Annotated in this window: 107 protein-coding genes, 1 other RNA gene and 1 pseudogene (2 of these 109 cut by a window edge); 48 read left to right on the forward strand and 61 right to left on the reverse strand. The window is 67.3% G+C overall.

Features of this window, described 5'->3' with window-relative positions:
- The 7 genes in view from G369_RS0114390 to G369_RS0114420 are tightly spaced (at most 54 nt apart) and all read right to left on the reverse strand, a layout consistent with a single transcriptional unit that may run on beyond the window.
- Window positions 1-602, reverse strand: the 5' portion of a protein-coding gene (locus G369_RS0114390) for an ABC transporter ATP-binding protein (protein WP_019654705.1). The gene continues 391 nt to the left of window position 1, outside the view; 602 of the gene's 993 nt are visible here — the first part of the coding sequence; the start codon lies at window positions 600-602; its stop codon lies beyond the left edge, outside the window.
- Window positions 599-1630 carry an ABC transporter ATP-binding protein gene (locus tag G369_RS0114395; protein ID WP_019654706.1) on the reverse strand — a complete coding sequence of 344 codons (1032 nt, stop codon included), beginning with the start codon at window positions 1628-1630 and terminating at the stop codon, window positions 599-601. The genes G369_RS0114390 and G369_RS0114395 overlap by 4 nt, the downstream gene beginning before the upstream one ends.
- A gap of 13 nt (window positions 1631-1643) precedes the next feature.
- On the reverse strand, window positions 1644-2564 hold the full coding sequence (locus G369_RS0114400) for an ABC transporter permease (RefSeq protein WP_405054333.1): 921 nt from the start codon (window positions 2562-2564) through the stop codon (window positions 1644-1646).
- A 7-nt stretch (window positions 2565-2571) separates the two neighbouring features.
- Window positions 2572-3507 (reverse strand): ABC transporter permease, encoded by a 936-nt coding sequence (locus G369_RS0114405; protein ID WP_007831166.1) that lies wholly within the window; start codon window positions 3505-3507, stop codon window positions 2572-2574.
- Between the two features lie 19 nt (window positions 3508-3526).
- Window positions 3527-5119: an ABC transporter substrate-binding protein gene (locus G369_RS0114410; RefSeq protein WP_019654708.1), complete on the reverse strand. Its 1593-nt coding sequence runs from the start codon at window positions 5117-5119 to the stop codon at window positions 3527-3529.
- A gap of 54 nt (window positions 5120-5173) precedes the next feature.
- The gene (locus G369_RS0114415) at window positions 5174-6625 is read right to left on the reverse strand and encodes a M81 family metallopeptidase (RefSeq protein ID WP_019654709.1); all 1452 of its coding nucleotides are present in this window, start codon (window positions 6623-6625) and stop codon (window positions 5174-5176) included.
- Between the two features lie 51 nt (window positions 6626-6676).
- Window positions 6677-7834, reverse strand: coding sequence for an NAD(P)/FAD-dependent oxidoreductase (locus tag G369_RS0114420; RefSeq protein ID WP_019654710.1), 1158 nt, complete (start codon window positions 7832-7834; stop codon window positions 6677-6679).
- A 202-nt stretch (window positions 7835-8036) separates the two neighbouring features.
- On the opposite strand from G369_RS0114420, the gene G369_RS35805 reads away from it, so the two are divergent.
- On the forward strand, window positions 8037-8813 hold the full coding sequence (locus G369_RS35805) for a helix-turn-helix domain-containing protein (RefSeq protein WP_020723074.1): 777 nt from the start codon (window positions 8037-8039) through the stop codon (window positions 8811-8813).
- Window positions 8814-8900: 87 nt separating this feature from the next.
- Entirely contained in the window at window positions 8901-10169 is a 1269-nt protein-coding gene (locus tag G369_RS0114430) for a M20/M25/M40 family metallo-hydrolase (protein WP_019654712.1), read from the forward strand.
- Window positions 10170-10199: 30 nt separating this feature from the next.
- Here the strand turns inward: G369_RS0114430 and G369_RS0114435 are convergent, their stop codons facing one another.
- From G369_RS0114435 to G369_RS0114470, 8 genes are all read right to left on the reverse strand, one after another.
- Window positions 10200-12338: a DUF3300 domain-containing protein gene (locus G369_RS0114435; protein ID WP_038114813.1), complete on the reverse strand. Its 2139-nt coding sequence runs from the start codon at window positions 12336-12338 to the stop codon at window positions 10200-10202.
- A gap of 159 nt (window positions 12339-12497) precedes the next feature.
- Window positions 12498-13139 carry a DUF3299 domain-containing protein gene (locus tag G369_RS0114440; RefSeq protein WP_019654713.1) on the reverse strand — a complete coding sequence of 214 codons (642 nt, stop codon included), beginning with the start codon at window positions 13137-13139 and terminating at the stop codon, window positions 12498-12500.
- 3 nt (window positions 13140-13142) lie between these two features.
- A complete protein-coding gene (locus tag G369_RS0114445; protein WP_019654714.1) occupies window positions 13143-14405 on the reverse strand; it encodes an ABC transporter permease in 1263 nt (420 codons plus the stop codon).
- 55 nt (window positions 14406-14460) lie between these two features.
- Entirely contained in the window at window positions 14461-15210 is a 750-nt protein-coding gene (locus tag G369_RS0114450; RefSeq protein WP_019654715.1) for an ABC transporter ATP-binding protein, read from the reverse strand.
- Window positions 15211-15214: 4 nt separating this feature from the next.
- Window positions 15215-15796, reverse strand: coding sequence for a DUF2796 domain-containing protein (locus G369_RS0114455; RefSeq protein WP_026346374.1), 582 nt, complete (start codon window positions 15794-15796; stop codon window positions 15215-15217).
- Entirely contained in the window at window positions 15793-16701 is a 909-nt protein-coding gene (locus G369_RS0114460; RefSeq protein ID WP_019654717.1) for a sulfurtransferase, read from the reverse strand. The genes G369_RS0114455 and G369_RS0114460 overlap by 4 nt, the downstream gene beginning before the upstream one ends.
- A gap of 43 nt (window positions 16702-16744) precedes the next feature.
- The gene (locus G369_RS0114465) at window positions 16745-17662 is read right to left on the reverse strand and encodes a DMT family transporter (RefSeq protein WP_019654718.1); all 918 of its coding nucleotides are present in this window, start codon (window positions 17660-17662) and stop codon (window positions 16745-16747) included.
- Between the two features lie 147 nt (window positions 17663-17809).
- Complete coding sequence (locus tag G369_RS0114470) at window positions 17810-18949, reverse strand: aromatic ring-hydroxylating oxygenase subunit alpha (RefSeq protein WP_019654719.1); 1140 nt, start codon at window positions 18947-18949, stop codon at window positions 17810-17812.
- A gap of 307 nt (window positions 18950-19256) precedes the next feature.
- Between G369_RS0114470 and xseB the strand changes: the two genes are divergently transcribed.
- The 3 genes from xseB (at window position 19257) to dxs (ending at window position 22460) form a co-directional block, all read left to right on the forward strand.
- Entirely contained in the window at window positions 19257-19523 is a 267-nt protein-coding gene (xseB, locus tag G369_RS0114475) for an exodeoxyribonuclease VII small subunit (protein ID WP_007829283.1), read from the forward strand.
- On the forward strand, window positions 19520-20443 hold the full coding sequence (locus G369_RS0114480; protein WP_019654720.1) for a polyprenyl synthetase family protein: 924 nt from the start codon (window positions 19520-19522) through the stop codon (window positions 20441-20443). Before xseB ends, G369_RS0114480 begins: the two co-directional genes overlap by 4 nt.
- Window positions 20444-20606: 163 nt before the next feature.
- On the forward strand, window positions 20607-22460 hold the full coding sequence (dxs, locus tag G369_RS0114485) for a 1-deoxy-D-xylulose-5-phosphate synthase (RefSeq protein ID WP_019654721.1): 1854 nt from the start codon (window positions 20607-20609) through the stop codon (window positions 22458-22460).
- 132 nt (window positions 22461-22592) lie between these two features.
- On the opposite strand, the gene G369_RS0114490 is transcribed toward dxs, so the two are convergent.
- The 5 genes from G369_RS0114490 to G369_RS0114510 all read right to left on the reverse strand — a co-directional run bounded on the left by G369_RS0114490 (window position 22593) and on the right by G369_RS0114510 (window position 27224).
- A complete protein-coding gene (locus G369_RS0114490; protein WP_019654722.1) occupies window positions 22593-23324 on the reverse strand; it encodes an ABC transporter ATP-binding protein in 732 nt (243 codons plus the stop codon).
- Window positions 23321-24124, reverse strand: a complete 804-nt coding sequence (locus tag G369_RS0114495; RefSeq protein ID WP_019654723.1) for an ABC transporter ATP-binding protein — start codon at window positions 24122-24124, stop codon at window positions 23321-23323. Before G369_RS0114495 ends, G369_RS0114490 begins: the two co-directional genes overlap by 4 nt.
- Window positions 24121-24984: a branched-chain amino acid ABC transporter permease gene (locus G369_RS0114500; protein ID WP_019654724.1), complete on the reverse strand. Its 864-nt coding sequence runs from the start codon at window positions 24982-24984 to the stop codon at window positions 24121-24123. The genes G369_RS0114495 and G369_RS0114500 overlap by 4 nt, the downstream gene beginning before the upstream one ends.
- 69 nt (window positions 24985-25053) lie before the next feature.
- Entirely contained in the window at window positions 25054-25935 is an 882-nt protein-coding gene (locus tag G369_RS0114505) for a branched-chain amino acid ABC transporter permease (RefSeq protein WP_026346376.1), read from the reverse strand.
- Window positions 25936-26069: 134 nt separating this feature from the next.
- Entirely contained in the window at window positions 26070-27224 is a 1155-nt protein-coding gene (locus G369_RS0114510; RefSeq protein WP_019654726.1) for an ABC transporter substrate-binding protein, read from the reverse strand.
- Window positions 27225-27454: 230 nt separating this feature from the next.
- Here G369_RS0114510 and G369_RS0114515 point away from each other — a divergent pair, with 230 nt between their 5' ends.
- Together G369_RS0114515 and G369_RS0114520 are read left to right on the forward strand one after the other, a co-directional pair.
- A complete protein-coding gene (locus G369_RS0114515) occupies window positions 27455-28534 on the forward strand; it encodes a TRAP transporter substrate-binding protein (RefSeq protein WP_019654727.1) in 1080 nt (359 codons plus the stop codon).
- Window positions 28535-28629: 95 nt separating this feature from the next.
- A complete protein-coding gene (locus G369_RS0114520; protein WP_019654728.1) occupies window positions 28630-28977 on the forward strand; it encodes a hypothetical protein in 348 nt (115 codons plus the stop codon).
- A gap of 6 nt (window positions 28978-28983) precedes the next feature.
- On the opposite strand, the gene G369_RS0114525 is transcribed toward G369_RS0114520, so the two are convergent.
- The 3 genes from G369_RS0114525 to G369_RS0114535 all read right to left on the reverse strand — a co-directional run bounded on the left by G369_RS0114525 (window position 28984) and on the right by G369_RS0114535 (window position 31653).
- Complete coding sequence (locus G369_RS0114525; RefSeq protein ID WP_019654729.1) at window positions 28984-29505, reverse strand: hypothetical protein; 522 nt, start codon at window positions 29503-29505, stop codon at window positions 28984-28986.
- Window positions 29502-31052, reverse strand: coding sequence for a TRAP transporter large permease (locus G369_RS0114530; protein WP_019654730.1), 1551 nt, complete (start codon window positions 31050-31052; stop codon window positions 29502-29504). Before G369_RS0114530 ends, G369_RS0114525 begins: the two co-directional genes overlap by 4 nt.
- 61 nt (window positions 31053-31113) lie before the next feature.
- Window positions 31114-31653, reverse strand: coding sequence for a TRAP transporter small permease subunit (locus G369_RS0114535; RefSeq protein WP_019654731.1), 540 nt, complete (start codon window positions 31651-31653; stop codon window positions 31114-31116).
- 184 nt (window positions 31654-31837) lie between these two features.
- Between G369_RS0114535 and G369_RS0114540 the strand changes: the two genes are divergently transcribed.
- Entirely contained in the window at window positions 31838-33139 is a 1302-nt protein-coding gene (locus G369_RS0114540) for an SUMF1/EgtB/PvdO family nonheme iron enzyme (protein ID WP_019654732.1), read from the forward strand.
- A gap of 18 nt (window positions 33140-33157) precedes the next feature.
- Here the strand turns inward: G369_RS0114540 and G369_RS0114545 are convergent, their stop codons facing one another.
- Entirely contained in the window at window positions 33158-34600 is a 1443-nt protein-coding gene (locus G369_RS0114545) for an MFS transporter (RefSeq protein WP_019654733.1), read from the reverse strand.
- 109 nt (window positions 34601-34709) lie between these two features.
- A complete protein-coding gene (aptA, locus tag G369_RS0114550) occupies window positions 34710-36065 on the reverse strand; it encodes an omega-aminotransferase AptA (protein ID WP_019654734.1) in 1356 nt (451 codons plus the stop codon).
- A gap of 106 nt (window positions 36066-36171) precedes the next feature.
- Here aptA and G369_RS0114555 point away from each other — a divergent pair, with 106 nt between their 5' ends.
- Complete coding sequence (locus tag G369_RS0114555) at window positions 36172-37131, forward strand: LysR family transcriptional regulator (RefSeq protein WP_019654735.1); 960 nt, start codon at window positions 36172-36174, stop codon at window positions 37129-37131.
- Window positions 37132-37149: 18 nt separating this feature from the next.
- On the opposite strand, the gene G369_RS0114560 is transcribed toward G369_RS0114555, so the two are convergent.
- Window positions 37150-37914 (reverse strand): FadR/GntR family transcriptional regulator, encoded by a 765-nt coding sequence (locus G369_RS0114560; protein WP_019654736.1) that lies wholly within the window; start codon window positions 37912-37914, stop codon window positions 37150-37152.
- Between the two features lie 349 nt (window positions 37915-38263).
- On the opposite strand from G369_RS0114560, the gene G369_RS0114565 reads away from it, so the two are divergent.
- The 8 genes from G369_RS0114565 to G369_RS0114600 all read left to right on the forward strand — a co-directional run bounded on the left by G369_RS0114565 (window position 38264) and on the right by G369_RS0114600 (window position 46416).
- On the forward strand, window positions 38264-39469 hold the full coding sequence (locus G369_RS0114565) for an ABC transporter substrate-binding protein (protein WP_019654737.1): 1206 nt from the start codon (window positions 38264-38266) through the stop codon (window positions 39467-39469).
- A gap of 127 nt (window positions 39470-39596) precedes the next feature.
- Window positions 39597-40457: a branched-chain amino acid ABC transporter permease gene (locus G369_RS0114570; protein WP_019654738.1), complete on the forward strand. Its 861-nt coding sequence runs from the start codon at window positions 39597-39599 to the stop codon at window positions 40455-40457.
- Window positions 40458-40635: 178 nt separating this feature from the next.
- The gene (locus G369_RS0114575; RefSeq protein WP_026346378.1) at window positions 40636-41613 is read left to right on the forward strand and encodes a branched-chain amino acid ABC transporter permease; all 978 of its coding nucleotides are present in this window, start codon (window positions 40636-40638) and stop codon (window positions 41611-41613) included.
- Window positions 41610-42377 (forward strand): ABC transporter ATP-binding protein, encoded by a 768-nt coding sequence (locus G369_RS0114580; protein ID WP_019654740.1) that lies wholly within the window; start codon window positions 41610-41612, stop codon window positions 42375-42377. The genes G369_RS0114575 and G369_RS0114580 overlap by 4 nt, the downstream gene beginning before the upstream one ends.
- Window positions 42374-43093, forward strand: a complete 720-nt coding sequence (locus G369_RS0114585) for an ABC transporter ATP-binding protein (protein ID WP_019654741.1) — start codon at window positions 42374-42376, stop codon at window positions 43091-43093. The genes G369_RS0114580 and G369_RS0114585 overlap by 4 nt, the downstream gene beginning before the upstream one ends.
- Before the next feature lie 40 nt (window positions 43094-43133).
- Window positions 43134-44390, forward strand: coding sequence for a Zn-dependent hydrolase (locus tag G369_RS0114590; RefSeq protein ID WP_019654742.1), 1257 nt, complete (start codon window positions 43134-43136; stop codon window positions 44388-44390).
- Window positions 44387-45859, forward strand: coding sequence for a M81 family metallopeptidase (locus tag G369_RS0114595; RefSeq protein WP_019654743.1), 1473 nt, complete (start codon window positions 44387-44389; stop codon window positions 45857-45859). The genes G369_RS0114590 and G369_RS0114595 overlap by 4 nt, the downstream gene beginning before the upstream one ends.
- A gap of 179 nt (window positions 45860-46038) precedes the next feature.
- Window positions 46039-46416, forward strand: a complete 378-nt coding sequence (locus G369_RS0114600) for a nuclear transport factor 2 family protein (RefSeq protein ID WP_026346379.1) — start codon at window positions 46039-46041, stop codon at window positions 46414-46416.
- A gap of 41 nt (window positions 46417-46457) precedes the next feature.
- On the opposite strand, the gene G369_RS0114605 is transcribed toward G369_RS0114600, so the two are convergent.
- A complete protein-coding gene (locus tag G369_RS0114605) occupies window positions 46458-47606 on the reverse strand; it encodes a helix-turn-helix domain-containing protein (protein WP_019654745.1) in 1149 nt (382 codons plus the stop codon).
- Between the two features lie 178 nt (window positions 47607-47784).
- Between G369_RS0114605 and G369_RS0114610 the strand changes: the two genes are divergently transcribed.
- The 7 genes from G369_RS0114610 (at window position 47785) to G369_RS0114640 (ending at window position 55540) form a co-directional block, all read left to right on the forward strand.
- Window positions 47785-48282: a (2Fe-2S)-binding protein gene (locus G369_RS0114610; RefSeq protein WP_019654746.1), complete on the forward strand. Its 498-nt coding sequence runs from the start codon at window positions 47785-47787 to the stop codon at window positions 48280-48282.
- Window positions 48283-48295: 13 nt separating this feature from the next.
- Window positions 48296-50683 carry a xanthine dehydrogenase family protein molybdopterin-binding subunit gene (locus tag G369_RS0114615; protein ID WP_019654747.1) on the forward strand — a complete coding sequence of 796 codons (2388 nt, stop codon included), beginning with the start codon at window positions 48296-48298 and terminating at the stop codon, window positions 50681-50683.
- A gap of 25 nt (window positions 50684-50708) precedes the next feature.
- The gene (locus tag G369_RS0114620; RefSeq protein ID WP_019654748.1) at window positions 50709-51500 is read left to right on the forward strand and encodes an FAD binding domain-containing protein; all 792 of its coding nucleotides are present in this window, start codon (window positions 50709-50711) and stop codon (window positions 51498-51500) included.
- 186 nt (window positions 51501-51686) lie between these two features.
- Window positions 51687-52577, forward strand: coding sequence for an AAA family ATPase (locus G369_RS0114625; RefSeq protein ID WP_019654749.1), 891 nt, complete (start codon window positions 51687-51689; stop codon window positions 52575-52577).
- 7 nt (window positions 52578-52584) lie between these two features.
- A complete protein-coding gene (locus tag G369_RS0114630; protein WP_019654750.1) occupies window positions 52585-53805 on the forward strand; it encodes a vWA domain-containing protein in 1221 nt (406 codons plus the stop codon).
- A 34-nt stretch (window positions 53806-53839) separates the two neighbouring features.
- Window positions 53840-54505 carry an SRPBCC family protein gene (locus tag G369_RS0114635; protein WP_019654751.1) on the forward strand — a complete coding sequence of 222 codons (666 nt, stop codon included), beginning with the start codon at window positions 53840-53842 and terminating at the stop codon, window positions 54503-54505.
- Between the two features lie 18 nt (window positions 54506-54523).
- Window positions 54524-55540 (forward strand): XdhC family protein, encoded by a 1017-nt coding sequence (locus G369_RS0114640; protein WP_019654752.1) that lies wholly within the window; start codon window positions 54524-54526, stop codon window positions 55538-55540.
- Between the two features lie 49 nt (window positions 55541-55589).
- On the opposite strand, the gene mnhG is transcribed toward G369_RS0114640, so the two are convergent.
- From mnhG to gyrA, 21 genes are all read right to left on the reverse strand, one after another.
- Window positions 55590-55973: a monovalent cation/H(+) antiporter subunit G gene (gene mnhG / locus G369_RS0114645; protein WP_019654753.1), complete on the reverse strand. Its 384-nt coding sequence runs from the start codon at window positions 55971-55973 to the stop codon at window positions 55590-55592.
- Between the two features lie 61 nt (window positions 55974-56034).
- Window positions 56035-56313, reverse strand: a complete 279-nt coding sequence (locus tag G369_RS0114650; RefSeq protein WP_019654754.1) for a K+/H+ antiporter subunit F — start codon at window positions 56311-56313, stop codon at window positions 56035-56037.
- Complete coding sequence (locus G369_RS0114655) at window positions 56310-56801, reverse strand: Na+/H+ antiporter subunit E (protein WP_019654755.1); 492 nt, start codon at window positions 56799-56801, stop codon at window positions 56310-56312. The genes G369_RS0114650 and G369_RS0114655 overlap by 4 nt, the downstream gene beginning before the upstream one ends.
- Window positions 56798-58516: a monovalent cation/H+ antiporter subunit D gene (locus G369_RS0114660; protein WP_019654756.1), complete on the reverse strand. Its 1719-nt coding sequence runs from the start codon at window positions 58514-58516 to the stop codon at window positions 56798-56800. Before G369_RS0114660 ends, G369_RS0114655 begins: the two co-directional genes overlap by 4 nt.
- 82 nt (window positions 58517-58598) lie before the next feature.
- Window positions 58599-58949 (reverse strand): Na+/H+ antiporter subunit C, encoded by a 351-nt coding sequence (locus G369_RS0114665; RefSeq protein WP_019654757.1) that lies wholly within the window; start codon window positions 58947-58949, stop codon window positions 58599-58601.
- On the reverse strand, window positions 58949-61897 hold the full coding sequence (locus G369_RS0114670) for a monovalent cation/H+ antiporter subunit A (protein ID WP_019654758.1): 2949 nt from the start codon (window positions 61895-61897) through the stop codon (window positions 58949-58951). Before G369_RS0114670 ends, G369_RS0114665 begins: the two co-directional genes overlap by 1 nt.
- Window positions 61898-61984: 87 nt before the next feature.
- On the reverse strand, window positions 61985-62362 hold the full coding sequence (gene crcB, locus G369_RS0114675; protein WP_019654759.1) for a fluoride efflux transporter CrcB: 378 nt from the start codon (window positions 62360-62362) through the stop codon (window positions 61985-61987).
- Between the two features lie 10 nt (window positions 62363-62372).
- Entirely contained in the window at window positions 62373-63674 is a 1302-nt protein-coding gene (locus G369_RS0114680) for a TRAP transporter large permease (RefSeq protein ID WP_019654760.1), read from the reverse strand.
- Window positions 63667-64176, reverse strand: a complete 510-nt coding sequence (locus G369_RS0114685) for a TRAP transporter small permease (RefSeq protein ID WP_019654761.1) — start codon at window positions 64174-64176, stop codon at window positions 63667-63669. The genes G369_RS0114680 and G369_RS0114685 overlap by 8 nt, the downstream gene beginning before the upstream one ends.
- Before the next feature lie 25 nt (window positions 64177-64201).
- Window positions 64202-65170 (reverse strand): TRAP transporter substrate-binding protein, encoded by a 969-nt coding sequence (locus G369_RS0114690; protein ID WP_019654762.1) that lies wholly within the window; start codon window positions 65168-65170, stop codon window positions 64202-64204.
- Window positions 65171-65334: 164 nt separating this feature from the next.
- Window positions 65335-65655: a ComEA family DNA-binding protein gene (locus tag G369_RS0114695; RefSeq protein ID WP_019654763.1), complete on the reverse strand. Its 321-nt coding sequence runs from the start codon at window positions 65653-65655 to the stop codon at window positions 65335-65337.
- A gap of 136 nt (window positions 65656-65791) precedes the next feature.
- On the reverse strand, window positions 65792-66961 hold the full coding sequence (gene lapB / locus G369_RS0114700) for a lipopolysaccharide assembly protein LapB (protein ID WP_019654764.1): 1170 nt from the start codon (window positions 66959-66961) through the stop codon (window positions 65792-65794).
- A complete protein-coding gene (locus tag G369_RS0114705; RefSeq protein ID WP_019654765.1) occupies window positions 66951-67295 on the reverse strand; it encodes a LapA family protein in 345 nt (114 codons plus the stop codon). Before G369_RS0114705 ends, lapB begins: the two co-directional genes overlap by 11 nt.
- Window positions 67296-67352: 57 nt before the next feature.
- Window positions 67353-67679, reverse strand: coding sequence for an integration host factor subunit beta (locus tag G369_RS0114710; protein WP_019654766.1), 327 nt, complete (start codon window positions 67677-67679; stop codon window positions 67353-67355).
- Between the two features lie 78 nt (window positions 67680-67757).
- On the reverse strand, window positions 67758-69446 hold the full coding sequence (gene rpsA, locus G369_RS0114715) for a 30S ribosomal protein S1 (RefSeq protein WP_019654767.1): 1689 nt from the start codon (window positions 69444-69446) through the stop codon (window positions 67758-67760).
- A gap of 228 nt (window positions 69447-69674) precedes the next feature.
- Window positions 69675-71687, reverse strand: a complete 2013-nt coding sequence (locus G369_RS0114720; RefSeq protein ID WP_026346380.1) for a bifunctional 3-phosphoshikimate 1-carboxyvinyltransferase/cytidylate kinase — start codon at window positions 71685-71687, stop codon at window positions 69675-69677.
- A 1-nt stretch (window position 71688) separates the two neighbouring features.
- Window positions 71689-72579, reverse strand: a complete 891-nt coding sequence (locus G369_RS0114725; protein ID WP_019654768.1) for a prephenate dehydrogenase — start codon at window positions 72577-72579, stop codon at window positions 71689-71691.
- 26 nt (window positions 72580-72605) lie between these two features.
- Window positions 72606-73730: a prephenate dehydratase gene (pheA, locus tag G369_RS0114730; RefSeq protein ID WP_019654769.1), complete on the reverse strand. Its 1125-nt coding sequence runs from the start codon at window positions 73728-73730 to the stop codon at window positions 72606-72608.
- A gap of 24 nt (window positions 73731-73754) precedes the next feature.
- Entirely contained in the window at window positions 73755-74822 is a 1068-nt protein-coding gene (gene serC / locus G369_RS0114735) for a 3-phosphoserine/phosphohydroxythreonine transaminase (RefSeq protein WP_240650131.1), read from the reverse strand.
- A gap of 70 nt (window positions 74823-74892) precedes the next feature.
- On the reverse strand, window positions 74893-75474 hold the full coding sequence (locus G369_RS0114740; protein WP_019654771.1) for a DUF2059 domain-containing protein: 582 nt from the start codon (window positions 75472-75474) through the stop codon (window positions 74893-74895).
- A complete protein-coding gene (gene gyrA, locus G369_RS0114745) occupies window positions 75471-78116 on the reverse strand; it encodes a DNA gyrase subunit A (protein WP_019654772.1) in 2646 nt (881 codons plus the stop codon). The genes G369_RS0114740 and gyrA overlap by 4 nt, the downstream gene beginning before the upstream one ends.
- Window positions 78117-78340: 224 nt before the next feature.
- Here gyrA and ompA point away from each other — a divergent pair, with 224 nt between their 5' ends.
- The 4 genes from ompA (at window position 78341) to ssrA (ending at window position 80901) form a co-directional block, all read left to right on the forward strand.
- The gene (gene ompA, locus G369_RS0114750) at window positions 78341-78991 is read left to right on the forward strand and encodes an outer membrane protein OmpA (RefSeq protein WP_019654773.1); all 651 of its coding nucleotides are present in this window, start codon (window positions 78341-78343) and stop codon (window positions 78989-78991) included.
- A gap of 126 nt (window positions 78992-79117) precedes the next feature.
- Window positions 79118-79837: a bifunctional 2-polyprenyl-6-hydroxyphenol methylase/3-demethylubiquinol 3-O-methyltransferase UbiG gene (ubiG, locus tag G369_RS0114755; RefSeq protein ID WP_019654774.1), complete on the forward strand. Its 720-nt coding sequence runs from the start codon at window positions 79118-79120 to the stop codon at window positions 79835-79837.
- Complete coding sequence (locus G369_RS0114760) at window positions 79834-80502, forward strand: HAD-IA family hydrolase (RefSeq protein ID WP_019654775.1); 669 nt, start codon at window positions 79834-79836, stop codon at window positions 80500-80502. Before ubiG ends, G369_RS0114760 begins: the two co-directional genes overlap by 4 nt.
- Window positions 80503-80515: 13 nt before the next feature.
- Window positions 80516-80901: a transfer-messenger RNA gene (gene ssrA / locus G369_RS37350) on the forward strand.
- Window positions 80902-80968: 67 nt separating this feature from the next.
- Here ssrA and G369_RS0114765 read toward each other — a convergent pair.
- Complete coding sequence (locus G369_RS0114765; protein WP_019654776.1) at window positions 80969-81394, reverse strand: low affinity iron permease family protein; 426 nt, start codon at window positions 81392-81394, stop codon at window positions 80969-80971.
- A gap of 408 nt (window positions 81395-81802) precedes the next feature.
- Here G369_RS0114765 and G369_RS0114770 point away from each other — a divergent pair, with 408 nt between their 5' ends.
- The 3 genes from G369_RS0114770 to G369_RS0114780 all read left to right on the forward strand — a co-directional run bounded on the left by G369_RS0114770 (window position 81803) and on the right by G369_RS0114780 (window position 83072).
- Window positions 81803-82138, forward strand: coding sequence for a hypothetical protein (locus G369_RS0114770; protein ID WP_019654777.1), 336 nt, complete (start codon window positions 81803-81805; stop codon window positions 82136-82138).
- A 55-nt stretch (window positions 82139-82193) separates the two neighbouring features.
- The gene (locus tag G369_RS0114775) at window positions 82194-82631 is read left to right on the forward strand and encodes an Hsp20/alpha crystallin family protein (RefSeq protein ID WP_019654778.1); all 438 of its coding nucleotides are present in this window, start codon (window positions 82194-82196) and stop codon (window positions 82629-82631) included.
- A gap of 66 nt (window positions 82632-82697) precedes the next feature.
- Window positions 82698-83072, forward strand: coding sequence for an Hsp20/alpha crystallin family protein (locus tag G369_RS0114780; protein ID WP_051127589.1), 375 nt, complete (start codon window positions 82698-82700; stop codon window positions 83070-83072).
- Window positions 83073-83365: 293 nt separating this feature from the next.
- Here the strand turns inward: G369_RS0114780 and G369_RS38585 are convergent, their stop codons facing one another.
- The 3 genes from G369_RS38585 to G369_RS0114795 all read right to left on the reverse strand — a co-directional run bounded on the left by G369_RS38585 (window position 83366) and on the right by G369_RS0114795 (window position 84240).
- Complete coding sequence (locus tag G369_RS38585) at window positions 83366-83599, reverse strand: hypothetical protein (protein WP_157773697.1); 234 nt, start codon at window positions 83597-83599, stop codon at window positions 83366-83368.
- Between the two features lie 149 nt (window positions 83600-83748).
- Entirely contained in the window at window positions 83749-83955 is a 207-nt protein-coding gene (locus tag G369_RS0114790; RefSeq protein WP_019654780.1) for a hypothetical protein, read from the reverse strand.
- A gap of 9 nt (window positions 83956-83964) precedes the next feature.
- Window positions 83965-84240 (reverse strand): hypothetical protein, encoded by a 276-nt coding sequence (locus tag G369_RS0114795; RefSeq protein ID WP_019654781.1) that lies wholly within the window; start codon window positions 84238-84240, stop codon window positions 83965-83967.
- 513 nt (window positions 84241-84753) lie between these two features.
- On the opposite strand from G369_RS0114795, the gene G369_RS0114800 reads away from it, so the two are divergent.
- The 12 genes from G369_RS0114800 to ntrC all read left to right on the forward strand — a co-directional run bounded on the left by G369_RS0114800 (window position 84754) and on the right by ntrC (window position 98605).
- A complete protein-coding gene (locus G369_RS0114800) occupies window positions 84754-86349 on the forward strand; it encodes a methyltransferase regulatory domain-containing protein (protein ID WP_019654783.1) in 1596 nt (531 codons plus the stop codon).
- Between the two features lie 58 nt (window positions 86350-86407).
- Window positions 86408-88144 carry a gamma-glutamyltransferase gene (gene ggt / locus G369_RS0114805; RefSeq protein ID WP_019654784.1) on the forward strand — a complete coding sequence of 579 codons (1737 nt, stop codon included), beginning with the start codon at window positions 86408-86410 and terminating at the stop codon, window positions 88142-88144.
- 61 nt (window positions 88145-88205) lie between these two features.
- Window positions 88206-88955, forward strand: coding sequence for a pseudouridine synthase (locus G369_RS0114810; protein WP_019654785.1), 750 nt, complete (start codon window positions 88206-88208; stop codon window positions 88953-88955).
- A gap of 102 nt (window positions 88956-89057) precedes the next feature.
- A complete protein-coding gene (locus G369_RS0114815) occupies window positions 89058-90062 on the forward strand; it encodes a YVTN family beta-propeller repeat protein (protein WP_019654786.1) in 1005 nt (334 codons plus the stop codon).
- A complete protein-coding gene (locus G369_RS0114820) occupies window positions 90046-90867 on the forward strand; it encodes a polysaccharide deacetylase family protein (RefSeq protein ID WP_026346383.1) in 822 nt (273 codons plus the stop codon). The genes G369_RS0114815 and G369_RS0114820 overlap by 17 nt, the downstream gene beginning before the upstream one ends.
- 27 nt (window positions 90868-90894) lie before the next feature.
- Entirely contained in the window at window positions 90895-91869 is a 975-nt protein-coding gene (locus G369_RS0114825; protein ID WP_019654788.1) for a sterol desaturase family protein, read from the forward strand.
- Between the two features lie 50 nt (window positions 91870-91919).
- Window positions 91920-92807, forward strand: coding sequence for an EI24 domain-containing protein (locus tag G369_RS0114830; protein ID WP_019654789.1), 888 nt, complete (start codon window positions 91920-91922; stop codon window positions 92805-92807).
- On the forward strand, window positions 92804-93604 hold the full coding sequence (locus G369_RS0114835; protein WP_019654790.1) for a competence/damage-inducible protein A: 801 nt from the start codon (window positions 92804-92806) through the stop codon (window positions 93602-93604). The genes G369_RS0114830 and G369_RS0114835 overlap by 4 nt, the downstream gene beginning before the upstream one ends.
- 146 nt (window positions 93605-93750) lie before the next feature.
- Window positions 93751-95166, forward strand: a complete 1416-nt coding sequence (glnA, locus tag G369_RS0114840; RefSeq protein ID WP_019654791.1) for a type I glutamate--ammonia ligase — start codon at window positions 93751-93753, stop codon at window positions 95164-95166.
- A 242-nt stretch (window positions 95167-95408) separates the two neighbouring features.
- Window positions 95409-95924: a hypothetical protein gene (locus G369_RS0114845; protein WP_019654792.1), complete on the forward strand. Its 516-nt coding sequence runs from the start codon at window positions 95409-95411 to the stop codon at window positions 95922-95924.
- 11 nt (window positions 95925-95935) lie between these two features.
- Window positions 95936-97015 carry a nitrogen regulation protein NR(II) gene (gene glnL, locus G369_RS0114850; RefSeq protein ID WP_019654793.1) on the forward strand — a complete coding sequence of 360 codons (1080 nt, stop codon included), beginning with the start codon at window positions 95936-95938 and terminating at the stop codon, window positions 97013-97015.
- A 27-nt stretch (window positions 97016-97042) separates the two neighbouring features.
- Window positions 97043-98605, forward strand: a complete 1563-nt coding sequence (gene ntrC, locus G369_RS0114855; protein WP_019654794.1) for a nitrogen regulation protein NR(I) — start codon at window positions 97043-97045, stop codon at window positions 98603-98605.
- 38 nt (window positions 98606-98643) lie between these two features.
- Here ntrC and G369_RS0114860 read toward each other — a convergent pair whose 3' ends face one another.
- From G369_RS0114860 to G369_RS0114890, 7 genes are all read right to left on the reverse strand, one after another.
- Window positions 98644-99156 carry a hypothetical protein gene (locus G369_RS0114860; RefSeq protein WP_019654795.1) on the reverse strand — a complete coding sequence of 171 codons (513 nt, stop codon included), beginning with the start codon at window positions 99154-99156 and terminating at the stop codon, window positions 98644-98646.
- Between the two features lie 4 nt (window positions 99157-99160).
- Entirely contained in the window at window positions 99161-99946 is a 786-nt protein-coding gene (xth, locus tag G369_RS0114865) for an exodeoxyribonuclease III (RefSeq protein ID WP_019654796.1), read from the reverse strand.
- A 147-nt stretch (window positions 99947-100093) separates the two neighbouring features.
- Window positions 100094-101176, reverse strand: coding sequence for an ACR3 family arsenite efflux transporter (gene arsB / locus G369_RS0114870; RefSeq protein ID WP_019654797.1), 1083 nt, complete (start codon window positions 101174-101176; stop codon window positions 100094-100096).
- 6 nt (window positions 101177-101182) lie between these two features.
- Window positions 101183-101689: an arsenate reductase ArsC gene (locus tag G369_RS0114875; protein ID WP_019654798.1), complete on the reverse strand. Its 507-nt coding sequence runs from the start codon at window positions 101687-101689 to the stop codon at window positions 101183-101185.
- A gap of 38 nt (window positions 101690-101727) precedes the next feature.
- Window positions 101728-102165, reverse strand: coding sequence for an ArsI/CadI family heavy metal resistance metalloenzyme (locus G369_RS0114880; protein WP_019654799.1), 438 nt, complete (start codon window positions 102163-102165; stop codon window positions 101728-101730).
- Window positions 102162-102503, reverse strand: a complete 342-nt coding sequence (locus G369_RS0114885; protein WP_019654800.1) for an ArsR/SmtB family transcription factor — start codon at window positions 102501-102503, stop codon at window positions 102162-102164. Before G369_RS0114885 ends, G369_RS0114880 begins: the two co-directional genes overlap by 4 nt.
- 107 nt (window positions 102504-102610) lie before the next feature.
- A complete protein-coding gene (locus tag G369_RS0114890) occupies window positions 102611-102826 on the reverse strand; it encodes a hypothetical protein (RefSeq protein ID WP_019654801.1) in 216 nt (71 codons plus the stop codon).
- A 220-nt stretch (window positions 102827-103046) separates the two neighbouring features.
- On the opposite strand from G369_RS0114890, the gene G369_RS0114895 reads away from it, so the two are divergent.
- From G369_RS0114895 to G369_RS37570, 5 genes and pseudogenes are all read left to right on the forward strand, one after another.
- Window positions 103047-104873, forward strand: a complete 1827-nt coding sequence (locus tag G369_RS0114895; protein WP_019654802.1) for an FAD-dependent oxidoreductase — start codon at window positions 103047-103049, stop codon at window positions 104871-104873.
- The gene (locus tag G369_RS0114900) at window positions 104870-106720 is read left to right on the forward strand and encodes a 2-oxoacid:acceptor oxidoreductase subunit alpha (protein WP_019654803.1); all 1851 of its coding nucleotides are present in this window, start codon (window positions 104870-104872) and stop codon (window positions 106718-106720) included. The genes G369_RS0114895 and G369_RS0114900 overlap by 4 nt, the downstream gene beginning before the upstream one ends.
- Window positions 106717-107772 carry a 2-oxoacid:ferredoxin oxidoreductase subunit beta gene (locus G369_RS0114905; RefSeq protein WP_019654804.1) on the forward strand — a complete coding sequence of 352 codons (1056 nt, stop codon included), beginning with the start codon at window positions 106717-106719 and terminating at the stop codon, window positions 107770-107772. Before G369_RS0114900 ends, G369_RS0114905 begins: the two co-directional genes overlap by 4 nt.
- Before the next feature lie 48 nt (window positions 107773-107820).
- The gene (locus tag G369_RS0114910) at window positions 107821-108258 is read left to right on the forward strand and encodes a CBS domain-containing protein (protein ID WP_019654805.1); all 438 of its coding nucleotides are present in this window, start codon (window positions 107821-107823) and stop codon (window positions 108256-108258) included.
- Between the two features lie 60 nt (window positions 108259-108318).
- Window positions 108319-108654, forward strand: a pseudogene (locus G369_RS37570) (dihydroxy-acid dehydratase domain-containing protein); the annotation flags it as partial.
- Window positions 108655-108690: 36 nt separating this feature from the next.
- Here G369_RS37570 and G369_RS0114920 read toward each other — a convergent pair.
- Window positions 108691-110043 (reverse strand): hypothetical protein, encoded by a 1353-nt coding sequence (locus G369_RS0114920; RefSeq protein ID WP_157773698.1) that lies wholly within the window; start codon window positions 110041-110043, stop codon window positions 108691-108693.
- A gap of 127 nt (window positions 110044-110170) precedes the next feature.
- Window positions 110171-111268, reverse strand: the 3' portion of a protein-coding gene (gene tssA / locus G369_RS0114925) for a type VI secretion system protein TssA (protein ID WP_020723078.1). Its footprint extends 138 nt past the window's final position; 1098 of the gene's 1236 nt are visible here — the last part of the coding sequence; its start codon lies off the right edge, out of view; its stop codon occupies window positions 110171-110173.

A 111268-nucleotide genomic window follows, 5' to 3' on the forward strand; every position in this document is an offset into this window, starting at 1 on the left:
AGGTTGACCACCTGCGCCTGCACCGACACGTCGAGCGCCGACACCGGCTCGTCGCACACGATCAGCTTCGGGTTCAGCGCCAGGGCGCGCGCGATGCCCAGGCGCTGCCGCTGCCCGCCCGAGAATTCGTGCGGAAACTTCTTCGCCGCCTCGGGCCGCAGCCCCACGCGCGAGAAGAGCCACTGCACGCGTTCGCGCCGCTCGGCGGCCGCGCCCATGCCGAAGTTGCGCAGCGGTTCCGCCACGATGTCTCCGGCCGTCAGCCGCGGATTCAGCGAGGCATACGGGTCCTGGAAGATGATCTGCAAATCGCGCCGGCGCATGCGCATGTCCTCGGCCGAGAGCGACAGCAGCTCCCGGCCTTCGAGCTGCACCGAGCCCGAGGTCGGCTCGACCAGCCGCATCACCGACTTGGCCGTGGTCGTCTTGCCGCAGCCCGATTCGCCGACCAGCGAGAGCGTCTCGCCGCGCGCGACGTCGAAGGAGACGCCGTTCACCGCCTGGATCGACGGCCTGGCCGGCCGCAGCCAGCGCTTGGGCGTGGTGTAGTGCTTGCGCAGGTCACGCACTTTCAGCAAGGGCGTTGCAGCGGTTGTCGTCATGCGGCGATCTCCTCGGCACCGGCCCAGTTCTCCTCGACGGCGAAGCAGGCCACCACGTGGTCGCCGCCTTGCTGCGTCAGCCGCGGCGTTTCGGCGCGGCAGCGTTCGCGCGCCTGGCTGCAGCGTGCCGCGAAGGCGCAGCCTCGGCCCAGCTCGTGCGCGGCCGGCACCAGCCCCGGAATCTCGGTGAGCCGCGTGCTCGCGGTATTCATGGCGGGCATCGAGGCCATCAGTGCACGGGTGTAGGGATGCAGCGGGCGGTCGAACAGATCGACCACGTCGGCTTCCTCGACCTTCCTCCCGGCGTACATGACGACCACGCGGTCGCAGCTCTCGGCGACCACGCCGAGGTCGTGCGTGATCATCACCACGCCCATGCCCAGTTCCTTCTGCAGCCGCTTGATGAGATCGAGGATCTGGGCCTGGATGGTCACGTCCAGCGCGGTCGTCGGCTCGTCGGCGATCAGCACCTCGGGGTTGCAGGCCAGGGCCAGCGCGATCATCACGCGCTGGCGCATGCCGCCGGAGAGCTGGTGCGGGTACTCGTTCACGCGGCGCTCGGGCTCGGGAATCTGCACTACGCGCAACATCTCGACCGCGCGCTTCATCGCGTCGGCGCGGCTGGCCTTCTGATGCAGCTGCACTGTCTCCGCGATCTGCCGGCCCACGGTGAGCACCGGGTTCAGCGAGGTCATCGGCTCCTGGAAGATCATCGAGATGCGGTTGCCGCGGATCTGGCGCATCTCGCGCTCGCTCAGCCGCATCAGGTCGGTGCCGCGCAGCCGCACGGCGCCCATGTGACGGCCGGGCGGCGTGGGCACCAGCCGCAGGATCGACAGGGCGGTGACGCTCTTGCCGCAGCCCGACTCTCCGACCACGCCGAGCGTGCGGCCAGCGCGCATCGTATAGGAAACGCCGTCGACCGAGCGCACCACGCCCGCGAGAGTGTGGAAGTGCGTGCGCAGGTTGTCGACTTCGAGCAGCGGCTCGCCGGGTGCGAGCGCGGTGTGGGACATGGGGATCGTCATGGCCTGCCGTCCTTCACAGTTGCCGTGCCAGGCGCGGGTCCAGCGCGTCGCGCAGGCCGTCGCCCAGCAGGTTGATGGCCAGCACCGTGGCCGCCAGCAGCAGGCCCGGGTACAGGATGATGTGGAACGCCACCGCCACGAAGTTGCGGCCCTCGGCCATCATGTTGCCCCAGCTCGGCGTCTGCGAAGGCACGCCCACGCCGAGAAAGGACAGCGCAGCCTCCGTCAGCACGGCGGCGGCGGCCACGAAGGTGGCCTGCACGATCAGCGGCGCCACGGTGTTCGGCAGCACGTGGCGCACCAGGATCACCGGAAGGCGCGTGCCCACCGCATGCGCGGCCTCCACGAAGAGCTGCTCGCGCAGGGTGAGCGCCAGCGAGCGCACCAGCCGCACCACGCGCGGTATCTCCGGCACCGTGATGGCGACGATCACCGTCGTCAGGCTGGCGCGGGTCACGGCCATCAGCGCGATCGCCAGCAGGATGCCCGGGATGGCCATGAGCCCGTCCATCACCCGCATGATCGGCCCGTCCGCCCATCGCACGAAGCCCGCCACCAGCCCCAGCGCGACGCCGAGGAAGGTGGCCAGCAGCGCCACCGAGGCGCCGACGATCATCGACACCCGTCCACCCCACACGGCGCGGCTGAACACGTCGCGCCCCAGCGCGTCGGTGCCGAACCAGTGCTCGGCCGAGGGCAGCTGCATGCGCGCGAGCGGGTCGATGTCCTGCGGGTCGTGCGTGGCGATCCACGGCGCGGCGATGGAAAGCGCCGCCACCGCGATCAGCAGCAGCGCGCCGACGATCAGCGTCGGGTGCTTGCGCAGCCAGCGCAGGCGCGGCGGAACGAAGGGGGCCTCGGCCGGCGGCGCGACTTCGGCTTGGGCAGGCGTCGCGGGCACGTCGATGTCGCTCATGGGTAGTACGGAGGACATTGCGGGTTCAGTACTGGATTCGCGGATCGAAGAGCCGGTAGCTCAGGTCGATCAGCAGGTTGATCAGCACGTACACGCCCGCCGACAGCAGCAGCACGCTCTGGATCACGGGGTAGTCGTGCCGCTGCACCGAGTCGATCACCAGCCGGCCCACGCCGGGAATGGCGAACACCGTCTCGGTGACCACTACGCCGCCGATCAGCAGCGCGATGCCCGCGCCCACGGTGGTGGCGATGGGAATGGCCGCGTTGCGCAGCGCATGCCCCAGCACCGGCAGCACGCCCAGGCCCTTGGCGCGCGCGGTGCGGATGTAGTCCTCGTGCAGCACTTCGAGCACGGTGGCGCGCGTCATGCGCGTCACCAGCGCGATGTAGACCAGGGCCAGGTTCACGCAAGGCAGCACTAGGGAGCGCAGCCACTCGCCCGGGCCCTCTGCGAAGCGCACGTAGCCCTGCACCGGAAACCACGGCAGCTGGATCGCGAAGCTGTAGACCAGCAGGTAGCCCACCAGGAAGACGGGCACCGAGAAGGCCAGCACCGCGAAGAGCATCACCAGCCGGTCGATCCAGCTGCCCGCGCGGTAGGCCGCGAGCGTACCCAGCGGCACCGACACCACCAGCGTGATGAGCATGGTCAGCGCGGCGATCGACACCGTGGGCTCCAGCCGCTGGCCCAGCAGCTGCGTGACGGGCATCTGCGTGAAGATCGAAGTGCCCAGGTCGCCGGTGAAGAGCTTGCCGATCCACAGCCCGAACTGCTGCCACAGCGGCAGGTTCAAGCCGAGCGCGGCGCGCAGCTTCTCGATGTCTTCGGTGGTGGCGAGGTCGCCCGCGATGAGTGCGGCCGGGTCGCCCGGCGAGAGGTGGATCAGCAGGAACACCACCACGGCCACCACCGCCATGACGGGCAGGGTCGCGATGAAGCGTCGAACGATGTAGCCCATGGCGGTGTCCTTCCGGCCCTTACTGCCTGTCGAGCGCCCAGACCGTCGGCATGCCGGACCAGAGCTTGTCCAGGCCCTTCAGGCTGGTGCGCGCGGCGAAGGCGGCCGAGTACTGGCCGGCGTTGATGTACGGCACGGCCTCGTAGGCGCGGGCCTGGAAGGCGTCGAGCAGTTCCTTGCGCCTGGCGGGCACGGTCTCCTTCAGCCAGGCGGTGCGCAGGTCGTCGAGCTGCTTGTCGCAGGGCCAGCCGGGCAGGGTGTTGCCGCAGGCTGCGCTCAGGTAGGCGTTGCTGATGGGCGAGTTGGCGTCGAACTCGCCGGCCACGGTGACGTAGATGTTCCAGCCGCCGGCGTCGGGTGCATCGCGCTTGGCGCGGCGCGCGCCGATGGAAGCCCAGTCCATGGTCTGGGCATCGACGTTCAGGCCGATGCTCTTCATGGTCTGCGCGGCCATCAGCGCCTCGGCGTTCAGGTAGGGCACGTCGCTGGGTACCAGCAGCACCACCTTCTCGCCCTTGTAGCCGGCGTCGGCGAGCATCTTCTTGGCCTTGGCGACGTCGGCCTTGCGGTAGGGCTCGGCGCCGGCCGCGGTGTCGTTGGGACTGCCGCAGATGAAATAGGTGGCGCAGTAGGCCATGCGCATGTCCAGCGGGAAGCCCATGGCCGCCATGAAGCGCTCCTGGCTCACGGCCTGCAGCAGTGCCTGGCGCACCTTCGGGTTGTTGAAGGGCGGATGCAGCTGGTTCATCACCAGGAAGCCCTGGTAGGCGCCGCCGGAGCCGATCTTCACGCCCGTGTCGGTGCGCAGCGGCGCGATGTAGTCGGGCGGCAGCTGCTCGATGATGTCGACCTCGCCGCGCTTGAGGGCGGCCACCGCGCTGTTGGCGTCGGGCAGGTAGAGCCACTCGACGCGGTCGAAGTTGCTCTTCTTGCTGCCGGCCAGGCCGCTCGGCGGTTCGCTGCGCGCCACGTAGTTGGGGTTGCGCACGAACACGGCCTTGTTGCCCGGCACCCATTCGTCGCGCTTGAACACGTACGGGCCGGAGCCCAGCACTTCGGTAAGCGGCGCGGTGGCCGGCAGCTTCGCCAGCCGCTCGGGCAGCACCACCGGCGGAAAGCCCGAGGGCTTGGCCAGCGCGTCGAGCACCATGCCGAAGGGTTCGGCGAGCGTGAGCGTGAAGGTGCGCGCGTCCGTCGCCTTCCACTCGGCGCCGCTGGCCGCCATGGCGCGGCCGAGGCTGTCGCGTGCGGCCCAGCGCTGCAGCGACGCGACCGCGTCGGCCGAGGTGACTGCGCTGCCGTCGGAGAACTTGAGGTTGGGGCGCAGCGTGAAGCTCCACTGCTTGCCGTCCTTCGAGGCGGTGTACTTCTCCACCATCTGCGGCTGCGGCTTGCCGTTCGCGTCCTGCGCGAAGAGCGTGTCGTACACCATGTAGCCGAAGTTGCGCGAGATGTAGGCGGTGGTGAAGGTCGGGTCGAGGATCTTCAGGTCGGCATGCGCCACCACCTTCAGCGTCTTGGGCTGCGGCGTCTGGGCATGCGCGGGAAGGCTCGCCGCGAAGGCGGTGGAAAGGGCCAGGGCGGCGAGAGCGCCAAGCGTCCGTCGTTTCATCGTCGGTTCTCCGGTGGGAAGGCAGCAGGAAAGGAAGGCGAAAAGAAGGAGGGCTCAGGCCGCGACGCCGATCGGCCATTTCGGCAGGCGGGCCTTGCGATAAGGCAGCGTGTTCAGGTCGAGCGTGACGGCGCCCGGCGCGCCCGCATAGATGACGTGCTTCGCCACCTTGGAGTACGACGCGTAGAAATGCTGCGACGACTTCACGACGATGATCTTCTTCGCTGAGAGGTCGCAACCGAGCTGCGTGAACAGGTCGGTGCCCATCGCCTGGTTGCGCAGCGTGATCAGCACGATCTCGATGCCGTTGGCCTCGACGAGCGCGCTGTCGCCCATCAGCGTGGGCGTGCCGGCCAGGCCGGTCATCACCAGGTCGTGCTTGAGCGCCTTCACGGTGCATTCGAGGTCGAGCGGGTCGCCGGACAGGGGGCTGATCTTGCCGCCGATGCGCATCGGCAGCTTCGCGCCCACGCCGGCGTCGAAGGCGATGCGCACCGCGATCGGGTCCCACAGCGGGCCCAGCGCCGCGTTGGCGATGCCGCGTTCGACCATGCGTCGCAGGATGAATGTGGAGTCGCTCGCGGCGCCGCCGCCGGGGTTGTCGGCACCGTCGGAGATCACCACCGGGCCGCCGTTGAAGGCCAGGGCCTCGTCGAGCGATGCATCGATGCCGGGGTAGTTCACGGTGAGGCCGTCGCGCATCGCGATGACCTCGTCGGCGAGCTGGCGCGCCAGCATGTCGGCCTTGGCCTTGTCGCCGTCGGTGTAGACCAGCACCTTGGTGCCCATCTCGGGCACGTCGCCCCAAGAGAACCCGTGCGTGAGCGAGATAGAGAGCACGCCGTCCTTGCCCTCGAGCGACTGCATGCGCTCGACGAAGCCGCGCGCCGGCTGGCGCGAGGTGTGGACGGTGACGATCATGTCGCAGTCGACCACCGCCGCCACCGGACGCACCTTGCCCTCGACCGTGGCGGCGCAGATGTCGACCAGCTCCAGCCCGCGTTCGAGCACGTCGGTGTGCGGGTACTCCTTGAAGGAGATCATGACGTCGGCGTTGGAGATCATCTCGGGCGTGAGGTGGTTGTGCGGATCGAGCTCCGCGCCGATCACCACGTCGGGCCCGACGATCTGCCGCACGCGCGCCAGCAGGTCGCCTTCGCAGTCGTCGTAGCCGTCGGCGACCATCGCGCCGTGCAGGCCGAGCAGCACCATGTCGACCGGCAGCACGGCGCGCAGGTCGTTCAGCAGCTCGTCGCGCAGCGTCTCGTAGGCGTGGCGCGTGGTGGTGCCGCTGGGCTGCGCGCCGGCCACCATGCCTTCGAACAGCGTCCAGCCCTTGTCGGCGCCGCGCATGCGGGCGGCCCACAGCGGGCCCGAGAAGAGCGTCATCGCCTCGGGGTGCTTGCCGGCGGGGAAGTAGCCGCGGTCCTTGAAGGAGGCGAGACCCGTCGGCATCGGGCCGAAGGTGTTGGTTTCGGTGGCCAGGGAAGCACTGAAGACGCGCATGGTCGAACCTCGTGGAGTGTTTGTGTGGTTGTTGTGAGAAGCAGGCCGGGCTCAGCCCGCGGCCGCACGCAGCCGCTGCGGACCCAGCATTTCCGCCGTGAGCCCGAAGGAGGCGATGCGCTCCGGCAGCGGTAGCCCGCGCGCGAGCGCGGCGCAGGCCTCGCCCATGGCAGCCGAGGTCTGGATGCCGTAGCCGCCCTGTGCCGCCACCCAGAAGAAGCCGGGCACGCCGGACTCGAAGCCGCCGACCAGGTCGCCGTCGGGCACGAAGGAGCGCAGGCCGGCCCAGGTGCGCGTGGGGCGGCGGATGGAGAGCGTGGTCGCCTCCTCGATGCGGTGCATGGCGATGGCGATGTCCATCTCCTCGGGCTGCACGTCCTGCGGCTCGACCGGGTCGGCATTGGCCGGCGAGCCCAGCAGCATGCCGGCGTCGGGCTTGATGTACCAGCCTTCGTCGGCGCCGAACACCATCGGCCAGTGCGCCACGCTCTGGCCTTCGGGCGGAGCGAAGATGAAGGCGGAGCGCCGGCGCGGCTCGATGCCCAGCGGAGGCACGCCGGCCATGCGGGCGATGGTGTCGACCCATGCGCCGGCGGCGTTGAGAACCACGGGCGCTTCGTAGACTGAGCCGCCGGCTTCGACGCGCCAGCGCTCGCCGACGCGCTCGATGGCCGTCACGCCCGCATCGCACACCAGCCTGCCGCCCGCGCGGCGCATGCCGCGCAGGTAGCCCTGGTGGATGGCGTGCACGTCCATGTCGGCGGCGTCGGGCTCGTACACGGCGCCCAGCACCTGTTCGGGGCGCAGCGCGGGCACCATCTCGCGCGCCTGCTCGCCGCTCAGGCGGGAGGCGCCGGTGTCCATGGCGCGCAGCACTTCCCAGTGGGCTTCGAGCTCGGCCATGTGTTCTGCGCCCGCGACCATCATCGCGCCGCGCGGCGTGAGCAGCGGATGCTCGCTGAAGCCTTCGGGCGGGTGTTCGAGGAAGGCGCGGCTCGCCATGGTGAGGGCGCGCACCTGCGCTGTGCCGTAGCTTTCCATGAAGAGGGCAGCGGACCGGCCGGTGGAGTGGTAGCCCGGTTGCGATTCGCGTTCGAGAAGGATCACGCGTGCGTGCGGAGCGAGCCAGTGGGCCACCGAGGCCCCGGCGATGCCGCCGCCGATCACGAGGAAGTCAGCCACGACGGGCTCTGCAGTGCTTGAAGTCATCGACGAAAAGTGTAGGAACAATTTTGCGGATACGCAAATTGATTCGGCAGCTCCAAGGGGAAACCATGATGCACCGACCTGGTGAAATTTGCGTTCGCGCAATTTGCGTATACGCAACTTCCGGGCCCGCCCAGCGCGGGTCGGCATGGATGAGGCGCGCCCCGGCTGGCAGAATTGCCGGCACCACAAGAGAAAGCCAAGCGTGAATCCACACACAGGGACCAAGACGGGGACGAAGCCCAGGGAAGAGCCGCCCACGCTGGACCGCGCCACCTTCGGCAACCGCCTGCGCAGCGCGCGCAAGCGTTTCGGCTGGACGCTGGCGCAACTGGCGGAGCGCTCGGGCGTATCGATCACCACCATCTCGCGCGCCGAGCGTGGCCAGCTCGCGCTGGGCTACGAGAACTTCACCGCGCTGGGCCGCGCGCTCGAGATGGACATGAACGCGATGTTCGCCGGCGCAGGCGTCAAGCCCGCGCAGCTCGACGGGCCGGTGGTCACCCGCTCCGGCAAGGGCGTGGTCTACAAGGGGCTTTCCATCGCCTACGAATTCCTCGGCACCACCGCGGCCGGCAAGCAGATGAGCCCCATCGTCGGCACGGTGCACGCGCGCAAGATCCACGGTCCTGAAGACTTCGTGCGGCATGGCGGGGAGGAGTTCGCCTATGTGCTGTCGGGCGAGATCGAGGTGCACTTCGACAACGGCGAGGTGGTGCGCATGGCCAAGGGCGACTCGCTCTACTTCGACAGCCGCCTGGGCCACGCGTACATCAGCGTGAGCCGGCAGCTCGCGCGCATCGTGGGCATGACCATCGGCGAGAGCGGGCACATGCAGTCGGCGCGGGAGGGAGAGGAGCGTCCCATGCCGGCACCAGCCGCCCGGAAAGGCGAGGAGCCCGTTGCGTCGGCGCTGCCCGCGAAGGCGTCGAAGGGGCAGTCGAAGCCCTCGCGGAAAGCCGCGGCGGCAAAGAGCGCGTAGCCGCCCCTGCGCCGTGTCTCCGATTTGCTCGCCGCGCGGGGCCGCATGGCTATGCTGTGCGCCGTCATCCACTCCAGAGAAAAAACCATGACCTCGCGTCTGCCTTCATTCCCGCTTCGCTCCATGGCGCTGGCCTGCGGCCTTGCGCTCGGCGCCGTCGCCGGCGCCCACGCGGCCCCCGATGCGAAGCTGCTCGCTGCCGCCGAGAAGGCGCAGCCCGCGGTGATCGACAACCTCAAGGAGATGGTGCTGATCGAATCGGGCAGCCTCAACGTCGACGGCCTGCTCAAGATGGCCGACGTGGTCGAAGGGCGCCTGAAGGCTGCCGGCTTCAAGACCGAGCGCCGCAAGGCCACGGCCGGCGCGGGTGCCGACATCGTGATCGGCACGCTCAAGGGCACGGGCAAGCGCAAGATCATGCTCCAGGGCCACATGGACACGGTTTACGCGCCGGGCATTCTCAACAGCCAGCCCTACAAGATCGACGGCAACCGCATCTACGGCCCCGGCATCGCCGACGACAAGGGCGGCCTCGCAGTCATGCTGGCTTCGCTGAAGATCCTGGCCGACGCCGGCTGGCGCGACTACGACACGCTCACCGTGCTGATGAACCCCGACGAGGAAGTGGGCTCGGTCGGCTCCGGCGAGCTGATCGCGACCATCGCCGACCAGCACGACACGGTGCTGTCGTTCGAGCCGACGGTGGCGAAGTCGGTGGTCAAGGGCGAATCGCTGCTGCTCGGCGCGGCCGGCATCGCCACGGCCACGCTCGAGGTGAAGGGGCGCGCGTCGCACGCTGGCGCAGCGCCCGATCTGGGCCGCAACGCGCTGTACGAGCTCTCGTACCAGATGCTGCAGACCAAGGATCTCGCCAAGGACATTCCGGGCGTTACGCTCAACTGGACCGTGGCGCGCGCCACCGGCCCGCTCAACCAGATCACCGAGAAGGCGCAGGCGCAGGGCGACGTCCGCATCACCCAGCCCGGTGCCGAGAAGAAGCTGGCCGAGGCGCTGCAGGCGAAGATCGCATCGGGCAAGCTGATCCCCGACACCGAGACCACGGTGAAGGTGGAGGTGGGCCGACCGGCCTTCATCGCGGGCGACAAGGGCCGCGCGCTGGCCGAGAAGGCGCAGGCCATCTACAAGGAAATCGACCGCGAACTCGCGCTGACGCCGATGACCGGCGGCGGCACCGACGCGGGCTACGCAGGCCGCTCGGGCAAGGCCACGGTGGTCGAGAGCTTCGGCCTCGCGGGCTTCGGCTATCACGCACGCGACGAGTACATCGAAGCCGATTCGATCGTGCCGCGCGTCTATCTCGTCACGCGGCTGCTGACGGAGATCGGCAAGAACTGAAGTCGAAGGGAAGCGGCCCCGCCGCGCCCGTTACTGCTGCCTCGGGTCCCCGGGGCGATGCTGCTGGTGCTGCTGGCGTTCCGCCGCAGCGGCTGCCATGCGTTGCTGTTGTTGCTGCTGAGCCTGCTGCTGCTGGTGCGCCATCTGCTGGGCCTGCTGCTGCGCGCGAGCCTGTTGCTGCTGCATCTGCTGCTGGCGCTGTTGCTGCATGGCCTGCATCTGCTGTTGTTGCTGCTGCTGCACGCGTGCGGCCTGCTGCTGTGCCTGTTGTTGGGCCTGTTGTTGAGCCTGCTGCTGGCGGCGCATCTGCTCCTGCTGGGCCATCTGCTGTTGCTGCTGTCGGGCCTGCTGTTGCTGCATCGCCTGCTGGCGCTGAATCTGCTCCTGCTGTCGCTGGGCCTGCTGCTGAGCACGCGCCTGTTGGTCGGCCTGTTGCTGGCGACGCATCTGCTCCTGCTGCGACTGCTCCCTGCGTGACTGGTCGAGCTGGGCCTGCTGCTGGCGTCGCTGTTCCTGAGCTGCCTGCTGTTGCTGTTGCTGGCGCTGCTGCTGCTGCTGCTGTTGCTGTTGCTGTTGCTGTTGCTGTTGCTGTTGCTGGCGCTGGCGCTGCTGCTGTTGCTGAGCGAGCTGTGCCTGCTGCTGGGCTTGCTGTTGCTGCGGCGGGGGCTGCATCAGGCCCCGAGCCTGGCGTGCCTGCTGGTCGCGCGCCTGCTGCTGGGCCTGCTGTTGCGCCTGTTGCTGCCGGCGCATCTGCTCCTGCTGCGCGATCTGTTGCTGCTGGCGGGCCTGGTTCTGGGCCTGCTGTTGCTGCTGCATGGCCTGCTGGCGCTGAGCCTGTTCCTGTTGCCGCTGCTGGGCCTGCTGTTGGGCTCGCGCCTGCTGCTGTTGTTGCTGAGCCTGCGCGAACGCGGCCTGCTGCTGGACGCGCTGTTGCTGTTGTTGTTGTTGCTGCTGTGCCTGCTGCGCTTGTTGAGCCTGCTGCTGGGCGAAGAGGGCCCGCTGCTGCTGTTGCTGCACCTGCTGCATCGCGCCCGGGTTCGCCGCGAAATTGGCAGGCGCTCCAGGCGGCAGTACGCCGCGCGGTCCGGCATTGTTGTTGTAGACGTTGACGTTGCGCACGTTGTTGACCACAGTGGTCGAGCGCGAGATGTAGGTGCTGTTGTTGTAGACCACCGCAGGCCGCGCGAAGGCCGGCTGCGGGCCGGGGCCACGGTCGCGATCACGCCAGCGCGGAGCGCCCCAGTTCATGTTCCACGAATGCCAGCCCCAGTCGTGGCGCTCCAGCGCCGCGCCCACGATCACACCGGCACCGAACGCGAGCGCGCCCGCCGCCAGCACCTGGCCGCCGCTGTAGCCCGGCGACGACACCACCTGCACCGGAGGTGCGTAGGCGTAACCCGGATACACCGGCTGCGGCTCGCCGTAGATCACCTGCGGGTCATAGGCGGGTACGTACACCACGTCGGGCTGCACGGGCTCGATGGTGATGAACTGCTGCGGCGGTTCGACCACGACGGGGCCCGCATACACGGGCTGCACGTCGGGGGCCGGCGCGTAGTTCGGTGGCGGCGCGGCGGTGACCACGCGCAGCTTGTCGTTGTTCTTGAGGCGGCCGGCCTTGGCGGCGCGCTGGCGCATGACCTGGATCGCGTTCATCACGTCGGCCGGGTCGTTGTAGTAGGCCTGGCCGAGTGCCTGTGTCCACGGAATGTTGCCGGCCATCTGGTCGACCACCGGACGGAATGCGGTGAGCGACTTCACGCTCGGGTCCCAGGGCTGCTGGTTGGCCGCGTCGGCCAGCGGGCCGGCCTTGAGGTTGCGGTTCTGCGCGAGCCATTCGTGCGCCGCGGTGATCTGGTCGGGGTAGGTGGCGCCGGCCAGGATCTGCGCGACCAGCTTGTCGGGGTACAGCGCGATGGGCGCGACCAGCTGGTAGAGCTGCTCGGCGCTGGGTGGCGTGTAGGCGGCCTGCACGGGTGCGGCGGCCGGGGCCTGCTGCTGCGTCTGCGGCACCGACGGTGGTGGCGGGATGGAGCCCGCAGGGTCCTGCGTCGATGCGAGAGGGGCGGGGGTGCTGGTGGGAGCCTTGTCGCAGCCTGCGAGGACGAGGGCACTGATGCACAGCGAGATCGTCAACAGCCGCGGGGCGGTAGAGAGGTTTTTTGTCATCTGGATTTCCATGAAGACGCCCGGGGGCATACCCGGACTTCTTCAACGGAACTCGGCATCAAGCGATGACAGAGCTTGCGCCGCGGATGCAACGGTCTGTGTCGGTTCCGTGCCGCCAAGCCTGTCGGCGCAGAACCACACGGCGCGGAGGCCGCGGCCTTACTTCGAGCCGCCGGTGTACTTGGTGACGGTGGCCGCGCTCACGTGGTAGCCGCTCACGCCCATCATCGAATCGTTGCGCAGGGTCTGCAGCTTGCCGGTGACCCATACCGTGTCCATTGCGCGGAACTTGGCACCCTTCTGCGGCACCACGTGCAGGATCTGGTTGGCAGGCGGCGGCGGCGTGTGGATGCAAGCGCCGAAGTAGGGCACCAGCAGGAATTCGGTGACCTCGCCCTTGGCTTCCTCGAGCGGCACGATGAAGCCGGGGATCTTGATCTCCGCGCCGTTCATCGCCGGATTGGTCGGTGCGTTGTTCGACACCTCCTGCATCTTCATGAGCAGTTCGTTGGCGCGCGGGTCGCCGTCGTCGAGCGCGCTCAGGTCCATGCCCTTGAACTCCTTGGCCGGGTCCCAGTCCTTGGGCACCAGCTCTTCCCAGGTGATCTGGCGCGGCTGGCCCGGTGCGGCCTTGGAGGCCGCTGCGGGAGAAGTCTTGCCGCCCAGCGGATTTGCGGCGGTGGTGTCCTTGGGGGCGGGTTCGGCGGCCCAGGCAGCGGCCGCGAGGCCGGCACCTGCGATCAGCATCGAAAGCCGAGTGAAAGCTTTGCTCGTGGACAAGGTCTTCTGTGCGATGGGCATGGTTCAAATCCTCGGTGAGAGGCCGTCTGCAAGAGAGAGTCGATAGGCGCGGATGCCGGGCAAGAGGCTTGCCAGCCAACCGGCGGCCAGCAGGCTCGCCATCAGCAGCCATTCGTTCAGTGTAGGTTCGGAAAGGCTCAATGTCAGCCCGAACTGCGACTGCAGCCATGGCGAGAGCAGGGCGATGCCGAGCACCGCCATCACCACGCCCAGCACCACGCCGAGCACGGTGACCAGCGCACCTTCGAGGGCAAGCAGCGCCAGCACATGGCGCAGGCCCGCGCCCACCGCGCGCAGCACCGCGAGTTCGCGGCGCCGCTCGTTGAGGCCCGCCATCACCACCGACACCAGCCCCGCGAGGCTCACCAGCGCGACCAGTGCCGACATCAGCAGCAGCGCGTTCTCGCCGACGCCGATCACGCTCCACAGCTCGTCGAGCGCCACGCCGGGCAGGATGGCCATCAGCGGTTCGCCGGTGTAGGTCGAGATCCAGCGCTGCACGCCGAACACGGCAGCGCGGTTCTTCAGGCCCACCAGCACGGCCGTCACGTTCTTGGGCGTGAGGTCGAACTTGCGCACCTGCTCGGGCGAGATGTGCACGCCCGGCATCGGCGCGCCGCCCACCCATTCGAGGTGGATGGCTTCCATGGCCGCGAGGCCGATGTGCACCGTGCGGTCGACCGGCGTGCCGGTGCGTGCGAGCACGCCGACCACGGTGAAGGGCTTGTCCGCATGCTCGGCCACGTTGAGCTCGCCGCTGCCGTGCGCGAGCGTGATCTTCTGGCCCACGTGGTAGTTGAGCTTGTCGGCAACCTCGGCGCCGACCACCGCGTCGAAGAGTTCGCTGAAGGGCTTGCCCTCGCGCAGCTTCAGCGTCTGCCTGTCGCCGTAGCGGAAGCGGGTGAAGTAGTCGGTGGAGGTGGCCAGCACCGAGAAGCCGCGATGCGAATCACCCAGCGACAGCGGCACCACCCAGTCGACGCCCGGGTGCGACGAGAGCGCCTGCACGCTCTTCCACGAGATGTTGTTGGTGGCCGCGCCGATGCGGAACACCGAGTAAAGCAGCAGCTGCGTGGAGCCCGTGCGCGCGCCCACGATCAGGTCGGTGCCCGATACGGAGGACGCGAAGTTCTCGCGCAGCTCGGTGCGGATGCGTTCCACGCCCAGCAGCAGGAAGGTGGAGAGCGCGATGGAGAACACCGTCAGCGCGAGCGTGAAGCGCCGGTTCCAGGCGCTGCGCCATGCAATGGAAAAGAGTGCCTTCATTGGCAGGCCTCCGCGCGTCGCGCCGCGGTATTCGCCTTGGGAGCGGACCGGCGGCTCATGCGTCCACCGCCATCGCGCTGGTGGCCGCGCGGTTGATCTCGGGCAGCAGCACATGCCGCGCGAAGCGTTGGGCGATGCGCTGGTCGTGGCTCACGAACACGAGCGCGCTGTGGTGCTCCGCGCAGGCCGTCAGCAGCACGTCGAGGAAGGCCTCGCGCCGGTCTTCGTCGAGCGCGGAGGTGGGTTCGTCGGCGATCACCACCTCGGGCTGGCCGATGAGCGCGCGTGCCGCGGCCACGCGCTGCTGCTGGCCCACCGAGAGCTGCAGCGCCTGGCGGTTCCACAGGTTGCGGTCCAGGCCCATCTGGTCGAGCAGCTGCTCGGCCTCGCCGCGCGAGCTGCCGTTGCGCGATGCATTGGCCTCGCGCCGCTGCGAGAAGCGGCAGGGCAGCAGCACGTTGTCGATCACGCTCAGGTACGGCAGCAGGTTGAACTGCTGGAAGATATAGCCCACGTGCGCCACGCGGCTGCGGTCGCGCTGCGTGCCCGAGAGCTTCGACCAGTCGTGGCCCAGCAGCGTGACGCGGCCTTCGTCGGCCACCAGCACGCCGGCCAGCAGCGACAGCAGCGTGCTCTTGCCGCAGCCGCTCGGCCCGTGCAGGAACACCGATTCGCCGGCCGTGATGCGGAAGGCCTCGATGTCGATGCAGGGGGTCTTGGCCGATGGCCATGTGAAGCGCAGCGCCTCGGCTGCGAGCACGATGCGCAGGGCCGATGAGCCCTGCGCCGAAGGAAGGTCGCTCACGGTGTCACTTGCCCCAGCTCAGGCGCGCGGGCTGCGAGGCCTGGGCGCCGGCGGGGCGCTTGAGCTGGCGCTTGAACTGGCCCTGCGCGGTGGCGATCTGCGAGTCGATCTGGCGCAGGCCCTTGAAGGCGCCGAACAGGTTCAGGTCGATGAACTTCGCGGCGGCTGCGTTGGTGCAGTTGAAGGAGAAGGTGGCGTCGAGGTCGGCGTGGCCGACGGGCTCGTTGGGGTCGGGGTTGCCGAGGCCCAGCGCGCCGGAGCGCAGGTCGACCGGGCCCAGCTTGCAGTTGGCGGCGGGGTCGACGACGAAGAGCTTGTCGGCCGCACGCAGCTGGGCGACCGCGTCTTCCACGATCTTCTTCTCGGCGTCGGTCTTGGGGGCGCGTTCGAATCCGACGATGTTGTCCAGCGGCGATTCCATGTCGATCACCACCGTGGGGCCGTCGACGGCCACGTCGAGCTTGAGCTGGCCGTGCACGTGGGCGTGCTGCTGCTGGGCCTGGGCGGTGAGGAAGGGGGCTGCCGCGAACATCGCGGCGGCTGCGATTGCGAGACCGGTGGTACGTCGGAGTCGGATGTGCTTCATGGTTCGGCGCCTTGCCGGGTCGGCAGCCCCGGCGTGTTGCTCCATTCGCTCCAGCTGCCGGCATAGAGCGCGGTCGTCCCGAATCCCGCGATCTGCATGGCGAGCAGGTTGGGCACGGCGCTCACGCCACTGCCGCACTGGTGGACGACGGTCGCCGCGTCGCGTCCCGCGAGCAGCGCTTCGAACTCGGCACGCAATTGCGATGCCGGCTTGAACCTGCCGTCGGGACCGATGTTGTCGGCGAAAGGCCGGTTGAGGGCCCCGGGGATGTGACCGGCGATCGGGTCCAGAGGTTCCACCTCGCCACGGTAACGTGCACCGGCGCGTGCGTCGATCAGGTTCTGGTCAGGCTGGCCGAGCCGGCGCAACACCGTTCCAGTGGTGACCAGCTTCGCGATGGGCTCGCCCGCGACGAAGTTCGACTGGAAGCGCGCGGGCTCCTCGCGGCTCGTGACTTCGCCGCCTGCGGCCTGCCATGCCTGCAGTCCGCCGTCGAGCACGGCCACCGCGTCGTGGCCCATCCACTTGAGCATCCACCACAGGCGGCCGCAGTAGTTGGCGCCGTTGCGGTCGTACACCACCGCCTGCATGTCGTTGGCGAAGCCGACGCTGGAGAGCCAGGCGGCGAACTTCTCGCGGCTGGGCAGCGGATGGCGCCCGCCCGATGCGGGCACGCCGTCCTCCTGCGCCACGACGACTTCGCCATGCGCGCCGGGGGCGCCGTGCTTCGCGCTGAGGTCGGTGTCGAGGTTGGCGTAAAGCGCGCCCGGCATGTGCGCGGCCGCATATTGCTGCGCGCCTGCTTCGGGCTTCATGAGGTCGAAGCTGCAGTCGAACACCATGAAAGGCTTGCCGCTGGCCTGCAACTGCTGCAGTTGTTCGACGGAGATGAGGGTGTCGTACATGGCGCTTGCTCCTTCGGGAATCTGGAAATGCACGCTGCGCGCGTCAGTGTTCCTCGGCCGGGGCCTTGGGCACGGCCCGTTGTCGCAACACGGTTGCAGCAATGCCGCTCGCGATGATAAGGGTCATGCCGGCCCAGCCGGCCGCGTCGATGCGGTCGTCGAACAGCACCACGCTGTAGAAGGCCGCGAACACGATGCCCGAATACTGCAGGTTCGCGACCACCAGCGTGCCGGCCTGCGTCTTCGCGGTGGCGTAGGCGCGCGTCATGCACAGCTGGCCGAGCGCGGCGAGCAGGCCGATGGGCAGCAGCCACAGCGCGTGCTGCCAGGTCCAGGAGCCGCCGCCCGAGAAACCGGTGACCGCCGTGGCGATGCCGCCGGCCACCGCAGAGCCGACCGCGAAGTAGAAGACGGTGCGCAGTTCGGGCTCCCCGATGCGCGAGAGCGCCACCACCTGCATGTAGGCGAAGGCGGCCGTCAGGCCCGAAAGAAGCCCCAGCAGGCCCGCGAAGCCCTCGTTGCCGTTCACCGTGGGCTTGAGCATGAGCACCACGCCCACGAAGCCCGCGAGCACCGTCATCGCCAGCGCGCCCTGCAGCGGCGGGCGCTCCACGCGGCCGTCGCGTCCGGGCACCGGCACCCAGGCCAGCAGCGCGCCGCCGACCAGGAAGGCCGCGACCCACACGCTGCTCATGTAGTTGAGCGTGACGGCGGTGGCCAGCGGCATGTGGGCGATGGCATAGAACCACGCGCCGAGCGAGACCACGCCGATCGTGCTGCGCCACGCGTGCATGCCCGGGTACCTCGTGCCCAGCGGCACGCCGCGGTTGCGCGCCAGCAGCCACAGGAACACGATGCCGATCAGGCCGCGCCCGAGCACCATCTCGCCGCTGTTGAACCACGCCGAGGCGACCTTCACGACCACGCTCATCGTCGCGAACAGGAAGGCCCCCAGCACCATCCAGAGCGCTTGCACTATTGGTTCTCCCTCAGGCTTCGCGCACTTCGTGTCGCTTCTCCCGCCCCCTCGCCGGGGGCAACACCGCAGGCCCGGCAAAGCCGGTTCCTCGGTGTTCCCAGAACACCCGTGGATGCCGCGTTCATCGGCTCAGGCGTTCTGCATCGCGGCGCGGTACCACTCGTGGAACTGCTGCATGCCGTCTTCCATCGGGCTCTGGTAGGGGCCAGTCTCGTTGTCGCCGCGCAGCATCAGCGCGCGGCGGCCGGCATCCATGCGCTCGGCGATCTCGTCGTCTTCCACGCAGGTCTCCATGTAGGCGGCCTGCTGGGCCTCGACGAACTCGCGCTCGAAGGCGACGATTTCCTCGGGATAGAAGAACTCGACCATGTTGAGCGTCTTCGTCGGGCTCACGGGGTGCAGTGTCGACACCGTGAGCACGTGCGGATACCACTCGACCATGACGTGCGGGTAGTAGGTCAGCCAGATGGCGCCGTACTTCGGCGGCTTGCCCTCGCGGTACTTGAGCAGCTGCTCCTGCCACTTCTGGTAGACGGGGCTTCCGGCGCGGCCCAGGCGGTTGGCCACGCCCACCGTCTGCACCGAATAGCGCGGCTTGAACTCCCAGCGCAGGTCGTCGCAGGTGACGAAGCTTCCCAGGCCGGGGTGGAACGGGCCGACGTGGTAGTCCTCGAGGTAGACCTCGATGAAGGTCTTCCAGTTGTAGTTGCACTCGTGCAGCTCGACGCGGTCGAGCGCGTAGCCGCTGAAGTCCAGGTCGGCCTGCGGGCCGAGGCCGGCCATGTCGGCCGCCACGTCGGGGCCGCAGCCGTCTGCGTTCTTCTCGAACAGCAAGCCGTTCCACTCGGTGAGCGGGTAGTTGTGCAGGTTCAGGCAGGGGTCCTGCTGGAAGTGGGGGGCGCCGATCAGCGTGCCGGTGGTGCGCGGGTCGGCCGCGGCGTAGGTCCAGCGGTGCAACGGGCAGACGATGTTGCCGCCCGACTGGCTCTCGAGCTTGCCGCGGCCCTGCAGGATCAGGGCCTGGCGGTGGCGGCAGACGTTGGAAATCAGTTCCACGCCCTTGGGCGTGTGGACGAGTGCACGGCCCTGGTGTTCCTGGGGCAGGGTGTGGAAGTCGCCCATCTCGGGCACGGCCAGGCGATGGCCGACATAGCGGGGCCCTCGCGAGAAAAGGTTCTGCATCTCGCGGGCGAAGAGCGCCTCGTCGAAATACGCGGAAACTGGAAGTTGGCTCGCGGCCTGCTGCAGTTGAAGACTTAAATCAGACATGGAGGACCTGACCAAGCTCCCCACAGGGAGGAAAGGAAGAAAAAGAACGGAAGGCGCCGCCGCAAGAGGTGGCTGGGCGGCCCGAAGCGGTGTTGAACGTCGTCAACGAGAGAAGTTCGCATTGTACCCGGGGGGCGCTCGGGGTTCCCCCGAGGCTTTCCATGCCATTTCGCGATGTGCGATGGGACTTTCGCCGTGGGAAGCGCGCAAGGCGCCGCGGCCGCTCCGGGGAAGGGCGGTCCCGGAAGGGGCGCCATTGTTCCGGTCACGGTCCTAAAATGCCTCGTTTCACCCAAGTTTCGCTTGCATGCCCAAGGTGCCTCCCCCTTCCTCGTCCAGCCCGGCGGCAACGCCCGACACGGGTCCGCTGCCAGCCAGTTACGAAGCCGGACTCCAGGAGCTGGAGCAACTGGTCGCGGAACTCGAGTCGGGCCAGCTGCCGCTGGACCAGCTGCTCGTCAGTTACCAGCGCGGCGCGGCGCTGCTCGCCTTCTGCCGCGACAAGCTGCAGGCGGTCGAAGACCAGATCAAGGTGCTCGATTCGGGCAGCCTGAAGGTCTGGACGCCTGAATGAGCGCCGCCCCGCTGAATACCGCCGCCCTCTGGGACGCCCGCACGCTGGCCGGCTGGAGCGAACCCCACCTGGCGAATGTCGAAGCGGCGCTGTCGCGCTGGGTCGGCGTCGATGCCCCCGTGCTGCTGGGCGACGCCATGCGCTACGCCGTGCTGGACGGCGGCAAGCGCCTGCGGCCGCTTTTGGTGCTGGCCGCGAGCGAGGCCGTCGGCGGCAACAAGGCCGCCGCCCTGCGTGCAGCCTGCGCCACCGAGCTGATCCATGCCTATTCGCTGGTGCACGACGACCTGCCGTGCATGGACAACGACGTGCTGCGCCGCGGCAAGCCCACGGTGCACGTGAAGTTCGGCGAGGCCGATGCCCTGCTGGCCGGCGACGCCTTGCAGGCCCTGGCCTTCGAGCTGCTCACCCCCGAGGGCGACGAGATTCCCGTCACCACCCAGGCCCTGCTGTGCCGCCTGCTTGCGCGCGCCGCGGGCAGCCAGGGCATGGCCGGCGGCCAGGCGATCGACCTGGCCAGCGTCGGCATCGCCTTGAACGAAGCGCAGCTGCGCGAGATGCACCGCCTGAAGACCGGCGCGCTGCTGCAGGGCAGCGTCGAGATGGGGGCCGCCTGCGGCACGGTGAGCGCTTCTGCGCTGGCCGCGCTGCGCGACTACGGCGCAGCCATCGGCCTCGCGTTCCAGGTGGTCGACGACATCCTCGACGTCACGGCCGACTCGCAGACCCTGGGCAAGACCGCCGGCAAGGACGCCGCGGCCGACAAGCCCACCTACGTGTCGCTGCTGGGCCTCGACGGCGCCCGCGCCCAGGCCCGCCAGCTCCTGGCCGATGCGCTCGCCGCGCTGGAGCGCAGCGGCCTGGACGACACCGCGGCTCTTCGCGCGTTGGCCCACATGGTGGTCGACCGCGACCGATGAAATGAGACCACCCCCGAATCTCCGCGCACTTCGTGTCGCTTCGGATCCCCCCTCGAGGGGGCGCACCCCGATGGCCCGGCAAAGCCGGTTCCATGGGTGCCCCGGCATGGCCTGCTTCGCGGCCTTCGGCTCCGTGGCCATCTACTAGAAGAAGATTTTTCCAATGGCTGCTCCGCTGCTTCCCACACTCCACGATCCCTCGCCCATCCGCAAATACGACCGGGCCCAGCTGCGCCAGCTGTCCGACGAGGTGCGCGCCTGCGTGCTCGACAACGTCTCCCGCACCGGCGGCCACCTGAGCTCGAACCTCGGCACGGTGGAGCTGACGGTGGCGCTGCACCACGTCTTCAACACGCCGCACGACCGGCTGGTGTGGGACGTGGGCCACCAGACCTATCCGCACAAGATCCTCACGGGCCGGCGCGAGCGCATGCCCACGCTGCGGCAGATCGGCGGCATCTCGGGCTTTCCGCAGCGCACCGAGAGCGAGTACGACACCTTCGGCACCGCCCATTCGTCGACCAGCATCTCGGCCGCGCTCGGCATGGCCATGGCTGCCAAGCAGAAGGGCGAGGACCGCCATACGGTGGCCATCATCGGCGACGGCGCGCTCACGGCCGGCATGGCCTTCGAGGCGCTGAACAACGCGGGCGTGTGCGACTGCAAGCTGCTCGTGATCCTGAACGACAACGACATGTCGATCAGCCCGCCGGTGGGCGCGCTCAACCGCTACCTCGCGCAGCTGATGAGCGGCAACTTCTACGCCGCCGCCAAGAACGTCGGCAAGAGCGTGCTGCGCAACGCGCCGCCGCTCTTCGAGCTGGCCAAGCGGCTGGAGCAGCATGCCAAGGGCATGGTCGTGCCCGCCACGCTGTTCGAGCAGTTCGGTTTCAACTACGTCGGCCCGATCGACGGCCACGACATCGATTCGCTGGTGCCCACGCTCGAGAACCTCAAGCACCTCGACGGCCCGCAGTTCCTGCACGTGGTCACCAAGAAGGGCCAGGGCTACAAGCTGGCCGAGGCCGACCCGGTGGCCTACCACGGCCCCGGCAAGTTCGACCCGCAGGTGGGGCTCGTCAAGCCGGCCTCCGCGGCCAAGCAGACCTTCACGCAGGTGTTCGGCCAGTGGCTGTGCGACACCGCCGCGGCCGACGGCCGCCTCGTGGGCATCACGCCCGCGATGCGCGAGGGCTCGGGGCTCGTCGAGTTCGAGAAGCGCTTCCCCGACCGCTACTACGACGTCGGCATCGCCGAGCAGCACGCCGTGACCTTCGCCGCGGGCCTTGCATGCGAGGGGCTGAAGCCGGTGGTCGCGATCTACTCGACCTTCCTGCAGCGCGCCTACGACCAGCTGATCCACGACGTTGCCATCCAGAACCTGCCGGTGGTATTCGCGCTCGACCGCGCGGGCCTGGTGGGTGCCGATGGCGCAACGCACGCGGGCGCATACGACATCCCGTTCCTGCGCTGCATTCCCAACATGAGCATCGCCTGTCCGGCCGACGAGCGCGAGACGCGCCAGCTGCTGACCAGCGCCTACGAGCAGAACCACCCGGTGGCGGTGCGCTATCCGCGCGGCTCGGGTGCCGGCGTGGCGCCGCATCTCACGCTCGATGCGCTGCCCTTCGGCAAGGGCGAGGTCCGCCGCGAGGGCAAGCGCATCGCCATCCTGGCCTTCGGCACGCTGCTGTACCCGGCGCTCACGGTGGCCGAGTCGCTCGACGCTACGGTGGTCAACATGCGCTGGGCCAAGCCGCTCGACGTGGAGCTGCTGCTGAAGGTCGCGGGCACGCACGATGCCATCGTCACGCTGGAAGAGGGCGCGATCATGGGCGGCGCGGGCAGCGCGGTGCTCGAGGCGCTGCAGGCTGCGAACGTGCAGAGGCCGGTGCTGCAGCTGGGCCTGCCCGACCAGTTCATCGAGCATGGCGATCCGGCGAAGTTGCTCGCCGGCATCGGGCTCGATGCGGCGGGTATCGAGAAGTCCATCGTGGACCGCTTCGGCCGCGGCTGATTTGGATTCGCTCCTTCTCCCGCTGGGGGAAGGCTGGGATGGGGGCAGACGGCGCTTCAGGCGCCACGGCCGTTCGAAGGCTGCCGTGCCCCCACCCCGACCCTCCCCCAGCAGGGGAGGGAGGAAGACGGCTCAGCTTCCCAGGTACGCGTCCTGCACCTTCGGATTGCCCAGCAGTTCCCGCCCGGTGCCCGACAGCACGATGCTCCCCGTCTCGATCACATAGGCCCGGTCGGCGATCTTCAGAGCCTGGCGCACGTTCTGCTCCACCAGGAAGATCGTCAGCCCTTGCTTGTTGATCTCGCGCAGCGTGCGGAAGATGTCCTGCACGATGATCGGCGCCAGGCCCATCGAGGGCTCGTCCAGCAGCAGCACGCGCGGCTTGGCCATCAGCGCGCGGCCGATGGCCAGCATCTGCTGCTCGCCGCCCGAGAGGTTGCCGGCCAGGCCGTCGGCCCGGTCCTTCAGCACCGGGAAGAGGCCGTAGATGCGTTCCAGGTCGGCCGCGCGGGCGGCGGCGCCGTCACGGCGCGTGTAGCCGCCCAGCTCCAGGTTGTCGCGTACGGTGAGCGTGGTCAGCGTGGCGCGGCCTTCGGCCACCTGCACCACGCCGCCGGACACGATCCTGTGCGGCGACAGCCCCGTGATGTCCTGGCCGGCAAAGGTCACTCGACCGGACGTCTTCTTCACCAGCCCCGACAGCGCGAGCAGCGTGGTCGACTTGCCTGCGCCATTGGCGCCGACCAGCGTGGTGATCTGCCCTTCGTGCAGCTCGAAGTCGATGCCCTTGACCGCCTGCACATGGCCGAAGTTCACCTTCAGGTCCTGCACCTGCAGCAATGGGGTCGTCGTGCCGGCGCTCATGCAGCGGTCTCCTGGTCGTTCGTGGCTTCGTCGTCTTCGCGGCCGAGGTAGGCCTCGATCACCTGCGGGTCGTTGCGGATCTGCTCGGGGCCCCCGCGCGCGATGATGCGTCCGAAGTTCAGCACCGCGATCTGCTGGCACAGGCCCATCACGAAGCGCATGTCGTGCTCGATCATGAAGACCGTGAAGCCGCGCGCCGCGATGTTCTCGATCTCGACCATCAGCTCGCTCTTCTCGGTGCTGTTCATGCCGGCCACCGGCTCGTCCAGCAGCAGCAGCGTCGGCTCGGTGGCCAGCGCGCGCGCCAGCTCCAGCTTGCGCTGGTCGCCGTACGAGAGGTTGTCGGCCACGTCGTCGGCCTTGTGGTCGAGCTTGACCCAGCTCAGCAGTTCGCGTGCGCGGTCGCGGGCGCGCTTTTCCTCGGCGCGGAACAGGCCGGTGCCCGCCAGCAGGCCCAGGGGGCCGTAGCGCAGCTTGGAGTCCATGCCCACGGTCACGTTCTCCAGCAGCGACATCTCCTTGAAGATGCGGATGTTCTGGAAGGTGCGCGCGATGCCGCCGCGGGTGATCTGGAAGGGCTTGCGGCCCGCCAGGTCCTGGCCCTGGAAGTGGATCGTGCCGCTGGTGGTGGGCAGCAGGCCGGTGATCAGGTTGAACACCGTCGTCTTGCCCGCGCCGTTCGGGCCGATGAGCCCGAAGATGCCACCCTTGGGAATGTCCAGGTTCACGTCCTGCAGGACCTTGAGGCCGCCGAAGTGGCGAGACACGCCCTTCAGAGTCAGAAGCGTCTGTTCGCTCATGCTGCGCCCCCCTTGCGGCCGAACCACTGGCGGATGCGCGCCGGGTCCCAGATGCCCTTGGGCAGGAACAGCACGATCAGCACCAGGATGAAGCCGTTGACCACGAGGCGGAACGCGCCCAGGCCGCGCAGCGTTTCCGGGAGCAGCGTGAGGATGGTGCTGCCCAGCACCGGGCCGGTGAGGCCGCCGATGCCGCCGAGGATCGTCATCGTCAGGATGTCCACCGCGCGGTTGAAGCCGTATTCGGCCGGGCCGATGAAGAAGGTCAGGTGCGCGTTCAGCGTGCCCGCCAGGCCGGCGATGGCGCCGCCCAGCACGAAGGCCAGCATCTTGTGGCCTGCCACGTCGATGCCCATCAGGCCGGCGGCGGTCTCGTCCTCCTTGATGGCCTCGAAGGCGCGGCCCACCTTGGAGCGGCGGATGCGCCACAGCACCAGCAGCGTGAGGACCAGCGCCAGCGCCACGTGCCACCACTCGGTGGATTGCGGAATGCCGTTCAGGCCCAGCGCGCCGCCGGTGAGCGGCTCGGCGTTGAGCACTGCGATGCGCACCACCTCGCCGAAGGCCAGCGTGGCCATCGCGAGGTACACGCCCGACAGCCGCAGCGTCGGCTTGCCGATGATGAAGGCGACCAGCGCCGGCGCGGCCATGCCGGCGGCAATGGCCACCGGGAAGGGCGCGCCGTAGTTCAGAGTGAGGATCGACGCGGTGTACGCACCGATGCCCATGAAGGCGGCGTTGGCCAGCGCAAGCATGCCGCAGGCCAGCGTGAGCCAGATCGAGAGCGCCAGCAGGCCGTTGATGCCCAGCGAGAGCACCAGGTTGCTGTAGACCGACCAGAAGTTGTCGAAGGCTTCCATCTCAGACGGCCCTCCGCCGGGCAGCCCCAAGGTGGGCCAGCGCCGCAGCGCAGGTGCAGGCGTGGCGGCTCATACCTTGCGCTCCTTGAGCGAACCGAACAGGCCCTTCGGACGCACCAGCAGCACGAGGAACAGCAGGCCGAATGCCACCGCGTCGCGCATGTTGGAGCCCACGTAGGCCACCGACAGCACCTCGGCGAAGCCGAGGAACAGGCCGCCGAGCAGCGCGCCGCGGATGTCGCCCATGCCGCCCAGGATGATCACGGCGATGCCCTTCTCGAGCATCGGCTGGCCCATCAGCGGGAAGAGCGCGTTCGAATACAGGCCGATCAGCACACCCGCCACGCCGCCCAGGCCGGCGGCCACGAAGGAGGTCAGGTAGAACAGGCCCTCGACGTTCACGCCCACCAGGTACGCCGCCTTGGGCGATTCGGCGATGGCGCGCAGCGCGCGGCCCAGTTGCGTGCGCTGCAGCGACAGCATCAGCACGCCCATCAGCACGAAGGACGCGAGCACGATGCCCAGTTCGAGCGCGGTGACATGGATGCCGGCGATCACCAGAGCGTCGTCGGGAATGGTGCCGGGCGGAAAGCGCAGGTTCTCCGCGCCGAAGATTCCCTGGATACCGTTGTTCAGGATGATGGCCACGCCAATGGTGGCGATCATCGGGATCAGGTGGGGCGCGTTGCGCTTGCGCAGGGGCTTGAGCACCAGCACGTCGATCAGCAGCCCCAGCACGCCGCACAGGACGAAGGCGAAGGGCAGGCCCGCCCAGAGCGGCAGGCCCGACAGGCGCATGAATTCGGCCGCCGCGTAGGCACCCACCATGAACACCGCGCCGTGCGAGAGGTTGATGACGCCGAGCACGCCGAAGATGAGGGTGAAGCCGAGCGCGAAGAGTGCGTAGACGCACCCGAGCGACAAGGCATTGACTAGCTGCTGATCGAGCACGATGGGCTTTCGTCAGGCCGCGACACGGGCGTGCTGCGGCAAATCAAAAAAGAAAACGGCGCAGTGACTGTCCTGCGCCATGTGGGGAAAGCAAGGCGGGCCGCCCGGCCCGCCATCGAGACGGCTTGCCGTGCTTACTTCTCGATCACGAACGCGGTGCCCTTCGTGACGCTCACGATGGCTGTCTGCTGCGCGTCGTAGCCGGCGGGCTTGCCGGCCTTGTCCTTGGCGCGCGCGAAAGCGAAGGCGCCGGTGGCGCCGGTCCACTTCACGTTGGGCAGCGCGTCGCGCAGCGCGGTGCGGTCGGCGGCCAGGTTGCCCGACAGCTTCACGCCCTTGAGCGCCTGGGCCACCACGTACAGGCCGTCGTAGGCCTGCGCGGCGAACTGGTCGGGCGCCATCTTGAACTTGTCGTTGTAGGCCTTCTGGAACTTGGTGTTCTCGGGAGTCGCGTTGCTGGCCGACCAGGGGCTGCCGACGTACAGGTTGTCCGAGCTGCCCTTGGCCAGGTCGAAGATCTTGGTCGAGTTCATGCCGTTGCCGCCGATGACCGGCACGTTCAGGCCAAGCTGGCGGGCCTGCACCATGATCGGCGCGCCTTCGGCGAGCAAGGCCGACAGCACGATGGCGTCGGGGTTGGTGGCCTTGATCTTGGTGAGCTGGGCCTTGAAGTCGACGTCGCCCTTGGCGAAGGTCTCGGTCGTGGTCACGGGCAGCTTCAGGTCTTCGAGGGCCTTCTTGAAGTTGTCGTAGCCGCTCTTGGTGAACACGTCGTCGTTGCCGTAGAGCACCGCGACCTTCTTCACGTTGGCGTGCTTGATGGCCACGCGCAGCGTCTCGGGCAGCACGTCGGCTTCGGTCACGGAGTTGCGGAAGACGTAGTCGCCGATAGAGGTGATGCCGTCGGCGGTGTTCGAGGTGCCGAAGGCCACCGTCTTGGCGGCCTGGGCGATCGGGTCGGCCGCCTGGGCCGAGTTCGACAGCGTGGGGCCGAAGGTCATGAGGACCTTGTCCTGAAAGATCAGCTTCTTGAAGACGTTGATCGCGTCTTCCTTCTTGCCCTGCTCGTCCTCGACGGCCAGGACGATCTTGTCGCCGTTGATGCCGCCGGCGGCGTTGATTTCGTCGGCCGCCAGCTGGAAGCCGTTGCGGATGGCGGACCCGTACTGCGCGGCGCCGCCGGACAGTGCGGCGGCGACGCCGATCTTGATGTCGGCGGCTTGAGCGCCGAGGGCGGTGGCCGCGGCGAATGCGAGCAGCGCGGGCTTGAAGGAATTGGAGAGTCTCATGTCTTGATGTCGAAGTCGGGATATGTGTAAGGCGATTAACATTTTATGCCTCGTCCCCGGATGCGCTGTTTCGGCCGCGCATTCCCTCTTCCCGGCCTTATTGCGGCGCAGGGTAAACCCCCGCCGATCGCTGTAAGCGCGTTTTTACAATTGCCCCGGACTCACGCCAAAGTCCTCAACGCGGTCACAAGCCGCGTTTCGTTTTTTCAAAGAACTCGGAGAGCTATCTAATGGATCGTCGTTCCCTCATCAAAAACGCCGGCATCGCCGGCGTTCTGGCTGCCGGCATCGCCCCCGCGGTTCACGCGCAAGCCGCAGTTCGCTGGCGCCTGGCGTCGAGCTTTCCCAAGTCGCTGGACACCATCTTCGGTACCGCCGAAGTGTTCGCGAAGAGCGTCAGCGACATGACGGGCGGCAAGTTCCAGATCTCCGTGCATGCCGGCGGCGAGCTGATGCCCGCGTTCGGCGTGGTCGACGGCGTGCAGAACGCCTCGGTCGAAATGGCCCACACGGCCCCGTACTACTTCTACGGCAAGGACCCGACCTTCTGCCTGGGCTGCGCGGTGCCCTTCGGCATGAACACCCGCCAGCAGAACGCCTGGATGTACGAAGGCAATGGCCTGAAGCTGATGCGCGCCTTCTACGCCAAGTACAACATCATCAACCTGCCGGGCGGCAACACGGGCGCGCAGATGGGCGGCTGGTTCCGCAAGGAGATCAAGTCGGTCGCCGACCTGAAGGGCCTGAAGTTCCGCACCAACCCGTTCGCCGGCAAGGTGCTCGAGCCCTTCGGCGTGATCCCGCAATCCATCCCAGGCGCCGACCTGTACCCCGCGCTCGAGAAGGGCACGCTGGACGGCCTGGAGTGGGTCGGCCCGTACGACGACCAGAAGCTGGGCTTCAACAAGATCGCCCCGTTCTACTACTACCCCGGCTGGTGGGAAGGCGGCCCCGAGCTGGACTTCTACATCAACACCAAGGCGTGGGAAGGCCTGTCGGCCGAGTACAAGGCGATCGTCGAGGCGGCTGCCGCGCATGCCAACATCACGATGACGGCCAAGTACGACTCGAAGAACCCGATCGCGCTGAAGCAGCTGGTCGGCTCGGGCACCAAGCTGCGCCCGTTCTCGCAGGACGTGATGAACGCCGCCTTCAAGTCGGCCCAGCAGATCTACTCGGACCTGAACAACACCAACCCCGAGTGGAAGAAGATCTACGGCGACTGGTCGAAATTCCTGGCCGACCAAAACGCCTGGTTCCGCTACACCGAAGGCACCTTCGACCGCTTCATGCAGCAGCAGAAGCTGTAAGAGGCTTCGTCTCCTCGCACAGGAAGCCCTGCCGGTCCCGGCGGGGCTTTTTTTCGTCCATGCTCCGCCTTCCGATTTCCTGCAGGTCCCGCCCGATGCTCCGAACGTCGTCCTTCGCCACGTTGCTCTTCACCGCCGTGCTCGCGCCGAACGTCCACGCCGCCGGCGGCACGGGCGGCTACGCGCTGCCGTGGAGCACGCACGGCGAGGTGCTCGAATACCGCTCCTGCGGCTGCGGTGATTCATGCTGGGTCGCCGAGCTGCGCGATGCGCGCACCAAGGCGCTGAAGGCACGGCTGCGCTGCGACTGCGAGCGGCTGCACGCCACGGTGGGGCCGAGGGGCAAGGAGAGGGCGCAGGCTGCGAGCTGTCCGGTGGGCGGAGACGGCATCGACAAGCCGCAGGCCATCGGCGAAGCGATGCAGCGGCTGCTGCGCCGATAGGGTTCGCTACGCCTGCGGCGGCGCGGGCGATATCGTCCGCTTCGCCACCTGCTCGCCGAAGGCGACGAGCACGGCCGCGTCGGCCGAGTGGAACCAGGTCATGCCGCCGAATCGCCGGCGCACCAGCAGGCGCGGCGCGATCACGCGTTCGAGCATGCGGATGTGCACCAGCTTGAGCTGCGCCACGTCCTGCGCGCTCACGCGCTTGTCCCAGAGCCAGGTCTGCACCAGCACGTCGCCTTCGAGCCGGGTGCGGCTGTAGACGATCCAGTAGCCGACCCACACCACGCAAAGCGCCGCAATGCCCATCACCACCAGCGCGCTGGTCGACCAGTCGGCCGAGCGCAGCGAGGGCAGGCTCCAGATGCCGAATGCGAAGAGATCGATGACCAGCACCACCGCCAGCGTGCGCAGCAGCGGCGGGAAGGCGGGGCTTTCGATGATGGCCCTGGCCGTGTCGCCGCCAGGGCTTCGGTCGTCGTCTTGTTGTTGTCGTTCTTCAGCGGGGCCGTGGGCTTGGTCGCTCACGGCTTGGTGGCTTCGCCGGAGGCCGGCGGCGCATCGGTGGACGGTGGCGGCGTGGAGGACTCGTCCTTCTTCTCGTTGCCGAAGGGGTCTTCCATGTTCACGCCGTTGCTGTCGGGCGAGGTGGGCTGCTCTTCCACCGGCATGTCGAGGTTGACCTTGTCGATGTCGACGACCTTTTCCTTCTCGAGGAACACGGTGACCGTCTGCGGGAAGAAGATCACGATGGCCACCAGCAGCAGCTGCATCGCCACCCACGGCACGGCGCCCAGGTAGATGTCGCGCGACTCCACCTTCTTGGGCAGCGCCCCGTTCTTGAAGAGCGTGTCCGCGATGCCCCGCAAGTAGAAGAGCGCGAAGCCGAAGGGCGGGTGCATGAACGAGGTCTGCATGTTCACGCACAGCAGCACGCCGAACCACACCATGTCGATGCCCAGCTTGTGGGCCACCGGGCCCAGCAGCGGCAGGATGATGAAGGCGATCTCGAAGAAGTCGAGGAAGAACGCGAGGAAGAACACGAAGATGTTCACCGCGATCAGGAAGCCGACCTGCCCGCCGGGCAGGCCCGAGAGCATGTGCTCGATCCACTTGGCGCCGTCCACGCCCTGGAACACCAGCGAGAACACGCGCGAGCCGATCAGGATGAACACCACCATGGCCGTCAGGCGCATCGTGCCTTCCATGGCGTCCTTCAGCAGCTGCCAATTCAGGCGGCGGTGGACCAGCGCCAGGATCAGTGCGCCCACCGCGCCCATGGCGCCGGCTTCGGTCGGAGTGGCGATGGCCTTGTCCATGAAGGGCAGGCCGCCCATCGAGCCGAGCACCGCGAAGATCAGGATGGCCGAGGGAATGATGCCGCGCAGGCACTTGCCCCACAGCGCCCAGCCGTTGAGCGTGCGCGCGCTGGCCGGCAGGCCCGGCACGTAGCTCGGGTAGATGCGCCCGATCAGGAAGGTGTAGATCGCGAAGATCAGCACCTGCAGGATCGACGGGCCCCATGCGCCCTTGTACATCTGGCCCACGTCGGTGCCGAGCTGGTCGGCCATGACGATCAGCACCAGCGATGGCGGCACCAGCTGCGTGATGGTGCCCGAGGCCGCCAGCACGCCGGTGGAATAGCGCATGTTGTAGCCGTAGCGCATCATGATCGGCAGCGAGATCATCGCCATCGCGATCACCTGGCCGGCCACCGTGCCGGTGATGGCGCCGAGGATGAAGCCCACGATGATCACCGAGTAGCCGAGGCCGCCGCGCACCGGGCCGAAGAGCTGGCCCATGGAGTCGAGCATGTCCTCGGCCAGCCCGCATTTCTCGAGCACCGCCCCCATCAATGTGAAGAACGGAATGGCGAGCAGCGTTTCGTTGGAGAGGATGCCGAAGACGTTCAGCGGCAGGTTGGCCATGAAGCCGGCCGGGAACCAGCCCATCTCGATGGCGAAGAAGCCGCAGATCAGGCCGAGGGCCGAGAGCGAGAACGCGACCGGGAAGCCGATCAGCATGATCACCACGAGCCCCGCGAACATGATCGGGGCGAAATTTTCCATGTGCATTTCTACTTGTCCTGCGGTGCGGGAGAGGGCGATGGCATGAGGGCGCGGAGAATTGCGCCCGTCACTGCACCGGCTTCTCGTAGTGCGTGTCCATCTCGATCAGGCCGCGCAGGTAGGCGATGCGCTTGATGATTTCCGAGACGCCCTGCAGGAACATCGCGCCGAAGCCCACCGGCATCAGCAGCGCCGCGGGCCAGCGGATGAGGCCGCCGATGTTGCCCGACATCTCGCCCGTGACCCACATGTTCCAGAAGAAGGGCCAGGTCAGGTAAGCGAAGAGGCCCATCACCGGCAGCAGGAAGAAGATGAGCCCGAAGAGGTCGACGTAGACCGGGCCGTAGCCCTTGAGCTTGCCGTAGATGATGTCCACGCGCACGTGCTCGTTGAAGCGCAGCACCACGGGGGCGCCCAGCATCACGGTGGCGGCGAAGAGATACCACTGGATCTCGAGCCAGGCGTTGCTGCTGAAGTCGAGGCCGTAGCGGATGAGGGCGTTGCCCGCGGAGATGAGCGATGCCGCCAGGACGGCGTAGCCGGCGATCTTGCCGAGTTTTTCGCTGATCCAGTCCATGCCGGTCGCGAACTTGAGGAATGCAGACAAGAGGGTGTCTCCCACGAATCCCGATGATGGAGCGCCGGCCCCTGGTGGGGGCTGCGCAAAGCCCGCGATGTTACCCCCGTGAACCTTTGTATTGACTCGCAACAAGGGGCGGGGTTTTCCCGGAATGCGGGCCTGGCGGCAGGCCGCGAAAGCCCGTCCGGCGCGGCGGTCGCCATAATCGTCCATGTCCTCGCGCCTTCCGCCTTCCACGCCCTCGGGCGCCGCCGGCCAGCCCCATTCGATCGATTCGCCCGACATGTGCAGGGCCGGGCGGGAGCTTCTTTCGCTGGCGCTGATCGACGCGCGCAACCACACGCTGCACCTCCTCTCGCTCTACGAACAGGCCCTGGGCGCCCAGGCGCTGGCCCAGCCGCCCGGCGCGGACGAGGAGGGCGTGGTGCCCGCCGCCTGGCTGGCCGGCCACATCGGCTGGTTCGCCGAATGGTGGATCGGGCGCAACACCCAGCGAGCCTTCGGCGCCGACTGCCCGATGCGGCCGACGCGGCTGGCGCCCATCGACCCCGGCGCGGACGATTGGTGGAACCCTGCCCATTCCGGCCCCGGCCGCCGCTGGCCGCCCGACCTGCCGGACCTCGCCCAGACCAAGGCCTACCTGCTCGAGACGCTGGAAAGCACGTTGGAGCTGCTCGACAACGCCGCCGAGACCGACGCCGGCCTGTACTTCTATCGCCTCGCGCTCTTCCATGAGGACATGCGCGGCGAGCAGTTCGTGGTGATGGCGCAGACGATGGGCCTGCCCCTGGGCGTCGAGCAGGCGCCCATCGCCGTCACGCGCGAGCCGCTGCTGCTGCCGGCCACGCGCTGGGAGCTGGGCATGCCCGACAGCGGCTTCGCCTTCGCGCAGGAGCGTGCTGCGCACCGCCTGGACGTGCCCGAATTCGAGATCGACGCCCAGCCCGTCACCTGGAACCAGTACGTCGAGTTCGTCGAGGACGGCGGCTACGACCGCGAGGAGCTCTGGCACGGCGAAGGATGGCGCTGGCTCAACGCGCAGATCGAGGGCCGGCGCGGGCCGCGCCATGTCGAGCAGATCGGCGCGGCGCGCAACGGCACCGGCGGCTCGGTGCTGCAGCAGCGCTTCGGCGCCACCGTGCGCGCGGCCGGGCACCACAGCGCCGTGCACCTGAGCTGGTGGGAGGCCGACGCCTGGGCGCGCTGGGCCGGCCGGCGACTGGCGACCGAGGTCGAATGGGAGATCGCCGCGCACACGGCGTCGCGGCGCGGCTTCCGCTGGGCCGACGTGCACGAGTGGACCTCGGGCACGCTGGAGCCCTGGCCCGGCTACCGGGCCGATCCATGGAGCGCGGGCACCGAGTTCGATCCGGCCGCCGCCTTCGGAAGGGCGCGCGTGCTGCGCGGCGCATCTTTCGCGACACGTGCGCGCCTGCGCTCGCCGCGCCGCCGCGGCTTCGCGCTGCCGGATCGCGACGACGGCTTCTTCGGCTTCAGGACCTGCGCGCTCTGACCTGACGGGCGCAGGCGCTCAGCGCTCGCTGCCTTCCTCGGAGGCCAGGGGCGGCGCCACCTCCTCGAGCGGCTTGCGTTCCGCATCGGCCGCATGTCGCAGCGCCAGCAGCCCCGCCACGATGACCAGCCCGGCGCCGATGCTGTAGCCCACCATCACCGCGCCGCGGCTGCCCGTCTCGATCAGCAGGCCGAACAGCAGCGGCGCCGCGAAGCCGCCCGCGCCCATGCCGATCGCATAGAAGATCGCGATGGCGAGCGCGCGCATCTCCAGCGGAAACACCTCGCTCACCGTGAGGTACGCCGAGCTCGCCGCGGCCGATGCCAGGAAGAACACCGCCGACCAGCACAGCGCCTGACCGCGTGCGTCGAGCCAGCCCTGCATGAAGGCCCAGCCGGTGAGCGCGAGGCCGATGCCCGCGAGCACATAGGTCAGCGCGATCATCCGGCGCCGGCCCACGGTGTCGAACAGCGGCCCCAGCAGCAGCGGCCCCAGCACGTTGCCCAGCGCGAACGGAAAGATGTAGAGCGCAACGTTGCCCTCGGGCACGCCGTAGAACCGGGTGAGTACCAGCGCGTAGGTGAAGAAGATCGCGTTGTAGAAGAAGGCCTGGGAAATCATCAGCGCCAGCGCGACCACGCTGCGCTGCGGATAGCGCTTGAACAGCACGCGCGCCACCTGGCGCATCGGCGGGCTCTCGGGACGCGCGGCGGTGTAGTTCACGACGAAGTCCCGCGGGGCCGGCAGCGGGCCGTGCTGCGCCTCGACCTCCGCCTCGATGCGCTCGACGATGCGCCGCGCCTCGTCGGCGCGCCCGTGCGCGACCAGCCACCGCGGGCTCTCGGGCACGTGGCGCCGCACCAGCAGGATGGCCACCGCCAGCACGGCACCCAGTGCGAAGCCTGCGCGCCAGCCCCACACCGGGCCGACCACGCGCGCGTCGAGCAGGACGAGGCTGAGCGCCGCGCCCAGCGCCGCACCGATCCAGAAGCTGCCGTTGATCGCGAGGTTCACGCGCCCGCGCACGCGAGCCGGAATCAGCTCGTCGATGGCCGAGTTGATGGCCGCGTACTCACCGCCGATGCCCAGCCCGGTGACGAAGCGGCACAGCGCGAAGAAGGCGAAGTTCGGCGAGAAGGCCGTCGCCAGCGTGCCGACCGTGTAGACGGCGAGGGTGATGAGAAAGAGCTTCTTGCGCCCGAGCCGGTCGGTCATGCGCCCGAAGAGCAGGGCGCCGAGCACCGCGCCCGCGACGTACACCGACCCCGACAGCCCGATCTCCCCGGCCGTGAGCCCCAGCGTGTCGGGCCGCTCCAGCACTGCGCCGATGGAGCCCACCAGCGTGACCTCGAGCCCGTCGAGCACCCAGGCCACGCCCAGCGCGATCACCACGCGCCAGTGCCAGCGCGACCATGGAAGTCGGTCGAGGCGGGCGGGGATGTCTGTCTGCAGCGTGGTCATCGGCGGCCCGACAGATTCTGGGAACCTGCGGGCCGCCGGGGTGTAGGACCGCGCCGCTCGCGCGGCGACGCCTGCTGCCCCTGAAGGGGGCTGAAAGGGCGCTGAAGGATCAGGCCGTCTCGGCCAGCGCGTCGGCCAGCGCGTTCACCAGGCGGTCGATCTCGGCCTTCTCTGCGATGAAGGGCGGGGCGAGCTGAATGGTGTCGCCGCCGTAGCGCACGTAGAAGCCCTTCTTCCAGCAGTTCATCGCGATCTCGTACGGGCGGCGCGCTGGCTCGCCGGGCAGGGCCGCGATGGTCAGGCCGGCGGCCAGGCCGTAGTTGCGGATGTCGGTCACGTGCTTGCTGCCCTTGAGGCTGTGCACCGCGTTCTCGAAGTGCGGCGCGAGCGCCTGCACGCGGCCGATCATGTCTTCCTTCTTCAGCACGTCGAGCGCGGCGATGCCGGCGGCGCAGGCCACCGGGTGCGCGCTGTAGGTGTAGCCGTGCGGGAACTCGAGCATGTAGTCGGGGCCGCCCGCAGCCATGAAGGTGTCGTAGATGTCCTTGCTCGCGACCACCGCGCCCATCGGCTGCGCGCCGTTGGTGATCTGCTTGGCGATGTTCATGATGTCGGGCGTCACGCCGAAGGCTTCTGCGCCGGTGAGCGCGCCGCAGCGGCCGAAGCCGGTGATGACCTCGTCGAAGATCAGCAGGATGTTGTTGGCGGTGCAGATCTCGCGAAGGCGCTTCAGGTAGCCCTTGGGCGGGATCACCACGCCGGCCGAGCCCGCGAAGGGTTCGACGATCACGGCCGCGATGTTCGACGCGTCGTGCAGCGCGATGATGTCCAGCAGGCGGTCGGCCAGCTCCACGCCGTTGTCGGCCATGCCGCGCGTGAAGGCATTGGAGGCGAGCTGCGTGTGCGGCAGGTGGTCGGCCTCCACGCCCTGGCCGAAGAGCTTGCGGTTGGCCGCGATGCCGCCGACCGAGATGCCGCCGTAGTTGACGCCGTGGTAGCCCTTCTCGCGGCCGATCAGGCGGGTCTTGCTGGCCTGACCCTTGGTACGCCAGTAGGCGCGCGCCAGCTTCAGCGAGGTGTCGGCAGCTTCCGAGCCCGAGCCGGTGAAGAAGACGTAGTCGAGGCCGGCGGGCGTCATCTCCTTGATCTTGTTGGCCAGCTCGAAGGACAGCGGATGGCCGAACTGGAAGGCCGGCGAGTAGTCGAGCTTCGCGATCTGGCGGCTCACCGCCTCGGTGATCTCGGGGCGGCCGTGGCCCAGGCCCGAGCACCACAGGCCCGAGAGGCCGTCGAAGATCTTGCGGCCGTCGGCGTCGGTGAAGTAGGCGCCCTTGGCCTCCACGATGAGCCTCGGATCGGCCTTGAAGTTGCGGTTGCCGGTGTAGGGCATCCAGTGCGCTTCGAGCCAGGCGGCGTCGGTGCGCACGGCGGACGTCGGTTCGATGGCGGGCGTGGCGATGGTCATGGCGTTTCCCGCGCGCGGCGGGCTCCGGAGGTGATGGAATGCGCCGATTGTTCGCAAGCCGTTCAGTGTGGAGAATGGCGCAATATCAATGTTCACTTGACGTTTCATGCAAGTAAAGGCGAAAGCCCGGAATGGTGCCTCCGGCACCCGCAACCGCGCCGTCCTGGGGCAGCTCAGCGACATGGACCTGCGCCTGCTCAAGGTGTTCAAGAGCGTGGTCGACTGCGGCGGCATGGCGGCCGCCGAGCTGGAGCTGAACATCGGCACTTCCACCGTGAGCCGCCACGTGAAGGACCTGGAAACGCGCCTCGGCCTCGTGCTGTGCCGGCGGGGCAGGGCGGGCTTCGCGCTCACCGCCGAGGGGCAGCGCGTGTACGACGAGACGCTGCGCCTGCTGGCCTCGGTCGACGCCTTCCGCGGCAGCATCGACGACATCCACAACCGCATGGGCGGCCAGCTCGACGTGGCGCTGTTCGACAAGACGGCCACCAACCCGCAGGCGCGCATCGGCGAGGCGATCGCGCGTTTCACCGAGATCGCGCCCGAGGTGCGGCTGGCCGTGCACGTGGGCTCGATCAACGCCATCGAGCAGGGCGTGCTGGAGGGCAACTTCCAGATCGGCATCATCCCGGCGCACCGCGCCTCCAAGAGCCTGGTGTATGCCGACCTGTTCGACGAGACCATGCTGCTGTACTGCGGCGCGGGGCATCCGCTCTTCGGCGTGCGCCACGACAAGCTCACCTGGGCCAGGCTGCGCGAGCACCATTTCGCGGGGCTGGGCTACCACTCGCCCAACATGGAACTGAGCCACCGCGCGAAGCTGTCGCGCATGGCCACGGGCTTCGACCAGGAGGCGATCGCGACGCTGATTCTTTCGGGGCGCTTCCTGGGCTTCCTGCCCGACCACTACGCGCAGGTGTTCGAGGCGCGCGGGCTCATGAAGGCGGTGCTGCCGGCGCGCTTCAACTACGCGTGCCGCTTCGTGAGCCTGCTGCGGCGTTCGCCGAAGCCGTCGCGGGCGGTGCTGGCGTTCCAGGAATGCCTGGAGCAGGCGCACCGGAAGTAGATGAGGTAGCGGGGGAAGTCAGCGCTGCCCGCTCGGCAGCAGCAGGTGTTTGGCGCCGATGTGCGCCTCCATCTCGTGCATGTGCTGCTCGGCGTCGACCATGTGCTCGGCCATCAGCCGGCGCACCTCTGCGGCGTCTTCCCTGCGGTAGGCCGCCAGCAGCTGCGTGTGGTAGTCGACGTTGGCCTCGCCGAAGTGGTGGTGGTCGAGCGCCTTCTTGTAGACCACGAGGTCGCGCAGCAGGTCGTTGAGGAAGCGGCACATGAAGGAGAGCACCGGATTGGGGCAGCTCTCCGCCAGCATGGTGTGGAAGGCCAGTTCGGCCTCGCGCTGGATGCGCAGCTCGTCCTCGCTGGTCGGCTCGACCGTGCACAGCCGCACGTTCTCTTCCAGCTTCTCGAACTGCTCCGGCGTCAGCCGGCCCACCACGCTCACCGCCAGCTCGGGCTCCAGCGCCTTGCGCAGCTGGTAGATGTGGTGGCCGTCGAGATGGTGGAAGTGCAGGAAGTTGCGCAGCGGCTCCGAGGCATGCTCCACCGACACCTGCTGCAGGTAGGCACCGCCGCCGGGGCCGGTGCGGATGGAGATCAGGCCGCGCACCTCCAGCGCCTTGAGCGCCTCGCGCACGGTGCTCTTCGAATAGCCGAAGAGCTCGATCAGTTCCTTCTCGTTCGGCAGCCGGTCGCCGGGCTGCTTGCGCTCCGCCACGATCCATCGCTTGACGTCTTCGACGATGACGTCAGAGAGCTTCTGCCGCTTAGGACGGTTCTGCCCCACTTTCATTCGCTCACCCCCAGGCTTCGCGCACTTCGTGTCGCTTCGCCCACCCCCTCGCCGGGGGCAATGCCAGCGGCCCGGCAAAGCCGGTTCCGCGGCATTTCACGATCAGATGGAGACGAATTCATGCGTTCGGAGCGACGGAAAAACAGAAGGTGACCTGTAAGCAGGTATTGGGCCCCAAGGGGAGGGCAGCAGATTTTGGCACGGCTGTTGCTAGCGGGTTTTTACCAGCATATTAATCCTATTTATCCGCTTAAATTTGCCGACGATCGCGAGCAACTCGTTTGCCACCTCCTTCCCCCTTCCTTCTTCTTCCTTCTTCTTTTTTCTTCCCACCACGACCGGAGAACTCATGCAACGCAGACAACTTCTTCAGCTGGCCGCCCTGTCGGCTGCCCCCGCCTCGCTCCTGGGCGGCCGCGCCGCCTTCGCCCAGTCGGCAGACGCGATCCGATTCGGCTGCCCGGTGCCGATGTCGGGCGCCTTCGCGGCCAACGGCAAGTTCGCCGACCTTGGCATGAAGCTGGCGATCGAGCAGTACGGCAGCGTGCTGAAGCGCCCGCTGGCCTACACGGTGCTCGACACCGAAGGCAAGCCGGCCACCGCCGTGCGCAAGGTGCAGGAAGCCTCGCAGCAGCAGGGCGCGAAGTTCTTCGCGGGCGGCATCCTGTCGTCGGAAGCGCTGGCCATGGGCAAGGAGGCCGAGAAGGCCGGCGGCCTCTTCATCACCACCGCGGGCGCCGACGAGATCACAGGCAAGGACTGCAACCCCGCCACCTTCCGCTGGTCGGTGCCCACCTTCGGTGCGATCGAGCAGACGGTGCGCCCGCTGATCGCCTCCATGCCGAAGGCCAAGCGCTGGTACACGATCACGCCGCAGTACGTGTTTGGCGACGGCCTGCTGAGCGCCGCCAAGAACATCTTCCAGGAGAAGGGCATCGAGCACGTGGGCAACAGCTACCACTCGCTCAACGAGAAGGAGTTCAGCGGCTACCTCACCAACGCCATGGCCGCCAAGCCCGACGTGCTGCTGCTGCTGAATTTCGGCGCGCAGTCGTCGGCCGCGCTGCGCCAGGCGGTGAGCTTCGGCATGCACAAGAACATGACGATCCTCATGGCCTGGGCCTCGGGGCTCGAACAGTTCGACGAGCTGGGCGCCGACCTGTGCGACGGCGTCTATTTCGGCGCGCAGTACTGGCACACGGCCGACACGCCGCTCAACAAGGACCTCGTTAAGCGCACCGCCGACAAGCTCAAGATCGTGCCCAACTACAGCCTCGCCGGCTCGTACATCTGCACCAAGATCCTGATCGACGGCATCGTGAAGGCCGGCTCGGTGGACCAGAAGGCGGTGATCGCCGCGCTCGAAGGCATGAAGTTCGACGGCCTCACCGGCAGCGAGGAGATCCGCAAGGCCGACCACCAGGTCATCAAGGACTACTACCTGCTCAAGGGCAAGGCCAAGTCGAAGATGAAGGACGCGGCGGACTACGTCGACGTGGTCAGCTCGGGCAAGTCCTTCCTCGCCGTGGACAAGACAGGCTGCAAGCTGGGCTGACCCCCAGGCTTCCACTTCGTGTGGCCGCCAACCCCCTTGCAGGGAGCGACACCTGCGGCCCGGCGAAGCCGGCTCCGCGGTGTTCCCGAAAGGGAGCGTGCCTGAGCGTCTGCCATTACCTACACCTATGTCCGTCTACCTGCTACAGACCATCAACGGAATCGGCATCGGCATGCTGTATTTCCTGCTGGCGGTCGGCCTGTCCATCGTGTTCGGCCTGCTGCGCTTCGTGAACTTCGCGCACGGTGCCTTCTACCTGCTGGGCGCCTACCTCTGCTTCCAGGCCCTTCAGTGGGGCATGAACTTCTGGCTGGCGCTGCTGCTGGTGCCGCTATTCGTGGGCGCGCTGGGCTGGCTGGCCGAGAAGCTGCTGCTGCGCCGCGTGTACGCCAAGGCGCACGAGTTCCACATCCTCGTGACGGTGGGCCTCGCGCTCGCGGTGCAGGAGATGGTGATCGTGTTCTGGGGCCCGCTGGGCAACAGCGTCGCCACGCCCGACCTGCTGCAGGGCGTGGTCATGTGGGGCTCGTTCGTCTATCCGAAGTACCGGCTCTTCGTGATCGGCTTCACCGCCGTGCTCGCGGTGCTGCTGTGGTGGGTGCTCGAGGGCACGCGCCTGGGCAGCGCGGTGCGCGCGGGCAGCGAGTCGACCGAGATGGTGTCGCTGCTCGGCATCAACGTGTTCCGCGTGTTCAGCCTGGTGTTCGCGCTCGGCGCGGCCACGGCGGCGCTGGCCGGTGTGCTGGCCGCGCCCATCCGCGGCGCCGAGCCCTTCATGGGCGTCGAGGCGCTGGCCGTGGCCTTCGTGGTCGTGGTGATCGGCGGGCTCGGCAGCTTCGGCGGTGCACTCGTGGGCGGCCTGCTGATCGGCATCGTGCAGAGCCTCATGAGCACCATCTGGCCGCCGGGCGCGAGCCTGATGATCTACATCGCGATGGCGGCCGTGCTGCTGCTGCGCCCCCACGGCCTGCTCGGCCGAAGCGTATGAGCCACCCCGACTTTCGCTCACTTCGTGTGGCTCGCATCCCCCTCGAGGGGCGCACCCGGCGGCCCGGCAGAGCCGGTTCCGCGGGTGCCTGTGAACGGACCCGTTCCCGGCCGCGCATCGCTCTGTCCGTTTCGGGGCCGATGCGCCGGAACATGAACCATTGAAGGAGGGATCCATCGTGTCCCGCAATACCACTTTCCTCTTGGCGCTCATCGCGGTGCTCGGCCTGCCGCTGGTGCTGAGCTCGGGTTCGCTCGCGAGCGAGGTGCTGATCTACGCGCTGGCCGCGCTGGGCTGCAACCTGCTGCTGGGCTATACCGGGCTGCTCTCCTTCGGGCAGGGCATCTTCTTCGGGCTGGGCAGCTACACCATCGCCATCCTGCTCACGCGGCTGAGCCTGCCGATGCCGCTAGCGCTGCTCGCCGCCGTGGCGATGGGCGCACTGGGCGCGGCGGTGGTGGGCTGGGTTGCCATCCGGCAGCGCGGCACCTACTTCGTGATGCTCACGCTGGCCTTCGCGCAGATGTTCTATTTCATCGCCTACACCGCCACCGGCCTCACCGGCGGCGACAACGGCCTGCTCGACGTGCCGCGCCCCGGCTTCATGGACACGCCCTGGAAGTACTACGCCTTCGTGGCCGTGGTGTTCCTCGTCGCCTTCGGCCTGCTGCTGCGCGTGACCGACTCGGTCTTCGGCCGCACGCTGCTGGCGATCCGCGACAACGAGGACCGCGCCGCCGCCGTGGGCTACGACCTCAAGCGCTTCAAGCTGCTGGCCTTCGTGATCTCGGGCGCCGTCACCGGCCTCGCGGGCGGGTTGCACGCCATGATGACCGGCATCGCTCCGCTGTCGAACGCCGAGTACCACACGAGCGAGATGATCCTCGTCATCACCGTGATCGGCGGCACCGGCAACCTGTTCGCCTCGGTGCTGGGCTCGGCGTTCTACGTCCTGCTGGCCGACTGGCTCTCCACGCTGTGGCCGCGCTGGCTGCTGCTGCTGGGGCTGCTGCTGATCGGCGTGAGCATCGGCATGCAGCGCGGGCTCTGGGGGCTGGGCGAGAGTGCCTGGAAGCGCATCTTCCGCAGGTCACCGGCGGCCCCGGCCCCGCCTGCCACAGCTGTCTCGCCTGCCGCGGAAGGAGAAAAAGCATGAGCGACGTTCTCATCGAAGCCGTCGGCGTCACCAAGCACTACGGCAAGTTCGCGGCGCTCGGCGGGGTCGACCTGAAGATCCGGCGCAACACGGTGCACTCGGTGATCGGCCCCAACGGCGCGGGCAAGACCACGCTGTTCCACATGCTCACCGGCACCGGCATGACCACCGGCGGACGCATCCTGTTCGACGGCCATGACGTCACGCGCGAGCCCGACCACAAGCGCGTGCAGCGCGGCATGGCGCGCTCGTTCCAGGTCACGGCGCTGTTCGCGAGCCTTGCGGTGCGCGAGAACCTGCGCGTGGCGGCCCAGGGCGTGTCGCCGCGGCAGGCCATGAACTGCTGGCGCGCGCCGGTCGGCGAACTGGCCTGCACCCGGATCGTCGACGAGGTGCTGCAGCGCATCGGGCTGGAGCGGCTGGCGGACACGCCGGCCGGCGAACTCTCGCACGGCCAGCAGCGCCGGCTCGAGGTTGGCATGGCGCTTGCGGCGAGGCCGAAGGCGATCTTCCTCGACGAGCCGACATCGGGCATGGGCATCGACGACCTGGACGACATGAAGCAGCTGATCCGCGGCCTGCGCGACGCGCACACCGTGGTTCTCATCGAGCACAACATGAACATCGTGATGGACATCTCCGACACTGTCACCGTGATGCAGCTGGGCCGCGTGCTGGCCGAGGGGCTTCCGGGCGACATCCGGGCCGATGCGCGCGTGCGCAGCGCCTACCTGGGCAACATGATCACCGGAGGCAAGGCATGAGCGGTGCCCGCGACAACATTCTCGAAGTCGAGAAGCTGCACGCCCACTACGGCAAGAGCCACGTGCTGCAGGGCGTGTCGATGACCGTGGGCGAGGCCGAGCTGGTCACGCTGCTTGGGCGCAACGGCGCGGGCAAGTCGACCACGCTCAAGAGCATCGCCGGGGCGGTCACGCCCACCAGCGGGCGGGTGCGCTTCCAGGGTGCGGACATCGCCGGCATGCCGGCGCACCGCATCGCCACGCGCGGCGTGTGCCTGGTGCCCGAGCACCGCGGCATCTTCAAGCTGCTGACGGTGGAAGAGAACCTGCTGCTCGGCCTGCGGCGCCAGTCGCCCTGGCAGCTGGACGACATCTACCGGATCTTCCCGCGCCTGAAGGAGCGCCGGCGCAACGGCGGCGGGCAGCTCTCGGGCGGCGAGCAGCAGATGCTGGCGATCGGCCGGGCGCTGATGAACCATCCGCGCCTGCTGATCCTCGACGAGCCGGTCGAGGGCCTGGCGCCCGTGATCGTCGAGGAGATCGTCGCGCAGCTCAAGACCATCAAGGCCGCGGGCGTGGCGATCCTGCTGGTCGAGCAGAACCTCGAGGTCTGCGTGCAGCTGGCCGACCGCCACTACATCGTGGAGCAGGGCGTGATCGTGCACGAGGCCGGCAATGCCGACTTCATGGCCGACCATGAAGTCAAGGACCGCTACCTGGGCGTGGGCCTCGCCTGAGCGCCCTCCCTACGCAACGCATCAAACGTTTTCGAAAGCCATGAAGAACTCTCACAACGAACTCCGCATCGACGGCCAGCGGCTCTGGAACTCCTTGATGGAGCTGGCGCAACTGGGCGCCACCGAGAAAGGCGGCGTCTGCCGCATCGCGCTGACCGATCTCGACCGCCAGGGCCGCGACCTGTTCTCGCGCTGGGCCCGCGAGGCCGGCTGCGAGGTGCGTGTCGACGCCATCGGCAACATCTTCGCGCGCCGCGCCGGCCGCAACAACGCGCTGCCGCCGGTGGCCACGGGCAGCCACATCGACACCCAGCCCACGGGCGGTAAGTTCGACGGCAACTACGGCGTGCTCGCCGGGCTGGAGGTGATCCGCACCCTGAACGACGCCGGGGTGCAGACCGAGGCGCCGCTCGAGGTGGCGGTGTGGACCAACGAGGAAGGCTCGCGCTTCGTGCCGGTGATGATGGGCTCGGGCGTGTTCGCCGGCGCGTTCACGCTGGAGCATGCGCTGGCGCAGCGCGACAACGACGGCATCAGCGTCTCCGAGGCGCTGGCCGCCATCGGCTATGCGGGCAGCGCGCCCGTCTCGGCAGAAGCGTCGCCGGTTGGCGCGTACTTCGAGGCGCACATCGAGCAGGGCCCGGTGCTCGAAGCCAACGAGCGCGTGATCGGCGTGGTCGAGGGAGCGCTGGGCCAGCGCTGGTACGACGTGGTGGTGCAGGGCATGGAAGCCCATGCCGGTCCCACGCCGATGGAACTGCGCAAGGACGCGCTGCTGGCCGCTTCCGAGCTGGTGATCGAGGTCAACCGCATCGCGCTGGCCCACGCGCCGCACGCGCGCGGCACGGTCGGCTGGATCGACGCGTACCCGAACTCGCGCAACGTGATTCCGGGCCGGGTGAAGCTCAGCGTCGACCTGCGCGCGGCCGACGACACGGTGCTGTCGGCGCTGGACGCCGCGCTCAAGGAAACCGTGCAGCGCATCGCCGCGAAGGCCAAGGTCGAGATGTCGGTGGAGCAGGTCGTGTACTTCCCGCCGCAGCCCTTCACGCCCGGGCTTGTGGCGGCCGTGCGCGACGCCGCGCAGGCGCAGGGCCTGAGCTGGATGAACGTGATCAGCGGCGCGGGCCACGACGCGGTGTACCTCGCGCGCGTCTGCCCCACGGCGATGATCTTCGTGCCCTGCCGCGACGGCATCAGCCACAACGAGATCGAGGACGCGCAGCCCGATCACCTGGAGGCAGGCTGCAACGTGCTGCTGCAGGCGATGCTGCAGAGCGCGGGAGCGGCGCAATGAAGGTGCTGATCGCGCGTCTGAACCACGAGACCAATACCTTCTCTCCGGTGCCCACGCCGCTCGCGGCCTTCGGGCCCGACGGCCCCACCTTCGGCGAGCAGGCCTACCGGGACAACAAGGGCATGCGCACCGCGATGTCCGCCTTCATCGATCTCGCCGAGCAGGCGGGCGCGACCGTGGTCACGCCGGTGTCGGCCTCGGCCAACCCGAGCGGCCCGGTCGATGCGCAGGCCTACACGCTGCTCACCCAGTGCATCGTCGACGCGGCCCCGGGCTGCGACGCCATCCTGCTCGATCTGCACGGCGCGATGGTGGCGCACAACAGCGTCGATGGCGAAGGCGACCTGCTGCTGCGCCTGCGCGCGGCGGCGCCGGGCGTGCCCATCGGCGTGGCGCTCGACCTGCACGCCAACGTCACGCCCGCGATGGTGGAGAACGCCGACGTGATCGTCGGCTTCAAGACCTACCCGCACGTCGACATGTACGAGACCGGCGAGCATGCCGGCCGGCTGCTCTTCGACATGCTCGCCGGACGCAGCAAGCCGCACATGCGCTGGCACCGGCTGCCGCTGATGGCGCACACGCTGCGCAGCGCCTCCTTCACCGGCGCGATGAAGCAGGCCATCGAGGCGGCGCGCGAGGCGGAGGAGTCGGAATCGCTGGCGGTGTCGATCCTCGCGGGCTTCTCCCTGTCGGACATCGAGGCGCCTTGCATGAGCGTGATCGCGGTCGACGCGCATTCGCCCGAACGCGCACAGGCCACGGCCGACCGCATCGCGGCGCAGATGTGGGCGCAGCGCGAGGCCTTCGTCTACCGCAGCGAGCCGCTGGCGGAGTCGATCGCGCGCGCGAAGCTGATCGCCGAAGGTGCGACGCGGCCGGTGCTGCTGCTCGACCATGGCGACAACTGCATGTCGGGCGGAAGCTGCGACACCATGGACGTGCTGCAGGAGGCGCTGGCCCAGGGCCTGCACGGCATCGGCGTCGGTCCGCTGTGCGACCCCGAGGCGGTGGCGCAGCTCGTCGCGGCGGGCGAGGGCGCGCAGGTGACGGTCGCGCTGGGCAACAAGGTCTCGCTCGCGGGCATCGGCCTTGAGAAGACGCCGGTGCGCCTGACGGGCATCGTGCGCACCATCGGCAACGGCGAATACGTCATCACCGGGCCCACCTACACCGGCCAGCGCAGCAGCATGGGCCGCACGGTGCTCTTCGACATCGGCGCGGCGCGCATCGTGGTGACCGAGCGCACGCAGGAGCCGTGGGACATCGGCGTCTTCGAGTGTGCGGGGCTCGATCCGCGCAAGGAGCGCTTCCTGCTGCTCAAGTCGCGCATGTACTGCCGGCCGGTTTTCGAGCCGCTCTCGGCGGCGCTGGTGGAGTGCGACAGCCCGGGGGTCACGAGTTCGGACTACGGGCTGTTCCCGTTCGGCAAGGTCAGGCGGCCGGTGTTTCCGCTCGACGCCATGTGATTGCGTGGGACCGGGGGGCGGCCGGACGCGGAGGGCGCGGAGGTTTCGCGAGGGGCTGCGTTCGGCTGCCCGATCCCGCATCTCATGACCTGCCACGTCATCGACGCGCATCGCGTGCGGCGCGACCATTCCTTCACCCCGCGATGTTGCGGGTCGACACCCGGAAAGGAATGGTCACCATGAACACTGCCACACACGATGCCACCGCCATTGCCCAACACTACATCGCGGTCTGGAACGAAACCGACGCCGAGCGGCGCGCCGCGCTGATCGAGGCCGGCTGGACCGCCGACGCGCGCTACGTCGATCCGCTCGCCCAGGCCATCGGCCGAGAGCAGATCAGCGCGCTGGTGGGGGTGGTGCACCAGCGCTATCCGGGTTTCCGCTTCAACCTGCTGGGCAAGGCCGATTCCCACGGCGACCATCTGCGCTTCTCGTGGACGCTGGGGCCCAGCGGCGCAGAGGACCTGATCCAGGGCACCGACTTCGCGCAGGTCGATGCGGGCAAGCTGCGGTCGGTGACGGGCTTCCTGGACAAGGTGCCGGTTGGCGCCTGAGCGCCGCAGTCTGAACGAAGGCTGAACGGACTGGCGGTGTTTCAGTCCGGCGCGCCGGCAGGCCGCCCGCGCCACAGCTTGCGATAGACGGTCGCGCGGCTGATGCCCAGGGTCCGCGCGGCCTCCGCCACGTTGCCGCGGGCATCGGCCACGGCCTTGCGGATCAGCGCGGTTTCCACGTCGCGCAACCTCGGTCTGTTGTCGGGAGACGGGCTCGCGGAAGCCGCCGCGCCACTGCCGCCGGGCTGGGGCCGCACCTGCACTCGCAGGCCGGACCACAGCGGCACCTCGAGCACCGCATCGCCGCGGCGGGCCGCGTCGAACATCATGTGCAGGGGCAGCGCGAAGAGGTCGTTGAAGTTCAGGGTGTGCCCGCCGTGCGGCAGCGGCTGGTGCAGCATCTGCCGCGCCGCTGCGTTGGCGCCGGTGACGCCGCCCACCGCGTCGATGCACAGCAGCCCTTCCGTGGCTTCGCCGCCCGAACTGCCCGGCCACGCCAGGCGCAGCAGCAGTTCACAGGGCTCGCGCTTGACCAGCATGTTCTCGATGTTGCGCGCCGACAGGGTCGCCAGGTGGCGCAGCTCGGGGCGTTCGGCCACGTGCACCCCGGTCAGGTCGAGCATGCCGATGCAGTCGCCCCGGGGGCCGAAGAGCGGCGCGCCGGCGCAGCTGTAGACGCTGGTGTCGTCGAAGAAATGTTCGCCGCGGTGGAGCCAGACCGATTCCTGCTCGGCCAGGGCGGTACCGATGGCGCTGGTGCCGATGGCGCGCTCCGACAGGTCGACGCCGATGCGCCCGATGTCCCGCGCATAGCGGCTGGCAGCATCGGTGCCGTCGGGCAGGTTGCCCACGTCGACCACGATGCCCTCTGCATCGGTCAGTACGGCGAAATAGCGGGTGTCGGCGATGGCGCGGGAGAGCTGCTCGATCACCGGGCGGGCCGCGGCGACCAGCGCGCGGTTGCGCTCGACGATGTCCTTGCCGGCCGAGCGGCTCACGGGGTCGAACTGGACGCGCTGCTGCGGCCGGCGGCCGGCCTCGATGCAGCGCTGCCAGGAGCGGGTGATCCAGGAATCGATGCGGGCGGCCCCCCGCGCTCTTTGGGGTGACTCGCCTTCTATCAGTTCGCGGCGGGCTTGGGCGATTGCCAGGGAACGCTCAGGAGGCTGCGAAACGATTGATACAGACATCGTGGTTTTTCGCGCATGTATGCAGGCTTTTCCCGGCCCGCCGGACGGCAGGCTGTTTCATTTTGAGAATTTCGCGCGCTCTGTGCAAGTGTCAAGGGTTTTGCCTAGGATAGTGCGAAAGGCCGGCATCCAAGATGCTTTTGCTCAAACAGCCATCACCTTTTACGGAGACAGCCAAATGCAGGTCGCTTTCAAGGTCAACGGCCGCCCGGTCACGGTCGACGCTCCTCCCAACACCTTTCTCGTACACGCTCTGCGCGAGCATCTCCATCTCACAGGCACCCACGTCGGCTGCGACACCGCCCAGTGCGGCGCCTGCACCGTCCACCTGAACGGCCGGGCCGTCAAGTCGTGCAACATCCTGGTGGCGCAGGCGGCGGGCGCCGAAGTCACCACCATCGAGGGCATCGCCGAAGCCGACGGCACCATGCACCCCATGCAGGCGGCATTCAAGGAGTGCCACGGCCTGCAGTGCGGCTTCTGCACCCCGGGCATGGTCATGAGCGCCATCGACCTGTGCACCCACCATCCCAAGTCGAGCGAGACCGAGATCCGCGAGCTGCTCGACGGCAACCTGTGCCGCTGCACGGGCTACCAGAACATCGTCAAGGCAGTGAAGATGGGCGGCGAGGCCATGGCCTCGGGCACTCCCGTCAAGGCAACGGCAACGGCCTGAGGAGAGCGACATCATGGGCGCTTCCGATTTCTCGAACCTGCCGCACATCGGCGAGGCGGTCCGCCGCAAGGAGGACTACCGATTCCTCACCGGTTCGGGCAACTACACCGACGACATCACGCTGGCCAACCAGAGCCATGCGGTCTTCGTGCGCTCGCCGCACGCCCACGCCGTCGTCAAGTCGGTCGACACCGCCGAGGCGCTGAAGATGCCCGGCGTCATCGGAATCTTCAGCGGCAAGGACATCGAGGGCAAGATGGGCGGGCTGCCCTGCGGCTGGCTCATCAACAACCCCGACGGCACCCCGATGAAGGAGCCGATGCACCCGATCCTGGCCATCAAGAAGGTGCGCTACGTGGGCGACCACGTGGCCATGGTGGTGGCCGAGACGGTGGAGCAGGCCAGGAATGCCGCCGAGGCGGTGGTGGTCGACTACGAGGTGCTGCCCGCGCTGGTGAGCGTGGCCGACGCCGCGAAGAAGGCCGGCGGCGTCACCCTGCACGACGAGGCCCCCGACAACCAGTGCTACAAGTGGGCGCTGGGCGACAAGGCGGCGGTCGATGCGGTGTTCGCCGGCGCCGCGCACGTGACCAAGCTGGACCTCGTCAACAACCGGCTGGTGCCCAACCCCATCGAGCCGCGCGTGGCCATCGGCAGCTACAACCGCGCCGGTGACGACTACACGCTGTACGTCTCCAACCAGAACCCGCACGTCGAGCGCCTGCTGATGACGGCCTTCGTGCTGGGCCTGCCGGAGCACAAGGTCCGGGTGATCGCGCCCGACGTGGGTGGCGGCTTCGGCTCCAAGATCTTCCTGTACGCGGAAGACGTGTGCCTGACGTGGGCCGCGAGGCAGCTCAACCGCAACATCAAGTGGACGGCCGACCGTTCGGAGTGCTTCCTGTCGGATGCGCACGGGCGTGACCACGTGAGCCACGCCGAGATGGCGATGGACAAGGACGGCAAGTTCCTCGCGATGCGCGTGCACACCGACGCCAACCTGGGCGCCTACCTGTCGACCTTCTCGACGGCGGTGCCCACCATCCTCTACGCCACCCTGCTGGCCGGCCAGTACACCACGCCGCAGATCTACGTCGAGGTGGATGCCTGGTTCACCAACACCGCGCCGGTGGATGCCTACCGCGGGGCGGGGCGGCCCGAGGCCACCTACCTGCTGGAGCGGCTGGTGTCGCGCTGCGCCTGGGAAATGAACCTGGGGCAGGACGAGATCCGCAAGCGCAACTTCATCACCGCGTTCCCGTACCAGACGCCCGTGGCGCTGCAGTACGACACGGGCGACTTCCATGCCTGCATGGACAAGGCGCGCGTGCTGGCGGAAGTCGATGGCTATGCGGCGCGCAAGGCTGCGAGCGAAGCCAACGGCAAGCTGCGCGGCATCGGGTATTCGAGCTACATCGAGGCCTGCGGCATCGCGCCGTCGAACATCGCAGGCGCCCTCGGCGCACGTGCGGGCCTGTTCGAATGCGGCGAGATTCGCGTGCACCCGACCGGCAGCGTGACGGTGTTCACCGGCTCGCACAGCCACGGCCAGGGCCACGAGACCACCTTCGCGCAGGTCGTGGCGGCGCGGCTGGGCATTCCGGTCGAGAACGTCGACGTGGTGCACGGCGACACCGGCCGCGTGCCCTTCGGAATGGGCACCTACGGTTCGCGCTCCATCTCGGTGGGCGGCGCGGCCATCATGAAGGCGCTCGACAAGATCGAGACCAAGGCCAAGAAGATCGCCGCGCACCTGATGGAAGCCAGCGACGCCGACGTCGAGTTCGCCAACGGCGAGTTCACGGTCAAGGGCACCGACAAGAAAATCCCGTTCGGCCAGGTGGCGCTGACGGCCTACGTGCCGCACAACTACCCGCTCGACAAGCTGGAGCCCGGCCTGAACGAGACCGCCTTCTACGACCCGACCAACTTCACCTTCCCGGGCGGCACCTACATCTGCGAGGTCGAGGTCGACAAGCAGACCGGCGAGGTCCGCGTCGACCGCTTCACCGCGGTGGACGACTTCGGCACCATCATCAATCCGATGATCGTCGAGGGCCAGGTGCACGGCGGGCTGGTGCAGGGCATCGGGCAGGCGCTGCTCGAGAACTGCGTCTACGACAAGGAGACCGGCCAGCTGCTCACCGGCAGCTTCATGGACTACGCCATGCCGCGCGCCGGCGACTTCCCTCAGTTCAAGCTCGACACCGTGTGCACCCCGTGCACGCACAACCCGCTGGGCACCAAGGGCTGCGGCGAAGCGGGGGCCATCGGCTCGCCGCCGGCCGTGATCAATGCGGTGCTCGACGCGCTGGCGCCGCTGGGCGTCAAGGATTTCGACATGCCCGCATCGCCCGCCCGCGTCTGGGAAGCGATGCAGGCTGCAGCCGCCAACCCCTGAACTAGAACAAAGAAGGAACCACACCATGTACGCCTTCACACTCGAACGGCCCGCCTCGGTGGCCGACGCGGCAAGACTCGTGGCCTCCGGCGCCAAGCCGCTGGCCGGCGGACAGACACTGCTGGCTTCCATGAAGCTGCGGCTTTCGGCACCCGAGCAGCTCGTGGACCTGAGCGGCATCAAGGAGATCGCCGGCATCACGAAAAGCGGCGACGTCATCACCATCGGCGCCATGTCGCGCCACCTGGACGTGGCGAACAACGCCGACGTGAAGGCTGCCTACCCGGCGCTGGCCGATCTGGCCTCGCGCATCGGCGACCGGCAGGTGCGCGCGATGGGCACCATCGGCGGCTCGGTGGCCAACAACGACCCGGCCGCCTGCTACCCCAGCGCCGTGCTGGCCTCGGGCGCGACCATCGTCACCTCCAAGCGAGAGATCGCGGCCGATGACTTCTTCCAGGGCCTCTTCACCACTGCGCTGGAAGAAGACGAGCTCATCACCGCCATCCGCTTTCCCGTGCCGAAGCGTGCGGCCTACGAGAAGCTGCGCCAGAAGGCGTCGCACTTCCCGCTGGTCGGCGTGTTCCTCGCACAGTACGACGGCGGCGTGCGCGTGGCGATCACCGGCGCGGGCAACGGCGTGTTCCGTCATGCAGGGCTGGAAGATGCGCTCAACAAGAGCTTCACCGCCGCGGCTGCCGCCGCCGTGAAGATCGATGCGAGCGACCTGAACAGCGACCTGCATGCATCGGCCGCCTACCGTGCGAACCTGATCAGCGTGCTGACGCAAAGGGCCGTGACCAAGGCGCTGGGCTGACGCAGTCGGGCGCGGAGGGTTCGGACCGAACCGGACACGTGAAGGGCGCGAAGGTTTCGCGAGAGACGCAAAGGAACAGCCAGGAATTTTTTCGGTTTCTCTTTCGCGTTCTTCGCGCGATCCTCGCGCCCTTCGCGTCCGGATGTCGGCCTCCGCCTTCGCAACGGCCATCCATTACCCTAGGCCATGATCTTTCCCAGCATCGACTCCCTCTCCGCCGGACTCATGCAGGCCGGCTATTTCGCCGACCGGCGACTGGCCACGGCCGTGTTCCTCGCGCTGAAGCTGCAGCGTCCCCTGCTGCTCGAAGGCGAGCCCGGTGTTGGCAAGACCGAGCTGGCGAAGGCGCTTTCGACCGCGCTGGAGCGGGAGCTGCTGCGGCTGCAGTGCTACGACGGCCTGGAGCAGCGCGAGGCGCTCTATGAATGGAACTACGCCGCGCAGCTGCTGCACATGCGCGCCGCCGAGGCGACGGGCGCGGCCCGCGACGTGGAGGCCGAGGTCTACCAGCCGCACTACCTGATCCGCCGTCCGCTGCTGCAGGCGCTGCAGACGCCGCTGCCGGGTGCCGTGCTGCTGATCGACGAGGTCGACCGCGCCGACGAGCCCTTCGAGGCCTTCCTGCTCGAGTACCTTGGCGAATACCAGGTCAGCATTCCCGAGCTGGGCACGGTGCGCGCGGTGGTGCCCCCGGTGACCATCCTCACGAGCAACCGCACGCGCGAGCTCAACGATGCGGTCAAGCGCCGCTGCCTCTATCACTGGCTCGACTACCCCGAGCGCGAGCGCGAGCTGGCCATCGTGCGTGCACGTGTGCCCGAAGCCGGCGAGAAGCTGTCGGCGCAAGTCGCCGCCTTCGTCGCGCGGCTGCGCGAGGCACCGTTCGCCAATGCCTTCCAGCGCGCGCCCGGCATTGCCGAGAGCGTCGAATGGGCGAGGGCGCTGATCGCGCTCGACACAGTCGAACTCGACCCCGAAGTGGTGGTCGACACCGCCGGCATCCTCTTCAAGCAGCGCGACGACGTGGCCGCCCTGACGCAGGAGCTGGCATCGGACCTGCTCAAGCCGGAGGCGTGAACTGTCGATGGCCACCACCGGCGTGCAGCAACTCGGCGACGTCCGCAGCGGAAAGCTCGCGGGCAACATCACCGCCTTCGGCCGTGCGCTGCGCCGCGCGGGCGTGCGCACCGACGCGATGCGCATCGCCCTCGCGGCCGAGGCCGCTTCGCTCGTGGGCGTGGAAGACAGGCTCGACCTGAGCGCCGCCATGGAGGCGGTGATGGTCAGCCGCGAGCAGGACCGCATGGTGTTCCGCGAGCTCTTCGACGCCTGGTTCCGCGACCCGGAGCTTGCGAACAAGCTGCTGGCCCAGATGCTGCCGAGCGCCGAAGGCAAGGCCGAGCCGTCCAAGCGCCGGCCGCGCGTACGGGAGGCCCTGAGCGCACCGCGCGCGCTCGCCAGGCCGGTGGAGCCGGCCAAGCCCGATCGCGAGGTCGAGTTCGACGCCGCCATGACGTCGAGCGACAGGCAGCGCCTGCAGCATGCCGACTTCAACGCGCTCGGCGCCGCCGAGTACCGCCTGGTGGAGCGGCTCGCGCGCGACATCCGCCTGCCGATTCCCGAACTGCCATCGCGCCGCCTGCGCGTGGCCGGGGAGGCGGGCCGCCAGCATGCGCGCATGCACTGGCCGGGCGTGCTGCACGAGGCGGCGCGCACCGGCGGCGAGATCATGCGGCTGCCCCGGCTGGCCCGGCGCGAGCAGCCGCTGCCGCTGCTGGTGCTGGTCGACGTCTCGGGCTCGATGGAGCGCTATGCGCGCCTGCTGCTGGCCTTTCTGCATGCCGCGACGCGCCGTGCCGGCCGCCGCGACGTGTTCGCCTTCGGCACCCGGCTGACCGACCTGACGCCCGCATTCCGGCTGGCCGACACGGACGAGATGCTCGGCGCCGCCAGCCTCGCCATCGACGACTTCGCAGGCGGCACCCGCTTCGGCGCCTCGCTGGCCGAGCTGAGGCGTGCCCATGCCCGCCGGCTGACCGGCCGCCGCACGCTGGTGCTGGTGATCAGCGACGGGCTCGATACCGGCGAGCCCTCGCTGCTGGAGCATGAGCTGCTGTGGCTCAAGCGCCATTCGCGCCGGCTCCTGTGGCTCAACCCGCTGCTGCGCTTCGAGGGCTACGCCCCTCTGGCGCGTGGGGCCGCCGTGCTGCACCGGCAGGCGGACGCGATGCTGGCGGTCCACAATCTCAGCGCACTCGAACAGCTCGCCGCGAGCCTCGCCGCACTGATGCGGTCCGGCCGCTAGCGGCGCCCAGGAAGGAAGACAAAGGAACCCCACCATGGAAATGCTCGGAAACCGCCGCCTAGGCATCACCCAACAACAGGCATGGGAAGCGCTCAACGATCCCGAGACGCTGAAGAAGTGCATTCCCGGCTGCGACAAGTTCGAGCTCACGGGCGAGAACCAGTACAGCGTCGCGCTGGCCCTGAAGATCGGCCCGGTCTCGGCCAAGTTCAACGGCAAGGTGCAGCTCTCGGACATCTCTGCACCGCATGGCTACAAGCTCACCTTCGAAGGGCAGGGCGGCGTGGCGGGCTTCGCCAAGGGCTCTTCGAGCGTCACGCTCAAGCCGGTCGCCACGGACGCGGCGGCCACCCCTGCCGGTGATGCCGTCGTGCACGAGGCCGATGCGGCGACGCCGCCTGACGCCGCCCCCGCCGGCTGCGAACTCGACTACACCGTGCAGGCCCAGGTCGGCGGCAAGATCGCCCAGCTGGGCCAGCGGCTGATCGACGGCGCGGCCAAGTCCACGGCCGACGATTTCTTCAAGCGCTTCGAGGCCGAGATGCAGAGCCGCTACGGGCCGCCGCCTGCGCCTGCCGAGGAAGCCGCCGAGGCGCCTGCCGAGAAGAGCGGGATGATGTCCGGCCTCATGAAGAAGATCGGCCTCGGCAAGAAGGACGACAAGGACGCGCCCGCCGCTCCCGGCGGCGACGCGGCCTGAACCCGGGACTGCAGCGTCATGGAAAACCTCGACGTCATGGTGCTGCGCACGCTGCGCGACTGGCGGCGTGCCGGCAAGCGCGCGCTGCTGGCGACGGTGGTGCGTACCTGGGGTTCGTCGCCCCGGCCGGTGGGTTCGATCATGGCCCTGGCGGAAGACGGTGCGGTGGTCGGCTCGGTCTCTGGCGGCTGCATCGAGGACGACCTGATCGCGCGCTACAGCCATGCCCACGGCAAGGCGGAAGACGTGCCGCTGGGCGCGCCGCCCTCGCTCGTGAAATACGGCATCACCGCCGACGAGGCACACCGCTTCGGCCTGCCCTGCGGCGGCACGCTGGAGCTGCTGCTCGAATACGCGCCCGACGCCGGCTCGCTCGAGCAGCTGGTAGCGCAGCTGGAGCAGGGCAAGCTGATGCAGCGCACGGTGACGCTCGCCACCGGCGCGGTGCGGCTCGCCGAAGCCAAGGCGCCCGACGAACTCACGGTGAACGACACCGAGCTGACCAACACCTTCGGCCCCGAGTACCGCATGCTGCTGATCGGCGCCGGCCAGCTCGCCGAATACCTGGCCACCATGGCCAAGTTCAGCGGCTTCGCCGTCACGCTGTGCGACCCTCGCGCCGAGTACCGCACCGCATGGTCGCTGCCCGGCGTGCACATCACGACCGAGATGCCCGACGACGCCGTGACCGCCTTCAGGCCCGACCGCCGCAGCTGCGTGGTCGCGCTCACGCACGACCCCAAGCTCGACGACCTCGCGCTGCTGGAGGCGCTCCAAAGCGACGCCTTCTACGTCGGCGCCATCGGCTCGCGGCGCAATGCCGATGCGCGGCGCGGTCGCATGATCGAGCACTTCGACCAGACCGAGGAGTCGCTCGCGCGCCTGCGCGGGCCCATCGGCATCTACATCGGCAGCAAGACGCCGCCGGAGATCGCGGTGAGCGTGATGGCGGAAATCCTCGCGGTGAAGAACGCGGTGACGCTGCCGCGCGAGATGGAAGTGGCGCAGGCCAAGGAGCGGCTGCTGTCCTCGTGACCTTTGTGGCCCCGGTGCCCCTCGTGACCCGTATGACCGCGCGGCTCGATCAGCCCTCGTAGGGCGGGATCGGCCCCTGGTCCGATGGTGCCGGCGGCGGCACGTCGCCGTTCTTCTGGCGTTCCCGGAACAGCGCGGCGCGCATCAGGAAGATGGTGGTCACAGGCGTGGTCAGCGCCACGAACAGCACGATCAGCACCGCGTGCATGAAGAGGCTGTGGCCCTGCGCCGAGAAGTACACGATGGTAGCGACCGTCATCGACCACACGCCGCCGGTGGCACCCAGCGTGGGCGCATGGATGCGTCGGAAGAAGGTCGGCAGCCGCACCAGCCCGAAGGAGCCGATGGCGGCGAAGGCCGCGCCCAGCACCGCGAAGACGGCGGTGACGATCTCGGCCCACAGCGGCATCGGGCCCACGATGAAATCGCTCATCGGAATACCTCCGTGCTTCGCACCGCGGTGCGAGCTTGCTTGGGGCGGCCCGGCGCGGCGCTCATTCGATCACCTCCCCGCGCAGCAGGAACTTGGCCATCGCCGTCGAGCTCACGAAGCCGAACAGCGCGATCAGCATCGCGGCGGCGAAGTACACGTCGCTCGCGTAGACGATGCCCAGCACCAGCATCATCAGCATGCCGTTGATGTAGAGGCAGTCCAGCGCCATCACGCGGTCTTGGGCGGAAGGGCCGATCAGCAGGCGCGCGACGGCGCAGAGCATCGCCACCGCCAGCAGGAACAGCGCGAACTTGAGCGACCAGAAAAGGATGGGCGTCATGATTCGAAGATCTCCATCAGCGGACGTTCGTAGCGGCTCTTGATCTGCGCGATGAAGGCTGCTTCGTCGTCGAGGTCGAACACGTGGATCAGCAGGGTGGTGCGATCGAAGGCCACCTCGCCCCAGGCGGTGCCGGGCGTGAGGCACATGATCATCGAGAGCACCGCGAGGCCGTTGGGGTCGCGCAGGTCGAGCGGTATGCGCAGGAAGCTCGCATGGATGCTCTCGCTGCGGCGCGTGAGCAGCGCACGCGCCACCGCGAACACCGACACCGACATGTCGTAGAGCACGATGCAGCACAGCCGCAGCGCCACGCCGGGCCGGCGCATGCGTACCGTGGCCGGCCGCAGGCCCTTGGTCAGCAGCGGCACGGCAATGGCGAGCAGCACGCCCGAAAGGAGCGTGCTTGCCTCGAGCGACTGGTTGAGCAGCAGCCAGATGACGAACAGCGCGAGCGACAGCGGCGGAGATGGGATCAGGCGTCTCATTGCGCGCCTGCCTTTCCTTCGGCCTTGGCGGCGGGCACCGGGTTCGGAACCTGCCGCGCTTCCATCACTGCAGCGCGATAGGCCGTGGGCGTGCGCAGGCCCTCGGCGGTGGCCATCGCGTGGCGCATCACCGGTTCGGCCCAGATCGTGAGCGCGATGCCGGCGACGATGAGCCCCGCCACGGGCAGCACTTCGAGCGCCGGCAGCGAGGGCAGGTTGCCATGCGGCTGGGTCCAGAAATGGCGGATGCCGGTGCGGCTCAGCGCGATCAGCGCGAGGAAGCCCGAGGCGATCAGCAGCACGAGAAAGGTCCAGCCGGCCATGCCGACGGCGCCGCTGCCGTTCATCAAGCCGGAGAGCATCGCGAACTTGCCGACGAAGCCCGACAGCGGCGGCAGGCCGGTCAGCAGCAGCGTGCAGATCATGAAGCTCAGGCCGAGAAAGGCGACGCCCGCCGGGATGGCCCGGCCGTAGAGCGCCTGCGCGTCGTCGTCGAGGTTCACGTCGCTCAGCGCGCTCAGGTCTTCGGCGAGGAAGGGCGCCGTGCCCGCGACCTCGTGCGGCGCCACGCTCATGCCGGCATTGCGCCAGCGCTCGATCATGTCGGTCAGCAGGAAGAAGGCGCTCACCGCGAGCGTGGAGCTCAGCAGGTAGAAGAGGGCGCCGGCCCACACGGCCGGCTGGCCCAGCCCGACCGCGGCGAGCAGCGTGCCGGCCGACATCAGCACGCCGAAGCCCGCGAGATTGGAAAGCCGCTGCGTGCCGAGGATGCCCAGGGCCGCGACGAAGAGCGTGGCGATGCCCGCGCCCACCAGCACCGGCTGGCCGAAGGCGGCCGAGGCGCCGGTGTCGGGCGCGAACAGCACCGTCCACAGCCGCAGCATGGTGTAGACGCCCAGCTTGGTGAGCAGCGCGAACACCGCGCCCACCGGCGACACCGCCGCGCTGTAGGCCGGCACCAGCCAGAAGTTGAGCGGCCACGCGCCCGCCTTGGCGAAGAAGGCGGTGAAGAGGATGGCCGTGGCTGCGTGCACCAGCCCGCGGTCGCCCGGCGAGAGCTCGGCGATGCGCATGCCCAGGTCGGCCATGTTGAGCGTGCCGGTCACGCCGTAGAGGATGGCCGCGCCGATCAGGAACAGCGAAGAGGCCGCGAGATTGATCGCGATGTAGTGCAGTCCCGCCTGCACGCGCAGCCGGCCCGAACCGTGCAGCAGCAGGCCGTAGGAGGCCGCGAGCATCACCTCGAAGAACACAAACAGGTTGAACAGGTCGCCGGTGAGGAAGGCGCCGTTCAGGCCCATGAGCTGCAGCTGCAGCAGCGGATGGAAGTGCACGCCCGCGCGGTCCCAGCGCGAGGTGGAATAGATCGACGCCGCGAAGGCGATCACGCCGGTGAGCGCCACCATCATGGTCGAGAGCCGGTCGGCCACCAGCACGATGCCGAAGGGTGCGCGCCAGTTGCCCGGCAGGTAGACGCCGATGGAGCCGGGTCCGCCGCCCGTGTCGGGCGCGTTCACCCAGCGCAGCAGCGCCAGCGCGGCCAGCAGGCCGACCAGGCCGGAGATCACGCTCAGGGCCGACTTGGCGCGCCGGCGGTTCTCGCCCAGCAGCAGCATGAGCGCGGCCGTGAGCATGGGCACGAGGATCGGCACCGCCACCAGGTGCGGCATGCTGAACTCGAGCAGCTGGTCGAGCAGGTGGAAGATCTCTTTCATCGGCCTTCCCCCGGGCTTGCCGCTGCGTGCGCCGCGCCGACCCCCTCAAGGGGGCGCGTGCCTTCGGGCGCTTGCGCGTCGCTCATTCCGCCTCCTGCCGTTCTTCACCGTCCACGTGGTCGGTGCCGGTGAGGCCGCGCGAGGCGAGCATCACGACGAGGAAGAGCGCCGTCATCGCGAAGCCGATCACGATGGCGGTGAGCACCAGCGCCTGCGGCATCGGGTCGGCCGTGTTGGCCAGCGTGGCGGTGAGGCCCTTGACGAGCACCGGCTCGCTGTCGACCTTGAGCCGTCCCATGCTGAAGATGAAGAGGTTGACCGCGTACGAGATCAGCGTCAGGCCCATGATGACCTGGAAGGTGCGCGGGCGCAGCAGCATGTAGACGCCCGAGCCGGTGAGCACCCCGATGGCGAGTGCGAGCACGATTTCCATCAGGCGGCCCCTCCCTCGGAGGTGGGGGCGGCGGTCGCCTCCGCGTCTTTTTCTTTTTGCTCGTCGGCCCAGCGGTGGCTTCGTATCGACTGGTGGGCCAGCGCGGTCAGGATCAGCATGGTGGCGCCGAGCACCAGCGCGAACACGCCGGTGTCGAAGAAGAGGGCGCTGGGCACGTGCACCTCGCCCAGGATCGGCAGGTGCAGGTGCGCGGTGTGCGTGGTCAGGAAGGGGTAGCCGAGGAACACCGCACCGGCGCCGGTGGCCAGCGCCAGCAGCAGGCCGATGGCGATCCAGCGGCGCGGGTAGATGCGCAGGTGCTCCTCCACCCATTCGGTGCCCGAGACGATGAACTGCAGCACCAGCGCCACCGACATCACCAGCCCCGCGACGAAGCCGCCGCCCGGCGCGTTGTGGCCGCGCATGAAGAAGTAGACCGACACCAGCACCGATACCGGCAGCAGCAGGCGCACCAGCACGGCCGGCACCATCAGGTAGCCGACGGCCGTGTCCTTGGCGCGGCGCGGGTTCAGCAGGTCGCTGCTGCCGTCGTCGGCCTGCAGCCGCTGCTGGATCGGCAGGGCCATCGATTCGATGGCCGGGCGGAAGCGCCGCAGCAGCGCATACACGGTGAGCGCGACGATGCCGAGCACGGTGATCTCACCGAAGGTGTCGAAGCCGCGGAAGTCGACCAGCATCACGTTGACCACGTTGGTGCCGCCGCCCTCGGTGAGCGCGCGTTCGAGGAAGAAGGGCGAGATGCTCTGCGGAAAGGTGCGCGTCATCATGGCCCAGGCCAGCGCGGCCATGCCGCTGCCGGCGATGGCGGCGATCAGCAGGTCGCGGCCGCGCCGGCCCCAGGGCTTGAGCCGTGCGCGCGCGGGCTGAACCACGTCCTTGCTGCGCATCGGCAGCCAGCGCAGGCCCAGCAGGATCAGCACGGTGGTGACGGCCTCGACCACCAGCTGCGTCAGGGCGAGGTCGGGCGCAGAGAACCAGATGTAGGTGACGCACGAGACCAGCCCCGCGGCCGCGGCCAGCATCAGTGCCGCCAGCCGGTGGAACTTGGCCTGCCACGCGGCGGCCACCGCGCAGGTGCCGCCGATGAGCCAGGTCATGGCGAACATCGGCGAGAAGGGCAGCAGCTCGCGCGTGCCGGGCGCGGCGGGCGTGAGCTGCAGGGAGGCTGTCGCGCCCGCCACCGCCACGACCACCAGCAGCAGCAGTTGCCACTGCATGCGCTTCGTGCCGAAGAGACGGCGGCTGCGCCGGCCGGCCTCGCTCAGCAGCGCGATCAGGTGCTCGAAGATGACCTGGCCGTCGAAGCGGTGCAGCAGGGGCGTGTTCTCGAGGCCGCCGCGCGCGCGCTGGCGGCGTTGCAGCAGGTACAGCGCGGCGCCGCCGGCCAGCGCCACGAAGCTCATCAAGAGCGGCAGGTTGAAGCCGTGCCACACGGCCAGGCTGTACTCGGGCAGCGTGCCGCCGACCACCGGCGATGCAGCCGCGGCGAGCATCGGCCCGACCGACCACGCTGGCGCCACGCCCACCACCAGGCACACCAGCACCAGCAGCTCGACCGGCACCCGCATCCAGTGCGGCGGTTCGTGCGGATGCTTGGGCACCTCGTCGCCGCAGGGCGGCCCGAAGAACACGTCGAAGACGAAGCGCGCCGAGTAGGCCACGCTGAAGATGCCGGCCAGCGTGGCGATCAGCGGCAGGCTGAGGTCGACCCACGGCGTGGCCTGGATGAACACCGTCTCCGCGAAGAACATCTCCTTCGAGAGGAAGCCGTTGAGCAGCGGCACGCCGGCCATCGATGCGCTCGCGATGATGGCCAGCGTGCCGGTGATCGGCATGAGCCGCATCAGGCCGCTGAGCTTGCGGATGTCGCGCGTGCCCGTCTCGTGGTCGATGATGCCGGCCGCCATGAAGAGCGACGCCTTGAAGGTGGCGTGGTTCATCACGTGGAAGACCGCCGCCACCGCCGCGAGCGGGCTGTTCAGCCCCAGCAGCAGCGTGATGAGCCCGAGGTGCGAGATGGTGGAGTAGGCCAGCAGCGCCTTCAGGTCGCGCTGGAACATCGCGATGAAGCCGCCGAGCAGCAGCGTGACGGCACCGGCACCGCCCACCATCCAGAACCACTGCTCGGTGCCCGAGAGCACCGGCCACAGCCGCGCCATCAGGAACACGCCCAGCTTCACCATGGTGGCCGAGTGCAGGTAGGCCGACACCGGCGTGGGCGCTGCCATGGCGCGCGGCAGCCAGAAGTGGAAGGGGAACTGCGCGCTCTTGGTGAAGGCGCCCAGCAATATCAGCGTGAGAGCCGTCGGATACAGCGCGTGCGCGCGGATGAGCTCGCCCGAGGCCAGCACCGTGTCGAGCTCGTAGCTGCCGGTGATGCGGCCCAGCACCAGCACGCCCGCCAGCAGGCACAGCCCGCCCGCGCCGGTGACCGTGAGCGCCATGCGCGCGCCGCGCCGCGCGTCGCGGCGGTGGTGCCAGTAGCCGATCAGCAGGAAGGAGAACAGGCTGGTGAGCTCCCAGAACAGCACCATCTGGATCAGGTTGCCCGAGAGCACCACGCCCATCATCGCGCCCATGAACGCGAGGAAGAACGAGAAGAAGCGAGGCACCGGGTCGGAGGCCGACATGTAGTAGCGCGCGTACAGCACCACCAGCGCGCCGATACCCAGCACCAGCATGCAGAAGAGCCACGCGAAGCCGTCCATGCGGAACACGAGGTTCAGGCCCAGTGCGGGCAGCCATTCGATCTGCTGCCGCAGCACGCCGCCGTTGGCGATCTTGGGGAAGAACCATGCGGCCTGGATGGCGCAACCCAGCGCGACCAGCCCCGCCAGCGTCGACTCCCTATTGCGCGCGTTGGAAGGCATCAACGCGGCCAGCACGCTGGCGATGAAGGGGAGGGCGACGAGAAAGACCAGGGGCATTGGGGTCGATTCTATCGGGCGACCCTATGGAATCCCTTATCTATAACCGCAAGACATAAGGCAGTTTTAGTGCGGTTTTCATCTGCTTCAGGAAGCGAAAGCCTGCACGCTGCGGATGCCGAGCCAGGTGAGGAAGAGCGACCCGCCCAGATGGGCGGCTGCAGTCACCATGGCCACGCCGAGCCTGCCTTCCAGCAGCATGGTCGTGACCTCGGCCGAGAAGCTCGAGAAGGTGGTGAGCCCGCCCAGGAAGCCCGTCACCAGCGCGAGCCGCCAGACGGGATCGAGATCGGGCAGCAGCTGGAAGGTGGCGACGGCGATCCCTATGAGGTAGCCGCCGATCAGGTTGGCCGCCAGCGTGCCCCAGGGCATGAGGCCGCCGACGCCGAACCACAGGGCCAGGCCCCAGCGGGCCAGGGCGCCGATCGAGGCGCCGATGCAGATGGCGATGATTGGAAGGAGCATGCCCTGATTGTCAGGGCGCCATCTGCTGAGGCAGCCAGGTCACGAGTTGCGGCACGAAGTAGATGATGAGCACCGCCGCCACCATGAGGAAGAACATCGGCAGCGTGACGCGCGCGATGTAGAGCAGGTCCTTGCCCGTCATGCCCTGCAGTACGAACAGGTTGAAGCCCACGGGCGGCGTGATCTGCGCCATCTCGACCACCAGCACGATGAAGATGCCGAACCAGACCGGGTCGATGCCCGCCGCGTTCACGGTCGGCATGATCACGCCCATGGTCAGCACGACCATCGAGATGCCGTCGAGGAAGCAGCCGAGAACGATATAGAACGCCGCCAGCATCAGGATCAGCTGGAACTTCGACAGGCCCAGCGAGCCGATCCATTCGGCCAGGTGCCGTGGCAGACCGATGTAGCCCATGGCCAACGTGAGGAAGGCAGCGCCCGCGAGGATCAGCGCCATCATGCAGTACAGCCGCGTGGCGCCAAGCAGCGCCTCCTTGAAGCTGTTCCACGTCAGCGAGCCCTGCGCGGCCGAAATGACCATCGCGCCCACCACGCCCACCGCAGCCGCCTCGGTTGCCGTGGCGATGCCCGCGTAGATGGAGCCGAGCACCGACAGGATCAGCAGCGCCACCGGGATCAGCGACATCGAAGCCCTGAGCTTCTCGGCGAAGGGCAGCTTCGCGTCGGCCGGCGGCACCCGGTCGGGATTGCGCAGCGCCCAGAAAACGATGTAGCCCGAGAAAAGCAGCGCCAGCATGATGCCGGGGATGACGCCCGCGATGAACAGCCGCGCGATCGACACGTCCGCGCTCACGCCGTAGACGATCATGATGATCGAGGGTGGGATCAGCAGCCCCAGCGTGCCGGCGCCGGCCAGCGTACCGATGACCATGTCGTCGGGGTAGCCGCGCCGCTTGAGCTCGGGCAGGCTCATCTTGCCGATGGTGGCGCAGGTCGCGGCGCTGGACCCGGACACCGCGGCGAACACCGCGCAACCCGCCACGTTGGTGTGCAGAAGCCGGCCGGGCAGGCTCTGCATCCACGGGGCGAGGCCCTTGAACATGTCCTGCGAGAGCCGCGTGCGGAACAGGATCTCGCCCATCCACACGAACAGCGGCAGCGCGGTGAGCGTCCAGCTGGATGCCGATCCCCAGATGGTCACGGCCATGGCGTCGCCCGCCGGGCGCGAGGAAAAAATCTGCATGGCGATCCACGCCACGCCCGAGAGCGTGAGGCCGATCCAGACGCCGCTGCCGAGGATGAGGAACAGAGCGGCGATCAGCACGCCCGCGATGGCGATGTCACTCATGGCGAAGCGCCTCCGTTTCGGCCGGCTTGGCGGGGCGGCCGCGCCACTCGATCACGAACTCGTCCAGCGACGCGACCGCGAAGACGATGGCGCCGAGCGCCATCGACAGCTGCGGAATCCACAGCGGCGTGGCGTCGTTGCTGGTGGAGATGTCGTGGTAGTCGTAGGACTGCCAGGCCAGCCGCATGCTGTACCAGGCGAACAGCAGCGCCAGCAGCGCCGCCGCGCCCATCGCCCACCGCTCCAGCCACCGCTGTGCCGCGGGCGGCAGGTTCTGCAGCACCAGCGTCACGCGGATGTGTTCGCCGCGCTTGAGTGTGTGCGCGAGCGCCATGAAGCCAGCGCCGGCCATCAGGTAGCCGGCGTAGGCGTCGATGCCGGGGATGTTGAAATGCAGCTGCCGACCGAGGATGGACAGCAGCACCATCACCAGCAGGCCGATCATAAAAAGCGCCGCCAGTGCGGCGGCGCTCATGTAGAGAAAGTCGAGCGTCTTGCGCATCGGGTGCGTTCGGTTCGAGTCCGCGTCACATCTTCTTGTAGGCGTCGATCACGGCCTGCCCTTCGGCGCCGGCCTTCTCGGTCCACTCCTTGATCATGGTGTCGCCGACCTTCTTCATGTCTGCCTTGAGCTGTGCGGAGGGCACGTGCACCGTCATGCCGTTCTTCTTGAGCAGGTCGAGGTACTCCAGGTTCTTCTTCTTCGACAGCTCCCAGCCGCGCTTCTCGGCGTCGGCCGCAGCCTTCAGCACTGCGTCCTGCGTAGGCTTGTCGAGGGCGTCGAAGGCCTTCTTGTTCATGAGCACCGCATTCTTCGGCAGCCAGGCCTGCGTGTCGTAGAAGTTCTTGATGTACTCGTAGGTCTTGGTGTCGTAGCCGGTGGAGCCTGAGGACATGTACGACTCGATCACGCCGGTTGCCATGGCCTGGGAGAGCTCGGCCTGCTGCACCGTGACCGGCTGGGCGCCGACGAGCTCGCCGATGCGCGCGGTGGCGGGGCTGTAGGCGCGCCACTTCACGCCCTTCAGGTCGGCGGCCGACGCGATCTCCTTCTTCACGAAGATGCCCTGCGGCGGCCATGCCACCGTGTAGAGCAGCACGATGCCCTGTTCGCCCAGCTTCTTCTCCAGTGCAGGCTTCTGCGCCTGATAGAGCTTCCACGCCGCGTCGTAGCTGTCGGCGAGGAAGGGAATGCCATCGGCTCCGAACATCTGCCATTCGTTCTGGTAGTTCACGAGCAGGATCTCGCCGAGCTGGGCCTGGCCACCCTGCACCGCGCGCTTGATCTCCGGCGCCTTGAACAGCGAGGCGTTGGCATGCACCGTGATCTTGAGCTTGCCGCCGCTGCCCTTTTCCACGTCGCTCGCGAACTGCGTGATGTTCTCCGTGTGGAAGTTGGTCGCGGGGTAGGCGGTGGGCAGGTCCCACTTGGTCTGCGCGAAGGCTGCGGCGCCGAGGGTCAGGCCAGCGAGGGCGATGCCGAACTTGTGATTCATGAGCTCTCCGGAACGTATGGAATTGATGACGCAAATGAGCTTACGTGCAAATTCCGGGCCACTTGCTGAGGCCTTTCCCTGCCATCTCCCCGGTCGTCTCCCTGACAGGGCGCGCATGAAAAAGCCGCCCGAAGGCGGCCTTGCATATTTCTATCGGAGCGAGATCAGGGCTTGGCGGCCTTCGCTTCCTTCGTTCCTTTGGAGGAGGCCGGTGCCGCGTCGCCGAAGCCCTTGCCATTGACCGTCAGGCCTTCGGCGGACAGCTTGGCCGCCTTCTTCTCCTTGACGCCTTTCACGCGCTGCATGAAGTCGGGCCAGTCCTTGAACTCGCCCTGCTTGCGCGCGTCGAGGATGCGCTTGGACATTGACGGGCCGACGCCCTTGATGCCGTCGAGATCGGCTTCCGTGCCCTTGTTGACATCGACGGCCGCGGATGCGGCGATCGCGAACAGCATGGCGGTGGTGGCCAGGATCTTCTTGAACATGATTGTTAACTCCCTCTATTCGTTGATGAATGACAGCCGACGCAATCGTCGGCCCGCGCTCAACGAGGTAGTGAAAGAGGGCGTTGACCTATGAAGGCCCCGCAGGCCTTCATGTGACCATTGTTCTGGAACGTGATCAGAGTTCTTCGACGCGGCGAGGCGGATAGCTGTCCCAGGCCTGGCAGCCGGGGCAGTGCCAGAAGTACTGATGCGCCTCGAAGCCGCAGGCCGCGCAGCGGTAGCGCATGAGCGGCCGCGTGGCCTGGTCGAGCGCGCGCTGCACCTGCGGGTGGAACTGCTCGTGCTCGAAGCGTTCGCCCGCGAGCCAGCGCGAGGCGGCGACCAGCGAAGGCTGCTGCGCGAGGTGGGCGATGTAGCCATCGCGCGGCGTCGGGTTCGGCTCCTCGGCCGTGGCGCTCGGCTTGCCGCCCAGTGCCATCAGCGCCTCGAGCACGTCGATGGACGGCGACTCCACGTAGCGCCGCTGCAGCAGTTCGAGCGCGTCGGCTTTGCGGTGCGCGGCCACAGCGGCCTGCTGCAAGGCGGCGGCATAGAGCGGCAGCGCCAGCGGCGCGGTGTCGCTGAGCGCCACGAGCGTGTCGAAGGCCGCACTCGCCTCGCCCTTGCGCAGCTGCAGGTTGGCGGTGTCGATGGCCGGGCGTGGTGCCTGCGGTGCCAGCTCGACGGCTTGCGCCAGCAGCTTTTCGGCGCCGGGCAGGTCGCCCGCCGCCACGCGCTCGGTCGCCTGTTCGCAGAGATGGTGCGCGCGGCGCGTGCTGTAGCTGGCCTGGTCGGACTCGTCGAGCTTCTGCGCCACGTCGGCGGCCTGCGCCCATTCGCGCGAGCGCTCGTAGATGGCCAGCAGCGCGAGCCGTGCCTCGTTCTCGTAGCGCGTGCCCTCGAGCTTCTGCAGCGCGGCTTCGGCGCGGTCGAGCAGGCCGGCGCGCAGGAAGTCCTGCGCCAGGGCGTGCTGCGCGCGCTCGCGGTCGCTGCGGCTGAGGTCGCCGCGGCCCAGCAGGTGCTCGTGCACGCGCACCGCGCGCTGGTACTCGCCGCGGCGGCGGAACAGGTTGCCGAGCGCGAAGTGCAGTTCCTGGGTGTCGGGGTCGTTCTGCACGGCCTCGATGAAGGCGTCGATGGCCTGGTCCTGCTGCTCGTTGAGCAGGAAGTTGAGGCCGCGGAAGTAGGCCTTGGGTGCCTGGCGGTTCTCGAGCTTGAGTTGCCGGATGTCGAAGCGCGATGCGAGCCAGCCCAGCACGAAGGCGACGGGCAGGCTGATCAGCAGCCAGCTGGGATCAAAGTCCATGTTGACGTACGGCGGGGAGGTCGGTGGCGGAGATGGTCGGTGCTGCGGTTGCCACCGCAGCGGCCGTGGCAACAGGTGTTGCGGGCGACTGGGCTTCGCTTGCGGCCGGCGTCTGTGCCGCCGCGGCGACGCGGTGCTTCCACCAGCCCGGCAGCATGCCCAGCGCTCCCACCACGAGGCCGCCCGCGAAGGCCGCGAGCACGACCAGCACCAGCGGCGCGCGCCAGTAGGTACCGAAGAAGAAGTAGACGGTCGCGTCGTGCTGGTTGTTCAGCGCGAAGGCGAAGAGCGTAAAAAAAATGGCTGCCTTGAGCAGCCACAGGAGGTATTTCATAGCCGTTCCCGTTGCCGGGAGCATTCTACGTTTGCGGGCATTCAGATCGTCCGCGCGTCAGGCCTTGCGGCCCTTGGCTTCCTTGCCCGCGTCGAGCTCGGCCGTCTTTGCGTCGACGGCTTCGCGCAGCGCCTTGCCGGGCTTGAAGTGCGGCACCCGCTTCTCGGGGATCTGCACGCTCTCGCCCGAGCGCGGGTTGCGGCCGATGCGCGGCGGGCGCCTGTTGACCGAGAAGCTGCCGAAGCCGCGAATCTCGATGCGGTGGCCGCGCACCAGCGCGTCGCTCATGGCGTCGAGGATGGTCTTGACGGCGTATTCGGCATCGCGGTGCGTGAGCTGTGCAAAGCGGGCTGCGAGTTCTTCGACGAGGTCCGAGCGTGTCATAGGCCAAACATAAACGAAAAACGTGGGCGAAAAAAAAGACAGAGCGGCCCCAGGGCCTGCTCTGTCTTCCGGTTCAGCTTACTTGCTGTCGTTGTTGTCCAGCTTGGCGCGCAGCAGGGCGCCCAGGCTGGTCGTGCCCGCGTTCTCGCGTGCCGACTGCTGGCTCAGGCTGGCCATGGCGCCTTGCTCGTCGACCATGTCCTTCTGCTTGATCGACAGCTGGATGTTGCGGGTCTTGCGATCCACGTTCACGACGATGGCCGTGACTTCGTCGCCTTCCTTCAGCACGTTGCGGGCATCTTCGACGCGGTCGCGCGAGATTTCCGAAGCACGCAGGTAGCCGACGATGTCTTCGCCGAGGTCGATTTCAGCGCCACGGGCGTCGACCGTCTTGACCTTGCCGGTCACGATCTGGCCCTTGTCGTTCACCGTGGTGAAGGTGGTGAACGGGTCGCTGTCGAGCTGCTTGATGCCCAGCGAGATGCGCTCGCGGTCGACGTCGACTGCCAGCACGATCGCTTCGACTTCCTGGCCCTTCTTGTAGTTGCGAACGGCGGTTTCGCCGGCTTCGTTCCACGAGAGGTCGGACAGGTGAACCAGGCCGTCGATGCCGGCAGCCAGACCCACGAACACGCCGAAGTCGGTGATCGACTTGATCGGGCCCTTGACGCGGTCGCCGCGCTTGGTGTTCTGCGCGAATTCCTGCCACGGGTTGGCCTTGCACTGCTTCATGCCCAGGCTGATGCGGCGCTTGTCTTCGTCGATTTCCAGGACCATGACTTCGACTTCGTCGCCCAGCGAGACGATCTTGTTCGGAGCGATGTTCTTGTTGGTCCAGTCCATTTCGGAGACGTGCACCAGGCCTTCGATGCCGGGCTCGAGCTCGACGAACGCGCCGTAGTCGGCGATGTTCGTGACCTTGCCGAACAGGCGGGTGCCTTGCGGGTAGCGGCGCGAAACGCCCATCCACGGGTCATCGCCCATCTGCTTCAGACCCAGCGACACGCGGTTCTTCTCGGTGTCGAACTTGAGGATCTTGGCGGTGATTTCCTGGCCGGCCTGAACGACTTCGCTCGGGTGGCGGACACGGCGCCATGCCATGTCGGTGATGTGCAGCAGGCCGTCGATGCCGCCGAGGTCCACGAACGCACCGTATTCGGTGATGTTCTTGACCACGCCGCGCACCACTGCGCCTTCCTTCAGCGTTTCCATCAGCTTGGCGCGTTCTTCGCCCATGCTGGCCTCGACCACGGCGCGGCGCGACAGCACGACGTTGTTGCGCTTGCGGTCCAGCTTGATGACCTTGAATTCGAGGGTCTTGTTCTCGTAGGGGGTCAGGTCCTTGATCGGACGCGTGTCGATCAGCGAGCCCGGCAGGAATGCGCGGATGCCGTTGACCAGGACCGTCAGGCCGCCCTTGACCTTGCCGCTGGTGGTGCCGGTGACGAAGTCGCCCGATTCCAGCGCCTTCTCGAGGGCCAGCCACGAAGCCAGACGCTTGGCGGTGTCGCGCGAGAGGATGGTGTCGCCGTAGCCGTTTTCAACGCTGCCGATGGCAACGGAAACGAAGTCGCCGGCCTGCACTTCGAGTTCGCCCTTGTCGTTCTTGAACTCTTCGATCGGCACATACGCTTCGGACTTCAGGCCGGCGTTGACGACGACGTGGTTGTGTTCGACACGCACGACTTCGGCGGTGATGACCTCGCCCGTGCGCATTTCGGAACGCTTCAGGGACTCTTCGAACAGATCGGCAAAAGATTCAGACATTTAGTTTCCTTCCGTCAGGCAGGGTTGGCAGGCGCTCTTGCGAAATTGCGTGCGGCTGCTGTGGGTCTGTAGACGGCGGTTTGGTGGGCGTGAGCCCGGTTGGTTGAACAACCAGCAGGCCGGTGCGCTGTCGCGCGGAAGGAGCCTGCTGGAGCGGTATGCACCTACGGATATGCCGTTGGGCGCCAGCTTTTCAAGCGGACCTGAAAGGCTGTCACTTCAAGCCGCTCAAGCGGGCTTGAACGGCTGAATTTCCTGCCACCAGGCCAACACCGTGTCGATCGATTGCTCGATGGACAACTGCGAGTTGTCGAGATGGCGGGCGTCCTGCGCCGGCTTCAGGGGGGCGACGCTGCGGGACGAATCCCTGGCGTCACGGGCCTCCAAGTCGGAGCGAAGACTATCGAGTGTAGTCGAAATCCCCTTTGAAATCAACTGCTTATGCCGCCGTTCGGCGCGCTGGGCGGCGCTGGCCGTGAGGAAGACCTTGAGCGCGGCATCCGGGAAGATCACCGTGCCCATGTCGCGGCCGTCGGCCACCAGGCCCGGCAGCTGGCGGAAACGCTGCTGCAGGGCCAGCAGCGCCTCGCGCACGGCCGGCAGCGCGGAAACGCGGGAGGCGTCCATGCCGGCGGCTTCGGTGCGGATCTCTTCGCTCACGTCCTCGCCGTCGAGCAGCACCTTGCCTTCGGTGAACTGCAGGGGCAGGGCGGCCGCCAGGGCGGCGACTTCGGCCTCGTGTTCCAGGTCGGCGCTCAGGCCCGCGCGGCGCACTGCCAGGCCGGTCACGCGGTAGAGCGAGCCCGAATCGAGATAGTGGTAGCCCAGCAGGCGCGCGACTTCGGCCGCCAGCGTGCCCTTGCCCGAGGCGGTCGGGCCGTCGATGCAGATCACCGGCACCTCGGTGGCCTGCGCCACGGAGAAGAGCGTCTCGAAGTAGTCGGGGAAGGTCTTGGCGACGCAGTGCGGATCGAGGATGCGCACCGGCACGCCGGCCGGGTTGAACGCCGCCAGCGAGAAGCACATGGCCACGCGGTGGTCGTCGTAGGTGCGGATGCTCGCGGGGCGCCAGCCGGCCTGTGCCAGCGGATGCACCCGGATGAAATCGGGCCCGGCCTCGACCGTGGCGCCGAGCTTGCTCAGCTCGTTGGCCATGGCGTCGATGCGGTCGGTTTCCTTCACGCGCCAGCTCGCGATGTTGCGCAGCGTGGTGGGGCCGTCGGCATAGAGCGCCATCACGGCCAGCGTCATAGCGGCATCGGGGATGTGGTTGGCGTCGAGGTCTATGGCCTTGAGCGGCCAGGCGCCCCGGCGGATCTCGAGCCAGTTGGGCCCGCTGTCGACCAGCGCACCCATCTGGCGGGCGGCGTCTATGAACCGGATGTCGCCCTGGATGGAGTCGGCGCCCACGCCTTCGATGCGGATGCCGTCCTTGCCGGAAACGCCGGTGGCGATGGCGCCGAGCGCGATGAAGTAACTGGCGGAGGAGGCATCCGCCTCCACGTGGATCTCGCCGGGCGAGCTGTAGCGGCTGCCCGCGGGGATGGTGAAGCGCTCCCAGCCGTCGCGGTGGACCTGGATGCCGAAGCGCGCCAGCAGGTTCAGCGTGATCTCGATGTACGGCTTGGAGATCAGCTCGCCGACCACCTCGATCACGATGTCGTTGGCCGCGGCCAGCGGCAGCCCCAGCAGCAGGGCAGTGAGGAACTGGCTCGACACGTCGCCGCGCACGCGGATCGGGGCGTCGAGCGCCAGGTCGCCGTGCGGCACCGGATGGATGCGCAGCGGCGGATAGCCGGGGTTGCCGAGGTAGTCGATGCGGCAGCCGAGCTGCGTCAGCGCATCGACGAGGTCGCCGATGGGGCGCTCGTGCATGCGCGGAACACCGCTGAGCTCGAATTCGCCGCCCAGCAGCGACAGCGCCGCCGTCAGCGGGCGCATTGCCGTGCCGGCGTTGCCAAGGAAAAGCGGCAGCAGCGTCTCGCCGGACTTGAGCTGTCCGCCCAGCCCGGTGACGCGCAGCGTGCTGCCCGCCTGTTCGATGCCGCAACCCAGGGCGCGCAGCGCGTCGAGCATCACGCGGGTGTCGTCGGAATCGAGCAGGTCGTGGATGGCGGTGGTGCCGCTGGCGAGTGCCGCGAGCAGCAGCACGCGGTTCGAAATGCTCTTGGAGCCCGGCAGGCGCACCGTACCGGCCGCGCCGGCGAGCGGCGGGAGGTCGAGGAAGGTCGTCGAGAACATCTCAGTTGTCCTGCTGCTGCGACGCGCTGTCGGCGGCCGGCTTCCAGGCCGCCCGCGTCTTGCTGGCGGCGGCGATCGACAGCTCCAGGCCCTGCAGGTCGTTGGCGGCCATCAACGCCTCCAAGTCGTCGAGCGCCTTGCGGAAGGCCCGAGACTGCTCCAGCACATGCTCGCGGTTGGCCAGCAGCACGTCGCGCCACATGACCGGATCGCTCGCGGCGATGCGCGAGAAGTCGCGGAAGCCCGGGCCCGCAAGGCTCAGGAAGCGCTCGCCCTGCGGCTGCGCGGCCAGGCCGTTGATGTACGCGAATGCCAGCAGGTGCGGCAGGTGGCTCACGGCGGCGAAGGCGCCGTCGTGCTCCTCGTGCGTCATCGTGACGACGTTGGCGCCGATGCCGCTCCACACCTGGGTGGCCCGCTGCACGTTGGAGCGCAGCGTGGTCTTCACCGGGGTCAGCACGACCTGGCGTCCGGCGAAGAGCGACGCCTCCGCGTGCTCGATGCCCGAGAGCTCCTTGCCCGCGATGGGGTGCGCCGGCACGAAATTCGCGAACTGGCGCTGCAGGCCGTTGCGCGCGGCCTCGATCACGTCGCCCTTGGTCGAGCCCACGTCCATCACCAGCGTCTCGCTGGAGATGCCGTGGCGGATGGCCTTGAAGGTGGCTTCGGAAGCAGCCACCGGCACCGCCAGCAGCACGATGTCGGCGCCCGACACCGCCAGCAGCGCCGAGGGCGCCGCCACGTCGATCACGCCGAGCTGGCGCGCCCGCTCGGTGGTGGAGGGCGACTTGCTGTAGCCCACCACGCGTTTCACCAGCTTCGCGCGCTTGAGTGCGAGCGCGAAGGAGCCGCCCATCAGGCCGCAGCCGATCAGTCCCAGTTGTTCGAACATGCTGTCTCTGTGTGTCTGCCTGCCGGTCAGGCCTTGACGGGGTAGGCGCCGAGCACCTTGTAGAAGGCGCAGAGGCCGCGCAGCTCGGCCAGCGCGGCAGCCACGTTGGGCTGCGAGGGATGGCCGTCGAGGTCGATGTAGAAGTAGTACTCCCACTGGCCGGTGCGCGCGGGGCGCGACTCGAAGCGCGTCATCGAGACGTTGTTGAGCTTCAGCGGTACCAGCAGGTCGTGCACTGCGCCGGGCCGGTTGGGAACCGAAACGATCAGGCTCGTGCAGTCGCGGCCCGATGCCGGCGGCATGGCCAGCGTCTGCGGCAGGCAGATGACCGAGAAGCGGGTGCGGTTGTACGAGTCGTCCTGGATCGCGTGCGCCACGATGTGCAGGCCGAAGCGCGTGGAGGCGCGTTCGCCCGCCAGCGCAGCCCACTTGGGATTGGTGGCCGCGAGGCGCGCGCCCTCGGCGTTGCTCGATACGGCACGCCGCTCGGCGTTGGGCAGGTGCTTGGACAGCCAGGTCTGGCATTGCGCCAGCGCCTGTGGATGGGCCAGCACCGCCTCGACGCCTTCGAGCGAATTGCTGCTGCGCAGCAGGTGGTGGCGGATCAGCAGGCTGACCTCGCCGACGACGTGCGTGGGCGAGTGCAGGAACAGGTCCAGCGAGCGCGTGACCACGCCCTCGGTCGAGTTCTCGACGCCGACCACGCCGTATTGGGCGCTGCCCGCGGCGGTGGCATGGAACACCTCGTCGAAGCTGGCGCAGTAGATCAGGTCGGCGGCGCCGCCGAAGTATTCGATGGCGGCCTGCTCGCAGAAGGTGCCTTCGGGGCCGAGCACGGCAACGCGCTGCGGCGACTCGAGCGCCAGGCAGGCCGACATGATCTCGCGCCAGATGGCGGCAACGTGGAGGTCCTTGAGCGGACCGCCATTGCTCTTCTGCATCTTGTCGATGACCTGCGCCACGCGGTCGGGGCGGAAGAACGGCGTGCCCTCGCGCTTCTTGACCTCGCCGACCAGTTCGGCCACGTGGGCCCGCTCGTTGAGCAGGCTCAGCAGGCGCTGGTCGAGCGAGTCGATCTGCACGCGCAGATCGGCCAGGCTTTCGGAATTGTCGGGAGAGGAGGAGGGCGGTGTGGGTGCGGAGGCGGTCATCGGTGCGAGCGGCTGGGCATGCGCCTAGGCATGCGATCGCTCGAATTCTCGCATGTAGGCCACCAGAGCCTGCACCCCTGCCAGCGGCATGGCGTTGTAAATGCTCGCGCGCATGCCCCCGACCGACTTGTGGCCCTTGAGCTGCAGCAGCCCTGCTTCGCGAGCGCCGGCGAGGAAGGCCTCGTTGCGGCTCTCGTCAGCCAGGAAGAACGGCACGTTCATGCGCGAACGGCAGCCCGGGTCGATGCGGTTGGCGTAGAAGTCGGAGCCGTCGATGAAGTCGTACAGCAGCTTCGCCTTGGCGATGTTGCGCCGCTCCATGGCGGCGACACCGGTGTACTCGCCCTCGGTCTGCTCCAGCAGCCACTTGAACGTGAGCCCTGCCATGTAGATGCCCCAGGTCGGCGGGGTGTTGTACATGGACTGGTTGTCGGCCACGGTCTTGTAGTTGAAGGCGCTCGGGCAGATCTCTAGCGCATGGCCGATCAGGTCGTCACGGACGACCACGATGGTCAGCCCGGCGGGGCCGAGGTTCTTCTGGGCGCCGCCGAAGGCCAGGCCGACGCGGCTCCAGTCGACGCTGCGCGAGGCGACGTGCGAGGAGAAGTCGATGACCAGCGGCGCGCTGCTGCCGAGAGCGGCCAGATCGGGCAGTTGCTGGAATTCGATGCCGTTGATCGTTTCGTTCGAGCACACGTGCACGTACGAGGCATCCTTGGAGAGCTGCCAGGTCGCGGGATCGGGCAGCTTCGTGTGCTGGTTGTCGGCATTGCTGGCGGCCACGCGCGCATTGCAGTAGCGCTGGGCTTCCTTGTGCGACTTGGTGCTCCAGCTGCCGGTGATGACGAAGTCGGTGGTCTTGCCGCGCGAGAGGTTCAGCGGAACGATGGCGTTCTCGCCAAGCCCGCCGCCCTGCATGAACAGGATGTGGAAGTTCGAGGGAATCGCCAGCAGCGTGCGGAGGTCGGCTTCGGCCTGCGTGCAGATCGAACCGAACTCCTTGCCGCGATGGCTCATCTCCATCACGCTCATGCCGCTGCCCTGCCAGTCGAGCATTTCGGCGGCGGCGCGTTGCAGCACCGCCTCCGGCATGGCAGCCGGACCGGCCGAGAAGTTGTAGGGGCGCTTGCCGGCCGGCGTCTGCTGCTGGGTCACGTTTCTCTTACTTCTTTGCTGGGGCCTTGGCAGGTGCCTTGGCGGGGGCTGCGCCACCGTCGGTCGGTGCGCCGAGGGCCTTGGCGACGGCGGTGTCGAGCGCCTGCATCTTGGGCTCGACCGTGGCACGCGTCTCGGACACGAGCTTTTCCGTCAGGGCGGTCTGCATCTTGGGATTCAGTTCCTGGTACTTCTTGCTCAGGGGCGAGTTGATCCAGGCCAGCAGCTGCTTGAGCTCGTCTTCACTGAAGTTCTGTTCCATCAGCGGGGTCAGGGCGCCGGGCGCCAGTTGCACGGCCTTGTCGCGGACGATGGGGTAGGTCTCGTCGAAGTACTTCTTCAGCTCGGCGTCGGCGGCCTTGGCGGCGGCTTCGCGCTTGGCCTCGGGCACTTGCGTCTGCAGGTACTGCGAACCCGCCTGCGCGATCGGGGCACTCGACTGTTCGACCAGGCCACGAGCCAGCGACTCGATGCCGGGGCGCTGGATGTCGATGAACTGCTTGATGAGCGTGGCCTTGTCCTGGGCCAGGGCGGCCATCGAGCTGCTTGCCAGGGCGACCGTCAGAAGTGCGAGTTTGATTTTTTTCACTGAGGATTCTCCGTTGAAGATGAGGAAGTATCGTCTGCTTCAGGCTCGGATTCGCCGTTCGCGTCGTTTTCGACGATACGTTGTAGCCCGCTTAGTTTGGCGCCTTCGTCGAGCCCGATCAGCGTGACGCCTTGCGTCGCGCGACCCAGTTCACGAATCTCGGCAACCCGGGTGCGCACCAGCACGCCCTTGTCGGTGATGAGCATGATCTCATCATCCGCATGCACGAGAGTGGCGGCAACGACCTTGCCATTGCGCTCACTCTGTTGAATCGCGATCATGCCCTTGGTTCCCCGCCCATGACGGGTGTATTCGGTAATGCTTGTTCGCTTTCCGTAACCATTTTCCGTGGCCGTGAGCACGCTCTGCTGCTCGTCCTCGGCCACCAGCATCGCGATCACGCCCTGTCCGGCCTCGAGCGACATGCCGCGCACGCCGCGTGCATTGCGGCCCAGCGGACGGACGTCTTCCTCGTCGAAGCGCACAGCCTTGCCGCCGTCGCTGAAGAGCATCACGTCGTGCTTGCCGTCGGTGAGTGCGGCGCCGATCAGGTAGTCGCCCTCGTCGAGGTTGACCGCGATGATGCCGCCCTTGCGCGGGTTGCTGAACTCGTCGAGCGCGGTCTTCTTGACCGTGCCCATCGACGTCGCCATGAACACGTACTGATCGGCCGGGAAGTTGCGCTTCTCGCCGGTCAGCGGCAGGACCACGTTGATCTTCTCGCCTTCCTGCAGCGGGAACATGTTGACGATCGGTCGGCCGCGGGAGCCGCGCGATCCCACCGGCACCTCCCAGACCTTGAGCCAATAGAGCCGGCCGCGGTTCGAGAAGCAGAGGATGTAGTCGTGCGTGTTGGCAATGAAGAGCTGGTCGATCCAGTCGTCGTCCTTGGTGGCGGTGGCCTGCTTGCCGCGGCCTCCGCGCTTCTGTGCCCGGTATTCGCCGAGGGGCTGGCTCTTGATGTAGCCGCTGTGCGAGAGCGTGACCACCATGTCGGTCGGCGTGATCAGGTCCTCGGTCGAGAGGTCGTAGGCGCTGTGCTCCACCTGGCTGCGGCGCGCGCCGATCTTCGATTGGCCGAACTCCTGCTTGAGGATGCCGAGTTCATCGCCGATGATGGTCGAGACGCGCTCGGGCTTGGCCAGGATGTCGAGCAGGTCGTCGATCTCGGCCATCACTTCCTTGTACTCGGCGACGATCTTGTCCTGCTCCAGGCCGGTCAGGCGCTGCAGGCGCATCTGGAGGATTTCCTGGGCCTGCGTCTCCGAGAGGCGATAGAGACCGTCGCTGCCCATGCCGAACTCGCGCTCGAGGCCCTCGGGACGGTAGTCGTCGGCGTTGACCACACCGCCGTCGGCGCGCGTGCGCGTGAGCATCTCGCGCACCAGCTTGCTGTCCCAGCTGCGCGTCATGAGCTCGGCCTTGGCGACCGGCGGAGTGGGCGATTCGCGGATGATGCGGATGAACTCGTCGATGTTCGCCAGCGCCACCGCCAGGCCTTCGAGCACGTGGCCGCGCTCGCGTGCCTTGCGCAGGTTGAAGACCGTGCGGCGGGTGACCACTTCGCGGCGGTGCTGCAGGAAGACCTCGATCAGGTCCTTCAGGTTGCACAGCTTCGGCTGGCCGTCGACCAGCGCCACCATGTTGATGCCGAAGGTGTCTTGCAGCTGGGTCTGCTTGTAGAGGTTGTTGAGCACCACCTCGGGCACTTCGCCGCGCTTGAGCTCGATGACCAGGCGCATGCCCGACTTGTCGGACTCGTCCTGGATGTGGCTGATGCCCTCGATCTTCTTTTCGTGCACGAGCTCGGCCATGCGCTCCTGCAGCGTCTTCTTGTTGACCTGGTAGGGGAGCTCATCGACGATGATCGCCTGGCGCTGGCCGCGGTCGATGTCCTCGAAGTGGCACTTGGCGCGCATCACGACCTTGCCGCGGCCGGTGCGGTAGCCGTCCTTCACGCCGTTGATGCCGTAGATGATGCCGGCGGTGGGGAAGTCGGGGGCGGGGACGATCTCCATCAGCTCGTCGATGCTGGCTTCGGGGTTGCGAAGCAGGTGCAGGCAGGCGTCCACCACCTCGTTCAGGTTGTGCGGCGGGATATTCGTGGCCATGCCGACCGCAATACCGCCGGAGCCATTGACCAGCAAATTCGGCAGCTGGCTCGGCAACACCTTGGGCTCTTTTTCGGAGCCGTCGTAATTGTCCTGAAAGTCGACGGTTTCCTTGTCGATATCGGCCAGCATTTCGTGCGCAATTTTCGCCAGCCGGATTTCCGTATACCGCATTGCGGCCGCGTTGTCTCCATCGACGGACCCGAAGTTGCCTTGGCCGTCGACCAGCATGTGGCGCATGGAGAAGTCCTGGGCCAGGCGGACGATGGTGTCGTAGACCGACTGGTCGCCGTGCGGGTGGTACTTACCGATCACGTCGCCGACGATACGGGCCGACTTCTTGTACGGGCGGTTCCAGTCGTTGTTCAGCTCGTGCATCGCGTAGAGCACCCGGCGGTGCACCGGCTTGAGGCCGTCGCGGGCGTCGGGGAGTGCTCGGCCCACGATCACGCTCATGGCGTAATCGAGGTAGCTGCTGCGCATTTCCTCTTCGAGACTGATGGGCAGGGTTTCTTTTGCGAAGGAGGTCATGAGCAAGGGACTGGCGGCAGGAAGGTGAAATTTTACGCTGTGAGGGGTGTCGCACCGCCGCAACACAAGGCGCCTATTCCGCCTCCGTCCTACGCTTCCGGGCCGTCCCGCGGGCTGTTTGCCAAAGACCCTATGGCACAATCGCCTCAACGTTTTGGGTGGTGGTCACTTAAAGCGTCCTTGATTCGCAGCGCGGCTGCGGCTTTTTCCCCAAGAGGAGAACCATGAAGAAACTGAATAAAGTGGCGATGATGTTTGCAGTCGCTGCGCTCGCCACTGCCGCCGGCGCGCAGACCCGTGTCACCGCTGCGGACGGCGGTCCTACGATCGACAACTGGCAAAACGGCACCGGCGAACTGGTTTGGAAGAACGGCACGAACGAACTGTGCTGGCGCGATGCCAACTGGACGCCTGCTACGGCTGCCGCTGGTTGCGACGGTGCTCTGGTTCCTGCAGCTCCGGTTGCTGCCACCCCGACTCCTGGCGCCCCGACCCCCCCGCCTGCTCCGCAAGTCGCCGCTTCGAAGGTGACCTTCGCTGCTGACGCCTTCTTCGACTTCGACAAGTCGGTTCTGAAGCCCGAAGGCCGCGCCAAGCTGACCGACCTGGTCGAGAAGATCCGTGGCGTGAACCTGGAAGTCATCATCGCTGTCGGCCACACCGACTCGATCGGTACCGACGCTTACAACCAGCGTCTGTCGGTGCGTCGCGCCGAAGCCGTCAAGGCCTTCCTGGTCTCGAAGGGCATCGAACGCAACCGCGTCTACACCGAAGGCAAGGGCAAGAAGCAGCCTGTGGCTGACAACCGCACCAAGGAAGGCCGCGCCAAGAACCGTCGCGTGGAAATCGAAGTGGTCGGCACCCGCGCCAACTAATCGATCGATTCCATCGACAATGAAACCCCGCTTCGGCGGGGTTTTTTTATGGCTGCCGAATTCGCGATTGATCTTCGGCAAAGGCTTGCGGTGTTTATCGGACATCGACCGTTTCATAATCGCTTCATGACAGAAAACCTGAATGCCGATCCGGCCGAACTGGCCAAGTTTTCAGAACTCGCACATCGCTGGTGGGATTTGGAAAGCGAATTTCGGCCGCTGCATGAAATCAATCCATTGCGCCTGGAATGGATTGACGGTATTGCGCCGATTTCGCAGCGTCGTGTGCTCGATATCGGCTGCGGCGGCGGAATCCTGGCGGATTCGATGGCCCGCAAAGGAGCCGACGTTCTGGGCATCGACCTCGCCGGCAAGGCGCTCAAGGTCGCCCAGTTGCATGCGCTCGAGGCTGGCACCCGGGGAGTGAAGTACCGGGAGATCAGTGCGGAGGCGCTGGCTGCCGAGCAGCCGGGCAGCTTCGACGTCGTGACCTGCATGGAGATGCTCGAGCATGTGCCGCAACCGGCTTCGGTGATCCAGGCCTGCGCTGCGCTCGTGAAGCCGGGTGGATGGGTGTTCTTCTCGACGATCAACCGCAACCTGAAATCCTTCATGCTGGCGATCGTGGGAGCGGAATACGTGCTCGGCATGCTGCCCCGCGGTACCCATGAATATGCAAAGCTGATCCGGCCCAGCGAGTTGGCCGGGTACTGCCGGGCGGCCGGCCTGGATCTTCGCCATACGCGAGGGATGGAACACAACCCCCTGACCCGCCGCTACTGGCTCAGCGACGACACCAGCGTCAATTACATGTTCGCCACGCAAAAGCCTGGGCCGCAGGAATGATCGGCCGCGAAACAAGGGCCGTGCTGTTCGACCTGGATGGCACCCTGATCGACAGTGCACCCGACCTCGGCGCCGCCGCCGACAAGATGCGCACTGACCGCGGCCTCGATTCCTATCCGCTGGAGCGCTATCGCCCCATGGCTGGGGCAGGGGCTAGGGGCATGTTGGGCGTGGCGTTCGGCATCACGCCCGAGTCGCCGGAGTTCCCCGAGCTGCGCGAAGAGTTCTTCGTGGCCTACGAGCGCCGCATGCTCCTCAATACGCAGGTGTTCGATGGAGTGCAGGCGCTGATCGAGGCGCTGCGGGAGCGTGGCCTTCTGTGGGGCGTGGTCACCAACAAGTCGATGCGCTTCACCGATCCGCTGACCCAGGCCATTCCGCTCTTCGCCACTGCCGGCGCGGTCGTGAGCGGCGACACCACGCCGTTCGCGAAACCGCATCCCGAGCCTTTGTATGAGGCTGCACGCCGGCTCGGCGTGCCTTCCGAGGCGTGTATCTACGTCGGCGACGACGAGCGCGACATCATCGCGGGTCGCGCCGCAGGAATGCGCACGGTTGCGGCAACCTACGGCTACATGGGCTCGCAGGCCGATTCGACGCTTTGGCAGGCCGACGCATCGATCTCTTCACCCCTCGAGCTCTTGAAGTTGCTGATTAGCGCCTAAAATACGTCCTCCAGGGGCTGCACTGGTTTCGACGTGGGTTCGGAGTCGCAGCGGGGCATGTCGAGCTGAATGCGCTCGTAAAACAGATTCAAACAAACTAACTGCAAACGACGAACGTTTCGCACTCGCTGCTTAATTGCCAGTGAGCCTTGCAACAGTTGGCCGATGGGCTGGGCAAGGGGGTCTGGAGCAATCCTGACCTCCCGGCTGCAAGGATAACTACATGGGCTGGCTCCGATCCGGGTACCTTGGGTCGGGGCGAGAAAAATAGGGTACTGGCGTCCGGTTTAGCGTGTGACTGCGCGACTCCGGGAGCGAGACTCAAAACAGATCACTAAACATGTAGAACTGCGCGATGAAGGCTTGCGGACGGGGGTTCAAATCCCCCCAGCTCCACCAACATGACGTCCGAGGGCGTTCGCCGAAGTCCGGTGAACGCCCTTTTCACTTGGACGTTCTCCCTCGGCTATTTCGCCTCTGAATCTTCTTTTCCGTGCCCGCGCCGGCGGCGTTCGGCACGGGTGCGCTCCAGCGTCGCGTGGCTTTTCCTTGCCGCTGCTTCGCACTTCTGGTGCAGGACGCTCAGCTCCTGATCGGTGAGCTTCTCGATGCCCATGAATTCGTCTTGGGCGTCGGACGAGCGGATGAGTTCGTCGAGCTTGGTCTGCAGCGCCACGCCGTCGCGGTTCTGGGTGTTCTGGATCAGGAACACCATCAGGAAGGTCACGATGGTGGTGCCGGTGTTGATGAGCAACTGCCAGGTCTCCGAGAAACCGAAGAACGGTCCCGAAATCGCCCATGCCACGACGATGGCCACGCACGCCAGGAAGGTGATCGGACTTCCTGCGATGTGGGCGATCCGATTGGCGAAGCGGGCGAAGAGCTGGTCCATGGTCCTTCAAGTTGTTATGCGTTTTGCCGCGAAGGTTGACTGCATCGGCGGCGCCCGTGCGTCGGCCGGCGCCGCAGAAGTTGCTCAGGTAAAGCCGAGATGTTCGTCAGTTCGAGCCGTTGCCTTCCAGCGGTCGCGCCATGCAGGGCGCACGTTGCCGGAGTCGGATTTGTCCGACACCGCGGGCACGAACCGTGTCGTAGATTCTGGCTCCCTGCGGTCTCCCCGTAGGCTTGCTGTAAACCTCAGCCCGGCCCGAGCGGCCGGGCTTTTTTTCGCGTGGGGCATCGTCCCTGCACGGCCTTCGTGCTCGGGCCCGGGCGTCGAGAAACTCCCTCTTGAAAACGGCGAGGCGCCGCCTATCTTCACCTCCGTCGGAAATTGGTCGACCGAAAAGGAGGTAATGCAATGACCATGAACTTGCTCAAGCAAATCGCCGGCTCCCGCCTACCTGTCACGTTCTATCGCACTGAAGACATCGACCAGGTCAGGGTACTGCGCGCCGCCGGGCTCGTCGTCGCCCTCGTGCCGTCGCCTTCGGATCCTCTTTCCCTGTCTGGTGCAGCCTCGGCTGCGCAGGTGCTTGCCATCACCCAGAAGGGACGCGAGGAACTGGCGAAATTCAACTATCCGGACTCACGCGCTCCGCGCTGGCGAAGCCGTTCGTCGCGCTTCACCGCAAGGCTGCGCTCGTTCGCCCGCGGCTCCTCGCAGGCTGCCAGCGCTTCCCGCCTGCCCCAGTGAGGGCTCCGGCCCTTCCCCAGGTTTTCACAGGTTCCAGATTTTTGGAGGTTCAGCCATGTACCGAGCTTTCTTCCCGCGCGACATGCTCGCGGAAATGGACCGTCTGCAGCGAGACATGCGGCAGGCATTCGATCTTGCGCCCACCATCCGGGGCTTCGGCAGCAACGGGTTTCCCGCGCTGAATGTCGGTGCGACGCCGCAGGCGGTGGAAATCTATGCCTTCGCTCCCGGCGTCGATCCGTCCACGCTGGAGGTCCATCTCGAGCGTGGCCTGCTGACCATCGCCGGCGAGCGCAAGAGCGTGCTGCCCGAGGCGGGCGCGAAGGCGGCCGTGCACATCAACGAACGCTTCGAAGGTTCGTTCCGCCGCATGTTGACGCTGCCCGACGACGCGGACCCCGAGGCGGTCGATGCCAAGCTGCGCGACGGCTTGCTGCACATCACCGTCCGCCGCCGCGCATCGGCCCAGCCGCGCCGCATCGCCGTCCAGTGATCGCTGTCCAGTGATATCGAGGAGATGAACACCATGAGCAACGACATCCAGACCCGTTCCTCCGGCATGCCGGAGAACCACGAGCCGAAGAAGGCTCCGCGCTATGGCAGCGCCGCGCTGACGCCTCCTGTCGACGTGATCGAAGATGCAGGAGGCATCACGCTCTATGCCGACCTTCCAGGGGTTTCGCGCGAGAACCTGAACCTCCACGTTGAAGCGGAGACCCTGACCATCGAGGCCGAGTCGAGCCTGACCGTGCCCGAAGGCCTGAAGACCAGCCATACGGAAGTCGGCCTCGGGCGGTTCCAGCGCGTCTTCACGCTCAGCAAGGAGCTGGACACCGAGAAGGTGTCCGCGGAGCTTGCGCAGGGCGTGCTGAAGCTGCGAATCCCCAAGGCCGAGCACGCGAAGCCCAGGCGCATCAACGTCGAGGTGGCTTGAGCGATGGTGGGCGGGGCGGTTCGCTGCCCCGCCGAGGTGGACTCGACGCAGCTCAAGCAGGTCTTTCGCGATCGTGCGTCGCAATGCGCTGCCGCTGCGGCGGCCCGCTATCGGAAGGCGCTGAAGGCACCGATTCCGCCGGGAGTGCGCGGGTGGTCGAGCGCCAGGCTGAGGGCGCCCAGCGCAACCATGACCAGATCAAGGCGCTGCGGGACGAGCTGCGCGAACGGTCTTGAGTTCGTATGTGCCCAGCGTGACGACCAGGCACTTGCTGGTAGGCATCGATCGGGAGATCAGACCAGAACGGCTGGCCCCCCGTCGGGGCCGATCGGGGAGCTTATGGTTGTTGGTTCGACCGGCTGTACGTCGAACGGATCGCAAGGGCTGCTGATCTGGTTTCCGTCGAATTTCACTCGCAGGAACCTTCCGTTCGCGCCGGCTACAGTGCCGAGCCTGCCGTCACACAATACGCGGCTTCCTCGCTCGAGATCGAGCCCGTGCAGCCGGCAAATCTCCTTGATGGTCATCTTTCTTGCTCACGGCGTAGTTGTCAGCAAATTGTTTTCGGATGACAGGGAGGCGTCTTCTTCCGGGATTCGTCCGCTTGTGTAGGACGGGCGCGTGGGCGCTTGAAGTCGTGCGCCGCGTCCGGCGACGTCAGCTCAGGCAGGCGCTGTCAATAGCACTGGAAGAGGACGCCCTGTTCCGCAGGAGCCTTGCCCAGCCAGCGCGGCGTCTTGTCGCGCGCATCGCAATAGTCTGATGCCTGGACATAGGTCATGGCGCGCAGCACGCCTTCACGGACTTGCGTCACCTCGTTCGGGGGAGTGGAACAGCCGGCGACGAGGACCAGGGTGAGCGGAAGCAGTGTGCGCCAAATCATCGGGGCATTCTAAGACCGGGGATCGTTGGAGCTGCGCCCGCGGCCCGGGTAGAGATACCTGAAGTACTCGCCCGACCGGCCGAACAATTGCCTGGCGAGCTGGACCGGATCTTCGTCCTTGTGCTTTTCGTAGAGCACGGGTCCCCAGATGATGAAGCCGTCGATGCTGAGGCTCCTGGGTGAAGGCTCGATGGCCTTCCATGCATGTGCGAACTTCGAGATCCAGGCAAGCGCTTCCTTGAGCGGGTAGTTCGGCGGCGGGGTCGTTTCGTCGGTCGCGGGCATGGCGGACTTCCTTGTTGAAAAGACTGTATGAATATACAGTAAACTGCGCCCATGGAAAACATGCCCGCCACTCTCTGGATCGCCGCCTGCGCGCACCGGCTGCAGCAGCGGTGGCACACGGTGGACGCCCTCGAGCTCGAGGACGTCGCACGAACCCTGTGGCGCGACGCGCGCCTGCGTGCCATGTGGCCTGAAGACGCCGCGGCAGACTGGCTCCGCCCGGTGGCCCGCCCCGAGGAATGCGGCGAATGTTCTTCCGGTCCCGGTCCTTCCAATCCCAGTTTCTCCTTGACGGGTAAACCGTCCCCCGCTGGTCAACCTGTGCGGGGGCCTTGACGCAATGCCAAGCAGATAGGCTTTTCACGCCCGGCCATTTGGCCGGGCTTTTTTATTGCGCGATGGCCTGTGGTCACGGCTATAGTCGGCGAGCACTGTCACATCGCAGTCACCGTCTGTGATCGTCTCTGCGCTCCTTCCTGCCACCTGCCCAGATCCCGAAGAAAAAGGACGCCCGTGCCGGACTCCCTGACTTCCGAGTTGACCAGCTACTACGACACGGTGCCCTACGACTCGCATCCGTTTCCGCAATCGGCGATGGAGCACCTGGAAGCGCTGGCCTTTCTCTTCGGTCTGGACGTTCCTCCTCCCGCGACGGCCCGCGTGCTGGAACTCGGCTGCGCCGCCGGCGGCAATCTGATTCCCTTCGCGGCGCGCCATCCCGAGGCGCGCGCGGTCGGCGTCGACCTCTCGACGGTGCAGGTGGCCCAGGGCGCTGCCGCCATCGCGCGCGCGGGGCTTTCGAACATCGAACTCAAGGCGTTCAACCTGGCGGAGATCGACGCCTCGTTCGGGCAGTTCGACTACATCGTCTGCCACGGCGTCTACAGCTGGGTGCCAGGCGAGGTGCAGGACGCGATCCTGCGCATCTGCAGCGAGAACCTCGCGCCCAACGGCGTGGCCTACGTCAGCTACAACGTTTACCCCGGCTGGAAGGCGCGCGAGATCGTGCGCGACGCGATGATCCTGCGCGGCGGCCCGCGCGATACGCCGGAAGAAAAGCTCTCCTATGCGCGAGGCATGCTCGACTTCCTCGAGCAGTCGGCCCGTGCCGACAGCGTGCTCAAGAAGACGCTCGAAGAGGCGATGCCCATCGTGCGCAACGCCAACAGCTCCTACCTGCTGCACGAGTTCCTCGAGCCATGCAACGCGCCGTGCTATTTCAAGGAGTTCGTCGCGCGCGCGCAGACCCGCGGCCTGGCCTACCTGTGCGACGCCGAGCCGTCGACGATGTTCGTGCAGAACTACGGTGAGAAGGTGCGCGATCCGCTGCTGCGCGAGTGCGGGGGCAGTCAGGTGCTCATGGAGCAGTACCTCGATTTCCTGGTCAATCGCACGTTCCGCCAGACGCTGCTTGTCGGGCAGGCCCACGCCCAGGGCGTCCGCTACAGGCTGGAGCCTGCGCGCATCCGCCAGCTCGAGCTCGCGGGTGCCTTCAAGACGGAAGACGGTTCTGCGCTCGCGCTCGATGCGCGCGAGCAGCCCTGCAATGCGCAGCGCGGCCTCAAGGTGACGCTGCGGCTGCCGGTGCACAAGGCGGTGGCGCATCTGCTCGACACGCGCTATCCGGCCTCGATGTCCGCCGGATCGCTCATCGAGGCGGTGGCCGCGCTGGTGGGGCAGCCTGCGGCGGCGGTCGAGCCGGCCGTGATGGCCATGGTCGAGGAACTGCTGATCCTCGGCGCCCTGCGGTTCAGGCGCTCGCCGGTGCGCACCGCCGAAGCGGTCTCCGGCCTGCCGCAGGCCTTGTCCGCGGTGCGAAGCGCGGTGGCCCTCGTGCCCGGTGCCAGTCCCGCCGCCAGCACCTGCAACCAGTGGCATGAGCATGTGACGGTGTCGCTGCTCGAACGCAGCCTGCTGCCGCTGCTCGACGGCACCCGTTCGCACGAGGCGCTGGCAGAGCATCTCGAAGCCGAGGTGCGCAGCGACAGGCTGCGCTTCGTCAAGGACGAAAAGCCGCTGACCGATCCGGCGGCCGTCAGGGAGTTCGCGCGCCAGCAGGTTGCGGTCGCGCTCGACGCGCTGCGCCGCAAGGGGCTGCTCACGGCATGACCTGCCGGCAGGGCACCACACCAAAGATTCTTCAACACGCTCTAGAGGAGACTTCAACATGCAACAAATCCACTGGACTCCCAAGCTGAGGGGCGCCGTCGCGGCGGTGCTCGTGCTGGCCGCGGCCGGCGCGACGCACGCGGCGTCGGTGGCGCCCGTCGCCGCCGAGAACGGCATGGTCGTGAGTGCCCAGCACCTGGCCACCAAGGTCGGCGTCGACGTGCTCAAGCGCGGCGGCAACGCAGTCGACGCGGCGGTGGCCGTGGGCTATGCGCTGGCGGTGGTCTATCCCGCAGCGGGCAACCTCGGCGGCGGCGGCTTCATGACCGTGCAGCTGGCCGACGGCCGCAAGACCTTCCTCGATTTCCGCGAGAAGGCCCCGCTGGCCGCCACGGCCAACATGTACCTCGACAAGGACGGCAACGTCATCAAGGGCCTGAGCACCAAGGGCCACCTCGCCGTGGGCGTGCCCGGCAGCGTCTCGGGCATGGAGTACGCGCGCGAGAAGTACGGCACCATGAAGCGCGGCGAGCTGCTCGCCCCGTCGATCCAGCTGGCGGAGAAGGGCTTCGCGCTGGAGCAGGGCGACATCGACCTGCTCGCCACCGCCACGGCCGACTTCAAGGAAGACCCCGCCACGGCCGCCATCTTCCTGAACAAGGGCGAGCCCTACAAGGTGGGCGACAAGCTGGTGCAGAAGGACCTGGCGAAGACCCTGCGCGAGATCAGCGCCAAGGGCACCGACGGCTTCTACAAGGGCTGGGTCGGCAACGCCATCGTGGCCTCCAGCCAGGCTGGCAAGGGCCTGATCACGCAGGCCGACCTCGACCAGTACAAGACGCGCGAAATGGCACCCGTGGAGTGCGACTACCGCGGCTACCGTATCGTGTCGGCGCCCCCGCCGAGCTCGGGCGGCGTGATCATCTGCGAGATGCTCAACATCCTCGAGGGCTATCCGCTCAAGGACCTGGGCTACCGCTCGGCACAGGCCGTGCACTACCAGATCGAGGCCATGCGCCACGCCTACGTGGACCGCAACAGCTACCTGGGCGACCCCGACTTCGTGAAGAACCCGCTCGAGCGGCTGCTCGACAAGGGCTACGCCGAGAAGATCCGCGCCGTCATCGACCCGAAGAAGGCCGGTGTCTCCAAGGACATCAAGCCCGGCGTCGCACCGCATGAAGGCAGCAACACCACCCACTACTCGATCGCGGACAAGTGGGGCAACGCGGTCTCGGTGACCTACACGCTGAACGACTGGTTCGGCGCCAAGGTCACGGCCGCCAAGACCGGCGTGCTGCTGAACGACGAGATGGACGACTTCACCTCGAAGGTGGGCGTGCCCAACCTCTACGGCCTGGTGCAGGGCGAGGCCAACAAGATCGAGCCGGGCAAGCGCCCGCTGAGCTCGATGAGCCCGACCATCGTGTCCAAGGACGGCAAGCCGGTGATGGTGGTCGGCACCCCGGGTGGCAGCCGCATCATCACCGCGGTGATGCTGACCATGATCAATGCCATCGACTACGGCATGAACGTGCAGGAAGCCGTCGACGCGCCGCGCTTCCACCAGCAGTGGCTGCCCGACGTCACCAACGTCGAGACCTACGCGCTGAGCCCCGACACGCGCAAGATCCTGACCGACATGGGCCACAACCTGGGCGTGCCGCAGCCGGCCAACCATCTGGCGGCGATCATCGTCGGTGCGCCGTCGCTGGGCGGCAAGCCGGTCGGCAACAACCGCTTCTACGGCGCCAACGACCCGCGCCGCAACACGGGCCTGGCGGCAGGCTACTGATCCTGCGGCAAACTCGAAGGCGGTCGTGCCCTTGACGGCGCGGCCGCTTTTTTCATTTCCCATGCACCTGCAAGACATCCTATTCACCCAGGGCTTCGGCACGCGCCGCGTGTGCGCGGGCCTTGTCCAGCAAGGCCTCGTGACCATCGACGGCAAGGCGGTGATCGACCCCTTCGCCGATCTCGACCCCGAGGGCCTTCAGTACACAGTGCAGGGCACCCCGTGGGAGTACCACGAGAAGGCCTACCTGATGCTGCACAAGCCCGCCGGCACCGAGTGCTCGCAGAAGCCCTCGACCTATCCGAGCATCTACACGCTGCTGCCGTCGCCGCTGCGGCTGCGGCCCAACAAGGGCGCAGTGCAGGGCGTGCAGGCCATCGGCCGGCTCGATCAGGACACCACCGGCCTGCTGCTCCTGACCGACGACGGCCAGTTCATCCACAAGATGGGCTCGCCCAAGCACCACGTGCCCAAGGTCTACGAGGTGACGGCCAAGCACCCGGTGGACGAGGCGCAGATCGCGAAACTGCTGGCCGGCGTGGTGCTCGACGACGATCCGAAGCCGGTACGCGCCGCCGCCTGCGAGTCCGACGGCCCGCTGCACCTGCGGCTCACGCTCACCGAGGGCAAGTACCACCAGGTCAAGCGCATGCTGGCGGCGGTCGGCAACCGGGTGGAGGGGCTGCATCGCTCGCGCATCGGCGACCTGGCGCTGCCAGCCGACCTCGCGCCCGGGCAGTGGCGCTGGCTGACGGCCGACGAGGTCGCGGGCCTGCGCGCACCGGCCAGGCCCGCCAAGGCATTGAAGTAGAAGGGGAAAAACGCAGGGAAACGAGGGAAAAGGGCACGATTCCGGTCAGCCAGTCTTAAGGGCCGGCCGTTAACATTCCGAACTCTCTCCCGGAATCTTCCCTTGCGACTCCCTGCCCGACCGAACGGCCGCCTCGCGGCTTTCCTGCTTGCCTGCATGACGGCCTTCGCGGCCCACACCGCCGCCGCAGCGCCGGAACCTCCTCCGATCTTCGTGCTCAACTCGCTGGACGCGAACGTCAGCGTGATCAATCCCGTCGACTGGACGGAAAAGCTGCGCATTCCCACTGGCAAGGAGCCGCACCACATCTACATGACGCCCGACGAGAAGTCGGTCATCGTGGCCAATTCGGCGGGCGACTCGCTGACCTTCCTGAACCCTCGCACGGCGGAAGTCCAGCGCGTGGTCTACGGGATCATCGATCCATACCAGCTGCAGTTCTCGCGCGACATGAAGTGGTTCGTGACGGCCGGCAACCGGCTGAACCACGTCGACGTCTACCGCTGGGACGGCAAGGACCTGAAGCTGGCCAAGCGCATCGCCAGCGGCAAGACGCCCAGCCACATCTGGATCGACAACACCAGCACCATCGCCTACGTGACGATGCAGGACAGCGACGAGATGATCGCCGTCGACCTGCCCACCCAGACCATCAAGTGGCGCGTCGCCACCGGCGCCATGCCGGCCGACATCTTCGGCGTGCACAACGACAAGACCCTGCTCGTCGGCCTGACCGGCAGCGATGGCGTGCAGGTGTTCGACGTGGCGGGCGCCGAGCCCAAGCTGGTCGGCAAGATCCCCACCGGCAAGGGCGCCCATGCCTTCCGGTCGGCCGGCGACGGCAAGACCGTGTTCGTGAGCAACCGCGTGGCCAACACCATCAGCCGCATCGACCTGGCGACGCTGAAGGTGGTCGCGACCTACCCGGTGCCCGGCGGCCCCGACTGCATGGACGTCTCTGCCGACGGCAAGACGCTCTACGTGACCTCGCGCTGGGCCAAGAAGCTCAGCGTGGTCGACCTGGCCAGTAACAAGGTCGTGCGCCAGGTCAACGTCGGACGCTCGCCGCACGGCGTGTGGACCCTGGACCATGCGAAGCGCATCTAGGCGCGCCGGGGTCGCCGCCGCGGCCTCCATGGTCGTCCTGGCGGCGGCGCTCGCGCCCGGCGCCTGGGCGGCGCAGGAGCCGGCCGCCTGCGAGAAGCCCGTCTACCTGACCTTCGACACCGGCCACATGGGCATCGCGCCCCTGGTGGCCGACGTGCTCAAGCGGCAGGACGTGCGCGTCACCTTCTTCGCCGCCGCCGAGCGCACCCAGACCGACGGCGACAGCCTCGACGACCACTGGGCGCCCTGGTGGAAGGCGAGGGCGGCCGAAGGCAACGAATTCGGCTCCCACACCTATGACCACGCCTACTGGCGCGGCGACGTGAAGGGCACGCCCCCCAGCTTCCGCATCAGGCCTTCGGCCGGCCCGCAGAACGGCAAGGAATCGACCTGGAGCGCGGCCGAGTACTGCGCCAACATCAGGAAGGCTTCCGACCGGCTGGCGGCGGTCACCGGCAAGAAGCCGCTGCCGCTGTATCGCGCGCCGGGTGGCAAGACCTCGCCCGCGCTCCTGGCTGCGGCCGAGGGCTGTGGTTACAAATACGTGGGCTGGGCGAGTGCCGGATTCCTCGGCGACGAACTGCCGAGCGAGAAATTCAGCAATGCGAAGCTGCTGACGCAGGCGCTGGACACCATCCGCCCCGGCGACATCCTGCTCGCCCACCTGGGCATCTGGTCGCGCAAGGACCCGTGGGCGCCCGCCAACCTCGAGCCGCTGATCGTCGGCCTGAAGGCCAAGGGCTTCTGCTTCCGCACGCTGCGCCAGCATCCGGACTTCAAGGGCTGGATCGCCTCCCATCCCTGAAAAACTGAACGACGAGTTTTCCCGATCGTGATCGACTGGCTGACAGACGCCTTTTCCGCCCTGCAGGGCTGGTTCTTCGAGACCGCCGTGCAGCCGCTGGTCTACGCCGTGGGCCTGGGCGGCTGGACCGAGGATGCCTTCGACGCCACTGGCTGGCTGCTGGTCGGGCTGATCCAGATCCTGGTGCTCGTCGCCGTCATCGGGCCGCTGCAGCGCTGGCGCTCGGTGGAGCCGGTGGCGGACCGTCATGCGATCCGCATCGACATGCTCTACACGCTGATCCACCGCCTCGGCCTGTTCCGGCTGGCGATCTTCTTCACGCTGCAGCCCTTCTTCGACGACGCCATGGGCGCGCTGCGCACGGCGGGGTGGGGCACCTTCCACCTCGACGAGGTGTGGCCCGGCGTCACCGACATCCCATGGGTGGCCTTCGCCATCTACCTCGTCGTGCTCGATTTCGTCGGCTACTGGATCCACCGAGGCCAGCACCAGTTCAACTGGTGGTGGGGACTGCATTCGCTGCACCACTCGCAGCGCCAGATGACGATGTGGAGCGACGACCGCAACCACCTGCTCGACGACATCATCCACGACGCACTGATCGTCATCGTGGCGCAGCTCATCGGCGTGGCGCCGGGGCAGTTCATCGCGTTCGTCGCCTTCACCCAGCTCAGCGAGAGCCTGCAGCACGCCAACCTGAGGCTGAGCTTCGGCTCCATCGGCGAGCGGCTGTGGATCAGCCCGCGCTTCCACCGGCTGCACCACAGCATCGGGCTGGGTCATGAATCGAAAGGCGCCAGCACCCTCGGGGGCCACAACTTCGGCGTGCTGCTGCCATGGTGGGACATGCTCTTTCGCACCGCCAACTTCGAGGACCGCTACGACCCGACCGGTATCCGCGACCAGGTCGAACCCCGTGCCGACGGCCACGTGCGCGACTACGGCCGCGGCTTCTGGGCCCAGCAATGGCTGGGGCTGAAGCGAATGGTCGGTCGCGGCTGAGGGGCTACGGCGCCTGAAGGGCGCTCCCCAGAGGTTATCCTCGCTGCCTCATGCGCCTGCTCCTCGACTCCTTCTGGCGCGCGGTCGCCTACTGCATGCTGCCGCGCGTGATCGTGCTGTCGCTGCTGCCGTTGGGGCTGATGATCGTGCTGGCCGCGGCGCTGGGCTACTTCTACTGGGACGCTGCCGTGGCCTGGACCCGCGGCGCACTCGACGCCTGGCCGCTGCTGTCGAGCTTCTGGTCGTGGATCGGCCGTCTCTTCTCGGGTGACGTCACTTCCGTGCTGGCATCGCTGGTGGTGGTGTTCGCCGCCACGCCGGTGATCGTGGTGGTCTGCCTGCTGATCGTGGCCGGGTTCATGGCACCCGCCCTGACCAGGCTGGTGGCCGAGCGGCGCTTTCCGGGGCTCGAACAGAAGAAGGGCGCTTCCTTCTTCGGCAGCGTGGCGCGCTCGCTGGGCGCCACCGTGCTGGCGGTGATCGCGCTGGTGGTGTCGATGCCGCTGTGGCTCATTCCGCCGCTGGTGCTGATATTGCCGCCGCTGATCTGGGGCTGGCTCACCTACCGCGTGATGAGCTTCGATTCGCTGGCCGAGCACGCCAGCCCCGAGGAACGCGTCGCGCTCATCCGCGCACACCGGCTGCCGCTGCTGTGCATCGGCGTGCTGTGCGGCTACCTGGGCGCTGCGCCAAGCATCGTCTGGGCGTCGGGCCTGCTGTTCGCCGCCGCTTTCTTCGTGCTGATCCCGATCGCCATCTGGATCTACACCCTGGTCTTCGCCTTCTCGGCCCTCTGGTTCGCCCACTACTGCCTCGACGCACTCGCGCAGCTGCGCGCCCTGCGTGCGGCCGCGGAGGCCTCGGCGGCAGCCGGCGTGCCCGCCATCGAGGCCGACGAGGCCAGCAAGGCCGCTCTTTCCCAATGGGGTTCACCATGACTCGCACATTCGGTCTCATCGTCGTCGGCGACGAGATCCTTTCCGGCAAGCGTGCCGACAAGCACATGGCCAAGGTCATCGAGCTGCTCTCCGCGCGCGGCCTGCAGCTCAGCTGGGCCGAATACGTGGGCGACGAGCCCGCGCGCATCACCGCGGCGCTGCAGCGCGCCTTCGCCTCGGGCGACATCGTCTTCTCGACCGGCGGCATCGGCGCCACCCCCGACGATCACACCCGCCAGTGCGCCGCCAAGGCGCTCGGCGTGCCGCTGGCGCTCCATCCTGAGGCCGAACTGCTGATTCGCGAGCGCATGCAGGACACCGCGCGCGAGCAGGGCCTGCCCTATGAGCCCGACCGGGCCGACAACGTGCACCGGCTCAACATGGGCGTCTTTCCGCAGGGCGCCACCCTCATCTACAACCCCTACAACAAGATCCCGGGCTTCAGCGTCGGCGACGTGCATTTCGTGCCGGGTTTTCCCGTGATGGCCTGGCCGATGATCGAATCCGTGCTCGACGGCCGCTACGCCGGACTGTTCGCCACCAATGCCGTCGCCGAGAAGTCCGTGATCGTTTTCGGTGCCATGGAGGCCACCCTGACCCCGCTCATGGAGGCCATCGAGGCCACCCACGCGGGCGTCAAGGTGTTCAGTCTGCCGAGCGTCGATCACCCCACCTACGGCCGGCATATCGAGCTGGGCGTCAAGGGTGAGGCCGCCCGGCTCGACGCCGCCTATGCCCAGCTGATCGAAGGCCTGCACACTTTCGATGCCAAGCTTGGCCCCGAATTGGTGCGTTGAAATCAATTGCACCAAAATAGTGATTTTCTGCCTTCATTTGGGCTGCCAGACTGCCATCAAAGCCTCACCGGGTGAGGTGACAATGGCACAGAAACTGCATCCCGCATCCCCGCATTCCTAACCACCATCCAACTCAGGAGAAACTGATGGCAAAGACCGTCGCCGATGTACTCAAGCTCGTCAAGGAAAACGAGGTCAAGTTCGTCGACTTCCGCTTCACCGACACCCGCGGCAAAGAGCAGCACGTGACCGTGCCGGTCTCGGCTTTCGATGAAGACAAATTCACCTCGGGCCACGCATTCGACGGCTCGTCCATCGCCGGCTGGAAGGGGATCGAAGCTTCGGACATGCAGCTCATGCCCGACCCGAACACCGCCAACATCGACCCGTTCTTCGAAGAAACGACGCTGATCCTGACCTGCGACGTGATCGATCCCGCCGACGGCAAGGCCTACGAGCGCGACCCCCGTTCGCTCGCCAAGCGCGCCGAGGCCTACATGAAGGCATCGGGCCTGGGCGACACCGCCTACTTCGGTCCGGAACCCGAATTCTTCGTGTTCGACGGCGTGCGCTGGAAGAACGACATGTCGGGCTGCTTCGTGAAGATCGAATCCGAAGAAGCCTCGTGGAACACCGACAAGGAATTCGAGCACGGCAACACCGGCCACCGTCCCGCGGTCAAGGGCGGCTACTTCCCGGTTCCCCCGGTTGACAGCTTCCAGGACATGCGCTCGGAAATGTGCCTGGTGCTCGAATCGCTGGGCATCCCGGTCGAAGTGCATCACCATGAAGTGGCCAACGCCGGCCAGATGGAACTGGGCACCAAGTTCAGCACGCTGCTGCAGCGCGCCGACTGGGTCCAACTGCAGAAGTACGTGATCCACAACGTGGCCCACGCCTACGGCAAGACCGCCACCTTCATGCCCAAGCCCATCGTCGGCGACAACGGCTCCGGCATGCACGTGCACCAGTCGGTCTGGAAGGACGGCAAGAACCTGTTCGCCGGCGACGGCTACGCAGGTCTCTCGGACTTCGCCCTGCACTACATCGGCGGCATCATCAAGCACGCCCGCGCCCTGAACGCCATCACGAACCCCGGCACCAACAGCTACAAGCGCCTGGTGCCCGGCTTCGAAGCCCCGGTGAAGCTGGCCTACTCGGCCAAGAACCGCTCGGCCTCGATCCGCATCCCGTTCGTGGCCAACCCGAAGGGCCGTCGCGTCGAAGCGCGCTTCCCCGATCCGCTGATGAACCCGTACCTGGGCTTCTCGGCCCTGCTGATGGCCGGTCTCGACGGCGTGGAAAACAAGATCCATCCGGGCGAAGCCGCCAGCAAGGACCTGTACCACCTGCCGCCGGAAGAAGACGCGCTGATCCCGACCGTCTGCCACAGCCTCGACCAGGCCCTGGAATACCTGGACAAGGACCGTGCGTTCCTGACCAAGGGCGGCGTGTTCACCGATGCCTACATCGATGCGTACATCGAACTGAAGATGCAGGAAGTCACGCGCTTCCGCATGGCGACCCATCCTGTCGAGTTCGACATGTACTACTCGTTGTAATTGGTTCGCCCCCAGGCTTCGCGCACTTCGTGTCGCTTCGCCAACCCCCTTCCGGGGGCGACACCGACGGCCCGGCAAAGCCGGTTCCGTGGTGTCCCCCGCGAAGAGGTTGGGGGCTTGTAAGCCTGATGGGTTATGAAGGACGGCTTGGCCGTCCTTTTTCTTTGGGGCGGAACATCTGGTCACTGTTCGCGTCGAATTGCACGAAAATGCAGCCCTGTTGCCGCCCTCTACCGATACATATGAAGACTGCTTCCCTCATTTTCCTGGCCGGTTCATTGCTCGCGTTGCCGGCGCTTTCGCAGGAGCGCGTCTGGCGTTGCGGCAACGAGTACACGAACAACGCGACCATCGCGCAGCAGAAGGGCTGCAAGGTCATGGAAGGCGGCAACGTCACGGTGGTGCAGGGCACGAGGGCTTCGGGCGGTGGTTCGTCTTCTTCTTCCTCGTCGTCGGGCGGCTCGTCCGCTGCGCGGTCGCCTGCAGGCAGCCCGCGGGTCGAAGGCGTCGACCAGCGTGCCCGTGACGGCGAGGCGCGCGCGGTGCTCGAAGCCGAGCTTCGCAAGGCCGAGGCGCGGCAGGCCGAACTGCAGAAGGAATACAACAACGGCGAGCCCGAGAAGCAGGGCAGCGAGGGCCGCAACTACCAGAAGTACCTGGACCGGGTCGCCGAGATGAAGGCGGAGCTCGCACGCAACGAGAGCGACATCGCCGGCATCCGCCGCGAGCTCGGCCGCCTGCCGGCCAAGCAACAGTAGTCGTCGTCATCATGGTGTTCGGGAAGAAGGCGGTCGGCGCCAATTCGCGCTTTCAGTCCTTCGACCTGTTGTCCACGCTGATCGCGGTGGTCGACAGCAAGGGCTCGGTGCTGTTCGCCAATGCAGGGCTCGAAGACGCGCTCGGCACTTCGCGCCGCACGCTCGAGGGTTCGCAGTTCGGTGCGTGCTTCCACGAGCCGCAGGTTCTGCGCACTGCCATCGACGGCGCGAGCAGCAACGACTTCGCCACGCTGCGCTACGAGGCCTTGCTGCGCCGCGTGAACCACGAGCTGATGCCGGTGCAGGTCTCGCTTGCGCAGGGCGAGAAGAAGGGCGAGCTCATCATCGAGATGTCGCCGCTGGAGCAGCAGGTGCGGCAGGACCGCGAGGAGCGCCTCATCGACCAGGCGCAGGCGAACAAGGAGCTCATCCGCAACCTTGCGCACGAGATCAAGAACCCGCTGGGCGGCATCCGCGGCGCAGCGCAGCTGTTGCAGATGGAGGTCGAGTCGCGCGACCTCATCGAGTACACGCAGGTCATCATCCACGAGGCCGACCGGCTGCAGACGCTGGTCGACCGCCTATTGGCACCGCACCGCCGCCCGCACGTGGTGGGCGACGTCAACATCCACGAAGTCTGCGAGCGCGTGCGCTCGGTCATCCTCGCGGAGTTTCCGCGCGACCTGCACATCGAGCGCGACTTCGACGTCTCCATTCCCGAGTTCCGCGGCGACCGGGAGCAGCTCATCCAGGCCACGCTGAACATCGCGCACAACGCGGCGCAGGCGCTGGCCGAGCGCCGCGCGGCGGGTGACGCGCAGATCACTTTCAAGACGCGGGTGGCCCGCCAGGTGATCTTCAACAAGCAGTGGTATCGACTGGCACTGGAATTGCATGTAATCGACAATGGACCGGGTGTGCCGGACACGATCAAGGACCGCATCTTCTATCCGCTCGTATCGGGCAGGGAAGGCGGGACAGGGCTGGGATTGACGCTCGCACAAACTTTTGTGCAACAGCATCACGGCGTGATCGAGTGCGACAGCGTCCCGGGCCGAACCGATTTCAAGATATTGATACCGCTGCCCTAGCGCAGCCACCGGCAACAGAGGAGATGCATGAAGCCGATCTGGATAGTTGATGACGACCAATCGATTCGCTTCGTGCTCGAGAAGGCTCTGCTGCGCGAAGACCTGCCCACGCGCAGTTTCACCAATACGCGCGAGGTGCTGGCAGCACTCGAACAGGCCGCCGACGACGACCAACTCGCACCTCAGGTCCTGGTAAGCGACATTCGCATGCCCGGCGGTTCCGGGCTCGACCTGCTCGACAAGATCAAGGCCATGCATCCGGGCCTGCCCGTCATCATCATGACGGCGTTCTCCGACCTCGACAGCGCGGTCTCGGCCTTCCAGGGCGGCGCCTTCGAATACCTGCCGAAGCCCTTCGACCTGCCGCGCGCGGTCGAGCTCATCCGCCGCGCGGTCGACGAAAGCCAGCGCGAGGAAGTGGCGGAGGAGCGCATGGTCGCCGCGCCCGAGATGCTCGGCCAGGCGCCCGCCATGCAGGACGTGTTCCGTGCCATCGGACGGCTCTCGCAGAGCAACGTCACGGTGCTCATCACCGGCGAGTCGGGCTCGGGCAAGGAACTGGTGGCGCGCGCGCTGCACAAGCATTCGCCCCGCGCCAACGGGCCCTTCGTGGCCATCAACACCGCCGCGATCCCCAAGGACCTGCTGGAGAGCGAACTCTTCGGCCACGAGCGCGGCGCCTTCACCGGCGCACAGACCATGCGCCGCGGCCGCTTCGAGCAGGCCGAGGGCGGCACGCTCTTCCTCGACGAAATCGGCGACATGCCCTTCGACCTGCAGACGCGCCTGCTGCGCGTGCTGAGCGACGGCCATTTCTACCGCGTGGGCGGCCACAACTCGGTGAAGGCCAACGTGCGCGTCATCGCGGCGACCCACCAGGACCTGGAGCAGCGCGTGAAGCTCGGCGGCTTCCGCGAAGACTTGTTCCACCGCCTCAACGTGATCCGCCTGCGCCTGCCCGCACTTCGCGAGCGCGGCGAGGACGTGCCTGCGCTCACGCGCCACTTCCTGCAGGTGAGCGCGCGGCAGCTCGGCGTCGAGCCCAAGCGCATCTCAGATGCGGCGCTCGCCAAGCTGGCGGCCTTCAACTTCCCCGGCAACGTGCGCCAGCTGGAGAACATCTGCCACTGGCTCACGGTGATGGCGCCGGCCCAGCTGATCGAGGCGAAGGACCTGCCGCCCGAAGTGATGATGGCCGGTGGCACGACCGCCGAGGCGCATGCCGCGGGCGAAGCACCGGCACTCGCGTCGAACGTGACGGCGGCACATCAGCCGGCCCCCTCGCTGCCCGCCACGGCAAGCGGCGAGGCGATGCCATCGGGGCACGTCTTCTCCGAGCCTGCGGAGGCCCACGCCCCCGCAGCTCCAGCCAGCGTCAGCAACTGGGAGAGCGGCCTCGAAGCCGAGGCCCAGGCCCTGCTGGCTGCCGGCCGCACCGACGTGTGGGATGTGCTCTCGCGCCGTTTCGAGTCGAGACTGATCCTCACCGCGCTGGCCAACACGCGGGGCCGACGCATCGAGGCGGCACAGAAGCTCGGCATCGGCCGCAACACCATCACCCGGAAGATCCAGGAACTCGGCATCGAATGAAAAAGGCCCTCTCAGGGCCTTTTTCTTTTCCCACTCTTTCAGCGGCTTCTCTGCCCCTGCGTCAGCGAATCGATCTGGAACTTGTCGCTGCGGTCCCAGAGCCAGGTGTCCACGTAGGTGTGGGCGCCGAGCTTGCCCGGGTTGGGCAGCGGCGACGCGGCCTTGATCATCTCCGCGATCTTCGGCGCCACTTCGGGCGCATGGCTGGGCGTGCGGCTGAAGGTGACGTTCACCACCTTGCCCGTCGCATCGATGTCGGTCTCCACCACCACGACCGCGTAAACGAGCGGCGGCAGCTTGCCCTTGTAGATGAGGTTCGCGTACTTGTTGTAGATGTGGCGAGCGCCGATCTTCCGGTAGGCGCGAACCACGGGCGTCTGCGCGGTGATGAGGCGCACCGTCGCCACCTCGCGGCCATCGGTGGCGGTTTCCCCGGCGGGCGCGGCGACGGTCCCCTTGTCGCCTTCCTCGGCCTTGTCGGCCGGCTTCAGCAGCGAGCAGGCCGAGAGCGACAGCGCAATGGCGACCAGCGCAAGTTTGCGCGCGACCATGGGTTCAGCCACCCCGGTCGAGGTCGAGCACCACCGGCGCATGGTCGCTCGGCTTTTCCCACTTGCGCGGCACGCGGTCGATGACGCAGCCCTTCACGCTGGGCACCAGGGACTCGCTCACCAGGATGTGGTCGATGCGCAGCCCGCGGTTCTTCTGGTAGCCCAGCATGCGGTAGTCCCACCACGAGTAGCTCTTCTCGGGCTGCTCGAACATGCGGAAGCTGTCCTTCAGGCCCAGGTCGAGCAGCGCCTTGAAGTGGTTGCGCTCTTGCGTCGTGTGGTGGATCGTTTCCTTCAGGCCCACGGGGTCGAAGCTGTCGCGGTCCTCGGGAGTGATGTTGAAGTCGCCCAGCAGCACGAGGTCGGGATTGGCCACCAGCTCCTGGCGCAGCGAATCGCGCAGCGCGTCGAGCCACTTCATCTTGTATTCGAACTTGTCCGTGCCTGGCGCCTGGCCGTTCACGAAGTAGCCGTTGACCACGCGCAGCGGACCCGAGGGCGTCTCCACCGTGGCCGCGATCACGCGCGACTGGTCGTCGCTGAAGCCGGTGATGTTTTTCACCACGTCTCGCACGGGGGCGAGGCTCAGGATCGCGACGCCGTTGTACGTCTTCTGGCCGAACACCGCGGCCTCGTAGCCTGCCGACTTGAGCACGTCGAGCGGGAATTTGTCGTCCGTCATCTTCAGCTCCTGCAGGCACAGCACGTCGACCGGATTGGCGATGAGCCAGTCGAGCACGTGCTGCAGGCGCGCAGTGAGGGAGTTGACGTTCCAGGTGGCTATGCGCAAGTGATTCTCCAATGGGGGTTGATCGCGTCGATTTTTATCAGCGAGGAATCGACTCATCCGATTTTCGGGCGACCGGTTTTGTATCCGGTTGTCGCTTTCCCCTGTAGGCCGATGGCCTCGGGCACGGCATGGTGCCACACCGGTTGTTCAGCGACTCAGCCCCTGTTCGTACCAGCCGCGGGTGCGCGTCACCACGGACACCACGGCCAGCATGAGCGGCACTTCGATCAGCACGCCCACGACGGTCGCCAGCGCCGCACCCGACTGGAAGCCGAACAGGCTGATGGCGGTCGCCACCGCGAGCTCGAAGAAGTTGCTCGCGCCGATGAGTGCCGACGGCCCCGCGACGCAGTGTGCAACGCCGAGCTTGCGGTTCAGCAGGTAGGCCAGCCCCGAGTTCAACACGACCTGGCAGAGGATCGGAACGGCCAGCAGCGCGATCACCAGCGGCTGCGCGATGATCGCCTCGCCCTGGAACGCGAAGAGAAGCACCAGCGTGAGCAGCAGTGCGCCCATGGACCAGCGGCCGAGCCGGGCGCCCACGGCCTGCAGCCGCGCCTGTCCTTTTTGCAGGAGATGCCGGCGCAGCAGCTGGGCGATGACGACCGGCACCACGATGTAGAGGCCCACCGAGATGAGCAGCGTGGCCCAGGGCACCGTGATCGACGACAGCCCCAGCAGCAGCGCCACCAGCGGCGCGAAGCCAACCACCATCAGCGCGTCGTTGAGCGCGACCTGCGACAGGGTGAAGTACGGGTCGCCGCGGCAGAGCTGGCTCCAGACGAAGACCATCGCCGTGCACGGCGCGGCCGCGAGCAGGATCAGGCCCGCCACGTAGCTGTCGAGCTGGTCCGCCGGCAGCAGCGTCGCGAACGCATGGCGCACGAAGAGCCAGCCCAGCAGCGCCATCGAGAAGGGCTTGACGAGCCAGTTGACCGCCAGTGTCACGCCGATGCCGCGCCAGTGCGCCTTGACCTGTCCGAGCGCTCCGAAGTCGATCTTCAGGAGCATCGGAACGATCATCACCCAGATGAGCATGCCCACAGGCAGGTTGACCTTGGCGATCTCGAGGCGCGCGACCGCCTGGAAGGCGGAGGGAAACCATTGGCCCAGCGCCACGCCTGCGACGATGCATAGCGCGACCCACACTGTGAGATAGCGCTCGAAGCCGCCCATCGGGGGCGGGGCGGCGGACCGGTCCGCGTCGGGCGGCGCGATGGAGGACGACATCTCGCTTCAGCTCTTGGCGAGTTCGCGCGCGGTGGCCTGCAGCGACATCCCGTCGAGGCTGGCGGCCGGCAGGTTCACCAGCAGTCCCAGGCGGCTGCGGATCGCGTGCAGGGTCTGGCGGAAGGCCTCCCGCTTGCGTTCGTCGTCGCCCGCTACTTCCGAGGGATCGGCATAGCCCCAGTGGGCCGTGGCCGGCTGGCCGGGCCAGTAGGGGCAGGCCTCTCCCGCGGCGTTGTCGCACACGGTGACGACAAGGTCCATGCGCGGCGCATCGGGCCTGCCGAACTCGTCCCAGCTCTTGCTGCGCAGGCCCGCGGTCTCGATGCCCGCCTTGCGCAGCACCTCGATGGCCATGGGGTTGGGCTGCTGGTTCTCGCGCGGGCTGCTGCCGGCCGAGTAGGCCTTGAAGCGCCCGCCGCCGATGTCGTTGAGTATCGCTTCGGCGAGGATGCTGCGCGCCGAGTTGTGCGTGCAGAGAAAGAGCACGTTGAGCGGCGTGGTGGTGTCGGTCATGGGAACTTGAGGTCTTTGGGGGCAGGGGACTTGGTGGCTCAGCAGCAGGCTTCGGCCTTGCCGGGAGCGGCGGTGCAGCAGGCGTCCGCCTGCTGGCCCGGCTTGTTGTGGACGGGCACGGAGTCGAGCGTGCGGTAGTGTTCCCAGGCGATGCCCTGCGGGTCGGTCACCCAGTGCTTTTCGCTGCGGGCATAGCAGCAGCTGGTTTCGCCCTCGTCGAGCAGCGACCTGTCGGCCAGCTCGGCGCGCGAGCGCAACTGCGCCAGTTCGCCCTCGTCCTCCGCCTGGATGCCAAGATGGTCGATGCCCTTGCCGCTGCCGAAGGTCGAGATCGCGAAGTTCAGGCGGGGGTCTTCGAGCATCCACTTGGCGTAGTCGGCTTCGACGCGCGCGGGCTCGGCGGCGAACAGGCGGGAATAGAACGTGATGCTCCGGTCGAGGTCGTCGACGTGCAGGTGGACGTGGAATCGCTTCATGACGTGGCTCCTTGGCTCTTGCAGGACTTGGTTCTGTCGTCGACCGCACAGGAGGCGCCTGCGCAGCAGTTTTCGGTGAGGAAGCCCAGCAGCGCGTCCATCTGATCGAAGGCGGCCCTGTAGACCAGGTTGCGGCCGTTGCGCTCCTGCGTGATCAGGCCGGAATTGGTCAGCTCCTTCAGGTGGAAAGACAGGCTGGTGGCCGGCACTTCCATGGCCTCGACCAGCGCCCCTGGTGTCAGGCCTTCGGGGCCGGCCACCACGAGGGCGCGAAAGACGCGAAGGCGCAGGGGCTGCGCGAGCGCCGCGAGCGATTGGATGACTTTTGATTCTTCCATTATTCAATAATACTCGAATAATGAAATTAATGAGCAAGCAGATGCTCTTTCTCATGCGCTGCACGTGCGGTACGCGCGAGCAGCGAACCTGGATTCGGCCTGAACTACTACGACTGCGGTGAGGCCGGTTCCTGCGAGGCCTGCTGCTGTGCTGTCTGGGCCTGCTGTGCGTCCGGCGCGGCGGCCGGTTCCGTCTCTGCGTGGTGCCTGATCGCGATGCCCTTGACGAGGTGGCGGGGCAGGTGGTGCGTCTTCCGCAACTGCGCCAGCGCCTCGCTGCGCGCCGGCTCGCATACAGGCAGGAACATGTGCAAAACGCTCATGGTGTCGTCCCCGTGGAATGACCGGCGGACATTGTGGGCGCATCCGGCTGCGGGCGGGGGAATCGCCCTGTCGGCGCAGATGCCTTGGCGCTGCGCGGCGGACCGTGCGGGATTCCACCAAGCTTGCGCTTCCGTCGGCGGGGCGCATACTCCGCCAAAAAGCGCCACAAGCCACTCGTCGGCCCCTGCGGGGTTCCGGGCGACAGCCAGGAGACACGTGTTGCAGCGAACGAACATTGCCAACCCGGCCTACTTCCACAAGGTCGTCGATTGCCAGTACGCCTGTCCGGCGCACACTCCCGTCCCAGAGTACATACGCATGATTGCGCAGCGCCGATACGGCGACGCGTACATGGTCAACTGGGTCTCCAACGTCTTCCCCGGCATCCTCGGGCGCACCTGCGACAGGCCCTGCGAGCCGGCCTGCCGGCGCGGCCGTGTGGAAGAAAGCAATACGGAGGCCCCGGAGCCGGTGGCCATCTGCAGGCTCAAGCGCGTGGCTGCCGACATGAAGGAGGACGTGCGCGCGCGCATGCCCAAGCCCGTGCCGAAGAACGGCAAGCGCGTGGCCTGCATCGGCGCAGGGCCGGCCTCGCTCACCGTCGCGCGCGACCTGGCGCCGCTGGGCTACGAGGTGACGGTGTTCGATGGCGAGGCCAAGCCCGGCGGCTTCATCCGCACGCAGATACCGCGCTTCCGCCTGCCCGAGTCGATCATCGACGAGGAGACGGGCTACGTGCTCGACCTGGGCGCCGAGTTCCGCGGCGGTGAGCGCATCGATTCGATGAAGGCGCTGATGGGCCAGGGCTGGGACGCGATCTTCGTCGGCTGCGGCGCACCGCGCGGCCGCGACCTCGACATTCCGGGCCGCAAGGAGGCGGCGGCCAGCATCCACATCGGCATCGACTGGCTGAGCTCCGTCTCTTTCGGGCACGTCAGCAGCATCGGCCGGCGCGTGATCGTGCTGGGTGGCGGCAACACGGCGATGGACTGCTGCCGCTCGGCCCGGCGCCTCGGCGGCAGCGACGTGAAGGTCATCGTGCGCAGCGGCTTCGACGAGATGAAGGCCTCGCCCTGGGAGAAGGAGGACGCCGCGCACGAAGGCATCCCGATCATCAACTTCCACGTGCCCAAGGCCTTCGTCCACGACAACGGCAAGCTCGTGGGCATGCGCTTCGAGATCGTGAAGGCGGTCTACGACGACAAGGGCCGCCGCACGCTGGAGCCCACGGGCGAGCCCGATGCGTACTTCGAATGCGACGAGGTGCTGGTGGCGGTGGGCCAGGAGAATTCATTTCCCTGGATCGAGCGCGACTGCGGCATCGACTTCGACAAGTGGGGCCTCCCGGTACTCGATGCGGTCACCTTCCAGTCGACGGTGTCCAACGTGTTCTTCGGCGGCGACGCGGCCTTCGGGCCGAAGAACATCATCACCGCGGTGGCCCACGGCCACGAGGCCGCGGTGTCCATCGACAAGCTGCTGCGCGCGGAGCCGATCGAGGTCCGTCCGCCACCCATGACCAACCTGGTGTCGCAGAAGATGGGCATCCACGAGTGGAGCTACGACAACGACACCTCCAACGACCTGCGCTACAAGGTGCCGTGGGCCAAGGCAGAGGCGGCGCTGGCGAGCATCCGCGTGGAGGTCGAGCTGGGCTTCGACGCCGCCACCGCCTTCAAGGAGGCCGCGCGCTGCCTGAACTGCGACGTGCAGACGGTGTTCAACGAGCCCGCCTGCATCGAATGCGACGCCTGCGTGGACATCTGCCCGATGGACTGCATCAACTTCGTCGAGAACGCCGATGAAGAGAGCCTGCGCCCGCGGCTGAAGGCGCCCGCGCTGAACCTGGCGCAGGACCTGTACGTGTCCGGCGGACTGAAGACAGGCCGCGTGATGGTGAAGGACGAAGACGTCTGCCTGCACTGCGGCCTGTGCGCCGAACGCTGCCCGACCGGCGCGTGGGACATGCAGAAGTTCCTGCTGAAGATGACGCTCGCGGGCCAGGAGAAGGCCACCGAACAGCAAGTCCGGAAGGAGACCGCATGAAGCAGATCGAAGCGGTCAACGACTTCGTCATCAAGTTCGCCAACGTCAACGGCTCGGGCTCGGCCTCGGCCAACGAGCTGTTCGCCAAGGCCATCCTGCGCATGGGCGTGCCGGTGAGCCCGCGCAACATCTTTCCCAGCAACATCCAGGGCCTGCCGACCTGGTACGAGGTGCGCGTGACAGAAGAGGGCCACCTCGGCCGGCGCGGCGGCACCGACATGATGGTGGCGATGAACCCGCAGACCTGGGACGCCGACATCGCCGAGCTGGAGCCCGGCGGCTATCTGTTCTACGACAGCACGCGGCCGTTGCCGCCCTCGAAGTTCCGCGACGACATCCGCGTGATCGGCATGCCGCTCACCGAGATCTGCAACGCGGTCTATCAAGACCCGCGGCAGCGGCAGCTGTTCAAGAACATCGTCTACGTGGGCGCGCTGGCCATCCTGCTGGGCATCGAGCCCGAGGTGGTCGAGAAGCTGTTCTCCGAACAGTACAAGGGCAAGGAGAAGCTGCTTGCCTCGAATGTGCAGGCGCTGCACCTGGGCTGCGACTTCGCGCGCGAGAACCTGCGCGAGCCCGTTGGCCTGAAGGTGCGGCGCGCCGACCGGGTAGGCGACAGGATCTTCGTGGACGGCAACAGCGCGGCGGCGCTGGGCTGCGTGTACGGCGGCGCGACGGTGGCGGCTTGGTATCCGATCACGCCTTCGTCGTCCGTGGCCGAGGCCTTCCAGAAGTACTGCACCAAGTTCCGCGTCGACCAGTCCACCGGCCAGCACCGCTTCGCCATCGTGCAGGCCGAGGACGAGCTGGCCTCGATCGGCGTGGTGGTCGGCGCCGGGTGGAACGGCGCGAGGGCCTTCACCGCGACCTCGGGGCCGGGAATCTCGCTCATGACGGAGTTCATCGGGCTGGCGTACTTCGCGGAGATTCCCGTCACCCTCATCAACGTGCAGCGCGGCGGCCCATCGACCGGCATGCCCACGCGCACGCAGCAGGCCGACATTCTTTGCTGCGCCTATGCGTCGCACGGCGACACCAGGCATGTGCTGCTCTTTCCCGAAGACCCTCACGAGTGCTTCGAGCACGCGGCAGCGGCGCTGGACCTGGCCGACCGGCTGCAGACGCCGGTGTTCGTGATGACCGACCTCGACATCGGCATGAACCAGCGCCTGTGCAAGCCCTTCGAATGGGACGACAGCAGGGCCTACGACCGGGGCAAGGTCATGACTGCCGAAGAGCTGGAGGCGGGCCGCGACTTCGGCCGCTACAAGGACGTGGATGGCGACGGCATCCCGTGGCGCACGCTGCCGGGCACGCATCCCACCAAGGGCAGCTACTTCACGCGCGGCACCACGCGCGATGCCTATGCGCGCTACTCGGAACGTGGGCCGGACTACATCTACAACATGGAGCGGCTGCTGAAGAAGTTCGCGACCGCGGCCACGCTGGTGCCGCAGCCGGTGCTGAAGCCTGCTTCGCAGAAGACCGACCTGGGCGTGATCTATTTCGGCTCGACCAGCCCCTCCATGCACGAGGCGCTGCAGGAGCTGGAAGAGCGCGGCATCCATCTCGACGCGATGCGGCTGCGTGCATTCCCGTTCCCCGAGAGCGTAGTGCAGTTCCTGGCCGGGCATGAGCGCGTGTTCGTGGTCGAGCAGAACCGCGACGCTCAGATGCGCAGCCTGCTGGTCAACGAGCTGGATGCCGATCCGGCCAAGCTGGTGCGCGTGCTGCACTTCGACGGAACGCCCATCACCGCGCGCTTCATCGTGCAGGCGATCGAGGCGCAGGTCGGCAAGTCGACCGCGCAAGGCACGGCCACCACCGGTTCGAAGGAGCCCGCATGACCTACCTCGCCAAGCCGAAGCTGCGGCATCCGACGCTGGCGACCAACAAGGTCGGCTACACGCGCCGCGACTACGAAGGAAAGATTTCAACGCTGTGCGCGGGGTGCGGGCACGACTCCATCTCGGCCTCGATCATCGAGGCCTGCTGGGAGCTCGACATCGAGCCGCATCGCGTGGCCAAGCTCTCCGGCATCGGCTGCAGCTCGAAGACGCCGGACTACTTCCTTGGCGCATCGCACGGCTTCAACACCGTGCACGGCCGCATGCCCAGCGTGCTGACCGGCGCCAACCTGGCCAACCGCGACCTGCTGTACCTGGGCGTCTCGGGCGACGGCGACTCGGCCTCCATCGGCCTGGGCCAGTTCGCGCACGCCATGCGGCGCGGCGTGCGCATGGCATACATCGTCGAGAACAACGGCGTCTACGGCCTCACCAAGGGGCAGTTCTCGGCGACCGCCGACCAGGGCTCGAAGAGCAAGAAGGGCGTGGTCAACACCGACAGCCCGGTCGACCTGGTGGCCATGGCGCTGCAGCTCGGCGCGAGCTACGTGGGCCGGGGCTTCTCGGGCAACAAGGCGCAACTGGTGCCGCTCATCAAGGGTGCGATCAGCCACGGCGGCTCGGCCTTCATCGACGTGATCAGCCCCTGCGTGGCCTTCAACAACCACCCGGGCAGCACCAAGAGCTACGACTACATCCGGGAGCACAACGAGGCGGTCAGTCGCATCGACTTCATCAGCGGGCGGGAGGAGATCGCCGTGGACATGGAGCCCGGCGAGGTGATGGACGTGCGCCAGCACGACGGCACGCTGCTGCGCCTGCGCAGCCTGCACCCGGACTACGACCCGGGCGACCGGTTCGCCGCCATGGCCTACATGCAGCGGCATCACGAGATGGGCGAGGTGGTGACGGGACTGCTCTACGTCGACCCGCTGGCCACCGACCTCCACACAGCACTCAACACCTGCGACCGGCCGCTCAATGCATTGGGGCCGGAACAGCTGTGCCCCGGCGCCCAGGCGCTGGAACGGCTCAACGCCTCCTTGCGCTGAGCAACGGCCGGCGTCAACATTCGGGGTTCGACTCACGGAGGGCGCATCATGGCCGAGCGCACCGTTTTTCAATCGATCTCGCGCAAGCACGTGCTCAGCCTGGCACCGCAGGCCACCGTGCGCGACGCAGCCTGCGCGATGACGCGCGCCAACTGCGGCAGCGTGCTCGTCATGGAGCTGCCCGACACGCTGCTGGGCATACTGACGGAGCGCGACCTCATGACCCGCGTGCTCGCCAAGGGGCTCGACCCCGACGGCACGGCAGTGCGCGACGTGATGACCCCCAACCCGATCTGCGTGCCGCCCGAGACGCTGGTCTCCGACGCTGTGGTGCTGATGCTGGAGCGAGGCTTTCGCCACCTGCCGCTGGTGGCGGGCGCGAAGGTGCTGGGCGTGTTCTCGGTGCGCGACGCGCTGCCGAGGGAGATCGGCGCGGCGGTGAGCCTGAGCGAGTTCAGGGAGCAGGTGAACGACGCGCTGGGGTGAGGCCTGGCGCTGCCCGCCCAGGGCGTCAGTCAGTCGGCATACCGCTTGCAGATCGCGCCGGCCGCATGGGGCGAACAGACCTGGGACGAGATGGATGCCGGCATCGCCCGCAGCCCCGGCATCTGCATGGCCATGGGCACGGCCGCCACCATGATGGGTATCGCCCAAGCCGTGGGCCTGACGCTGCCGGCGCGTTGAGCATCTCCGCTGCCGATGCCAATCACATCCGCATGAGCGCCGACTGCGGTCGCGTGGTCGAGATGGTGTGGGAAGACCTCATGCCGGGAAGATGCTCACGCGTGCCAACTTCGAGAACGGCATCGCATGCGCGATGGCCATGGCGGCAGCACCAACTCCGTCATCCGGTCGTCGGGAATTTTTGCGATGGCGAGGCGGAGATCGCAGATGAATCCTGAGACCGCTGCTGTCTTGTCAGACTATCGTCGCGAGCTGCTGCAATCGCAAAATTAGTCGATCCACCAAGTTTCGGAAATCCATGTCACGGCCTAGTGTTTGTGCTGGATTTGCACCAGCGCCGTTGATGTATCGATTCATGAGCGTCGAAACTTGTACCCGCATCTCGTTAGTCATGAGTCCGAGCACTGGATGCGTTGCTTGGTTTTGGAGGATCACCCCCATGAGCATCCTATTTACGATTCCTCTCGCGTAGTCTTTCACCAAAGCGAGGACCTGCTGCATTTGAGCCTTGCTGGTCATTGCAGATGTCGCCTCTACTGTTCCTCTAACGTCCGGTCCATCAATCACTCTGAAAGGTTGGTACAGGGTGCATTGACCCAAAGAGACTGGGCCGTGGAGCATGCGATGTCCTCCGTGCTGGAAGATCTGGTAACCGGGAAACTCGGCATGAAGAGCGTCCGGGGGCAGTCGGCTGAAAGCTCCGACGCTGACCTCGATCGAGGACAGATGATTGGGCTTGAAATGCCCGGAGGCATTGATAAAGATGCGGATGATGCGCCCGTCTCTGAAGAAAATCATCCCAGCACTCAACACCTCGGGATCGTCGCCTCCTATCAATGTCGGATGAGGCAGGTCTCGCTGATGTCCCGAACGCGCCGCAATGATGATTTCATAGTCTCTGTTGATCACATACATGACCTCACCCGTATCCTGCGGGAACTCCATCCGCACTCGGCTGCGGCGAAGAATCATGCTGGACAAATCGGTCGTGAGATTTACCGCGAGCGGATGCGTCCGGTAGGTTAAGACGCGCTGTAGTGTGCCGCCTATAACTGACAGCCCGCTGGACACATCGAAGCACTCCGTCAATTCGATAACGGCCCTCGCCGAGAGAATGTCACTTTCCGCGAAAACGGGGTCGACGCGAAAAACCGGGCGTGGCATCAAGCGCGGTATGTGCGGACGTGACCTGAGCAACGCAACAACCTGCAGTCGGCGCTGCACGCGCATGAGCATCCATCGCCTCAGCGGCTCGATGTCGCTGAGGAGCACGAGCCGCAAGCAGGAGAGTTCTCTGGTCGACCAACCGCAATGCGGGAGGAAATTGAGCGAAGGCCCGAGCGCGCGAATGATGGAGCCGCCACCGCCTCCAGGATCGTGCCCGTCATCGAATTGAATTCCTGACAGAGCAACCTCATCCTCCGGCGGGTGAGAAGGCCGCTCCGGGAGCGAGATCGCACCAGGATCGTGGCCGTCCAGTCTTCGGCCGACCCCGGGAAAGCGGGTTGTGCGTGCAGTTTCCCGCTCTTCGTCCGTCGCATCGGTAACGACGACACCATTTCGAATGAAGAGATTTGTCTTTGGCATATCACCCCCTGAAGATCGAAAGTCCGACAAAAAGGGCGCGCTCAGATTTACGGCACCCCACCAGTTCGAATGGCTCGCCGATAGTTCGCGCGGCCCTTGCAATCAAACGACTGCGCAAGACTTGCCCCTATTCGTCAAGCCGGACACCAATGATCGAAAAGTACCGATTCAGGTCCCCGTCCTCCCGCAGCACTTCCTGCATCAGCTGCGGCAGCGGCATGCGACCCCAGGCGACTGCCCGGTTCACCAGGTAGGGCGTCGGGCTGTGCGGCTCCTCGCGCATCAGGTAGGCCGCCGCCACCTCGAGCAGCCGATAGGCTTCGGCGCGGCTGCCGATGCGGCCGCCCGCCAGCGCTTGCGGGAGCGCCTCGGAGGTAGCGGGAGGAGAGAAGATGGGAGGAGCTTCGCTCATGTCGTTGTCGTCCATCGGAGTTGCGGTGGGCAGCGGTTCGGCATCTGGCAGCCATCCGGTCGGAGCCGGAGTGACCGGCTTTTCTTCGTCGCGCGGATCGCGCCCCTGCAGCAGGCTGCGCAGCGCCTGCCGCATGCGCACGAGCATCTCCGTCAGCTTCGACAGGCTGGGTGCGTCCACGCCCAGCCGTTCGTCGAGCAGGGCTTCCAGGCTGCGCCATGCGTCGGCGGCCACGGCGACCCGGTCGTCGAGTGCGGCGAGCGCATGCAGGTCGCGCGCGGCGCGCTCGAGGATGTCCTGGCGCGACACCGTCTGCGCGCTCGGCTCCTCGGCCACTTCCTTCCCCTTGGCCTTGGCGTTGCCCGCAGCGCCGGCCGCGCCCGTGCCGTATTCGCTGGTCAGAGCGCGCTGCCAGTCTCCCAGCGTGATGAAGGGCGGCGAGAAGTCCGGCCATGCGAGCAGCGGCACGCGCATCAGCAGCACCTGCGCGATGGCGTCGTTGACCCACACGAAGGTGGCGGTGCGCATGTCGGCGTCGCCGTCGTCGCCGATGAGCGGGTGCACGTCTTCCCAGAACTCGCGCGCCAGCCCTTCCAGCAGCCGCGCGCCTGCGGTCAGCCCGTCGATCGAATGGCGGTGCACCCAGGCCTCCGTGAGCCAGGCGGCCATCTGCAGGTCCTTGCTGCGGCGCTGCAGGACCTCGGTGCACAGCATCTCGGTGGTGCGCCAGTCGGCCTTCTTGAGGGGGCGGGTCCATTCGCCCATCGGCAGGCTGGCGTCTTCCTCGGTGCGCGCCTCGCGGATGCGCGCGCA

It is taken from the genome of Variovorax atrisoli 110B (assembly GCF_000382045.1).
GTDB lineage: Bacteria > Pseudomonadota > Gammaproteobacteria > Burkholderiales > Burkholderiaceae_C > Variovorax > Variovorax atrisoli.

Excerpts from the sequence above, each read along its gene's own strand:
- ntrC (WP_019654794.1), top strand. The coding sequence starts at position 97,043 with ATGAAGCCGATCTGGATAGTTGATGACGACCAATCGATTCGCTTCGTG.
- G369_RS0114650 (WP_019654754.1), bottom strand. The coding sequence starts at position 56,313 with ATGACGCCCATCCTTTTCTGGTCGCTCAAGTTCGCGCTGTTCCTGCTG.
- G369_RS0114600 (WP_026346379.1), top strand. The coding sequence starts at position 46,039 with ATGAACACTGCCACACACGATGCCACCGCCATTGCCCAACACTACATC.
- G369_RS0114490 (WP_019654722.1), bottom strand. The coding sequence starts at position 23,324 with ATGAGCGCCGGCACGACGACCCCATTGCTGCAGGTGCAGGACCTGAAG.
- G369_RS0114660 (WP_019654756.1), bottom strand. The coding sequence starts at position 58,516 with ATGAAAGAGATCTTCCACCTGCTCGACCAGCTGCTCGAGTTCAGCATG.
- G369_RS0114830 (WP_019654789.1), top strand. The coding sequence starts at position 91,920 with ATGCGCCTGCTCCTCGACTCCTTCTGGCGCGCGGTCGCCTACTGCATG.
- G369_RS0114845 (WP_019654792.1), top strand. The coding sequence starts at position 95,409 with ATGAAGACTGCTTCCCTCATTTTCCTGGCCGGTTCATTGCTCGCGTTG.
- G369_RS0114655 (WP_019654755.1), bottom strand. The coding sequence starts at position 56,801 with ATGAGACGCCTGATCCCATCTCCGCCGCTGTCGCTCGCGCTGTTCGTC.
- G369_RS0114460 (WP_019654717.1), bottom strand. The coding sequence starts at position 16,701 with ATGTACGACACCCTCATCTCCGTCGAACAACTGCAGCAGTTGCAGGCC.
- G369_RS0114410 (WP_019654708.1), bottom strand. The coding sequence starts at position 5,119 with ATGAAACGACGGACGCTTGGCGCTCTCGCCGCCCTGGCCCTTTCCACC.
- G369_RS0114820 (WP_026346383.1), top strand. The coding sequence starts at position 90,046 with ATGCGAAGCGCATCTAGGCGCGCCGGGGTCGCCGCCGCGGCCTCCATG.
- G369_RS0114500 (WP_019654724.1), bottom strand. The coding sequence starts at position 24,984 with ATGGAAGCCTTCGACAACTTCTGGTCGGTCTACAGCAACCTGGTGCTC.
- lapB (WP_019654764.1), bottom strand. The coding sequence starts at position 66,961 with ATGGACTTTGATCCCAGCTGGCTGCTGATCAGCCTGCCCGTCGCCTTC.
- G369_RS0114565 (WP_019654737.1), top strand. The coding sequence starts at position 38,264 with ATGCAACGCAGACAACTTCTTCAGCTGGCCGCCCTGTCGGCTGCCCCC.
- G369_RS0114760 (WP_019654775.1), top strand. The coding sequence starts at position 79,834 with ATGATCGGCCGCGAAACAAGGGCCGTGCTGTTCGACCTGGATGGCACC.
- G369_RS0114625 (WP_019654749.1), top strand. The coding sequence starts at position 51,687 with ATGATCTTTCCCAGCATCGACTCCCTCTCCGCCGGACTCATGCAGGCC.
- G369_RS0114905 (WP_019654804.1), top strand. The coding sequence starts at position 106,717 with ATGACCTACCTCGCCAAGCCGAAGCTGCGGCATCCGACGCTGGCGACC.
- G369_RS0114920 (WP_157773698.1), bottom strand. The coding sequence starts at position 110,043 with ATGCCAAAGACAAATCTCTTCATTCGAAATGGTGTCGTCGTTACCGAT.
- mnhG (WP_019654753.1), bottom strand. The coding sequence starts at position 55,973 with ATGAGCGATTTCATCGTGGGCCCGATGCCGCTGTGGGCCGAGATCGTC.
- G369_RS0114540 (WP_019654732.1), top strand. The coding sequence starts at position 31,838 with ATGTCCTCGCGCCTTCCGCCTTCCACGCCCTCGGGCGCCGCCGGCCAG.
- G369_RS0114445 (WP_019654714.1), bottom strand. The coding sequence starts at position 14,405 with ATGAAGGCACTCTTTTCCATTGCATGGCGCAGCGCCTGGAACCGGCGC.
- G369_RS0114885 (WP_019654800.1), bottom strand. The coding sequence starts at position 102,503 with ATGGAAGAATCAAAAGTCATCCAATCGCTCGCGGCGCTCGCGCAGCCC.
- gyrA (WP_019654772.1), bottom strand. The coding sequence starts at position 78,116 with ATGACCTCCTTCGCAAAAGAAACCCTGCCCATCAGTCTCGAAGAGGAA.
- G369_RS0114545 (WP_019654733.1), bottom strand. The coding sequence starts at position 34,600 with ATGACCACGCTGCAGACAGACATCCCCGCCCGCCTCGACCGACTTCCA.
- serC (WP_240650131.1), bottom strand. The coding sequence starts at position 74,822 with ATGCCGGAGGCGGTGCTGCAACGCGCCGCCGCCGAAATGCTCGACTGG.
- G369_RS0114910 (WP_019654805.1), top strand. The coding sequence starts at position 107,821 with ATGGCCGAGCGCACCGTTTTTCAATCGATCTCGCGCAAGCACGTGCTC.
- G369_RS0114635 (WP_019654751.1), top strand. The coding sequence starts at position 53,840 with ATGGAAATGCTCGGAAACCGCCGCCTAGGCATCACCCAACAACAGGCA.
- G369_RS0114680 (WP_019654760.1), bottom strand. The coding sequence starts at position 63,674 with ATGAGTGACATCGCCATCGCGGGCGTGCTGATCGCCGCTCTGTTCCTC.
- G369_RS0114555 (WP_019654735.1), top strand. The coding sequence starts at position 36,172 with ATGCAAGTAAAGGCGAAAGCCCGGAATGGTGCCTCCGGCACCCGCAAC.
- G369_RS0114615 (WP_019654747.1), top strand. The coding sequence starts at position 48,296 with ATGGGCGCTTCCGATTTCTCGAACCTGCCGCACATCGGCGAGGCGGTC.
- G369_RS0114510 (WP_019654726.1), bottom strand. The coding sequence starts at position 27,224 with ATGAGACTCTCCAATTCCTTCAAGCCCGCGCTGCTCGCATTCGCCGCG.
- G369_RS0114780 (WP_051127589.1), top strand. The coding sequence starts at position 82,698 with ATGCCGGAGAACCACGAGCCGAAGAAGGCTCCGCGCTATGGCAGCGCC.
- G369_RS0114435 (WP_038114813.1), bottom strand. The coding sequence starts at position 12,338 with ATGACAAAAAACCTCTCTACCGCCCCGCGGCTGTTGACGATCTCGCTG.
- G369_RS0114770 (WP_019654777.1), top strand. The coding sequence starts at position 81,803 with ATGACCATGAACTTGCTCAAGCAAATCGCCGGCTCCCGCCTACCTGTC.
- G369_RS0114530 (WP_019654730.1), bottom strand. The coding sequence starts at position 31,052 with ATGCACATGGAAAATTTCGCCCCGATCATGTTCGCGGGGCTCGTGGTG.
- G369_RS0114900 (WP_019654803.1), top strand. The coding sequence starts at position 104,870 with ATGAAGCAGATCGAAGCGGTCAACGACTTCGTCATCAAGTTCGCCAAC.
- G369_RS0114470 (WP_019654719.1), bottom strand. The coding sequence starts at position 18,949 with ATGTCTGATTTAAGTCTTCAACTGCAGCAGGCCGCGAGCCAACTTCCA.
- pheA (WP_019654769.1), bottom strand. The coding sequence starts at position 73,730 with ATGACCGCCTCCGCACCCACACCGCCCTCCTCCTCTCCCGACAATTCC.
- G369_RS0114400 (WP_405054333.1), bottom strand. The coding sequence starts at position 2,564 with ATGTCCTCCGTACTACCCATGAGCGACATCGACGTGCCCGCGACGCCT.
- G369_RS0114790 (WP_019654780.1), bottom strand. The coding sequence starts at position 83,955 with ATGATTTGGCGCACACTGCTTCCGCTCACCCTGGTCCTCGTCGCCGGC.
- G369_RS0114705 (WP_019654765.1), bottom strand. The coding sequence starts at position 67,295 with ATGAAATACCTCCTGTGGCTGCTCAAGGCAGCCATTTTTTTTACGCTC.
- G369_RS0114620 (WP_019654748.1), top strand. The coding sequence starts at position 50,709 with ATGTACGCCTTCACACTCGAACGGCCCGCCTCGGTGGCCGACGCGGCA.
- G369_RS0114420 (WP_019654710.1), bottom strand. The coding sequence starts at position 7,834 with ATGACTTCAAGCACTGCAGAGCCCGTCGTGGCTGACTTCCTCGTGATC.
- G369_RS0114690 (WP_019654762.1), bottom strand. The coding sequence starts at position 65,170 with ATGAATCACAAGTTCGGCATCGCCCTCGCTGGCCTGACCCTCGGCGCC.
- xseB (WP_007829283.1), top strand. The coding sequence starts at position 19,257 with ATGCCCAAGGTGCCTCCCCCTTCCTCGTCCAGCCCGGCGGCAACGCCC.
- G369_RS0114725 (WP_019654768.1), bottom strand. The coding sequence starts at position 72,579 with ATGTTCGAACAACTGGGACTGATCGGCTGCGGCCTGATGGGCGGCTCC.
- crcB (WP_019654759.1), bottom strand. The coding sequence starts at position 62,362 with ATGCTCCTTCCAATCATCGCCATCTGCATCGGCGCCTCGATCGGCGCC.
- G369_RS0114570 (WP_019654738.1), top strand. The coding sequence starts at position 39,597 with ATGTCCGTCTACCTGCTACAGACCATCAACGGAATCGGCATCGGCATG.
- G369_RS0114710 (WP_019654766.1), bottom strand. The coding sequence starts at position 67,679 with ATGACACGCTCGGACCTCGTCGAAGAACTCGCAGCCCGCTTTGCACAG.
- G369_RS0114665 (WP_019654757.1), bottom strand. The coding sequence starts at position 58,949 with ATGGAAATCGTGCTCGCACTCGCCATCGGGGTGCTCACCGGCTCGGGC.
- G369_RS0114595 (WP_019654743.1), top strand. The coding sequence starts at position 44,387 with ATGAAGGTGCTGATCGCGCGTCTGAACCACGAGACCAATACCTTCTCT.
- G369_RS38585 (WP_157773697.1), bottom strand. The coding sequence starts at position 83,599 with ATGACCATCAAGGAGATTTGCCGGCTGCACGGGCTCGATCTCGAGCGA.
- G369_RS0114520 (WP_019654728.1), top strand. The coding sequence starts at position 28,630 with ATGCTCCGAACGTCGTCCTTCGCCACGTTGCTCTTCACCGCCGTGCTC.
- G369_RS0114890 (WP_019654801.1), bottom strand. The coding sequence starts at position 102,826 with ATGAGCGTTTTGCACATGTTCCTGCCTGTATGCGAGCCGGCGCGCAGC.
- glnL (WP_019654793.1), top strand. The coding sequence starts at position 95,936 with ATGGTGTTCGGGAAGAAGGCGGTCGGCGCCAATTCGCGCTTTCAGTCC.
- G369_RS0114405 (WP_007831166.1), bottom strand. The coding sequence starts at position 3,507 with ATGGGCTACATCGTTCGACGCTTCATCGCGACCCTGCCCGTCATGGCG.
- G369_RS0114560 (WP_019654736.1), bottom strand. The coding sequence starts at position 37,914 with ATGAAAGTGGGGCAGAACCGTCCTAAGCGGCAGAAGCTCTCTGACGTC.
- G369_RS0114670 (WP_019654758.1), bottom strand. The coding sequence starts at position 61,897 with ATGCCCCTGGTCTTTCTCGTCGCCCTCCCCTTCATCGCCAGCGTGCTG.
- G369_RS0114580 (WP_019654740.1), top strand. The coding sequence starts at position 41,610 with ATGAGCGACGTTCTCATCGAAGCCGTCGGCGTCACCAAGCACTACGGC.
- G369_RS0114860 (WP_019654795.1), bottom strand. The coding sequence starts at position 99,156 with ATGGTCGCGCGCAAACTTGCGCTGGTCGCCATTGCGCTGTCGCTCTCG.
- G369_RS0114695 (WP_019654763.1), bottom strand. The coding sequence starts at position 65,655 with ATGTTCAAGAAGATCCTGGCCACCACCGCCATGCTGTTCGCGATCGCC.
- G369_RS0114795 (WP_019654781.1), bottom strand. The coding sequence starts at position 84,240 with ATGCCCGCGACCGACGAAACGACCCCGCCGCCGAACTACCCGCTCAAG.
- G369_RS0114395 (WP_019654706.1), bottom strand. The coding sequence starts at position 1,630 with ATGACGATCCCCATGTCCCACACCGCGCTCGCACCCGGCGAGCCGCTG.
- aptA (WP_019654734.1), bottom strand. The coding sequence starts at position 36,065 with ATGACCATCGCCACGCCCGCCATCGAACCGACGTCCGCCGTGCGCACC.
- G369_RS0114775 (WP_019654778.1), top strand. The coding sequence starts at position 82,194 with ATGTACCGAGCTTTCTTCCCGCGCGACATGCTCGCGGAAATGGACCGT.
- G369_RS0114810 (WP_019654785.1), top strand. The coding sequence starts at position 88,206 with ATGCACCTGCAAGACATCCTATTCACCCAGGGCTTCGGCACGCGCCGC.
- G369_RS0114875 (WP_019654798.1), bottom strand. The coding sequence starts at position 101,689 with ATGACCGACACCACCACGCCGCTCAACGTGCTCTTTCTCTGCACGCAC.
- ompA (WP_019654773.1), top strand. The coding sequence starts at position 78,341 with ATGAAGAAACTGAATAAAGTGGCGATGATGTTTGCAGTCGCTGCGCTC.
- G369_RS0114720 (WP_026346380.1), bottom strand. The coding sequence starts at position 71,687 with ATGTTCTCGACGACCTTCCTCGACCTCCCGCCGCTCGCCGGCGCGGCC.
- ubiG (WP_019654774.1), top strand. The coding sequence starts at position 79,118 with ATGACAGAAAACCTGAATGCCGATCCGGCCGAACTGGCCAAGTTTTCA.
- G369_RS0114835 (WP_019654790.1), top strand. The coding sequence starts at position 92,804 with ATGACTCGCACATTCGGTCTCATCGTCGTCGGCGACGAGATCCTTTCC.
- ggt (WP_019654784.1), top strand. The coding sequence starts at position 86,408 with ATGCAACAAATCCACTGGACTCCCAAGCTGAGGGGCGCCGTCGCGGCG.
- G369_RS0114610 (WP_019654746.1), top strand. The coding sequence starts at position 47,785 with ATGCAGGTCGCTTTCAAGGTCAACGGCCGCCCGGTCACGGTCGACGCT.
- rpsA (WP_019654767.1), bottom strand. The coding sequence starts at position 69,446 with ATGTCTGAATCTTTTGCCGATCTGTTCGAAGAGTCCCTGAAGCGTTCC.
- G369_RS0114590 (WP_019654742.1), top strand. The coding sequence starts at position 43,134 with ATGAAGAACTCTCACAACGAACTCCGCATCGACGGCCAGCGGCTCTGG.
- G369_RS0114455 (WP_026346374.1), bottom strand. The coding sequence starts at position 15,796 with ATGAAGCACATCCGACTCCGACGTACCACCGGTCTCGCAATCGCAGCC.
- G369_RS0114765 (WP_019654776.1), bottom strand. The coding sequence starts at position 81,394 with ATGGACCAGCTCTTCGCCCGCTTCGCCAATCGGATCGCCCACATCGCA.
- G369_RS0114605 (WP_019654745.1), bottom strand. The coding sequence starts at position 47,606 with ATGTCTGTATCAATCGTTTCGCAGCCTCCTGAGCGTTCCCTGGCAATC.
- G369_RS0114630 (WP_019654750.1), top strand. The coding sequence starts at position 52,585 with ATGGCCACCACCGGCGTGCAGCAACTCGGCGACGTCCGCAGCGGAAAG.
- dxs (WP_019654721.1), top strand. The coding sequence starts at position 20,607 with ATGGCTGCTCCGCTGCTTCCCACACTCCACGATCCCTCGCCCATCCGC.
- G369_RS0114415 (WP_019654709.1), bottom strand. The coding sequence starts at position 6,625 with ATGCGCGTCTTCAGTGCTTCCCTGGCCACCGAAACCAACACCTTCGGC.
- arsB (WP_019654797.1), bottom strand. The coding sequence starts at position 101,176 with ATGTCGTCCTCCATCGCGCCGCCCGACGCGGACCGGTCCGCCGCCCCG.
- G369_RS0114465 (WP_019654718.1), bottom strand. The coding sequence starts at position 17,662 with ATGGTGCTGGGGGCCTTCCTGTTCGCGACGATGAGCGTGGTCGTGAAG.
- G369_RS0114585 (WP_019654741.1), top strand. The coding sequence starts at position 42,374 with ATGAGCGGTGCCCGCGACAACATTCTCGAAGTCGAGAAGCTGCACGCC.
- G369_RS0114495 (WP_019654723.1), bottom strand. The coding sequence starts at position 24,124 with ATGAGCGAACAGACGCTTCTGACTCTGAAGGGCGTGTCTCGCCACTTC.
- G369_RS0114430 (WP_019654712.1), top strand. The coding sequence starts at position 8,901 with ATGACCTCGCGTCTGCCTTCATTCCCGCTTCGCTCCATGGCGCTGGCC.
- G369_RS0114440 (WP_019654713.1), bottom strand. The coding sequence starts at position 13,139 with ATGCCCATCGCACAGAAGACCTTGTCCACGAGCAAAGCTTTCACTCGG.
- G369_RS0114640 (WP_019654752.1), top strand. The coding sequence starts at position 54,524 with ATGGAAAACCTCGACGTCATGGTGCTGCGCACGCTGCGCGACTGGCGG.
- G369_RS0114685 (WP_019654761.1), bottom strand. The coding sequence starts at position 64,176 with ATGCGCAAGACGCTCGACTTTCTCTACATGAGCGCCGCCGCACTGGCG.
- G369_RS0114515 (WP_019654727.1), top strand. The coding sequence starts at position 27,455 with ATGGATCGTCGTTCCCTCATCAAAAACGCCGGCATCGCCGGCGTTCTG.
- G369_RS0114880 (WP_019654799.1), bottom strand. The coding sequence starts at position 102,165 with ATGAAGCGATTCCACGTCCACCTGCACGTCGACGACCTCGACCGGAGC.
- glnA (WP_019654791.1), top strand. The coding sequence starts at position 93,751 with ATGGCAAAGACCGTCGCCGATGTACTCAAGCTCGTCAAGGAAAACGAG.
- G369_RS0114480 (WP_019654720.1), top strand. The coding sequence starts at position 19,520 with ATGAGCGCCGCCCCGCTGAATACCGCCGCCCTCTGGGACGCCCGCACG.